The organism is Rhizobium sp. Leaf371 (assembly GCF_001424045.1).
GTDB lineage: Bacteria > Pseudomonadota > Alphaproteobacteria > Rhizobiales > Rhizobiaceae > Ferranicluibacter.
The window spans coordinates 1-115,343 of sequence record NZ_LMQB01000002.1 but is presented as its reverse complement, the minus strand read 5'-3'; the positions used below and the strand labels follow the sequence as shown (position 1 = coordinate 115,343).

General features: G+C 63.3%; 90 protein-coding genes and 1 pseudogene (1 of these 91 running past the window's edge). 50 read left to right on the top strand and 41 right to left on the bottom strand.

Annotated elements, in window-relative coordinates; all coding sequences use genetic code 11:
* Both ASG39_RS05210 and phnN read left to right on the top strand, forming a co-directional pair.
* A protein-coding gene (locus ASG39_RS05210; protein WP_062593622.1) for an alpha-D-ribose 1-methylphosphonate 5-triphosphate diphosphatase crosses the window boundary here: on the top strand, positions 1 to 80 show its 3' end. 1,063 nt of this gene lie to the left of the window's left edge; only the last 80 of its 1,143 coding nucleotides appear in the window; its start codon lies off the left edge, out of view; it ends in the stop codon at positions 78 to 80.
* Positions 77 to 667, top strand: coding sequence for a phosphonate metabolism protein/1,5-bisphosphokinase (PRPP-forming) PhnN (phnN, locus tag ASG39_RS05205; RefSeq protein ID WP_062593620.1), 591 nt, complete (start codon positions 77 to 79; stop codon positions 665 to 667). The genes ASG39_RS05210 and phnN overlap by 4 nt, the downstream gene beginning before the upstream one ends.
* A 39-nt stretch (positions 668 to 706) precedes the next feature.
* On the opposite strand, the gene ASG39_RS05200 is transcribed toward phnN, so the two are convergent.
* The 3 genes from ASG39_RS05200 to ASG39_RS05190 are packed head-to-tail and all read right to left on the bottom strand — an operon-like array spanning position 707 to position 5,106.
* Positions 707 to 2,242: an aldehyde dehydrogenase family protein gene (locus ASG39_RS05200; protein ID WP_062593618.1), complete on the bottom strand. Its 1,536-nt coding sequence runs from the start codon at positions 2,240 to 2,242 to the stop codon at positions 707 to 709.
* A 21-nt stretch (positions 2,243 to 2,263) separates the two neighbouring features.
* Positions 2,264 to 3,700: an FAD-binding oxidoreductase gene (locus tag ASG39_RS05195; RefSeq protein ID WP_244481129.1), complete on the bottom strand. Its 1,437-nt coding sequence runs from the start codon at positions 3,698 to 3,700 to the stop codon at positions 2,264 to 2,266.
* Positions 3,697 to 5,106: a VOC family protein gene (locus ASG39_RS05190; RefSeq protein WP_062593616.1), complete on the bottom strand. Its 1,410-nt coding sequence runs from the start codon at positions 5,104 to 5,106 to the stop codon at positions 3,697 to 3,699. The genes ASG39_RS05195 and ASG39_RS05190 overlap by 4 nt, the downstream gene beginning before the upstream one ends.
* A 126-nt stretch (positions 5,107 to 5,232) precedes the next feature.
* Here ASG39_RS05190 and ASG39_RS05185 point away from each other — a divergent pair, with 126 nt between their 5' ends.
* The 5 genes from ASG39_RS05185 to ASG39_RS05165 all read left to right on the top strand — a co-directional run bounded on the left by ASG39_RS05185 (position 5,233) and on the right by ASG39_RS05165 (position 18,630).
* Positions 5,233 to 6,126, top strand: coding sequence for a LysR family transcriptional regulator (locus ASG39_RS05185; RefSeq protein WP_062593614.1), 894 nt, complete (start codon positions 5,233 to 5,235; stop codon positions 6,124 to 6,126).
* Positions 6,127 to 6,621: 495 nt separating this feature from the next.
* Positions 6,622 to 15,237 (top strand): glucoamylase family protein, encoded by an 8,616-nt coding sequence (locus ASG39_RS05180; RefSeq protein WP_062593612.1) that lies wholly within the window; start codon positions 6,622 to 6,624, stop codon positions 15,235 to 15,237.
* Positions 15,238 to 15,349: 112 nt separating this feature from the next.
* Positions 15,350 to 16,561: an OpgC domain-containing protein gene (opgC, locus tag ASG39_RS05175; RefSeq protein ID WP_082476956.1), complete on the top strand. Its 1,212-nt coding sequence runs from the start codon at positions 15,350 to 15,352 to the stop codon at positions 16,559 to 16,561.
* A gap of 139 nt (positions 16,562 to 16,700) precedes the next feature.
* Positions 16,701 to 17,813, top strand: coding sequence for a 3-isopropylmalate dehydrogenase (leuB, locus tag ASG39_RS05170; RefSeq protein ID WP_062593610.1), 1,113 nt, complete (start codon positions 16,701 to 16,703; stop codon positions 17,811 to 17,813).
* Between the two features lie 118 nt (positions 17,814 to 17,931).
* Positions 17,932 to 18,630, top strand: coding sequence for a phosphatase PAP2 family protein (locus ASG39_RS05165; protein ID WP_062593608.1), 699 nt, complete (start codon positions 17,932 to 17,934; stop codon positions 18,628 to 18,630).
* A gap of 56 nt (positions 18,631 to 18,686) precedes the next feature.
* Here ASG39_RS05165 and ASG39_RS05160 read toward each other — a convergent pair whose 3' ends face one another.
* The gene (locus tag ASG39_RS05160; protein ID WP_062593606.1) at positions 18,687 to 20,573 is read right to left on the bottom strand and encodes an MFS transporter; all 1,887 of its coding nucleotides are present in this window, start codon (positions 20,571 to 20,573) and stop codon (positions 18,687 to 18,689) included.
* 452 nt (positions 20,574 to 21,025) lie between these two features.
* Here ASG39_RS05160 and ASG39_RS05155 point away from each other — a divergent pair, with 452 nt between their 5' ends.
* Complete coding sequence (locus tag ASG39_RS05155) at positions 21,026 to 22,060, top strand: aspartate-semialdehyde dehydrogenase (RefSeq protein ID WP_062593604.1); 1,035 nt, start codon at positions 21,026 to 21,028, stop codon at positions 22,058 to 22,060.
* Positions 22,061 to 22,223: 163 nt separating this feature from the next.
* Entirely contained in the window at positions 22,224 to 23,039 is an 816-nt protein-coding gene (locus ASG39_RS05150) for a lytic transglycosylase domain-containing protein (RefSeq protein WP_062593603.1), read from the top strand.
* 142 nt (positions 23,040 to 23,181) lie between these two features.
* Here the strand turns inward: ASG39_RS05150 and ASG39_RS05145 are convergent, their stop codons facing one another.
* Complete coding sequence (locus tag ASG39_RS05145) at positions 23,182 to 23,823, bottom strand: carbonic anhydrase (RefSeq protein WP_062593600.1); 642 nt, start codon at positions 23,821 to 23,823, stop codon at positions 23,182 to 23,184.
* Between the two features lie 121 nt (positions 23,824 to 23,944).
* Positions 23,945 to 24,820, bottom strand: coding sequence for a pyridoxal kinase PdxY (gene pdxY / locus ASG39_RS05140; protein WP_062593598.1), 876 nt, complete (start codon positions 24,818 to 24,820; stop codon positions 23,945 to 23,947).
* Between the two features lie 220 nt (positions 24,821 to 25,040).
* Between pdxY and ASG39_RS05135 the strand changes: the two genes are divergently transcribed.
* Positions 25,041 to 29,867 carry an NAD-glutamate dehydrogenase gene (locus ASG39_RS05135; protein ID WP_062593596.1) on the top strand — a complete coding sequence of 1,609 codons (4,827 nt, stop codon included), beginning with the start codon at positions 25,041 to 25,043 and terminating at the stop codon, positions 29,865 to 29,867.
* Entirely contained in the window at positions 29,867 to 31,276 is a 1,410-nt protein-coding gene (locus ASG39_RS05130) for an MFS transporter (protein ID WP_156468029.1), read from the top strand. The genes ASG39_RS05135 and ASG39_RS05130 overlap by 1 nt, the downstream gene beginning before the upstream one ends.
* Positions 31,277 to 31,295: 19 nt before the next feature.
* Here ASG39_RS05130 and purH read toward each other — a convergent pair whose 3' ends face one another.
* The 4 genes from purH to htpX form a co-directional block, all read right to left on the bottom strand.
* Positions 31,296 to 32,909, bottom strand: coding sequence for a bifunctional phosphoribosylaminoimidazolecarboxamide formyltransferase/IMP cyclohydrolase (purH, locus tag ASG39_RS05125; RefSeq protein ID WP_062593594.1), 1,614 nt, complete (start codon positions 32,907 to 32,909; stop codon positions 31,296 to 31,298).
* Positions 32,910 to 33,079: 170 nt separating this feature from the next.
* Positions 33,080 to 34,762, bottom strand: coding sequence for a heparinase II/III family protein (locus ASG39_RS05120; protein WP_062593592.1), 1,683 nt, complete (start codon positions 34,760 to 34,762; stop codon positions 33,080 to 33,082).
* 135 nt (positions 34,763 to 34,897) lie between these two features.
* Positions 34,898 to 36,274: an RsmB/NOP family class I SAM-dependent RNA methyltransferase gene (locus tag ASG39_RS05115; RefSeq protein WP_062593590.1), complete on the bottom strand. Its 1,377-nt coding sequence runs from the start codon at positions 36,272 to 36,274 to the stop codon at positions 34,898 to 34,900.
* The gene (gene htpX, locus ASG39_RS05110; protein ID WP_062593588.1) at positions 36,274 to 37,233 is read right to left on the bottom strand and encodes a zinc metalloprotease HtpX; all 960 of its coding nucleotides are present in this window, start codon (positions 37,231 to 37,233) and stop codon (positions 36,274 to 36,276) included. The genes ASG39_RS05115 and htpX overlap by 1 nt, the downstream gene beginning before the upstream one ends.
* A 127-nt stretch (positions 37,234 to 37,360) precedes the next feature.
* Between htpX and ASG39_RS05105 the strand changes: the two genes are divergently transcribed.
* On the top strand, positions 37,361 to 37,561 hold the full coding sequence (locus ASG39_RS05105) for a DUF1674 domain-containing protein (RefSeq protein WP_062593586.1): 201 nt from the start codon (positions 37,361 to 37,363) through the stop codon (positions 37,559 to 37,561).
* Positions 37,562 to 37,612: 51 nt separating this feature from the next.
* On the opposite strand, the gene acs is transcribed toward ASG39_RS05105, so the two are convergent.
* Positions 37,613 to 39,562, bottom strand: a complete 1,950-nt coding sequence (gene acs, locus ASG39_RS05100) for an acetate--CoA ligase (RefSeq protein ID WP_062593584.1) — start codon at positions 39,560 to 39,562, stop codon at positions 37,613 to 37,615.
* A 216-nt stretch (positions 39,563 to 39,778) separates the two neighbouring features.
* Between acs and ASG39_RS05095 the strand changes: the two genes are divergently transcribed.
* Positions 39,779 to 40,477 carry a DUF1013 domain-containing protein gene (locus ASG39_RS05095; protein ID WP_062593582.1) on the top strand — a complete coding sequence of 233 codons (699 nt, stop codon included), beginning with the start codon at positions 39,779 to 39,781 and terminating at the stop codon, positions 40,475 to 40,477.
* Between the two features lie 79 nt (positions 40,478 to 40,556).
* Here the strand turns inward: ASG39_RS05095 and ASG39_RS05090 are convergent, their stop codons facing one another.
* Positions 40,557 to 41,237, bottom strand: coding sequence for a YggS family pyridoxal phosphate-dependent enzyme (locus ASG39_RS05090; protein ID WP_062593580.1), 681 nt, complete (start codon positions 41,235 to 41,237; stop codon positions 40,557 to 40,559).
* Positions 41,238 to 41,453: 216 nt separating this feature from the next.
* On the opposite strand from ASG39_RS05090, the gene leuS reads away from it, so the two are divergent.
* Genes leuS through holA form a run of 3 tightly spaced genes read left to right on the top strand, consistent with a single transcriptional unit; the run spans position 41,454 to position 45,651 of the window.
* The gene (gene leuS, locus ASG39_RS05085; RefSeq protein ID WP_062593578.1) at positions 41,454 to 44,081 is read left to right on the top strand and encodes a leucine--tRNA ligase; all 2,628 of its coding nucleotides are present in this window, start codon (positions 41,454 to 41,456) and stop codon (positions 44,079 to 44,081) included.
* The gene (lptE, locus tag ASG39_RS05080) at positions 44,068 to 44,598 is read left to right on the top strand and encodes an LPS assembly lipoprotein LptE (RefSeq protein WP_062593576.1); all 531 of its coding nucleotides are present in this window, start codon (positions 44,068 to 44,070) and stop codon (positions 44,596 to 44,598) included. The genes leuS and lptE overlap by 14 nt, the downstream gene beginning before the upstream one ends.
* A gap of 12 nt (positions 44,599 to 44,610) precedes the next feature.
* On the top strand, positions 44,611 to 45,651 hold the full coding sequence (gene holA, locus ASG39_RS05075) for a DNA polymerase III subunit delta (protein ID WP_062593574.1): 1,041 nt from the start codon (positions 44,611 to 44,613) through the stop codon (positions 45,649 to 45,651).
* A gap of 128 nt (positions 45,652 to 45,779) precedes the next feature.
* Here holA and ASG39_RS05070 read toward each other — a convergent pair whose 3' ends face one another.
* The 8 genes from ASG39_RS05070 to hemE form a co-directional block, all read right to left on the bottom strand.
* On the bottom strand, positions 45,780 to 46,667 hold the full coding sequence (locus ASG39_RS05070; protein ID WP_062593572.1) for a ParB/RepB/Spo0J family partition protein: 888 nt from the start codon (positions 46,665 to 46,667) through the stop codon (positions 45,780 to 45,782).
* Between the two features lie 33 nt (positions 46,668 to 46,700).
* Positions 46,701 to 47,498 (bottom strand): ParA family protein, encoded by a 798-nt coding sequence (locus ASG39_RS05065; RefSeq protein WP_062593570.1) that lies wholly within the window; start codon positions 47,496 to 47,498, stop codon positions 46,701 to 46,703.
* A complete protein-coding gene (gene rsmG / locus ASG39_RS05060; RefSeq protein ID WP_062593568.1) occupies positions 47,485 to 48,147 on the bottom strand; it encodes a 16S rRNA (guanine(527)-N(7))-methyltransferase RsmG in 663 nt (220 codons plus the stop codon). The genes ASG39_RS05065 and rsmG overlap by 14 nt, the downstream gene beginning before the upstream one ends.
* Complete coding sequence (mnmG, locus tag ASG39_RS05055) at positions 48,144 to 50,021, bottom strand: tRNA uridine-5-carboxymethylaminomethyl(34) synthesis enzyme MnmG (RefSeq protein WP_062593566.1); 1,878 nt, start codon at positions 50,019 to 50,021, stop codon at positions 48,144 to 48,146. Before mnmG ends, rsmG begins: the two co-directional genes overlap by 4 nt.
* Positions 50,022 to 50,080: 59 nt before the next feature.
* Positions 50,081 to 51,403, bottom strand: coding sequence for a tRNA uridine-5-carboxymethylaminomethyl(34) synthesis GTPase MnmE (gene mnmE, locus ASG39_RS05050; RefSeq protein ID WP_062593564.1), 1,323 nt, complete (start codon positions 51,401 to 51,403; stop codon positions 50,081 to 50,083).
* Positions 51,404 to 51,539: 136 nt separating this feature from the next.
* A complete protein-coding gene (gene rho / locus ASG39_RS05045; protein ID WP_092990171.1) occupies positions 51,540 to 52,805 on the bottom strand; it encodes a transcription termination factor Rho in 1,266 nt (421 codons plus the stop codon).
* Positions 52,806 to 52,988: 183 nt separating this feature from the next.
* Entirely contained in the window at positions 52,989 to 53,552 is a 564-nt protein-coding gene (gene hemJ / locus ASG39_RS05040) for a protoporphyrinogen oxidase HemJ (protein ID WP_062593562.1), read from the bottom strand.
* On the bottom strand, positions 53,549 to 54,580 hold the full coding sequence (gene hemE, locus ASG39_RS05035; protein ID WP_062593560.1) for a uroporphyrinogen decarboxylase: 1,032 nt from the start codon (positions 54,578 to 54,580) through the stop codon (positions 53,549 to 53,551). The genes hemJ and hemE overlap by 4 nt, the downstream gene beginning before the upstream one ends.
* 406 nt (positions 54,581 to 54,986) lie before the next feature.
* On the opposite strand from hemE, the gene ASG39_RS05025 reads away from it, so the two are divergent.
* From ASG39_RS05025 to dnaQ, 5 genes are read left to right on the top strand one after another with little or no spacing between them, the layout of a single operon-like run.
* Positions 54,987 to 55,808, top strand: a complete 822-nt coding sequence (locus tag ASG39_RS05025) for a pyruvate, water dikinase regulatory protein (RefSeq protein ID WP_062593557.1) — start codon at positions 54,987 to 54,989, stop codon at positions 55,806 to 55,808.
* Between the two features lie 30 nt (positions 55,809 to 55,838).
* Positions 55,839 to 56,480, top strand: coding sequence for a Maf-like protein (locus tag ASG39_RS05020; protein WP_062593555.1), 642 nt, complete (start codon positions 55,839 to 55,841; stop codon positions 56,478 to 56,480).
* Positions 56,473 to 57,336, top strand: a complete 864-nt coding sequence (locus ASG39_RS05015) for a shikimate dehydrogenase (RefSeq protein WP_062593553.1) — start codon at positions 56,473 to 56,475, stop codon at positions 57,334 to 57,336. Before ASG39_RS05020 ends, ASG39_RS05015 begins: the two co-directional genes overlap by 8 nt.
* Positions 57,333 to 57,950: a dephospho-CoA kinase gene (gene coaE, locus ASG39_RS05010; protein WP_062593550.1), complete on the top strand. Its 618-nt coding sequence runs from the start codon at positions 57,333 to 57,335 to the stop codon at positions 57,948 to 57,950. Before ASG39_RS05015 ends, coaE begins: the two co-directional genes overlap by 4 nt.
* Positions 57,951 to 57,979: 29 nt before the next feature.
* Positions 57,980 to 58,678 (top strand): DNA polymerase III subunit epsilon, encoded by a 699-nt coding sequence (gene dnaQ / locus ASG39_RS05005; protein WP_062593548.1) that lies wholly within the window; start codon positions 57,980 to 57,982, stop codon positions 58,676 to 58,678.
* 58 nt (positions 58,679 to 58,736) lie between these two features.
* Here dnaQ and secB read toward each other — a convergent pair whose 3' ends face one another.
* Positions 58,737 to 59,228: a protein-export chaperone SecB gene (secB, locus tag ASG39_RS05000; protein ID WP_062593546.1), complete on the bottom strand. Its 492-nt coding sequence runs from the start codon at positions 59,226 to 59,228 to the stop codon at positions 58,737 to 58,739.
* 150 nt (positions 59,229 to 59,378) lie between these two features.
* On the bottom strand, positions 59,379 to 59,870 hold the full coding sequence (locus ASG39_RS04995; RefSeq protein ID WP_062593544.1) for an FxsA family protein: 492 nt from the start codon (positions 59,868 to 59,870) through the stop codon (positions 59,379 to 59,381).
* Positions 59,871 to 60,100: 230 nt separating this feature from the next.
* Here ASG39_RS04995 and ASG39_RS04990 point away from each other — a divergent pair, with 230 nt between their 5' ends.
* The 5 genes from ASG39_RS04990 (at position 60,101) to gyrB (ending at position 65,642) form a co-directional block, all read left to right on the top strand.
* Complete coding sequence (locus ASG39_RS04990; protein WP_062593542.1) at positions 60,101 to 60,799, top strand: Tim44/TimA family putative adaptor protein; 699 nt, start codon at positions 60,101 to 60,103, stop codon at positions 60,797 to 60,799.
* Between the two features lie 66 nt (positions 60,800 to 60,865).
* Entirely contained in the window at positions 60,866 to 61,972 is a 1,107-nt protein-coding gene (locus tag ASG39_RS04985) for a murein transglycosylase A (RefSeq protein WP_062593540.1), read from the top strand.
* Positions 61,969 to 62,538: a Smr/MutS family protein gene (locus ASG39_RS04980; protein ID WP_062593538.1), complete on the top strand. Its 570-nt coding sequence runs from the start codon at positions 61,969 to 61,971 to the stop codon at positions 62,536 to 62,538. Before ASG39_RS04985 ends, ASG39_RS04980 begins: the two co-directional genes overlap by 4 nt.
* Positions 62,539 to 62,557: 19 nt before the next feature.
* A complete protein-coding gene (locus ASG39_RS04975) occupies positions 62,558 to 62,935 on the top strand; it encodes a helix-turn-helix domain-containing protein (protein ID WP_062593535.1) in 378 nt (125 codons plus the stop codon).
* A gap of 271 nt (positions 62,936 to 63,206) precedes the next feature.
* On the top strand, positions 63,207 to 65,642 hold the full coding sequence (gene gyrB, locus ASG39_RS04970; protein ID WP_062593533.1) for a DNA topoisomerase (ATP-hydrolyzing) subunit B: 2,436 nt from the start codon (positions 63,207 to 63,209) through the stop codon (positions 65,640 to 65,642).
* Between the two features lie 86 nt (positions 65,643 to 65,728).
* Here gyrB and ASG39_RS04965 read toward each other — a convergent pair whose 3' ends face one another.
* Positions 65,729 to 66,331: a nitroreductase family protein gene (locus ASG39_RS04965; protein WP_062593531.1), complete on the bottom strand. Its 603-nt coding sequence runs from the start codon at positions 66,329 to 66,331 to the stop codon at positions 65,729 to 65,731.
* A gap of 200 nt (positions 66,332 to 66,531) precedes the next feature.
* On the opposite strand from ASG39_RS04965, the gene ASG39_RS04960 reads away from it, so the two are divergent.
* The 9 genes from ASG39_RS04960 to ASG39_RS04920 all read left to right on the top strand — a co-directional run bounded on the left by ASG39_RS04960 (position 66,532) and on the right by ASG39_RS04920 (position 75,493).
* On the top strand, positions 66,532 to 67,335 hold the full coding sequence (locus tag ASG39_RS04960) for an HpcH/HpaI aldolase/citrate lyase family protein (protein ID WP_062593692.1): 804 nt from the start codon (positions 66,532 to 66,534) through the stop codon (positions 67,333 to 67,335).
* A 236-nt stretch (positions 67,336 to 67,571) separates the two neighbouring features.
* On the top strand, positions 67,572 to 68,843 hold the full coding sequence (gene phaZ, locus ASG39_RS04955; RefSeq protein WP_062593530.1) for a polyhydroxyalkanoate depolymerase: 1,272 nt from the start codon (positions 67,572 to 67,574) through the stop codon (positions 68,841 to 68,843).
* A 156-nt stretch (positions 68,844 to 68,999) separates the two neighbouring features.
* Positions 69,000 to 69,452: a DUF2852 domain-containing protein gene (locus ASG39_RS04950; protein ID WP_062593528.1), complete on the top strand. Its 453-nt coding sequence runs from the start codon at positions 69,000 to 69,002 to the stop codon at positions 69,450 to 69,452.
* 126 nt (positions 69,453 to 69,578) lie between these two features.
* Positions 69,579 to 70,358, top strand: coding sequence for a M48 family metallopeptidase (locus ASG39_RS04945; RefSeq protein WP_062593690.1), 780 nt, complete (start codon positions 69,579 to 69,581; stop codon positions 70,356 to 70,358).
* 75 nt (positions 70,359 to 70,433) lie between these two features.
* On the top strand, positions 70,434 to 71,108 hold the full coding sequence (locus tag ASG39_RS04940; protein WP_062593526.1) for a phosphoribosylanthranilate isomerase: 675 nt from the start codon (positions 70,434 to 70,436) through the stop codon (positions 71,106 to 71,108).
* Positions 71,105 to 72,325, top strand: a complete 1,221-nt coding sequence (trpB, locus tag ASG39_RS04935; RefSeq protein WP_062593525.1) for a tryptophan synthase subunit beta — start codon at positions 71,105 to 71,107, stop codon at positions 72,323 to 72,325. The genes ASG39_RS04940 and trpB overlap by 4 nt, the downstream gene beginning before the upstream one ends.
* A gap of 4 nt (positions 72,326 to 72,329) precedes the next feature.
* Positions 72,330 to 73,169 (top strand): tryptophan synthase subunit alpha, encoded by an 840-nt coding sequence (trpA, locus tag ASG39_RS04930; RefSeq protein ID WP_062593523.1) that lies wholly within the window; start codon positions 72,330 to 72,332, stop codon positions 73,167 to 73,169.
* A 49-nt stretch (positions 73,170 to 73,218) separates the two neighbouring features.
* The gene (accD, locus tag ASG39_RS04925; protein ID WP_062593521.1) at positions 73,219 to 74,145 is read left to right on the top strand and encodes an acetyl-CoA carboxylase, carboxyltransferase subunit beta; all 927 of its coding nucleotides are present in this window, start codon (positions 73,219 to 73,221) and stop codon (positions 74,143 to 74,145) included.
* A 7-nt stretch (positions 74,146 to 74,152) separates the two neighbouring features.
* A complete protein-coding gene (locus tag ASG39_RS04920; protein WP_062593519.1) occupies positions 74,153 to 75,493 on the top strand; it encodes a folylpolyglutamate synthase/dihydrofolate synthase family protein in 1,341 nt (446 codons plus the stop codon).
* 82 nt (positions 75,494 to 75,575) lie between these two features.
* Here the strand turns inward: ASG39_RS04920 and trxA are convergent.
* From trxA to ASG39_RS04885, 7 genes and pseudogenes are all read right to left on the bottom strand, one after another.
* A pseudogene (trxA, locus tag ASG39_RS04915) lies at positions 75,576 to 75,905 on the bottom strand (thioredoxin); the annotation flags it as partial.
* 83 nt (positions 75,906 to 75,988) lie between these two features.
* Complete coding sequence (addA, locus tag ASG39_RS04910) at positions 75,989 to 79,558, bottom strand: double-strand break repair helicase AddA (protein ID WP_062593517.1); 3,570 nt, start codon at positions 79,556 to 79,558, stop codon at positions 75,989 to 75,991.
* The gene (gene addB, locus ASG39_RS04905) at positions 79,551 to 82,739 is read right to left on the bottom strand and encodes a double-strand break repair protein AddB (protein ID WP_062593687.1); all 3,189 of its coding nucleotides are present in this window, start codon (positions 82,737 to 82,739) and stop codon (positions 79,551 to 79,553) included. Before addB ends, addA begins: the two co-directional genes overlap by 8 nt.
* A gap of 13 nt (positions 82,740 to 82,752) precedes the next feature.
* Positions 82,753 to 83,481 (bottom strand): nucleotidyltransferase family protein, encoded by a 729-nt coding sequence (locus ASG39_RS04900; protein ID WP_062593685.1) that lies wholly within the window; start codon positions 83,479 to 83,481, stop codon positions 82,753 to 82,755.
* Positions 83,482 to 83,605: 124 nt separating this feature from the next.
* Complete coding sequence (locus ASG39_RS04895; protein WP_062593515.1) at positions 83,606 to 84,217, bottom strand: alpha-ketoglutarate-dependent dioxygenase AlkB; 612 nt, start codon at positions 84,215 to 84,217, stop codon at positions 83,606 to 83,608.
* A gap of 143 nt (positions 84,218 to 84,360) precedes the next feature.
* Complete coding sequence (gene arfB, locus ASG39_RS04890; RefSeq protein ID WP_062593512.1) at positions 84,361 to 84,795, bottom strand: alternative ribosome rescue aminoacyl-tRNA hydrolase ArfB; 435 nt, start codon at positions 84,793 to 84,795, stop codon at positions 84,361 to 84,363.
* Between the two features lie 134 nt (positions 84,796 to 84,929).
* A complete protein-coding gene (locus ASG39_RS04885; RefSeq protein WP_062593510.1) occupies positions 84,930 to 86,540 on the bottom strand; it encodes a phosphoenolpyruvate carboxykinase in 1,611 nt (536 codons plus the stop codon).
* 385 nt (positions 86,541 to 86,925) lie between these two features.
* Here ASG39_RS04885 and ASG39_RS04880 point away from each other — a divergent pair, with 385 nt between their 5' ends.
* The 8 genes from ASG39_RS04880 to tsaE all read left to right on the top strand — a co-directional run bounded on the left by ASG39_RS04880 (position 86,926) and on the right by tsaE (position 96,796).
* Positions 86,926 to 87,657, top strand: a complete 732-nt coding sequence (locus ASG39_RS04880) for a response regulator transcription factor (protein ID WP_092935839.1) — start codon at positions 86,926 to 86,928, stop codon at positions 87,655 to 87,657.
* Between the two features lie 85 nt (positions 87,658 to 87,742).
* Positions 87,743 to 89,497 (top strand): sensor histidine kinase, encoded by a 1,755-nt coding sequence (locus ASG39_RS04875; RefSeq protein WP_132535432.1) that lies wholly within the window; start codon positions 87,743 to 87,745, stop codon positions 89,495 to 89,497.
* A 10-nt stretch (positions 89,498 to 89,507) separates the two neighbouring features.
* Entirely contained in the window at positions 89,508 to 89,996 is a 489-nt protein-coding gene (locus ASG39_RS04870) for a hypothetical protein (RefSeq protein WP_062593505.1), read from the top strand.
* Between the two features lie 172 nt (positions 89,997 to 90,168).
* Complete coding sequence (locus tag ASG39_RS04865; protein WP_062477263.1) at positions 90,169 to 90,570, top strand: PTS sugar transporter subunit IIA; 402 nt, start codon at positions 90,169 to 90,171, stop codon at positions 90,568 to 90,570.
* Between the two features lie 15 nt (positions 90,571 to 90,585).
* Positions 90,586 to 90,858, top strand: coding sequence for an HPr family phosphocarrier protein (locus ASG39_RS04860; protein WP_062593503.1), 273 nt, complete (start codon positions 90,586 to 90,588; stop codon positions 90,856 to 90,858).
* Between the two features lie 163 nt (positions 90,859 to 91,021).
* Complete coding sequence (ahcY, locus tag ASG39_RS04855; protein WP_062593502.1) at positions 91,022 to 92,422, top strand: adenosylhomocysteinase; 1,401 nt, start codon at positions 91,022 to 91,024, stop codon at positions 92,420 to 92,422.
* Between the two features lie 355 nt (positions 92,423 to 92,777).
* The gene (locus ASG39_RS04850) at positions 92,778 to 95,306 is read left to right on the top strand and encodes a PAS domain-containing sensor histidine kinase (RefSeq protein ID WP_082476953.1); all 2,529 of its coding nucleotides are present in this window, start codon (positions 92,778 to 92,780) and stop codon (positions 95,304 to 95,306) included.
* The gene (gene tsaE / locus ASG39_RS04845; RefSeq protein ID WP_062593496.1) at positions 95,303 to 96,796 is read left to right on the top strand and encodes a tRNA (adenosine(37)-N6)-threonylcarbamoyltransferase complex ATPase subunit type 1 TsaE; all 1,494 of its coding nucleotides are present in this window, start codon (positions 95,303 to 95,305) and stop codon (positions 96,794 to 96,796) included. The genes ASG39_RS04850 and tsaE overlap by 4 nt, the downstream gene beginning before the upstream one ends.
* Positions 96,797 to 96,800: 4 nt before the next feature.
* Here the strand turns inward: tsaE and coaA are convergent, their stop codons facing one another.
* The 7 genes from coaA to hisB form a co-directional block, all read right to left on the bottom strand.
* Complete coding sequence (coaA, locus tag ASG39_RS04840) at positions 96,801 to 97,760, bottom strand: type I pantothenate kinase (protein ID WP_062593681.1); 960 nt, start codon at positions 97,758 to 97,760, stop codon at positions 96,801 to 96,803.
* A gap of 32 nt (positions 97,761 to 97,792) precedes the next feature.
* Positions 97,793 to 98,113, bottom strand: coding sequence for a phosphoribosyl-ATP diphosphatase (locus tag ASG39_RS04835; RefSeq protein WP_062593494.1), 321 nt, complete (start codon positions 98,111 to 98,113; stop codon positions 97,793 to 97,795).
* Positions 98,110 to 98,919: an imidazole glycerol phosphate synthase subunit HisF gene (gene hisF / locus ASG39_RS04830; protein WP_062593492.1), complete on the bottom strand. Its 810-nt coding sequence runs from the start codon at positions 98,917 to 98,919 to the stop codon at positions 98,110 to 98,112. The genes ASG39_RS04835 and hisF overlap by 4 nt, the downstream gene beginning before the upstream one ends.
* Positions 98,916 to 99,659, bottom strand: a complete 744-nt coding sequence (gene hisA / locus ASG39_RS04825) for a 1-(5-phosphoribosyl)-5-[(5-phosphoribosylamino)methylideneamino]imidazole-4-carboxamide isomerase (RefSeq protein WP_062593490.1) — start codon at positions 99,657 to 99,659, stop codon at positions 98,916 to 98,918. Before hisA ends, hisF begins: the two co-directional genes overlap by 4 nt.
* Position 99,660: 1 nt before the next feature.
* A complete protein-coding gene (gene hisH, locus ASG39_RS04820; RefSeq protein WP_062593489.1) occupies positions 99,661 to 100,311 on the bottom strand; it encodes an imidazole glycerol phosphate synthase subunit HisH in 651 nt (216 codons plus the stop codon).
* Positions 100,311 to 100,805 (bottom strand): DUF2628 domain-containing protein, encoded by a 495-nt coding sequence (locus ASG39_RS04815; RefSeq protein ID WP_062593487.1) that lies wholly within the window; start codon positions 100,803 to 100,805, stop codon positions 100,311 to 100,313. Before ASG39_RS04815 ends, hisH begins: the two co-directional genes overlap by 1 nt.
* A gap of 135 nt (positions 100,806 to 100,940) precedes the next feature.
* Positions 100,941 to 101,546: an imidazoleglycerol-phosphate dehydratase HisB gene (gene hisB / locus ASG39_RS04810; RefSeq protein WP_062593485.1), complete on the bottom strand. Its 606-nt coding sequence runs from the start codon at positions 101,544 to 101,546 to the stop codon at positions 100,941 to 100,943.
* A 210-nt stretch (positions 101,547 to 101,756) separates the two neighbouring features.
* Here hisB and hslV point away from each other — a divergent pair, with 210 nt between their 5' ends.
* The 6 genes from hslV to ASG39_RS04780 all read left to right on the top strand — a co-directional run bounded on the left by hslV (position 101,757) and on the right by ASG39_RS04780 (position 109,016).
* Positions 101,757 to 102,314, top strand: coding sequence for an ATP-dependent protease subunit HslV (gene hslV, locus ASG39_RS04805; protein WP_062593483.1), 558 nt, complete (start codon positions 101,757 to 101,759; stop codon positions 102,312 to 102,314).
* Positions 102,315 to 102,316: 2 nt separating this feature from the next.
* Positions 102,317 to 102,841 carry a GNAT family N-acetyltransferase gene (locus ASG39_RS04800; RefSeq protein WP_062593481.1) on the top strand — a complete coding sequence of 175 codons (525 nt, stop codon included), beginning with the start codon at positions 102,317 to 102,319 and terminating at the stop codon, positions 102,839 to 102,841.
* Positions 102,838 to 104,145 carry an ATP-dependent protease ATPase subunit HslU gene (gene hslU, locus ASG39_RS04795; RefSeq protein WP_062593478.1) on the top strand — a complete coding sequence of 436 codons (1,308 nt, stop codon included), beginning with the start codon at positions 102,838 to 102,840 and terminating at the stop codon, positions 104,143 to 104,145. The genes ASG39_RS04800 and hslU overlap by 4 nt, the downstream gene beginning before the upstream one ends.
* A 267-nt stretch (positions 104,146 to 104,412) precedes the next feature.
* Positions 104,413 to 105,291 carry a DUF1402 family protein gene (locus tag ASG39_RS04790; RefSeq protein ID WP_156468032.1) on the top strand — a complete coding sequence of 293 codons (879 nt, stop codon included), beginning with the start codon at positions 104,413 to 104,415 and terminating at the stop codon, positions 105,289 to 105,291.
* A 68-nt stretch (positions 105,292 to 105,359) separates the two neighbouring features.
* Complete coding sequence (locus ASG39_RS04785) at positions 105,360 to 106,754, top strand: cytochrome P450 (protein WP_062593476.1); 1,395 nt, start codon at positions 105,360 to 105,362, stop codon at positions 106,752 to 106,754.
* Positions 106,755 to 106,856: 102 nt separating this feature from the next.
* Positions 106,857 to 109,016, top strand: coding sequence for a malate synthase G (locus ASG39_RS04780; RefSeq protein WP_062593474.1), 2,160 nt, complete (start codon positions 106,857 to 106,859; stop codon positions 109,014 to 109,016).
* A gap of 70 nt (positions 109,017 to 109,086) precedes the next feature.
* On the opposite strand, the gene ASG39_RS04775 is transcribed toward ASG39_RS04780, so the two are convergent.
* Positions 109,087 to 109,761 carry a L,D-transpeptidase gene (locus ASG39_RS04775; protein WP_062593471.1) on the bottom strand — a complete coding sequence of 225 codons (675 nt, stop codon included), beginning with the start codon at positions 109,759 to 109,761 and terminating at the stop codon, positions 109,087 to 109,089.
* 201 nt (positions 109,762 to 109,962) lie between these two features.
* Here ASG39_RS04775 and ASG39_RS04770 point away from each other — a divergent pair, with 201 nt between their 5' ends.
* Positions 109,963 to 110,493 carry an MmcB family DNA repair protein gene (locus ASG39_RS04770; protein WP_062593470.1) on the top strand — a complete coding sequence of 177 codons (531 nt, stop codon included), beginning with the start codon at positions 109,963 to 109,965 and terminating at the stop codon, positions 110,491 to 110,493.
* Between the two features lie 4 nt (positions 110,494 to 110,497).
* Here ASG39_RS04770 and ASG39_RS04765 read toward each other — a convergent pair whose 3' ends face one another.
* The 3 genes from ASG39_RS04765 to hrpB all read right to left on the bottom strand — a co-directional run bounded on the left by ASG39_RS04765 (position 110,498) and on the right by hrpB (position 114,988).
* Positions 110,498 to 111,088, bottom strand: a complete 591-nt coding sequence (locus tag ASG39_RS04765; RefSeq protein ID WP_062593468.1) for an ActR/PrrA/RegA family redox response regulator transcription factor — start codon at positions 111,086 to 111,088, stop codon at positions 110,498 to 110,500.
* A 93-nt stretch (positions 111,089 to 111,181) separates the two neighbouring features.
* A complete protein-coding gene (locus tag ASG39_RS04760) occupies positions 111,182 to 112,516 on the bottom strand; it encodes an ActS/PrrB/RegB family redox-sensitive histidine kinase (RefSeq protein WP_062593466.1) in 1,335 nt (444 codons plus the stop codon).
* Positions 112,517 to 114,988, bottom strand: a complete 2,472-nt coding sequence (hrpB, locus tag ASG39_RS04755) for an ATP-dependent helicase HrpB (protein ID WP_062593464.1) — start codon at positions 114,986 to 114,988, stop codon at positions 112,517 to 112,519. It abuts the gene before it with no gap.
* Positions 114,989 to 115,343 lie beyond the last annotated feature (355 nt).

Here is a 115,343-nt window from a genome sequence, read left to right as displayed (position 1 = left end):
CCGACCTCGTGCGCGTCGAGCGCCCACGTGGCGTTCCCATCGTCCGCTCCGTCTGGCGCAAGGGGCGGCGTGTCGCATGACCCCGGATCACCCGACAGGCGGCACCGGCGCCATGATCGTCGTCGTCGGCCCGAGCGGCGCCGGCAAGGACAGCGTCATCGATTATGCCATGACCCGGCTGAAGACGAGATCGACCGAGGTGGAGCTTGTGCGCCGCGTGATCACGCGCGCGCACGATGCCGGGGGCGAGGATCACGAAGCCATTTCGCCCGAGGCGTTTTGCGCCCGTGCCGAGCAGGGTGCGTTTGCCGTGCATTGGGAGGCCCACGGCCTTCACTACGGCATTCCCGCCGCATGCCACGCCAAACTCAAGGACGGACGCACGCTCGTGGCCAATGGCAGCCGCGCCGTGCTTGAGAAATTTCGGGAGGCATTTCCGCGCGTAGCGGTCGTCAATATCGTTGCGTCGCCGGAGGTCATCGCCGCCCGTCTGATCGCCCGCGCGCGGGAAAGCGAGGCCGAGATCCGCCAGCGGCTCGCCCGCCAGGTGCCGGATATGACAAGCGATCCGCATCTGACCACCATCGACAATAGCGGCCCGCTGGAAGAGGCCGGCGAGCGCTTCGCCGCCTTCGTGCTGTCCTTGGCGAAGGCCGAAGCCAGTTGACGGATAAGGGCGTCAACGCGCCCTCATCCGTTGTTCTGTTTACTCGATGTCGAACGACACGCCCTGGGCGAGCGGCAGCGCCTTCGAATAGTTCACCGTGTTGGTCGCCCGACGCATATAGGCCTTCCAAGCATCCGAGCCGGATTCGCGACCACCGCCGGTTTCCTTTTCACCCCCGAACGCGCCGCCGATTTCTGCACCCGACGTGCCGATATTGACGTTGGCAATGCCGCAATCCGATCCGTCGGCCGACAGGAACCGCTCGGATTCCTGCAGGTCACGGGTGAAGATCGAGGAGGACAGGCCGGCCGCGACAGCATTATGGGCCGCAATCGCCGTGTCGAAGTCGCTATACTTCATCACGTACAGAATCGGCGCAAAGGTTTCCTCGAGCACGGGGCCTGCCTGTTCCGGCATTTCGACCAGCGCCGGCTTCACGTAATAGGCTTCGGCGTGGCCGAGATCGACACGCTCGCCACCTGTCACGCTGCCGCCATGCGCCTTGGCGTCCTCAAGCGCCTTCTGCATGCCCTCGTAAGCCGGGCGATCGACCAGCGGGCCGACGAGGGCCGTGCTTTCGAGCGGATTGCCGACGGACACGCTGCCATAGGCCTTTTTCAGGCGCGGCAGCAGGGCGTCATAGACGCTGTCGTGCACGAACAGCCGCCGCAGCGTCGTGCAACGCTGGCCGGCCGTGCCCATGGCACCGAAAGCGATGGCGCGCAGCGCCATGTCGAGATCCGCGGACGGGCAGACGATGCCGCCATTGTTGCCGCCGAGTTCCAGAATGCCGCGGGCGAAGCGCTTGGCCAGCCGCGGACCGACATCGCGGCCCATGCGGGTGGAGCCGGTGGCAGACACGAGCGGCACCTTGGGATGATCGACCAGAACCTCGCCGATCCCCCGGTCGCCGATCAGCACGGACGACAGGCCGGCCGGTGCGTCAGCGCCGAACCGCTTGATGGCTTTTTCGAGAACGGCCTGACAGGCCAGCGCCGTCAGCGGCGTCTTTTCCGACGGCTTCCAGACCACGGCATTGCCGCAGACGAAGGCGAGCGCCGAGTTCCAGGCCCAGACGGCGACCGGGAAGTTGAAGGCAGAGATGACGCCGATGACGCCGAGCGGATGCCAGGTTTCCATCATCCGGTGGCCCGGGCGCTCGGTCGCGATCGTCAGGCCATAGAGCTGGCGGGAGAGGCCGACAGCGAAATCGCAGATGTCGATCATCTCCTGCACTTCGCCGAGACCCTCGGACGGAATCTTGCCGGCCTCGAGCGACACGAGGCGGCCAAGATCGGCCTTGTGCGCGCGAAGCTCCTCGCCAAGCAGGCGGACGAGTTCGCCGCGGCGCGGCGCGGGGATCAGCCGCCAGGCCTTGAAGGCCTCGTGCGCCGCCTCGATCCGCGTGGCAGTCTCGTCTGCCGAGATGGTTTTCAGGCGCGCGATCTCCTGACCCGTTACCGGGGAGAAGGACGCCATGTCGCCGCCGGTGTGAAGGGACGGATCGACGCCGAGAAGGCCGAGCAACCGACCCGTTTCTGCAACCACGTCGAGTGGCTTGTGGGCGATATTCATGGTTTAACTCCTGAAACTGTATCAGCCGAAGCGAACGGTGCCGAGCCCGCCGGGCGAGGTGAGGGGGAGAAGGCCGCAGGCCATGTCCTTGATCTTCTGCGGCGTATAGAGATCGTAATAGTGCTGGTTCTTGCGGCCGATGGCATGCTCGGCGCTGAAACTGCCGGCGAAATCCTCGACGACGACGGCATAGACCCAGTCACGAAGCGCCGTTTCCAGCGAACCGTCGGAGAGTCCTTCCGCGTCCCGCGGGAAGACGATGTTGAGGTGGACCCCACCATCGCCGATATGGCCGAAATCGCAGATCCGCGCCTGCGGAAAGCGCTCCGGCATGTCGCGCTTCATCCGCTCGCAGAATGCCATGATATCCCCGCGACGAAAGGCGACGTCGAAGGCGATGAGGCGGCCGGACTGTTTGACGCCTTCCGACAGAGCATGCCGCAAAGCCCACATTTCATTCGCTGGGCCGATGAAGGCATCGGCGAGCGGCGCCTCCTCCGTCTCGAAGATTTCGGCCAGCACGGATTCGAGCATATCGCCCAGAGGCTCCTCGCTTTCGCGCGTCGGCCACGTCCGGCTGACCTCGGCGAGGATCACATAGTCCGGGATTTCGCCGTTCTGGAACGGGTTGCGCAGCGACGGCACATGATCGAGCGCCGCCGAGATGGCATTGCGCGACATGCCCTCGAAGGCCGACAGGGTCGTGCCCAGTCTTTCTTCCATCCGTCGCAGAAGCGGCATGACCGACTCCGGCCCTGCCGGCACAAGATAGGCGGTTGCGGTCTGCAGCGGCAGGCGTTCCAGATTGAGCACGCAGCGGGTGACGACGCCGAACACGCCGGACGTGCCGATGAAAAGCTGCTTCCAGTCCACGCCCGTGTTGTTCTTGCGCAGCGCCTGCCCGAATTCGAGGATCGTCCCCTCGACATCGGCCAGCACCACCGTCAGCCCCAGCACATTGCGCCGGACATCGCCATATTTCAGGAAGCGCGAGCCGCCGGTATTGGTGGCGATCATGCCGCCGAGGCGCGGATCGGCGCCAAGGTCGATCGGAAAGAACAGGCCGGACGCCTCCAGCCGCCGGTTGACGTCCGACAGCAGCAGACCGGCATCGGCCTCCAGCGACCGGTTGTCGGTATCGAGCACGAAATGCCCGGTCATCCGGTCGAGGCTGAGCACCACCTGCCCGCCGGCCGCGTCCGGAGTCGAGCCGGAGACGAGCCCGGTATTGCCCGATTGCGGCACGACCGGCAGGCCATGTCGCACGCAATAGGAAAGAACGGCCGACACCTCTTCCGTCGTCCGCGGCCGCAGGACGGCCAGCGCCCGGCCGGCATCGTAACGCGCGCCGGTCTCGTAGGCTGCCATGTCGCCGGCGTCTAACACGAAACCGCGCTCGCCCACCAACGCCGTCAGCGCCTGCACATGCTCGTCGCCCAGAACGACGCGCACGGTCACTCTGCCGCCTCGGCGCGCGATGTCGTCTGTCCCGAAATGCCGGCAAGGCAGGCTGCGATGGATGCCGCTTCGATCTCGGCATAATGGTCGAATTCGTTCAACACCGCCTGGCCGAGATCGGCCTCGAACTGTTGCTGGCTGGGGCTTGCGGAGAAATCCTGCGCGGCGGCATCGCCAAGGTTCGACTGGAAGATGCCGGCCGCGCTCACCGGCAGGAAGTCCTCGTAGACGATCGGATCGAACCGCACGAGCCCGTCGCGAAGGAGCGTGTCGAGATCGCCGGAAATATCGGCGCGCCGGCCCGCATCCGTCAGGCTGTAGGTGAAATAGCCGAGACCCTCCGCGCGGATACCCGCCCACGTGTCGGGAAAATCCTTGAACGCATCCGAAAGCGCCTGCTCGTAGGCCGCGGCGTTGGAGCCGTCGGCTGCCGGGCGGACAATGTTGCGCGAGCGGTCGAGCAGGGCATCGTAAAGCGCCCGCCCCTTCGGCGTCAGCGAGATGCCACGCTGTTCGATCTCCCCGAAACGGGCGGTGTGCGAGCCCGCGACCCAGGCGCCGGTCCCGTCTTGGAAGGAGACCGGCTCGTCCAGCGCCTTGAAGGACGTCTGGCGCAGAAGGATCGGGCAGGCCCGCGTCGGCGGGCCTTCGATGACGGCCTTGGGCGCAATGCCTTTCTCCGGCATGCGCGCCTGCACCGCATCGATATCGAGCGTGCGCGGCGTCAGATGGTTGATATGCGGCCCCTTGAACGAGACGACGTCGGCAAGCAGGCGATGCGCATCGTGCAGACGCTTGTAGAGACCCGCATCGACGATCGCCTTGTCGTGCCAGCGGAACGTCTCGAGCACCGCCTCGACGAAAGCGGCGGCGTCCTCAGCGTCAAGCCCGCCTTCGCTCTCGGCCTTTTCGGTCAGCGCGACAGCAGTGGGGGTGAAGATCGCGCGCGTCTCGAGCACGCGCTCGGCTTCGGCCCGCAGGTCCGCGTCGTCGATCAGGTCGAGCCGCAGCAGCGAGGTGAAGACGCGGAAGGGGTTGCGGCTCAGCGCCTTCGCACCGACGGGACGGAACGCCGTGGAATGAACCGGAACACCCGCGGTGCTGAGGTCGTAATAGCCGACCGGGAACATGCCCATGACCGCGAAGACGCGCCGCATCATCGAGAGTTCGGCAGGCGTCCCGAGCCGGATGGCGCCATGTCGCTCCTGCGAAATCCGTTCCAGCGCATCGGTTTCGGCAAGCCGCTCGGCAAGATCCGGATGCGAGGACAGCACCTCTCCGTTCACCTCGGCGACGAGATCCATCAGCGTGCCATAGGCCGGCACTTCCGTGCGGTACATGGCCGACATGGCGGCGGAAAAGGCGGAACGGATGTCGTCGTTCTGAACGAAGGTCGTCTCGGTCATGGCAGCTTGCCTCACGATATGGCGTCACGATAGGATGTGGCGCGCTGATCATTCTGGTTTCGTATGATACTACCCCGAAATGCGCTTTGATTGCGACTGTTTTGACTATGATCATGCGGGGGCGGAATGAAGTTGAGCCGACGACTGGTTCCCGACATCGCCACGCTGCAGGCGTTCGAATGCGCCGCACGTCATGGCAGCTTCACGCAGGCCGCGGCCGAACTCAGCCTCACCCAGAGCGCCGTCAGCCGCCAGATCAAGGATCTTGAAAGCCAGCTCGGCGTGCTGCTCTTCGAGCGCATCCGCCAGCGGGTCATCCTGTCGGATGCCGGACAGAAGTTTCTGCCCGAGGTGCGCCGGTTGCTGCGCCAATCGGAGGAGTTGATGGTGCGGGCCATGGGTGCCGCCCGGTCCGACAATGCCCTGTCGATCGCGACGCTGCCGACCTTCGGCAGTCGCTGGCTGACGCCGCGCCTCTCCGACTTTCTCCGCCTGTACCCCGATACGATCCTGAACATCGCGGCAAGGTCGCAGCCATTCGACTTTGCAGAAGAAAACTTCGATGTCGCCATTCACTACGGCCAACCGGTCTGGGCGCATGCGATCTGCGACTATCTCTGCAGCGAAGTCATCGTGCCCGTGGCGAGCGCCGAGCTTCTCGCGCAGCATCCAGCCGGTGCCCCTGTCGATCTCGACGGGGCACCTTTGCTCCATCTCGCGACCCGGCCGAAAATGTGGGCGGAATGGTTCGAGGCGAACGGCACGACGGCGCGCAGCGCCTATCGCGGCAGCCGCTTCGACCAGTTCGCCATGGTGATCGAAGCCGCGATCGCCGGGCTCGGCTTCGCGCTCCTGCCGCGCTATCTGATCGAGCACGAACTGGCCATCGGACGTCTTGTCGTGGTGTTCGACCGGCCGATGAAGACCGAGAACAGCTATTACCTCGTCGTGCCCGAAGGAAAGATGGAGAACCAGGCGGGCCTCGCCTTCCGGGACTGGATCATGGGCCAGGTCACGTGATGTGACGTGACGGCGGAACTTTGTGCATGGCTTACGGAACAAAATTCCCTGAGCCGCGTTGTCGCGCCGAGAGAACGGCCATGCTTCGCTTCGAGCCCGGGAGGTGGCGGTCATCGAATTTCATCCGAAAACATCTTTGACCGCGCCTGTCCCCGTCCGGCGTCCAGACCGGTTTCAAGCCATGCCGAAGCCGCGCTTTACCTTGCAAGCGCACCGGCATCCCGCTAGAAAACAAAGCCTTAAATTCAGTTTCCGCACATCCGATCGGTCCTCTCGCCGGTCGGCAGCGGAGATCGTCTCTGCAAACCGCGTCCTGCGGAGCGGCGTTATGGTGGTGGCGGATTGCCCAAGCCGGTCTCTCCCGGCGGTGGTATAGCTGCAAACGATACCGGCGCCGTGAAAGCGCCCGAATGAGAGGCCACGCCTCACGCCGACCGACTGTGCCCCGTACAGTCGCCTCATCTTAACTCAACGGTTGGATCCAGAACCCCCTCCATGGCCCTGCAAGAAACACACACGACCTCGCCGCGCGAAGCCCAGCCCGCCCTCCTCGACACCAACGACTCGATCCGTTCGACCTATTTCACGAACGACGAACTTCGGGCGGCAGGGGCAGCACTGGCACGGGATGGCGCAACGAGCCTGCCGAGCTTCTTCCCGTTCGAGTTTCACCAGCGTCATCGCGAGAACGAAGGCGAGATCTTCCGGGTCTACAAGATCACGGCGGCCGACGTGGAAGGCGGCGCCACCATCACGCCGGCGGCGGAATGGCTGCTCGACAACCATTATGTCGTGGAAGAGGCGATTCAGGAGGTGCGGCGCGACTTCCCCCGGAAGTTCTATCGCCAGTTGCCGACGATGCCCGTCGCCGGTTCGTCCATTCCCCGCACCATGGCGCTGGCCTGGCTCTATACGGCCCACACGCATTCCACCGTTTCGCGCGAGAGCCTGACCGCCATGGTCGAAGGCTTCCACGAGCACGCCACGTTCAAGATCGGTGAGCTCTGGGCCCTCCCCTCCATCCTGCGCTTCATCCTGATCGAAAATCTGCGTCGCATCGCCATCCGCGTCGAACGCTCGCGGGCCATGCGCAACAAGGCGAACGATGTCGCCGACCAGATCGTCCGCCTGAGCGATCCGGACAAATCCGCGACGCTTCTCAAGGACTATGAAGACCTGACGGCCGACAACTCCTTCGTCGCCCAGCTTCTCTACCGCCTGCGCGACGGCTCGCAGAGCGGCCGCGTCGTGATCGCCTGGCTCGAGGAGCAACTGGAAAAGCGCGGCAGCGATGTCGAGGCCGCCCTGGTCGCCGAACAGAACCGCCTGTCGTCCGGCAACGCGACGATGAGCAACATCATCCGCTCGCTCCGCGAAATCGACGACAATGACTGGGCCGTCTGGTTCGAAAGCGTCAGCAAGCTCGATGCCGAGCTGCGCGAGCATTCCGATTACATGTCGCTCGATTTCGGCTCGCGCAACAAGTACCGCACGACGATCGAACGGCTCGCCAAGCGCTCCGGCCTGACAGAGCTGGACGTCACCCAGCGCGCGATCGCCATGGCTGCAGGTGGTGCCGCAGACGCGCCAGCCAGCGAGACGATCGCTGGAACCCGTGCCGTGCCGACCCGCACGTCGTCGGACGCGCTCGTGCCGGAGGACGGGACAGAGAACCGGACGGGCACGGAGGCCGTATCGGACGATATCCAGACCCATTCCAGCAATGTCGGCGACTTCCTGGTCGGCAACCGGACGGATGCCTTCGAGGAGGCGATCGGCTATCGGCCGACGCTCGTCCAGTCGGTGGTGCGCATCGCGCGCCGCATGGGCTGGCTCGCCATCGCCCTGCCCAATATCCTTCTGACCATCCTTGCCATGGTGCTCGTCTACGACTTCATCAGCCCGATGGAGATGCCGACCGGCGCCAAGCTGATCATCCTGCTGCTTTTCGCCCTGCCCGCCTCGGAAGGTGCGGCCGGCCTCTTCAACACCGTCGTGACCTTCTTCCTGACCCCGTCGCGACTGGTCGGATACGAGTTCCTCTCCGGCGTTCCCGAAGACGCCCGCACCCTCGTCGTCGTCCCCTGCCTGATCTCCAAGCGCGATCACGTCGATGAACTCGTTCGCAATATCGAGGTTCATTACCTCGCAAACCCCAAGGGCGAGATCTATTTCGCCTTGGTCAGCGATTGGGCCGACAGCCAGACCGAGGAAACGAACGCGGACCTCGACGTGCTGGACTATGCCAAGGGCGAGATCGCGACGCTCTCCAAGCGCTACGCGCATGATGGCCGCACCCGCTTTTATCTCTTGCACCGCCGCCGTCTCTACAACGAGGGCGAAGGCGCGTGGATGGGCTGGGAACGCAAGCGCGGCAAGCTGCACGAGCTCAACCTTCTCCTGCGTGGCGACCGCGACACGACGTTCATCGCCGGCGCCGACAAGGTGCCGGAAAACGTCCAGTACGTCATGACGCTCGACAGCGACACGCGCCTGATGCGCGATGCCGTCACCAAGCTTGTCGGCAAGCTGTACCACCCCATCAACCGTCCGGTGATCGACGCCAAGAACCAGAAGATCCTGTCGGGCTACTCGATCCTGCAGCCGCGCGTGACCCCGTCGCTGACGACCGGCAGCGAAGCCTCGTCCTTCCAGCGCATCTTCTCCGCCAATCGCGGCATCGACCCCTATGTCTTCACCGTGTCGGACGTCTATCAGGACATCGTTTCGGAAGGCACCTTCACCGGCAAGGGTCTCTACCATGTCGACGCCTTCGAGGCGGCGATCAAAGGCCGTATCGACGAGAACGCGGTTCTTAGCCACGACCTTCTCGAAGGATCGCTCGCGCGTTGCGCGCTGGTGACGGACGTCGAGCTGGTCGAGGACTTCCCCACCCGCTACGAGGTCGAGACCTCGCGCCAGCATCGCTGGGCGCGGGGCGACTGGCAGCTCCTTCCCTATATCTTCAGCCCCTCGAACGGCCTGTCCATGCTTGGCCGCTGGAAGATGTACGACAACCTGCGCCGCTCGCTGATCCCCGTCGCCTGGCTGATCGCGTCCGTGCTCGGCTGGTACTACATGGAACCGACGCAGGCGCTGATCTGGCAGGTCGTGCTGATCTTCTCGCTCTTCGTCGCTCCTACCCTGTCGCTCATCTCCGGCCTGATGCCGCGACGCAACGACATCGTCGCCCGCGCCCATTTCCATGCCGTCCTGTCGGAAATCAGCGCCGCCAATGCGCAGGTCGCGCTGCGCATCGTGTTCATCGCCCATTCCGCCGGCATGATGGCGGATGCGATCGCCCGTGCCGTCTACCGCACCTTCGTCAGCCGCAAGCTGATGCTGGAATGGCGCACGGCGGCACAGGTCCAGAGTGCTGCGACCGGCTCCGTGCTCGACTACTACCGCGCCATGTGGATCGCGCCGGTCATCGCCGTGGTCTCGCTCGGACTGGCCGCCGTTTCGGCCACCGGCCTGCCCTTCATCGGCATTCCCTTTGCCGTTCTCTGGGCCCTGTCTCCCGCCATTGCCTGGCTGGTCAGCCAGTCGGCCGAAACCGAGGACCAGCTTGACGTTTCCGATGAGGTGAAGGCCGAGTTCCGCAAGATCGCGCGCCGCACCTGGCGCTTCTACGAGGATTTCGTCACCGCCGAGCAGCACTTCCTGCCGCCGGACAACTTCCAGGAAATCCCGCATCCGATCCTTGCGGAACGGACGTCTCCGACCAATATCGGCGTCTACCTGCTCTCGGTCATGTCGGCCCGCGATTTCGGCTGGATCGGTTTCGAGGAAACCATCCGCCGGCTTGAGGAAACCATCGCGACCGTCGATGGCATGCCGAAATATCGCGGCCATCTGTTCAACTGGTACACGACCAACCGCCTGGAAACGATGGAGCCGAAATACATCTCGGCTGTCGACAGCGGCAACCTTGCCGGCCATCTCATCGCCGTCTCCTCCATGTGCCGCGAATGGGCGGAAGCGCCTTCCGCTCACGTGCAGGGCAGCCTGGACGGCATCGGCGACGTGGCGTCGATCCTTGCCGAAATGCTGGCCGCTCTTCCCGACGACCGCAAGACGGTTCGCCCGCTGCGCCGCCGCATCGAGGAACGCCTGATCGGCTTCCAGAGCGCGTTGCAGGCGGTGAAGCGCGAGCATGAGTTCGCCTCGATCCGCGTCATCAACCTCTCGGTCCTTGCCCGCGACATCCAGAAACTCTCGCTGAACCTCGACCACGAGGTCAAGAGCGGCGCGAGCGGCGAAGTCGTCAAGTGGGCGAGCCTTCTGGTCCAGACCTGCGAAGCGCATATCGCCGACAGCACCTTCGATCTCGGTGCCATCGATGCCCTGCGCCAGCGCCTCGTCGTGTTGCGCAACCGCAGCCGCGACATCGCCTTCTCGATGGACTTCACCTTCCTCTTCCGCAAGGAGCGCCGCCTGCTCTCGATCGGCTACCGCGTCAACAGCGGCGAGCTCGACGAAGCCTGCTACGATCTTCTGGCCTCCGAATGCCGCCTGACCAGCCTGTTTGCGATCGCCAAGGGCGACCTTCCGACGGAGCACTGGTACAAGCTCGGCCGTCCGGTCGTGCCGATCGGCGCGCGCGGCGCGCTGGTCTCCTGGTCCGGCTCGATGTTCGAATATCTGATGCCCCCGCTCGTCATGCAGGAACGCCAGGGCGGCATCCTCAACCAGACGAACAACCTGATCGTGCGCGAGCAGATGAACCATGGTCGCCGTCTCGGCACGCCGTGGGGCATCTCGGAAGCCGCGTTCAATGCACGCGACCATGAACTGACCTATCAGTACACCAACTTCGGCGTACCCTCGCTCGGCCTGAAGCGCGGCCTCGGCCAGAATGCCGTCATCGCGCCCTACGCCTCGATCCTCGCAAGCATGTACGATCCGAAGGCGGCACTCTCCAACCTGGAGCGTCTGCGTGGCTTCGGCGCGCTGGGCATGTACGGCTTCTACGACTCGGTCGACTTCACCCCGACCCGCGTTCCCGAAGGCAAGACCTGCGCCGTCGTGCGCAACTACTATGCCCACCACCATGGCATGTCGATCGCCGCCGTCGCCAACGTGGTCTTCAATGGCCGCCTGCGCGAGTGGTTCCACGCCGATCCGGTCATCGAGGCCGCCGAACTCCTGCTCCAGGAAAAGGCGCCGCGGGACATTCCGATCATCAATGCCAAGCGCGAACCGGAAGCGCTGGGCAAGGGTCAGGAAGACCTGCTTCGCCCCGAGGTTCGCGTCGTCACCAATCCGATCGCCAAGGACCGCGAAACCGTGTTCCTGTCCAACGGCCATTACGCGATCATGCTGACCGCCGTCGGCTCCGGTTACTCCCGCTGGAACGGACAGACCGTCGTGCGCTGGAAGCCGGACCCGGTCGAGGACCGCACGGGGACCTTCATCTTCCTGCGCGATACCGCCACCGGCGACTGGTGGTCGGCAACCGCCGAGCCGCGCCGTGCGGACGGCGAGAAGGCGACGACCCGGTTTGGCGACGACAAGGCCGAGTTCATCAAGATCGTCGGCGATCTCACCAGTGAGGTCGAGGTCATCGTCGCGACCGAGCACGATGCCGAAGGCCGGCGCGTCACGCTCGTCAACACCGGCTCGGAAGACCGCTTCATCGAAGTGACCTCCTATGCCGAACCGGTCCTGACGACCGACGACACCGACAATGCGCATCCGCTGTTTGCCAAGATGTTCCTCAAGACGGAAATCGACGCACGGGGCGATCTGATCCGCGTGATGCGCAACAAGCGCACGCCGAGCGAGCCCGACATGCAGGTCGCGCACCTGATTGTCGACAATGCCGGCACCGACCGGCCGACGGAGGTCGAAACCGACCGCCGCCGCTTTATCGGCGAAGGCCGCACACTGGCGGAAGCCCGCGCCTTCGATGGCGATGTCAGCCTCTCCGGCACATCCGGATTCACGCTCGATCCCGTCATGGCGCTTCGCCGCACCGTGCGGGTTCCCGCCGGCAAGAAGGTCAGCGTCATCTTCTGGACGATCGCGGCACCGAACGGGTCCGATATCGACCGCGCCGTCGAGCGCTATCGCCACCCCGACAGCTTCAGCCATGAGATGATCCATGCGTGGACGCGCAGCCAGGTGCAGATGCGCCATGTCGGCGTAACCTCGCAGGAGGCGGCAAGCTTCCAGATCCTTGGCCGCTACCTCGTCTATCCCGACATGCAGCTGCGCGCGGACACGACCACCGTCCGCGCCGGTCTCGGGCCGCAATCGGCCCTGTGGCCCCTGTCGATTTCCGGTGACTTCCCGATCTTTACCGTCCGCATCAATGACGATGTGGACATGGGCATCGCCCGGGAAGCCCTGCGCGCGCAGGAATACATGCGCGCGCGCGGCGTCACCGCGGATCTGGTGATCATCAACGAGCGTGCCGCCTCCTACGCCCAGGACATGCAGCATGCGATCGACAGCATGTGCGAAAACCTGCGCCTGCGCAGCCAGTCCGATGGTGCGCGCCAGCACGTCTTCGCGGTTCGCCGCGACATCATGGAAGCCGAGACATGGGCGGCGCTGCTGTCGGCCTCGCGCGCGGTCTTCCATGCCCGCAACGGCAAGATCTCCGACCAGATGGCCCGCGCCGAAGCCCTCTATTCGACGCCGAGCATAAAGAAGGACAAGCCGGCCGTGGGCTCCGTGCCGCTTCTGGCAGCACCGATCGCGATCGACGCCGCACCCGCCACGATTTCCGGCGACGGCCTCGACTTCTGGAACGGTTATGGCGGCTTCTCCACCGACGGCCGCGAATATGTCACGCGTCTGCGCGGTGGCGAGGCGACGCCGCATCCGTGGATCAACGTCATCTCCAACGACATCTTCGGCTTCCATGTCTCGGCCGAAGGCTCGGCCTTCACCTGGAGCCGCAATTCGCGCGATTACCAGCTGACGTCCTGGACCAACGATCCCGTCGGCAACCGTCCCGGGGAAGCGATCTTCATCAAGGACATGACCAGCGGCTCGGTCGTCACCCCCTATGGTGCGCTCTCGCGCCGCAGGGATGTGACCTTCGAAACCCGCCATGGCTTGGGTGTCTCCACCTTCAGCAGCGTGCAGGACGGCCTGACGGTGGAAGCCACGCAGACCGTGCATCGCACCCTGCCGGTAAAATACACCCGCCTGCGCCTCACGAACGGCGCCGGGGAAGCCCGTCGCCTGCGCCTCTACGGCTATGTCGAATGGGTACTGGGCAACAACCGCGCCAAGACCGCGCCCTTCGTCGTCTGCCATTATGACGACGTCGCGGGAATGATGTCGGCGACCAACCCCTACAGCATCGACTATGCCGGACGGACCGCCTACCTCGCGGTCAGCGAGACGCCGACCAGCTTCACGGCAAGCCGGCGGGAGTTCCTCGGCCGCACGGGCGGCATTCTCGCGCCGCAGGCCGTGGTCGAAGGTGCCATTCTCACCGGCAGCTCCGACATCGATGGCGATGCCTGCGCGGCACTGTCGCTCGACGTCACCCTGAAACCGGGCGAAACCCGCGACCTCGTCTTCTACATGGGCGACAGCGACAACCGCGCCCAGGCGCTCGAACATCTGGAAGCCGCCAAGGCCGACACGTTCGATGCGGTGCTCGAAGCGTCGACCGCCTATTGGGAAGCCTTCACCGGCGTCGTGCAGATCGAAACCCCGGACAAGGCGTTCAACAACCTGGTCAACCGCTGGCTTCCCTACCAGAGTCTCGGTTGCCGGATCCTCGCCCGCTCGGCCTTCTATCAGGCAAGCGGCGCGTTCGGCTTCCGCGATCAGCTTCAGGATACGCTGGCCTTCATCGTGCACCGGCCGGAACTGGCGCGGGCGCAGATCCTCAACGCGGCTGCCCGGCAGTTTGCGGAAGGCGACGTGCTGCATTGGTGGCTGCCGGGTTCGGGCGCCGGCGTGCGCACGCTGATCTCCGACGACGTCGTCTGGCTCGGCCATGCCACGCAGCACTACTGCGAGGTGACCGGCACCACGGACATTCTCGACGAGACCATTCCCTTCATCGAAGGGGCGGCGCTCGAGCCCGGCCAGCATGACAGCTTCTTCCAGCCGAAGGTCTCGGAAACCACCGCAAGCCTCTACGAGCACTGCGCACGGGCCCTCGACCTCGCCATCAAGCGGACCGGCGAGAACGGCCTGCCGCTGATCCTCGGCGGCGACTGGAACGACGGCATGAACCGGGTTGGCATCGAAGGCCGGGGCACCAGCGTCTGGCTCGCCTGGTTCCTCGCCTCAACCCTGCGCGCCTTCACGGGCATTGCCCAGACACGCGGCGACAGCGCCCGCGTGACGGCGTGGACCGCGCATCTCGAGCGGCTCAAGCAGGCGCTCGAAACGGCCGGCTGGGACGGCACGCATTACCGTCGCGGCTATTACGACGACGGCACGCCGCTCGGCTCGGCCACATCGGACGAATGCCGCATCGACTCGATCGCCCAGTCCTGGAGCGTGCTCTCGGGCGAAGGCGACCCGGCCCGCGCCAAGCAGGCCATGGATGCGGTGCTCGCGGAACTTGCCGACGACGAACATCGCCTGATCCGCCTGTTTACCCCGCCGCTGTCCGGCACCGAGCAGGACCCGGGCTACATCAAGGCCTATCCGCCGGGCGTTCGTGAGAACGGCGGTCAGTACACCCATGCAGCCACATGGGTCGTGCTGGCGCTTGCCCGCCTCAAGAGAGGCGACGACGCCTGGAAGGCCTTCCAGATGCTGAACCCGATCACCCATGCGCTGAACCGCGAAGACGCCAATGTCTACCGGGTCGAGCCCTATGTCGTGGCCGCCGACGTCTACGGCCATGGCGACCTGACCGGTCGTGGCGGATGGACCTGGTACACAGGTTCGGCCGCCTGGCTCTATCGCGTGGCCGTCGAAGGCATTCTCGGCCTGCGCAAGGAAGGCGACCGCCTGATCGTCGATCCCGCCCTTCCCTCGGACTGGCAAGGCTTCAAGGCCCGGCTGACGATCGATGGCAAGGTGCATGAGGTTGCCGTGGCGAGAAGCGGCGACGATAATGGTGTGTTTGACGTGACGGTTGATACGACTGTCACAAAAAACGCGCATGATGGCGTTTTGCTCTAGCCATTCAAGGTAAAGCCGGCCCCGGCAAACCGGGGCCGGCCACCAAGGAAGCCTGAACGATATCGGCGAGGTTGAGGGGCTGGGGCGCCAAAATCCGCATGAGACACTTCGAATGCTTCAAGACACGCCACCGGTGCTGCGCACCACGCCTCCTGCCCTGCTGCAACCCTTGTTGCAGCCGGTGCCGTCACCGCTCCCCGGCCGGCCGGTCACCGGAATCCCGGTCCCGGCCGAGCGCGACACGCGGCTCGATACCTACCGGGCCATCTGCCTGTTGATGATCTTCATCAACCATGTACCGGGGCAGTATCTCGAATATCTCACGACCAAGAACTTCGGCTTTTCGGATTCGGCCGAAGCCTTCGTGCTGATCTCGGGCCTTTCGGCCGGGCTTGCCTATGGGCGCAAATTCCTGCCCGGCAACAGGCTGGCGCTCAGCCTGCGCATCTGGCGTCGCGCTTTTACGCTCTACATCGCCCACATCATGTCGAGCATCATCACGCTTGCCATCTTTGCCGGCGGTGCGCTCTATTTCCACCGGCAGGATCTGATCGGCGAAATCAACATCCGCCCGATGGTCGACAATACGGAGCAGGGCGTCGTGGCCATGGTGCTGCTGGGTCACCAGTTCGGCTACAACAACATCCTCTCCATGTATGCGGTGGTCTTTCTCATGCTCCCGGCCATGCTCCTGCTGCAGAAGGTGAGCCCTGCCCTCCTCCTCGGGGTGTCCTCGCTCGTCTGGCTTCTCGCGGGCCTCTTCCACATCGTGCCGATCAACTTCCTCGATCATAACTACTGGTTCCTGAACCCGTTTTCCTGGCAGTTTTTGTTCGCCATCGGCCTCGTCGCCATGATGCGCAGCCGGGCCGGCAACGCCCTTCCGCGCCACCCGGCCCTCATCTCGGTCGCCGCGCTCTATGTCGGCATCTCCTTCGTCTGGGTGCTGTTTTCCTGGTGGTCGATCGATTTCTCCTACGGCCTGCCCGCCGTCCTCACCGGCTTCGACAAGACTTTCCTGTCCCTGACCCGCCTGCTCCATGTCCTCGCGCTCGGCTACCTTCTCGCGATCACGCCGGTCTTCAATCGTTTGTCGCGCCTTCGCCTCGATCATCCCCTGGTCATGATCGGGCGGAACTCGCTGCCCGTCTTCATCTTTGGAACGATCCTCGCAATGATCGGCCAGGTGCTTCTGTTCGTCACCGGCAAGGATCCCATGCTCGGGACCCTGTTCGTCCTCGTCGGCATCGCCCTGCATTTCGCCTATGCCCGCTATCTCGATTGGCTCGGCGGTCTTACCAGGGCCGTGCCGGTCAAAACCTGACAGGACAGGTCTCATTCTTGGCGAAGTGGCATTTTCCTGCCGAGCGACTTGCGCTAAGGAACCGGCACGCAAGCGGCGTCGCCGCAGTCCATTTGTTTCGGTCAAAGCCATCAGTCAGGCACGTCATTGGGAGGCCACCTTGTCCACGCGCACACTTTTCCTTCTGCCGGGTGACGGCATCGGTCCGGAAGCCATGGCCGAGGTCGTCAAGATCATCGACCACATGAACATGGAAACGGGCGCAGGCTTCGTCACCGACACGGGTCTCGTCGGCGGTTCGGCCTATGACGCCCATGGCGCCGCCATCTCGGATGCCGACATGGCCAAAGCCATGACGGCCGATGCCGTGCTTTTCGGCGCCGTGGGCGGCCCGAAGTGGGACGACGTGCCTTATGAAGCGCGTCCCGAAGCCGGCCTTCTGCGCCTGCGCAAGGATATGCAGCTGTTTGCGAACCTGCGCCCCGCCATCTGCTATCCCGCCCTTTCGGCCGCATCGTCGCTGAAACCCGAACTGGTCGAGGGCCTCGACATCCTCATCGTCCGCGAACTGACGGGCGGCGTCTATTTCGGCGAGCCGAAGGAGATCATCGACCTTGGCAACGGCCAGAAACGCGGCATCGACACGCAGGTCTACGACACCTACGAAATCGAGCGGATCGCCGGCGTCGCCTTCGAACTCGCCCGCACGCGCTCGAACCGCGTCTGCTCGATGGAAAAGCGCAACGTCATGAAGTCCGGCGTCCTCTGGAACCAGGTCGTCACCGCGACGCACAAGGAAAACTATTCGGACGTGCAGCTGGACCACATGCTGGCCGACGCCGGTGGCATGCAGCTCGTCCGCCAGCCCAAGCAGTTCGACGTCATCGTCACCGACAACCTGTTCGGCGACATGCTGTCGGACGTCGCTTCCATGCTCACCGGCTCGCTCGGCATGCTGCCCTCCGCTTCGCTCGGCGCGCCCGACGGGACCACCGGCAAACGCAAGGCGATGTACGAGCCCGTTCATGGCTCGGCGCCCGACATCGCCGGCCAGGGCATCGCCAATCCGATCGCCATGATCGCGTCCTTCGCCATGTGTCTGCGCTACTCGTTCAACATGATCTCGGAAGCGGACCGTCTGGAAAAGGCGATCGCCAACGTTCTCGACAAGGGCATCCGCACCGGCGACATCATGGCGCCCGGCGCCCGACAGGTGGGCACCACCGAAATGGGCGACGCCATTCTTGCCGAGTTCAAGGCGCTTTCGGCCTGATATTCATCGAGAAGCCTGTCGAATGCCCCGGCTCCCTGCGGAGACCGGGGCTTTTTCATGTCCGGAGGTTGACTTCAGCAAAAGCGAAAACACATCAGGCGAGATCGAAAGGACCATCATGAACAGGCCGATTTCCTCCTCCGTCTGGCTGCTCCTCAGCGCCATCCTTCTTGTCGTCGCACTCGTGCCGTTCGATCCGCGCCTCTCGCAATCGGCGCAGGCGCTGCCGGAACCCTTCGTCGCTTTCAACGCGCGCATCACCGATTTCGGTACATTCGCCTGGATGATCTACGGCTCGGCGACGCTGGTGATCATCGCCTATATCCTCGCGCGTGTCGTCAGCAGCCACGGGCTCGCCGAAAAGGCGAGGGCGGCACGCCGCCTGTCGCTCTATTTCCTGGTGACGATCGGCACCGCCAGCGCCGTGGTGCACATCCTCAAGTTCTTCATCGGCCGGGCCCGTCCGGAGGCCTTTTCCGATCTCGGTGCGTACAGCCTGAACCCCTTCGCGTCGGACTGGCTGTTCCAAAGCTTCCCCTCCGGACATTCGGCGGCCGTCGGCTCCTTCTTCGGAGCCTTTGCCATGCTGGCGCCGCGACTGCGGATTCTCTTTGCGCTCGGCGCGCTCACCATCGGCGTGACCCGGGTGGTGGTCGGCGCGCATTATCCGAGCGATGTCGCCGCCGGTCTCCTCGTGGGCCTCTGGAGCGCCCTGATGATCGCCTTCCTCTTTGCTCGCCGGAACTGGGTGTTCCGGCTTGATGAGAAGGGCTGGCCACGCCCGAAGACGCAGTTCCCGAACCACGAGGACGTCTGACGAAAAAACCCGGCGGAAAGCCCGCCGGGTTCGTATCCTTCGAAACTCAGGCTTTCTCAATCCATGGCGTGGATGTCGCGATCCTTCGTTTCCGGCAGGAACAAGAGGCCGATGACCAGCGTGATGCCTGCAAAGATGATCGGGTACCAAAGGCCGTAGTAGATGTCGCCCTTGGCCGCGCTCATCGCAAAGGCCATGGCCGGAAGCAGACCACCGAACCAGCCATTGCCGATGTGGTAGGGCAGGGACATGCCCGAGTAGCGGATGCGGGTCGGGAACAGCTCGACCAGAAGCGCCGCGATCGGGCCGTAGACCATGGTGACGTAGATAACCAGTACCGTCAGGATGGCGATTGTGCCGATCCAGTTCACGCGCTGCGGATCGGCGACCATCGAATAGGTCCCGCCGTTCGCCACCGTGTAGACCGGCATCGAGGTCACGCCGGCTGCTTCCTCGGCCGTCAGCAGCTTGGCAGCCACCAGTTCGTCGGCCGTCATCGTCGCCGGTGCCGACGCGCGCACCGTTGCCGGATCGAGCGACAGTTCCGGATTGGCGGCAACGAAGCCGTCGAGCTTGCTGTCCGGCACCTTCGCCGCACCACGCTGCAGGGGATAGCCCGCATCGTGAAGCGCCATGTTGATGCCCTTCTCGAAGGCCGAAGCCTTGGTCTTCGCATCCGCACCGGCAGCCACGGTGTCGTAGCTCGGCACGCTGGCCTCGCCGATCTTCACGGTCGCGGCCTGTCCGGCCGGACCGGGAACAATGTCGTAGGGCACGGAATTGCGCGTCAGGAACGCGGTTGCGACGTCGCAGGAGGTGGTGAACTTGGCCGTGCCCGTGGGGTTGAACTGGAAGGTGCAATCCGCCGGATCGGCCGTGACCGTCGCGCGGACGGTCGCCTGAGCCTCGGCCAACGCCGGGTTGGCCGTCCAGGTCATCGCCTTGAACAGCGGGAAGTAGGTCAGCATGGCCAGCAGCAGCCCGGCCATGATGATCGGCTTGCGGCCGATCTTGTCGGAGAGCAGACCGAAGATGACGAAGAAGCTCGTGCCGACGAGCAGCGAGATCGCGACCATGATATTGGCCGACTGACCGTCCACCTTCAGGATGTTCTGCAGGAAGAACAGCGCATAGAACTGGCCGCAGTACCAGACGACGGCCTGGCCCATGGTGGCGCCGAAGAGCGCGAGAATGCCGATCTTGGCGTTCTTCCAGGTTCCGAAAGCCTCCTTGAGAGGCGCCTTCGAGGTCTTGCCTTCTTCCTTCATCTTCTTGAAGGCCGGAGACTCGTTCATCTTCAAGCGGATCCAGACGGACACGCCGAGAAGCACGACGGAGACCAGGAACGGAATGCGCCAGCCCCAAGCCGCAAACGCCTCCTTGCCGAGAGCGAACTGGACGCCGAGGATGACGATCAGCGACAGGAACAGCCCGAGCGTCGCGGTCGTCTGGATCCAGGACGTGAAATAGCCGCGTCGGCCCTGCGGCGCATGCTCTGCCACATAGGTGGCGGCGCCCCCGTATTCGCCGCCGAGCGCCAGACCCTGCAGCATGCGCAGGAGGATCAGGATGATCGGTGCGGCGATGCCGATGGTCGCGGCACCCGGCAGGATGCCGACGAGGAAGGTCGAGAGACCCATGATGAGGATGGTGACCAGAAAGGTGTACTTACGCCCCACGAGATCGCCGAGCCGCCCGAAGACGAGGGCGCCGAAGGGCCGGACGAGGAAGCCGGCGGCGAAGGCGAGCAGCGCGAAGATGTTGCGCGTCGTTTCCGGATACTGACTGAAGAAGGTTGCGCCGATATACACGGCAAGCGAACCGTAGAGATAGAAATCATACCACTCGAACACGGTGCCGAGCGACGACGCGAAAATGACCTTTCGCTCCTCCCCGGTCATCGGTGCGGCCTTCGTTCGGCCCACGGATGTCACATTTGCCATTGCAGTCGTCCTCCCAAAACGTGCATGCCACGATCCTCCTCGATCGGTTTACCGGATGCACCGATAGGCAAGAATGCCAGATCGCAGACCCATCGGGCAGCGATGCTTTCGGCTTATGACTTTCGTCTAAGACCGCGCTGCGTCCGGCCCGTCCCTGCCGGTGAAAAACCTTGACTTTATCGGCGGAATGAATATGAGCAGCAACGGAAAGGGAAGGGTTCATGCTTCGTCGGATGTCTATCATCGGCAGCGCAGACGGTCTTGCTTCGGCGGGAGCGCGTGAATCCATGTCCGCACTTTTCACAAACACGGCCAAAACGACGACGAAAACCGTCTGACGTCTCTGGCCCACCGCTCTCTCCCCGGCACGGCCGGGGACGCGAAGCCCGCGCCGCAGGCGGTCAGGGTTTCTCCCCCAGCTTCCGCGGAGAGAAGAGAAAGAGAGCAAGACAATGGGTTTCAAGATCGCCGTAGCAGGCGCCACCGGCAATGTCGGGCGCGAAATGCTCAACATCCTTTCCGAACGCGGTTTCCCGGCCGATGAGGTCGTGGCGCTGGCCTCCGCCCGGTCGCATGGCACCGAAGTATCCTTCGGCGACAAGACGCTGAAGGTCAAGAACCTCGAGAATTACGACTTTTCCGACACCGACATCTGCCTGATGTCGGCCGGCGGCGCTGTGTCGCTGAAGTATTCCCCGAAGATCGGCGCGCAGGGCTGCGTCGTCATCGATAATTCCTCGGCATGGCGCTATGATGCCGACGTGCCGCTGATCGTGCCGGAAGTGAACCCTGATGCGATCACCCAGTTCACCAAGCGCAACATCATCGCCAATCCCAATTGCTCCACGGCGCAGCTCGTCGTCGCGCTGAAGCCGCTGCATGATTTCGCCAAGATCAAGCGCGTCGTCGTCTCGACCTACCAGTCCGTATCGGGCGCCGGCAAGGACGGCATGGACGAGCTCTTCAACCAGACCCGCGCCGTCTTCGTCGCCGATCCGGTCGAAAGCAAGAAGTTCACCAAGCGGATCGCCTTCAACGTCATTCCGCACATCGATAGCTTCATGGAAGACGGCTACACGAAGGAAGAATGGAAGGTTCTGGCCGAAACCAAGAAGATGCTCGACCCGAAGATCAAGGTCACCTGCACGGCCGTACGCGTTCCCGTCTTCATCGGCCATTCGGAATCGGTCAACATCGAGTTCGAGAACGAGATCACTGCCGATCAGGCCCGCGACATCCTGCGCGAGGCGCCGGGTTGCTTGGTCATCGACAAGCACGAAAATGGTGGATACATCACGCCTTACGAAAGCGCCGGTGAGGACGCGACCTATATTTCACGCATTCGTGAGGATGCGACCGTCGAAAACGGTCTCAACATCTGGGTCGTCTCCGATAATCTGCGCAAGGGTGCAGCGCTCAACGCGATCCAGATCGCGGAACTCTTGGTTGCACGTGGGTTGATCACGGCCAAGAAGCAGGCGGCCTGATCACCGGCAAGAAATGAGGGAACCCGCCGATCGAACGGCTGGCGGGCCCCGGACCAGATGTGAAGACGAACGCTTGCGGACGGATTCACGTGAAACATCAAAGTGCTGTCTCTGCTTGCGAGCAAAGTCGGCAGCCATCAGAAGCAGGGCTACGGGGTTTTTTATGCTGAAGAAGACGTTCGCACTGGCAGGTCTTGCACTGGCTGCAGCCACCGCCCTCGTACCGCAAGCAGCCTTTGCCGCCAGTTGCGGCAACACCTCTGCCGGATTCGATGCCTGGGTGCAGGATTTCAAGCAGGAAGCCTCCGGCCGGATCAGCCCGGCCGTTCTCGATCGTGCCTTTGCCAATGTGAATTACAACACGGCGACCATTCGCGCCGACCGCGGCCAGAAGAGCTTCAAGCTTTCGCTCAACGAATTCATGAAGAAGCGTGGTGGTGCTGCCATCGTCTCGCGCGGAAAGAAGATGAAGGCGCAGAATGCGGCGCTCTTCGCATCGATCGAACAGCGCTACGGCGTGCCCGCCGGACCACTGATTGCGATCTGGGGCATGGAAACCGGCTTCGGCGGCTTCATGGGCAAGGAGCACACGCTGTCCGCCGTCTCCACGCTCGCCTATGACTGCCGTCGGTCCGACTATTTCACCGACCAGCTCTATGCAGCCCTGACGCTCGTCCAGCGCGGCGATCTCTCGACGGATGCCCGCGGTGCAGCGCATGGCGAAATCGGCCAGACGCAGTTCCTTCCGGCAAATGTCGTGAAGTACGGCGTCGACGGCGACGGCAATGGCCATGTCGACATGGTTCGGTCCAAGGCAGACGCCCTGACGTCCACGGCGAACTTCCTGCGCGGCCATGGCTGGCGGGCAGGGGGCGGCTACCAGCCGGGCCAGGCCAATTTCGGCGCGATCCAGGGCTGGAACGCCGCCAGCGTCTACCAGCAGGCGATCGCCCAGATCGCCGCCGACATCGACGGCTGATCTCTTCAATCCTGTCTTATGCGGAGCCCCGGCCATACAACGGTCCGGGGCTTCTTCATATCCGGACATGGGCTCGGACATGAAAAAGGCTGCGATGGTTTGATCCAGGCAGCCTGTTCACTCTCTCATGTGATGCGTCGCATCATGTTCCGGGCCGGGAAAAATCACCCGACTTCGGATCCATCACCCACAGTTCCCCGGTCGAGATATCGAACCAGGCGCCGTGAAGCTGAAGCTTGCCGCGCTGTTCCAGGATCTGCACGCAGGGGAACGTCCGCAGATTGACGATGGAATTGCGGATCGACACATGCTCCATCGCGCGCTGGCGCTCCGCCGCCGTCATGATGGCGTTGCCGGCGATCTGCTCGGCCGCCGGCTTCAGCATGTTCATCCATTTGCCGATGAAGTCGCCGGGTGACAATGGCTCCGCATCGGCGTCGAGCACGGCCTTGATGCCGCCGCAGCGACCGTGGCCCATGACGACGATATCCTTGACGCGCAGCGACTGGACGGCGAATTCGAGTGCTGCCGACGTCGAATGATACTGGCCGTCCGGCTCGAAGGGCGGAACCATGTTGGCGACGTTGCGCACCACGAAGAGTTCGCCCGGGCCGCTGTCGAAGATCGTCTCCGGCGCCGCGCGCGAATCGCAGCACGCGACGATCAGGGTCTTCGGCTGCTGTCCGGATTCAGCCAGCGTCTTGTAGCGGGCCTGCTGCTCGGAGAAACGGCCGGTCATGAATTTCCGGTAGCCGCCAAGCAGGTTCTCTGGAAAATTATACATGTGACTTTGCCCTTTTTTCTGCCTGTGTTTAAACGCCGATGGTGCGATGAGGCAAGAGCATCGCGGCAGGTCGGTTAATGCGGACGTGGAAAGCACGCAAACCGCCCTCGAAGACGGCTTATCAGCGTTTGCGCGCCTGCCCCGGATGCATCAGGTGACGCATCTGCACGAGCGACATGGGACCCGTGAGGCAGTGTGCATCCTGCTGCAACGTCAGCTCGTCCGCGCCGCGACGCGCCGAACGGGCGACCATCTCGAACACGCTGGCGGTCGCAAGCTGCAGCGCCTTCTCCTCGCTGTGGCCCTCCAGAAGTCTTCCCAGAAACAAAGCTGCCATCAGATCGCCTGTTCCGTTGGGTGGATTGTCGACCAGCCTGTGCTCGGCAAGCAGCGCGTGATGCCCGGAGAGATAGAGGTTGCCCGTGCTTCCATTCATCATCGCGATCGCCGAGGTAACCAACATCCGCGATGGCCCAAGCGCCAGAGCCGCTTCGAGAATGGCCGTATTGCTGTCGAGATCGGCGCTCGAAAGCCAGGAGAGCTCGAACCGGTTCGGCGTGGCCAGCCCCGCCAGGGGGATCAGACGGTCCCGAATGCCCGCGGCCACCGTTTCCGGCACGTAGAGATCGCCGCGGTCGCCGATCACCGGATCGCAGGCATAGAGGAGGTGAGGGTTGCGGGCCTTCAGCGTCTCCACCAGCCGCGCGACCGCCTCGATCTGTTGCGCATTACCGAGATACCCGGACAGAACGGCGCGGACATCGCCGATCCAGGGCGACGCCGCAAGCTCGCCCAGCATGGCATCGAACGTTTCGGGATCGATCGCCATCCGCGTCGAGCGGCCATGGCCGGGATGCCAGGGCATGATGACGGTCGGCACGGCCCAGACGGTGAAGCCCAATGTTTCCAGCGCAAACACGGCTGCCCGATTGCCGACGGAGCCCCGCATGACGTGGCTGGAAATGACGATGACGGTGCCGGCAGCGGTCTCGGACATGCAGCGGGTCTTTCTCTCGGGCGCGTTCCCGACAGATCGCCCAATGGTCATACCGCTGTCAACTGTGCATGGGAGGGGAGGAAAGGTGGAAACCACGTGACGCGGAACACCGGCACCGAGGCACATCGGCGCTTTGGAAGAAACTGGCAGGCTTTGCGGTCGCAAAAGCGAATTCTTCTGCTAGGTTCAGGGAAAAACAACGGTCGGAGGACGCAAAATCATGGGCACACGACATCATCCGAAGAAAACCCGGTTGATCGGCGACATCGAGCAGGCGGCCGAGCGCCTCGGTCAGCCTTTCCTGTCGCCGGCCATCCTCTTCGGACGCGCGAGCCCCGATGATATCGCCGCCTACGATATCGGCATGCTCGCCAGCGCCGCCGTCCACGCCTACAGAGAAATCAAAGCCCGCAGGAAAGACACGTCCCGCGTCACCGTGACCGATCTGGAAAGCGTCAGGCCCGGCGGGGCAGCCATCTCCGTCCTCTGCGTCACCGACCGCAACATGCCCTTCCTCTATGATTCCGTCATGGGCGAGGTCACCAGCCGACACCGGGACCTGTCGCTTGCCGTCCACCCCATCCTCGTGGTCTCCAAGGGGTCCGAACCCGTGCTGTTCGACCCAGAAGAAGAGAGCGATCCCGCCGACCGGGTGAGCCATATCCAGATCCATCTCAGCCATCTTTCGCCCGACGAGGCGAAAGCACTGGTCGGGGCGGTTGAAACGGTGCTCGCGCAGGTCCACCAGGCCGTCGGCGATTGGGAGCCGATGAAGACGCTCCTTGGCGAGGCCATGGGTGAGCTGGAACGGCATGCCGCAAACAAGCGCGAGGCCGATCGCGACGAGGCCCTCGCCTTCCTGAAATGGCTGCGCGACGACAATTTCACCTTCCTCGGCATGCGCGAATACAGCTATTCCGGCGACGGGCAAAAAGCGACGCTCGATCGCGGCACCGGCCATGGCCTCGGCATTCTCTCCGACCCCAATGTGCGCGTGCTGCGCCAGGGGCTCGACGCCGTGGTCACCACGCCGGAAATCCTCGCCTTCCTGCAAGGTCCCGATTTCCTGATTGTCACCAAGGCGAATACGAAAGCCGTCGTCCACCGCCGTGCCTATATGGATTACATCGGCATCAAGCGCTTCGACGCCAAGGGCAACGTCATCGGCGAATTGCGCGTCGTCGGGCTCTTCACCTCCACGGCCTATACGCGTTCGGCCTCCGACATTCCGCTGCTGCGGCTCAAGGTGCGGCGGGTCATCGAGCACTTCGGCTTCGACCCGCACGGCCACTCCGGCAAGATGCTCATCAACACGCTGGAATCCTATCCGCGCGACGATCTTTTCCAGATCGACGTCGAGGAACTGCAGGCCTTCTGCGAGCAGATCAACGAACTCGCCGATCGCCCGCGCGTCCGCGTTCTCCCGCGCATCGACCGCTTCGACCGCTTCGTCTCGATCATCGTCTACGTCCCGCGCGAACAGTATGATTCCCGCGTACGCGAGCGCATCGGCGATCTCTTCAAGGATCTCTACGAGGGCCGGGTTTCCGCCTATTATCCGGCCTTTCCGGCTGGCGGTCTCGCCCGCGTCCACTTCATCATCGGCCGTTCCGGCGGCACGACGCCGCGGATTGCCCAGAGCACGCTCGAAGACGCCGTCCGCGAGATCGTCACGCGCTGGGCCGATCGCTTCCATCTGCTCGCCCGTCGCGATGGTGTCGCGCTGAGCGTGACCGAAGGCTACCAGGCGGCGTTCGCCCCTGCAGAAGCCTATGCCGACCTGCCCGATATCGCAGCTGTGCGGACGGACGACCCGATCCGCATCGCGTTCTACGAGCGTCACAGGCCGCAACTGGCACAGGACGCCGAACCGGATACCACCGAGGCTGAGACCGCCGATCGGCTCGAGCTGAAAATCTTCCACGCCGATCACGCCGTTTCCCTCTCCCAGCGCGTGCCGCTGCTCGAAAACCTCGGTTTCCGCGTCGTCAGCGAGCAGACGCATGACATCTCCATTTCCGACGGCAACGGCGAGCGATTGGTGGTCTTGCACGACATGGAGCTGATCCACCGCGACGGAAAAACGCTCGACGTCTCGTCCATGGGACCGCTTCTGGAAGAGGCCTTTCTGTCCGCCTGGACGGGCAAGATCGAGGATGACGCCTTCAACCGGCTGATCCTCCTCTCCGGCCTCAATGCCCGCGACGTGACAGTGCTGCGCGCTTATGCGCGATATCTCCGCCAGGCCGGCATCCCCTATTCCCAGGGTCTGATCGCCGAGACGCTCAACAAATACCCCCAGGTTTCAGCCGATATCTTTCATCTCTTCATTGCCCGGATGGACCCGAAGACCGAGGAAACGGCGCGATCGCGAGAGGTCTCAGCGCTCCAGGCAAGCCTTGAAGACGCGCTCAACGCGGTGCCGAGCCTCGATGAGGACCGCATTCTCCGGCGCATGATGAACGCGGTGCTTTCGACGTTGCGCACCAATTATTTCCAGCGCGACGAAGCCGGCGAACCGCGCGTCATGCTGGCATTCAAGTTCGATCCGAAGCTTCTGGACGGCCTGCCGGAACCGCGGCCCTTCCGCGAGATCTTCGTCTACGGCGTCGAGGTGGAAGGCGTGCATCTGCGTTTCGGCAAGGTCGCCCGCGGCGGCCTGCGCTGGTCGGACCGGGCACAGGACTATCGCACCGAGGTGCTGGGGCTCGTCAAGGCGCAGCAGGTCAAGAACGCGGTGATCGTGCCTGTCGGCGCCAAGGGCGGTTTCTTCCCCAAGCTGCTGCCGGCCGGTGGTGCGCGCGACGAGATTTTCCGCGTCGGCACCGAGGCCTACAAGACCTATATCCGCACCATGCTGTCGATCACCGACAACATCGTCGATCAGCAGATCGTGCCCCCGAACGACACGCTGCGGCTGGATGGTGACGATCCCTATTTCGTCGTCGCCGCCGACAAGGGTACGGCCACCTTCTCAGATACGGCCAACGGTCTGGCGCAGGACGCCGGCTTCTGGCTCGACGATGCCTTCGCCTCCGGCGGCTCCGCTGGCTACGACCACAAGAAGATGGGGATCACCGCGCGGGGTGCCTGGGAGACCGTCAAGCGCCACTTCCGCGAAATGAACATCGACATCCAGACGACCCCTTTCAGCGTCGTCGGCGTCGGCGACATGTCGGGCGACGTCTTTGGCAACGGCATGCTGCTGTCGCGCCAGATCCGCCTTATCGGCGCCTTCGACCATCGCGACATCATCATCGACCCCGATCCCGACATCGCCGCCTCCTTTGCCGAGCGCGAGCGGCTGTTCGCGCTGCCCCGCTCAAGTTGGCAGGATTACGACCGCTCCGCGCTGTCGACAGGCGGCATGATCATTCCGCGAACGGAAAAATCGGTGAAGCTGACCCCGGAAGCGGCGGCAGCCATCGGGCTTGAGAAGACGCAGGCAACCCCCTTCGAAATCATGACGGCCATTCTGAAGGCGCGCGTCGATCTGCTCTGGTTCGGCGGCATCGGCACCTATGTCCGCGGACCGACCGAGACCGATGCCGATGTCGGCGATCGTGCGAACGACCCGATCCGCATCACCGCGGACGAGGTCGGCGCGCGGGTGATCGGCGAGGGCGCCAATCTCGGCGTCACGCAACGTGGCCGCATCGCCTTCGGCCTTGCCGGCGGCCGCTGCAATTCCGACGCCATCGACAACTCGGCCGGCGTCAATTCCTCCGACGTCGAGGTCAATATCAAGATCGCGCTGGCTTCTGCCATGCGCGACGGCCGCCTGACCCGCGCCAAGCGCAACACGCTGCTGGCATCCATGACCGATGAAGTCGCGTCTCTGGTGCTCCACAACAATTACCAGCAGTCGCTCGCGATTTCGCTGACGGAAATGCAGGGCGCCGCCAATCGCACCTCGCTTGCGCGCCTGATGACGCGACTGGAGACGGAAGGGCTGCTCAACCGCAAGGTCGAGGTCCTGCCGAACGACAGCGCGCTCAGCGAACGCTACCAGTCCGGCAAGGCGCTGACCCGTGCCGAAATCGGCGTGCTGCTCTCCTATGCCAAGATCGTTCTCTTCGACGAGATCGTTGACAGCGACCTGCCGGACGACCCCTATTTTCACGAAACGCTGATCGGCTACTTCCCCGGCAGGATGCAGAAGGCGCATCAGGGCGATATCGAGACCCATCGCCTGCGGCGCGAGATCATCGCCACGCTGCTCTGCAACGACGTCATCAACCGGGGCGGACCGGCCTTCGTCTCCACCATGATCGACCAGACCGGCTTCCTGCCGGCCGATGTGGTGAAAGCCGCCGTGCTGACGCGTGACGGTTACGACCTGCCGCGCCTTTACAAGGCCATCGACGCGCTCGACAACAAGGTGCCGGGCAGCGTCCAGAACGAACTCTATCAGGATGTCGGGCGCATCTTCGCCATCGTTACCGAGCGCACCTTGCGAACCCGTGCGACCACCGGGCCACTCGGCCAGGCGATCGACAGGCTGCGCAAGGCTCTGGAAAACCTGAAGACGGCCGCACATGGCGCCGTGCCCGAAGAAGCGGGCACGGAGATCGAGGCGCGCGCTGCGTCTCTGATCGAGAAGGGCGTTCCCGAGGCGCTGGCGCGGGATATCTCGCAGCTGTTCCTCATCACGCTCGTGCCGGAAATCATGCAGATCTCCGCGGTGGCGGGAACCTCGCTCGGCCGAACCGCGCAGAGCTACTTCGCGGTGACGCAGAGCCTCAAGGTCGGCCGGTTGCTGGCAGCGGCCGAGCGCATCATCACCACGGATCCTTACGAGGCCATGGCGCTTGCCCGCAGCACCAGCGATATCGCCGACGCCCGCCGCGCGATCACGATCGCCGCGCTCACCCAGCGCAAGGGCGAGAAGCAGCCGGTGCTTGCCTGGCAGGAAGGCGCTGCCGACCGCTTCAACCGCGTCGTGACGCAGCTGACGCAGATGACGGAGAAGGGCGAAACGACGCTCGCGAAGATCACCGTGGCCGCGGGCCTCTTGAGCGATCTCGCCGAAGACAGGGCCGGCTGATGGCCGATGCGGTGGAGGCAGCGTCCGCGCGCGCAGGCCAAGCCAAGGTCGGCCGCGCGGGCCTCTGGGGCTGGATGCTGTTCGATCTGGCAGCCCAGCCCTTCTTCACCGTCGTCATCACCTTCATCTTCGGCCCTTACTTCGTCTCCCGTCTGTCGGACGATCCGGCAGCGGGACAGGCGATGTGGGGCTATACGCTGACCGTCTCCGGCCTCGTCATCGCAGTGATGTCGCCGGTCCTCGGATCTCTGGCGGATGCCACCGGCGCGCGAAAGCCCTGGATCGCCGGTTTTGCCGTCGTCAAGATCGCCGCTCTCTCGGCGCTCTGGTTCGCGGTTCCCGGGTCTCCGCTGATCCTGCCTTTCGCCTGCATCGTGCTGGCGTCGATCGCCGCTGAGTTCTCCATCGTCTTCAATGACAGCATGATGCCGCGGCTGGTGCCACCGGAGGAGACCGGCCGGATCTCCAACATCGCCTGGGGCATCGGTTATCTCGGCGGCATGATCGTCCTGATCGCCGTCGTCGCGCTTCTCGCAGGCAGTCCGGAGACCGGCCTGACGGCGCTCGGCATCGCCCCGCTCTTCGGCCTCGACCCGGCAACCGGCGCCGATGCCCGGATCACGGGCCCGCTCGCGGCTGCGTGGTACGCGCTCTTCATTCTGCCGATGTTCCTCTTCACGCCGGACGCGCCGAAGACGGCGGCGTCGCCGAGCAGAGCGATCCGGGAAGGCCTCACAGACCTGAAAAGCGCGGTTCTCGGCCTTCGCGAGCGGCGGGGCATTCTCAAATTTCTGATCGCCCGGATGATCTTTCAGGACGGCGTCAACGGTCTCCTGGCCTTGGGCGGAACCTTTGCGGCGGGCATGTTCGCCTGGCGGACGCTCGAACTCGGCCTCTACGGCATTATCCTCAACATCGTGGCGATCGGGGGATGCCTGTTCGCGAGCCGTCTCGACACGGTGCTCGGTTCCAAAGCCGTCGTCGGTCTCAGCCTCGTGAGCCTGATCGTCGCCACCATCGGCATTGTCTCGACCGGACCCGGCTTCACGCTGTTCGGCCTGATCGAACTTTCGACCGCCGACAATGGTGGCCTGTTCGGAACGGCCGCGGAAAAGGCCTATATTCTCTTCGGCCTGCTGGTGGGCATCGCCTTCGGGCCAGTGCAGGCTTCCGCCCGCTCCTATCTCGCCCGCAGCGTCGCGCCGGAGGAGGCGGGCCGCTATTTCGGCCTTTACGCTTTATCGGGCCGCGCGACCTCGTTTCTAGCACCCGCCAGCGTCGCGACGCTGACGCTCGCCACCGGTTCCGCACGCATCGGCATGATGGCGCTGATCGCCTTTCTCGTCATCGGGCTGCTGATCCTCCTGACGACCCCCTATCCGGCCGACAAGGGCGACCGGATAGGATAGGTTATCGGCCCGTTGCGGCTTAATGCCGGAAATGGCGCATGCCGGTGAAGACCATGGCGACGCCGGCCTCGTCGGCCGCGGCGATGACCTCCTCGTCGCGCATCGAACCGCCCGGCTGGATGACGGCGGTGGCACCGGCCGCAACGGCCGAGAGAAGACCATCGGCGAACGGCAGGAAGGCTTCGGACGCCACGGCCGAACCGATCGTCAGCGGCTTGTCCAGCCCCAGCGCCCGCGCGGCCTCCTCGGCCTTGATCGCGGCGATGCGGACCGAATCGACCCGGCTCATCTGCCCGGCACCGATACCCACCGTCTGGCCGTCCTTGGCATAGACCACGGCATTCGACTTGACGTGCTTTGCCACCTTGAAGGCGAACTTCATGTCGATCAGTTCCTGCGCCGTCGGCGCGCGGCGGGTGACGACCTTGAGATCGAGATCCTCGACCATGCCATTGTCGCGGGTCTGAACGAGGAGACCGCCCGCCACGGTCTTGGCCGACAGGCCGGGCAGGCGCGGATCGGGCAGGGCACCGGTGACGAGCAGGCGCAGATTGGCCTTGCGGGCGATGATCGCCCTGGCTTCGTCGCTGACCGCAGGGGCGATGATCACCTCTGTGAAGAGCTTGACGATCTCCTCCGCCGTCGCGCCGTCCAGTTCCTGGTTCAGCGCGATGATGCCGCCGAAGGCCGACGTGCTGTCGCAGGCCAGCGCACGCCGATAGGCCTCCACCAGCGTCGTCGCCGTCGCCACGCCGCAGGGGTTGGCATGCTTGATGATGGCGCAGGCCGGTGCGGTTTCCGGCGGAAATTCGGCCACGAGTTCGAAGGCGGCGTCCGTGTCGTTGATATTGTTGTAGGAAAGCTGCTTGCCCTGCAGCAGCGTCGCCGTCGCAACGCCGGGGCGGTTCTCGCCGGTGACGTAGAAGGCTGCCTTCTGGTGCGGATTCTCGCCGTAGCGCATCTCCTCCTTCAGCACGCCGCCAATCGCGCGATGCCGCGGCATCGGCGTGTCCAGCACCTCGGCAAACCAGCCCGAGATCGCCGTGTCGTAGGCGGCCGTCCGGGCATAGGCCTTGGCGGCCATCTGGTGCCGGAAGGCAAAGGTCGTTGCTGCGTCCTCGCCAAGCTGCGCGATCAGCGTGTCATAGTCCGACGGGTCGGTGACGACGGTGACATAGGCATGGTTCTTCGCCGCCGCACGGATCATGGCGGGGCCGCCGATATCGATATTTTCCACCGTCGTCGGATAGTCGCCGCCCTTGGCGCGCACGTCCTCGAATGGATAGAGGTTGATCACCGCGAGATCGATCGCAGCGATGCCATGGGTCTCCATGGCTGCAACGTGCTCGGCATCGTCGCGGATCGCAAGCAGGCCGCCGTGCACACCCGGATGCAGCGTCTTCACGCGGCCGTCCATGACCTCGGGAAAACCCGTCAGCTCGGACACGTCGCGAACCGGCAGGCCTGCCTCTGACAAAGTCTTGTGTGTGCCACCGGTCGAGACGAGGGCGACGCCCTTTTCATGCAGGGCACGGGCAAGCTCCACGATGCCGCTCTTGTCGGACACGGAGAGCAGGGCCGTGCGCAGGGCGACGCGGTCGGGGGCGGGAATGTTCTTGGAGGCAACGGCCATGACGGGCTCCTGGCGGCAAGGGGCGGGGAAGCCGGCGGGCACGCGAAACCCCGGCCGGCCGGATGCCGCTGGCGTTAGCACAGCTGACGCCGCGAAGAAACCGCAGCAGATCGCGGCCGGCCGTCATTTCCAACGAATCCGGCCGTGTCCGTTGGCTTTTGGATCGCGCCTCATGTCTGACGGGACAAAATCCACTGGATTTCCGGCTGGTCGCCGGCGGAAAAACCGATCGTCAGCATCTGCGTCTTCCGCAGACCCGACGGGTCGGCAAAGAAGATATCCTCCTCCACCGCGATCTCGCCATCGCGGCAGGTCAGCACCCAGCTGTCACCGTCTGGGGCGACCAGTCGCACCTCGTGTGCATCGGCTCTGCGCAAGGTGATGGCAGGATGCACATGGAACCGCGCCACCGCCTGTGCGGACTGCTGAGGACCAGGATCCGTCCCGTCTTCCGTGACCAGCCGGTCCCGGCCGCGCAAGGTCGTGCCGGTTGCATTGAGGCTCAGATCCCGCTCGTGGACCAATCCGAAGGTACCGGCATAGCCGTTATGGCGTGCAACGACGCTGTCGCCGCCGTCGCTGACAGAACGCTTCGCCGCAACCTTGGTCACGCCGCCGGTAACGATGGGCCCGAGAAACCGCGAGGTCGAGAGGCGGGCAGAGGATCGATCCTCCACGGTGACAGTGGAATGGGCCGCCGTCAGCCGCGCCATTTGCCGGTAGCGTTCGCCGGCAAAACGCGGCGCACCCGAATTGATGATGAAGCGGTGACGCCCCGACGAGAGCTCGAACGAGAGACAGCCGGCATGGGCCTCTCGCGAAAGCGCCGCCGAGATCGGGCAGCCCGTATCCATCACGACGACGACGTCCTTTGCCGCCAGCCGCTCGTACTGGCTGTCGGGCAAGCCCTTGAACGGCTGGCCTGCCGTCTCGTCGTAGCGCAGCACCGACATGAGTTCGTTTGCCTGCGCCGAGGTCGCGCCGTTGAAGAGCGCCAGCTCGCCGCCCTGATGTCGGAAGAAGCGCAAGGCGGGAAACATCCGGTCGATCGACGGGATCAGCTTGACCGGCACGTCATGCCCGAGATTGACATAAGTCTGGCGGAGCGGCAGCAGATCCAGAAGCAGATCGAGTGCGACCCGCGGATTGCGGGAGACGTGACCACCATCGGGGAGGATCTGGCGGTCGAGTTCCTCGTCGAGATGGCGCGCGGCCCGACGAATCGACGACGCCGAGGCCGGCATCGCCACCGTCGCAAAAGCGATGGCGACCCGCACGCGCAGCCGGCCCTCTCCGTCCGGCACCGCATCGGCGACATGCCGGAGGTAGCGCACATGAACGGCCAGGCTTTTCAGAAACCGGCGGTAGAACACATGATCCGCCTGCTTGAGGATGACGGGCGAATGCGACAGCCACGCGATCAGCCGCTGTGCCGCGACATCGGGCTCCCAGGAAACCCCCTTCATGAGGCGTCCATGCGTGGCGATCCACCGGCTGACAAGCTGGCGCGCGCGGGCAAGATCGTCTTCCTCGGACAAGGCCCGGATATGCCGGGCCCAGCTGAACGTGTGCAGGCGGATGGCGAATTCCCGTGACGGGAGATCGACTTCGAACGGAGACTCGCCGCCCGTTTCGAGAATGCGACCGGCAAGCGGGAAACGCCCGGCAACGATCTCGCTCGCGACATGCGGATCGATGACCCTGAGATCGGTCGGCGCGACGATCAGTCGATCCGGTGTTTTCCCGGAGAAGCGCAGAAACGAGACGCGCCCAAGCACCAGGCGGCGCGACAGGCGCCACCAGGCCTCTCTTCCATAGAGATAGATCAGCCGTCGATTGTCAGCCATGCGCATGAATTAAATGATGCCCTACCCCGTTCCGACAGCCCTGCGGAACGTCCACGATTGGGACACAGTGACGTGTTTCCGCGCGTCGCGCCAGTGGAGGACGCAGCGAACGCTTACCTTGTCGATATGGAAACTGTGTCCTTACAACGATCTACGCAGGACTGTGGCATAAAAGCCGTCCAGGCCCCCGGCAAATCCATCCTGGGCCGCAAGCATGGCCGGCGTGGTGCGCAGCTCCCCGAGAGGGGTCACGGCATGTTCGAGACCGGGAAACGCTCCGGGTTCAACAGGGACACGCTCGCAACCGCCACTTGCAAGGACGCGCGCAACCATGGTCTCGCCCTCGGCAGGATCGAGCGAGCAATTCGAGAAGACCACGATCCCGCCTGGCTTGACCACGGTCAGCGCATGGCGGAGCAGGCGCTCCTGCAGGCCGGCGAGCTTGGTAATATCGTCAGGACCTTTGGTGTAAGGCACATCGGGATGCCGGCGGATCGTGCCGGTCGAGGAGCACGGCGCATCGAGCAGGGCGGCGTCGAACAGCGTTTCAGGTCGGAAATCCGCCATGTTGCATTCGCGTGTTTCCGCCGAGAGACCGAGCCGCTCAAGATTGCCATTGAGCCGCTTCAATCGGCTGGCAGACTGGTCAAGCGCTGTCACCTGCGCACCCGCGCCGATCAACTGGGCAGTCTTGCCTCCGGGCGCCGCACAGAGGTCCACGACACGTTGGCCGGCGATATCGCCGAAGAGTTTAGCCGGAAGCGACGCTGCCGCATCCTGGACCCACCATTCGCCCTCTTCGAACCCGTCAAGGCTCGAGACTGTCCCCTGGAAAGACGCAAGGCGCACGCTTCCGGTCGGCAGGACAAGGCCGCCAAGGCGCTTCGCCCATCCTTCCGGGTCGGATTTGACCGTGATGTCGATCGCGGCCGGCTCGAGAAGCGCGTCGGCAATGCGCCGCGCTTCCTCACGACCATAGGTCGAGACGAGCATGTCCATGTACCATTTGGGCAGCGAAGGTGTCATTTCGGAGGCGATTCGAAGCAGATCGTCCTTCTCGCGCGACAGACGCCGCAGGATGGCGTTCGTCAGGCTGGCAAAACGCCGATTGCGCGGGTCGGCATTGGCCTGCTCCACGGCGAGATCGACGGCCGAGTGGTCGGGAATGTCGAGATAGACGATCTGTGTCGCGGCGACCACCAACTGGTGGTGCAAGGCCCGCGCCCCGTCCGGCAGCGGGGTCTTCAGAAGTTGATCGAGCATGAACTCGATTCGTGGAAGATGCCGCAATGCCGTGTGAAGGATGGCTTTGACGAGCGTTCGATCGATGTCGGAAAGCTGTCGGTAGGCGGGGTTGCCGCCGATCGGATCGAGCATTCCATCCAGCGAGATCTTCTTCTCGAGGACGGCACCCAGCAGTTTCGCCGCCGCCTGTCGCGCAATCAGGCCAGGCTTCTCAGGGCCGGGAGCGGGCCGGGAAGATCGTTGCGTCGCCGAATCGTTCTTTGTCTTCGTCATTAAGACCACGGGCCCTTTGGAGGTTCGGAGCGATCATGTCCCCAGCCAGTGCTGGGAACGGACCGCGTCTTTCGCGTCGCCGTAGCAGGCGCGGCGGTGCGCGTCGAGGGCTGGGAAAACCGAGACGCCATGTCTTCGAGCGCCGCGATACGATTTTCCGTGGCCGGGTGGGTCGAGAACAGATTGTCCATCCGCTCGCCGGAGAGCGGATTGATGATGAACATATGGGCCGTCGCCGGATTTCGCTCGGCTGCGGCATTCGGGACATGAGAGGCGGCGCCGGCGATTTTCCGGAGCGCCGAGGCGAGCGCCAGAGGTTGCCCGCAGATCTCCGCGCCACGACGGTCAGCCGAATATTCACGTGTCCGGCTGACGGCCATCTGGACCATCATCGCAGCGAAGGGCGCGATGATCATCGCTGCAAGCGTTCCGATGAAGCCGAGCGGATTGTTGTTTTCGCGGTTGCCACCGAAGAAGAAAGCGAAATTGCCGAGCATCGATATCGCCCCGGCCAGCGTTGCGGTCAGCGTCATAGTCAACGTGTCGCGATTCTGCACATGAGCAAGCTCGTGCGCCATCACGCCTGCAACTTCGTCATAGGTCAAAGCCTGGAGAAGTCCCGTCGAGGCGGCCACGGCGGCGTTCTGCGGGTTGCGACCTGTCGCGAACGCGTTCGGCTGTGGGTTGTTGATGACATAAACGCGCGGCATCGGCAGCCCGGCATTGGCCGCAAGGTCGCGAACGATGCCAAAATATTCCGGGGCGCTTCGTTCATCGACCTCTTGCGCATCATACATCCGCAGCACGAGCCGGTCCGAATTCCAATAGGAAAAGAAGTTCACGGCAATGGCGATGAGCAACGCGATCATCATGCCGCCCCGACCGCCGATCAGGAGGCCGATCCCCATGAAGAGCGCCGTCATGAAAGCCAGAAGCATGGCCGTACGAAGGAGGTTCATACGCATCTCCAAAGACAAAGGTGCATTTTTGACGGCGTTTCACGTGAATCATCGTGGGATTGCCGCGTTTCACCCTATATGATGGGGCGGAGATGCCACGGATTCAACGGCGTAGTGAGGTCACACAATGCTGAACGACAACGACAACAACCAGGAGATACCGGGCAAGGTTCTCTCGCCGGCGGCGCGCCGTGCTCTTGACGAAGCCGCTGCACGCCGCGCAGCCGAAGAAGCTTTGGAACTGCCGACCGAAATCGGCGGGCGCGGCGGTGCCGAGCCCGTGCGCTTTGGCGATTGGGAAATCAACGGCCGCGCGATCGATTTCTGAGTCGAAAAGAGGTCGCGGGCCGGCGGACAGGTCGTCCGACGGCCATCGGCACTATTTTCTGTTCTGGCGATTCTGAATGAGATCGTCCACCACGGCCGGGTCCGCTAGCGTCGATATATCTCCGAGTGCGCCGAAGTCGTCTTCCGCAATCTTGCGGAGAATGCGCCGCATGATCTTGCCGGAACGGGTTTTCGGCAGCCCGGGCGCAAACTGGATCTTGTCCGGCGACGCGATCGGTCCGATCTCGTTGCGAACATGCGCCACAAGCGCCTTGCGAAGGTCGTCGGACCCTTCCCGTCCCGACATCAGGGTCACGTAACAATAGATGCCCTGACCTTTGATATCGTGGGGATATCCAACCACAGCCGCTTCCGAGACCGCATCATGGCTGACCAGCGCCGATTCCACCTCGGCCGTGCCCATCCGGTGGCCGGAGACGTTGAGCACGTCATCCACCCGGCCGGTGATCCAGTAATAGCCGTCCGCATCGCGCTTGCAGCCATCCCCGGTGAAATACTTTCCCTTGTAGGTCGAGAAATACGTCTGGATGAAACGCTCATGGTCGCCGTAGACCGTGCGCATCTGGCCCGGCCAGCTGTCGGCAATGCAGAGATTGCCGTCGGCGGCACCCTCAAGCACGTTGCCCTCGTTATCGACAAGCTCCGGCCTGATGCCGAAGAAGGGCAGCGTGGCAGAACCGGGCTTGAGCGGCGTCGCGCCCGGAAGCGGCGTGATCATATGGCCGCCGGTTTCCGTCTGCCACCAGGTATCGACCACGGGGCAGCGACCGTCGCCCACGACATCATGATACCACTGCCAGGCCTCCGGATTGATCGGCTCCCCGACCGTGCCGAGAATGCGCAGGCTCTTGCGCGAAGACCGCTTCACAAAGGCATCGCCGGCGCCCATCAACGAGCGGATCGCGGTCGGCGCAGTGTAGAAGATGTTGACCTGATGCTTGTCGATGACCTCCCAGAACCGGCCCTGATCGGGATGGTTCGGTACGCCCTCGAACATCAGAGTCGTCGCGCCGTTCGCGAGCGGTCCGTAGACGATGTAGGAATGGCCGGTCACCCAGCCGACATCGGCCGTGCACCAGTAGATATCGCCGGGATGATAGTCGAACACATATTCGTGGCTCATCGCGACATAGACGAGATAGCCGCCCGTCGTATGGAGCACGCCCTTCGGCTTGCCGGTGGAACCGGAGGTGTAGAGGATGAACAGCGGATCTTCCGCCTGCATCGGCACGGGCTCGCAGGTCGGCTCCGCTGCCTGAGTGGCGGTATGGTACCAGATGTCGCGCCCATCGGCCCAGGTGATCTTGCCGCCGGTGCGGCGCACGACCAGCACGGTTTTCACATCGACACCATTCTTCGCCGCAATCTCCACGGCCTTATCCGTGTTGTCCTTGAGCGGGATCGGCTTTCCGCCCCGCATGCCCTCGTCGCAGGTCACGACGAAGGTGGACGCACAGTCCACCAGCCGCCCGGCCAGAGCATCCGGCGAGAAGCCGCCGAAGACGACGGAGTGGACGGCGCCGATGCGGGCGCAGGCCAGCATCGCATAGGCGGCCTCCGGGATCATCGGCATGTAGATCGTGACGCGATCTCCCTTGGCGACGCCCTGCGCCTTCATGACGTTGGCCAGCCGGCAGACATGCTGGTGCAGCTCGCGATAGGTGATCTTCTTGTCGATGTACGGATTGTCGCCTTCGAAGATGATGGCGACCTGATCGCCGCGCGTCTCCAGATGCCGATCGATACAGTTGTAGGACGCATTGGTCTGCCCGTCCTCGAACCACTTGATCGAGACATCGCCGGTAAACGAGGTGTTCTTCACCTTCGTATAGGGTTTCGACCAGTCGATCCGCTTGCCGTGCTCGCCCCAGAATGCATCCGGATTTTCGACGCTGTCACGGTACCACGCATCATAGGTCGCCTTATCGACAAGGGCGCGTGCCTGCGTTTCCTTCGAGACGGGATAGGTCTTGTCGGACATGGTTTTCTCTCTCCCTGCTGTCGTGCGCGCACATCCTCACAGCGCTTTTCAGGCGATACATATCAGGTGCTGAGCCGGCGGCAATGAGACGAAAGTCAGGACGTCGAGAAGAATTGCAATTCTGCGACAAGAGGGGTATAGAAGCGCCCTATTCCCGGAAATCAGTGGTATTCCACGGCCCGCGACACCGGCGCGGCGGACAGAAGGACTATATCTATGGCTCAACAATTGCTGATGCCGAAAGCCACGGCGGTCTGGCTTGTCGATAATACCGCCCTGTCGTTCGAGCAGATCGCCACGTTCTGCAAGCTGCATCCTCTGGAAGTCAAGGCGATCGCCGATGGCGAATCAGCCCAGGGCATCAAGGGCCTCGATCCGATCGCTACCGGGCAGCTGTCGCGCGATGAAATCGTCCGCGCCGAAGGCAATCCCAACCACAAGCTGAAGATTTCCGATCCGAAGGTCCGCGTGCCCGAGTCCAAGCGCAAGGGTCCGCGCTACACGCCCGTGTCCAAGCGCCAGGATCGCCCCAACGCCATTCTCTGGCTGGTGCGCAACCATCCCGAACTAAAGGACGCCCAGATCTCGCGTCTCGTCGGCACCACCAAGTCGACGATCGAGCAGATCCGCGAGCGCACACACTGGAATTCGGCCAATCTGACGGCGAGCGACCCGGTCACCCTCGGCCTCTGCAGCCAGATCGATCTCGATCTCGAAGTCGAACGCGCCTCCAAGGGCCGCCCGCTGCCGACAGCCGCCGATCTCGGCGCAACGCTGGAACCGGCGCAGGAAACCGAACGCTACAGCTATGGCTATGAGCGTGAGGAAGAGAAGGAAATGGATGCCGACGCCGTCTTCGCAAAGCTGAAGTCGCTGAAGTCCTCCACGCCGGACGAAGAAGAAGAGAAGTACTGATCCGCAGACGCGTCATTGCGCCATGTATGAAAAACCCGGCCGCGTGCCGGGTTTTTTGTGACCTCGGGTTTCATGCGCCTCAAGCCGGCTGCGCGGCACCATCGCGAAGGCCGAAAATCGCCGAGCCGACGCGAACGCTGGTGGCTCCAAAGGCAATAGCGACGTCGAAATCGCCCGACATGCCCATCGATAGCTTCTCGACACCGTTCTCGGCTGCCAGCTTTGCCAGCAGGGCGAAATGTGGGCCTGGATTTTCGTCCGCCGGCGGAATGCACATCAGTCCCTCCACGGGCAAGCCGAGCGTATCGCGGCACATCGTCACGAATGCAGCCGTCTCCTCCGGGGCGATGCCGGCCTTTTGCGGCTCAAGCCCGGTATTGACCTGAACATAGACCCGAACCGGCTTCCCTTGACACGCGATTTCCGCTGCCACCGCCCGTGCGATCTTCTCGCGGTCGATCGTTTCGATGACGTCGAAGAGAGCGACGGCATCGGCCGCCTTGTTGGACTGGAGCGGGCCGATCAGATGCAGCGTGATATCCGGCGTCTCCGCCTTCAACCCCGGCCACTTCCCTTGCGACTCCTGCACGCGGTTTTCGCCGAACACACGCTGCCCGGCGGCGATAACGGGCCGAATGGCCTCCGCATCGAAGGTCTTCGACACGGCCACGAGCGACACGGACCCATGGGGACGCCCGGCTTGATCCTCCGCTGCGCGGATACGCGATATGACGTCTGTCCACTGGTCCACACGGCTCATCGGAAGGTCTCCCTGGCAGGTGTGTGGCGAAAAGCGCCACAAGTCTGCGCGGATATAGACAATCCGCAGCAGCCCGCCAAGCGGACTTGCGGCGGGACAGGCCAGGCCTCTGCAAAGGCCCGCAAAACTTGACGCTACCGTTGTTTCATGATGAAGGTCACGCCACATAAGACCGAGCGGCAGCGCCCCGCCACAATTTCCGGAACGACTGAACACATGGCCACAGAACGCTATAACCCGCGCGATGCAGAACCTCGCTGGCAGCGCGAATGGGATGAGAAATCCGTCTACAAGACGGACAATAACGACCCGCGGGAGAAATATTACGTTCTGGAGATGTTTCCTTATCCCTCCGGCCGTATCCACATGGGCCATGTCCGCAACTACGCGATGGGCGACGTCGTCGCTCGCTTCAAGCGTGCCCGCGGCTACAATGTCCTTCATCCCATGGGCTGGGACGCCTTCGGCATGCCGGCCGAGAATGCCGCCATGGAGCGCGGCGTCCATCCCGCGGAATGGACCTACCAGAACATCGCCTCCATGCGCGCGCAGCTCAAGGTCATGGGCCTGTCGCTCGACTGGAGCCGCGAGTTCGCAACCTGCGACGTCGCCTATTATCAGCAGCAGCAACACCTGTTCCTCGATTTCATGGAAAAGGGCCTCGTCTACCGCAAGCAGTCTAAGGTCAACTGGGATCCGGTCGATCACACCGTGCTCGCAAACGAGCAGGTGATCGACGGGCGTGGCTGGCGGTCGAACGCACTCGTGGAGCAGCGTGAGCTGACGCAGTGGTTTTTCCGCATTACCGATTTCAGCCAGGACCTGTTGGACTCTCTCGACACGCTGGAGCACTGGCCGGAAAAGGTCCGGCTGATGCAGAAGAACTGGATCGGTCGCTCGGAAGGCCTGTCCATCCGTTGGGAACTGGTTCCCGACGCGCGGGCGTCCGGTGAAACCGAGATCGAGGTCTACACCACCCGTGCAGACACGCTGTTCGGCGCGTCCTTCCTCGCTATTGCCGCAGATCACCCGCTCGCTCGCAAGGTTGCTGCCGGCAATGCCGAGCTTGAAGCCTTCTGCGACGAGTGCCGGCGCGCGGGAACCTCGCTCGCTGCGCTGGAAACCGCCGAGAAGCGGGGCGTCGATACCGGCTTGCGTGTCCGCCATCCGCTCGACCCGTCCTGGGAGCTGCCGGTCTATGTCGCCAACTTCGTCCTGATGGATTACGGCACGGGTGCCATCTTCGGCTGCCCGTCCGGAGACCAGCGTGACCTCGATTTCGCGCGACGCTACGACTTGCCCGTCACACCCGTCGTGATGCCCGCCGATGGCGATGTCGCCACGTTTAGCATCGGCACGGAAGCCTATACGGGCGATGGCGTCATGATCCATTCCCGCTTCCTGGATGGCCTGACGCCGGAGGCCGCCTTCGAGCGCGTTGCGGCTCTGCTGGAAAGCCAGAACGTCGACGGTCGTCCACAGGCCGAGCGTAAAACAAACTTCAGGTTGCGAGATTGGGGAATTTCTCGCCAGCGCTACTGGGGCTGCCCGATCCCGGTCATTCACTGCGAGGTCTGCGGCGTCGTGCCGGTGCCGAAGAAGGACCTGCCGGTTCGGCTTCCGGACGACGTGACGTTCGACAAGCCCGGCAATCCGCTCGACCGCCATCCGACCTGGCGCCATGTCGGCTGCCCGCAATGCGGCGCCGCTGCGCGCCGTGAAACCGACACGATGGACACCTTCGTTGACTCTTCCTGGTATTTCATGCGTTTCACCGCGCCGTGGGAAGAGCAGCCGACCAACCGCGCCGCGGTCGATCGCTGGTTGCCGGTCGATCAATATATTGGTGGCATCGAGCACGCGATCCTGCATCTCCTCTATTCCCGCTTCTTCACCCGCGCCATGAAGGCTGCAGGGCATGCGGGGCTGTCAGAACCGTTCAAGGGGCTCTTCACACAGGGCATGGTCGTGCACGAGACCTACAGCCGCGGCGAAGGTGCACAGCGCGAATGGATCAACCCATCGGCCGTCACCATCGAGGATCTCGGGAACGGCCGCAAGGCGACCTTGAATGAGACCGGCGAGGACATCGCCATCGGCTCCATCGAGAAGATGTCGAAATCCAAGAAGAACGTCGTCGACCCCGACGACATCATCGCCTCCTATGGTGCGGACACGGCACGTTTCTTCGTGCTGTCGGATTCGCCACCGGATCGCGACGTCATCTGGTCGGAGGCGGGCGTCGAAGGCGCGCATCGCTTCGTCCAGCGCGTCTGGCGCCTGATCTCCGAGGCGGCGCCCGCGCTGTCTGCCGCCAAGGCTTCACCGGCGAGCGACGGTCCGGCTCTCCCGATCTCACAGGTCGCCCACAGGACGCTGAAAGCGGTCGAGGCAGACTACGAAAAGCTCGCCTTCAACAAGGCCGTGGCGCGTCTCTACGAGATGGTGAACGCCTTGGCCGCGCCTTTGGCGGATGTTGCTACGGGGGCAGACGCCGCGACGACGAACGCCATGCGCGACGCGGTCGAGATCCTGATCCACCTGATGGCGCCGATCACGCCGCATCTCGCGGAACAATGCTGGAGCGTCATTGGCGGCGAGGGTCTCATCGCCCAGGCTGATTGGCCCCGTTTCGACGAAGCGTTGGTGACCGTTTCCGAGATCGTTCTTCCCGTGCAGATCAACGGCAAGAAGCGCGCCGATTTGACAATCGCGCGCGATGCAGATCAGACTGCTGTCGAGGCCGCCGTACTCGGTCTCGAAGCCGTGCGGACCGCACTTGAAGGCCGGACGCCGAAGAAAATCATTGTCGTGCCGCAGAGGATCGTAAATGTCGTCGTCTAAATTCGATCCTCGCCGTCGTATCGCCCTGGGCCTTGTCGGCATTTCTCTGCTACTGGCGGCAGGCTGCCAGGTGCGCCCGCTGTACTCCGATGGACCCAGCGGTGCCCCCGCAACGGCGCTGGCGTCGATCGGCATATCCGAGGCCCGGGACCGGGTGGAGCAGCGTGTTCGCAACGCACTGATCTTCCTGACGTCCGGTGGCAAGGGCGAACCCGCCGCGCCGCAATACCAGCTGGCGCTCACCGTCAGCCACCAGGCAACCGGCGTGCTGTTCAACGAGCGCAACGACAACGACACGGCATCCGCCGGCCGCCTGACGGTCGAGGCCGATTACAATCTGACGCGGGTCGATACCGGCAAGACCGTGAAGTCGGGCCATCGCAAAGCCGTGGCCCTTGTCGACTTCCCGGTTCAGGAATTCGCCAAGCTGCGCGCGATCCGCGATGCGGAGAACCGGGCGGCCAAGGAACTTGCCGAGATCATCCGCGCGGATCTTGCTGCAGCTCTTGCCAACTGATCCGGCATCGGCATGAGCGAAATCAAATCCCACGAGTTCGACAGCTTCGTGGAAAGGCCGCTGCCCAGCCAGCGGCTTTACATTTTTTACGGGCCAGACCGCGGCCTCGTCGCTGAACGCGCTGCCGCGCTCGCCGAAAAGACCGGGATTGCACTGGACGATCCCTTCTCCCTCATCAAGCTGGATGGCAGCGACCTGTCTCCGGGCAGACTTGCCGACGAAGCCAATTCTCTCGGTCTTTTCGGCGGTGGCAAGCTTGTCTGGGTGCGGGCGGCCGGCACGGAAAAATCCCTCAGCGAGGGCCTATCCTATCTTGCCGAAGAGTCGCCCCGCGATGCCTTCGTCATTGTCGAAGCGGGTGACCTGAAGAAGGGGGCAGCACTTCGCAAGATCGGCGAAACCGCACGAAGCGTCCTCTCCGTCGCCTGTTATGCGGACGACGTCAAAGCCATCAATGGTTTGATCGATAAGGAACTGGGGGCTGCAGGCCTTCGCATCACGCCGGCCGCGCGCGAGGCTCTGCGCGACCTTCTCGGCGCCGACCGACTGGCATCCCGGAACGAGATCGTAAAGCTTGCACTCTATTGCCGCGACGAGCCGGTGATCGAGGAGCACCATGTCTTGGAGATCATCGGCGATGCCAGCTCCACCTCGGTCGATGACGCGGTGGACGCCGTTCTCCAAGGCGATATGGACCGCCTCATGACCTCTCTCAGGAAGGTGGAAGCATCGAAGACGTCGATGTTTCTCGTGCTGCAGAGCTGCTTGCGCCAGTTCCAGCAGCTCGATATTCTGCGCGCGGAAATGGACGCGAAACGGCTCGGACCCTCACAGGTCACAGCGACGCTCGGCCGCGGCATCCACTTTCGACGCAAGCCCCTGATCGAGGCGGCGTTGAAGAACTGGGGGCTTCAGACCATCCGGCGTGATCTCCAGAGACTTCAGAACGCCATCCTGCAGAGCCGTGGACGCCAGACGCTGGAAGCGGATATCGCCAGCCAGGCCCTGATTGCCATCGCCTTCCAAGCGGCGAGACAACGCGCCTCTAGCTGAGACGCTGACCCTTAAGCCGGGTCTCGGAGCCGGACTCGTCATCATACTGGCCCGACGGTGGATCGGAGCTCAAACCGTATCGAGAACCCATTTTTACGCACGGTTGATAGCGTTCTATGTGTTTGCGCTTATCGGCGTTCAAGCAGCCGGCAGATATCTTCCAGCTGTTCGAGCGTCGTGTAGCTGATCTTCAAATGACCGCCACTCGCCCGATGATTGACCGAAACCTCGAGCCCGAGCCGATCGGTGAGAGACCGTTCCAGCGCAACGGTGTCGGCATCCTTTTCCGGCCGCGGCTTTGAACCGAAGCCTGGGTCATTCTGCGCCCGGATATCGTTCTGTGCCAGCTTTTCCGTATCGCGAACGGAAAGACCCTTTGATATGATCGCGCGGGCGAGGGTGGTCGGATCGGAGGTCGGGATGAGCGCACGCGCATGGCCGGCCGACAAGGTCCCAGACGACAGCATATCCCGCACAGGCTCCGGCAGCTTCAACAGCCGAAGACTATTGGCAACATGGCTGCGGCTCTTGCCGATGATCTCTCCCAGATCGTTCTGGGTATAGCCATGATCGGCAATCAGCAGCTCGTACCCCAGCGCCTCTTCGAGCGGGTTAAGGTCCGAGCGCTGCACGTTTTCGACGATCGCGATCTCAAGGGCCGTCCGATCGTCGACATCGCGCACAATGACCGGGATATCGGAGAAACCGGCAAGTTGGGCAGCCCGCCAGCGCCGCTCGCCGGCGATGATCTCAAATCGATCGCCACCAACCGTGCGGACGACGACCGGCTGGACGATTCCATGTTGACGGACGGAATTCGCCAGATCCTGTAGCTCTGACTGGTCAAATGTCCGTCGCGGGTTGCGCGGATTGCGTGTGATATGTTCTATCGGAACACGACGATCAGCCGGAACCGTCGGAACTGGCGCCGCCTCGGCAGCCATCGGCTGATCCATTTCACCGATCAATGCTGCCAGTCCACGCCCGAGACGGCGTCGCGCAGGATCTTCGTTCATGCCGTTCTCCTCATGATTCTGGAGCCGAATCGATTACGCCGCTGCCTTGCGCTGGCGTTCGCGCTGGATGACTTCGGATGCCAATTGCAAATAGGCCTGACTACCGGCGCACTTCAAATCGTAGAGGATTGCCGGTTTGCCATACGAGGGCGCCTCCGAAACCCGGACATTCCGCGGGATCAGTGTGTGATAGACCTTCTCACCGAGATGCGTGCGAACATCCGTCACGACCTGCTGGGCAAGGTTGTTTCGGGAATCAAACATCGTGAGAACGATGCCCTGTATGTCGAGCTGCGGATTGACGCTTCTACGGATCTGATCGACCGTCTCCAAAAGCTGGCTTAGCCCTTCCAATGCGAAGAATTCGCATTGAAGCGGGACGAGAACCGAGTGGGCGGCCGCCATGGCGTTCATGGTCAGAAGATTGAACGACGGAGGGCAATCTACCAGAACGTAGGAATAGGCCAGCGCCTCCGGAGAAGCGAGCGCTTTCCGCAGACGGAAGACGCGGTCGCTTTGACCGGAAATCTCCATCTCTAGACCCAGCAGATCCATCGTTGACGGAATGATCGACAGGTTTGGCACAACGGTCGGGTGGACGATCGTGTCGATCGAATGCGTTCCCATCATCAGATCATAGGACGAAAAACGCCTGTCACGCCGTTGGATACCCAGTCCCGTGCTGGCATTCCCTTGAGGGTCGAGATCGATGATCAAAACAGACTCTCCGATCGCCGCCAGAGCTGTCGCCAAATTGATGGCTGTCGTGGTTTTGCCCACGCCACCTTTCTGATTGGCGATCGTGATGATCCTGTTTTTATCCCGCGACATTGATCGCTCCTGCGCCTTGGCTAAGCTGCTGCATCCGCGTGACCTCGAGAATGACGGAGTCAGCGTCGACAATGCTTTGATGTTTTACCAGATCGAAATCATACCGGCCACGCGCTTTCGTGATCTCGGCCTCATAATCCCGCCCTTTATGAAAAAAGGCGCGTGTCGAGCCGTTCGACATCCAGGGAGCGATGAACTGAAGGAGAAGCGAGAGATCTGCAACAGCGCGAGCGGAGATAGCGTCGCAGGCGGGAAGTTTCGCGGGCGCGTCTTCGATCCGCAGAACATGAACGGACCCGCGTGCGCCCGTCTCCTGGAGCGCGACGCGGAGAAATGCTGCCTTCTTCTGGTTGCTTTCCACCAGATGAACCCACCCGTCGGAGATCTCTGCCAGCAGGATGGCGGTAATCACGCCGGGAAAGCCGCCACCACTCCCGAGGTCGATCCACGTCTTTGGGCCGGGAGCCAGCTGGTAGATTTGCGCGCTATCCCGGATATGCCGATTGCCAAGATCGCCAAGTGTGGACGGCGCGACAAGATTGATGGTCCTCGCCCATTTCAGAAACAACTGTGTGAAGTGCTCTAACCGATCCTGCGTTTCACGTGAAACACGTAGACCGTTTATTCCTGACGTCTGACTCGCCATCAGTGTACACCCTCTGCTGTGTTGCGCCGCTCATGGCGTTGGAGATGGGTCAGGATCAACGTCGCTGCTGATGGTGTCATACCGTCAATGACCTGCAACTGCGCGAAATTCCTGGGCTGGAGCCGAGATAGCTTCTGCCTCAGTTCATTTGAGAGACCTGTCAGATCGCTATAGGAGAAGTCCCCGGGGATGGTTCGATCTTCTTCCTTGCGGGCGCGCAGGATATCGCTGGATTGACGCTCCATATAAACGGCATAATGCGCATCAATTTCGATCGCCTCAGCCAGCTTCGGCGCGACATGGTGCAAGTCAGGCCAGACACCCGCCAGGCGCGATAGGGTAATGTCGGCGTGGGACAAGAGATCGAAAGCGGAGCGTCGCTGTCCGTCCTTGTTCAGGCTTATACCATGGGTGGCTGCTTCATTCGGCGTGAGTGTCCGCTGATGAAGCGTTTCCTTCGCGTCGTTGAAGTCTCTCTGCCAATTCTCGAACCGGGTTTTCCTCTCTTGTCCCACACAGCCGAGCGTTATAGCTGCCGGCGTAAGACGCATATCGGCATTGTCGGCACGAAGAGACAATCGATACTCTGCGCGCGAGGTGAACATACGATAGGGCTCGGCAACACCGCGGGTGATCAAATCATCGATCATGACGCCGATATAGGAATCCGTCCGTGAGAAGACATGTGGTGCTAGGTGGCCCACTTTCCGGGCTGCGTTGAGCCCGGCAACGAGTCCCTGAGCCCCAGCTTCTTCATAGCCCGTCGTGCCATTGATCTGACCCGCGAGAAACAGGCCGGGGATTTTTTTCACCTCGAGCGTCGCTGATAATTCGCGCGGATCGACATGATCATATTCTATGGCATAGCCCGGCTGAAGGATATGCGCGTCCTCAAGACCGGGAATGGTCCGGATAAACGCGGCTTGAACGTCCTCGGGGAGGGATGTCGAAATGCCATTCGGATAGACGGTGTGATCATCGAGACCTTCCGGCTCTAAGAAGATCTGGTGTCCATCGCGTTCCCCGAATTTAACGATCTTGTCCTCGATCGACGGACAATAGCGCGGACCGACGCCGGCGATCTGTCCGGAATACATCGCGGAGCGCTGCAGGTTCTCTTCGATAATTCGGTGTGTGTGCTCCGTCGTTCGCGTCACACCGCATTCGATCTGCCGCGTGGTAATCCTATCCGTCATGAAGGAGAACGGCACAGGTTCCGCATCTGCCGCCTGGCTTCCGATTCTGTCCCAGGCGATGGTGCGCCCATCAAGCCGCGCCGGTGTGCCGGTCTTCAATCGTCCCAGCGCAATAGCATGGTCTTGCAAGACCTTCGAAAGACCGAGAGACGGAGCCTCGCCAACGCGTCCCGCCGGAATCTTTTTGTCGCCGATATGGATGAGGCCGCGCAGGAATGTTCCCGTCGTCAAGACAACCGCGCCACAAGAGACGACCTGTCCGCTCGAGAGTGTTACGCCGGCAATCAAGCCGTTATCACAGACGAGATCGACCACATCACCCTCGATGATCGTCAAGCCCTCCAGCCCCGAGAGTTCGGCCTGCATGGCTTCGCGGTAGAGGCGTCGATCGGCCTGCGTTCGAGGGCCACGAACGGCAGGGCCTTTCTTGCGATTGAGGAGACGAAACTGGATCCCGGCACTGTCGGCAACGCGGCCCATCAGACCGTCGAATGCGTCGATCTCGCGAACAAGATGACCTTTGCCGAGACCGCCGATCGCAGGATTGCACGACATGACACCAATGGTCGCGCGCTTGTGGGTCACCAATGCGACAGTGGCGCCGAGCCTTGCGGCAACGGCCGCGGCTTCGCAACCCGCATGGCCTCCACCAACGACGACAACATCATATGAGACGGTCATTTCGACTCCGATTCAATGTTTCACGTGAAACGTGCGGTATGACTCGCATGCGTTGCAGATCATTTGCCAATACAGAATTCCGAGAAGATAACGTCGAGCAGATCCTCAACATCTACTCTCCCTGTTATGCGCCCTAACGCATCGCTGGACTGCCGCAGCAGCTCCGATTGAATATCGAGATCAATCGTCTCGATGGCCGAATTCAGCGCTGTCGCGCATTGCCTCAAGTGATCCGCATGTCTCCGCCGAGAGGGAAGCGCGAGGACCTCACCGGCGGCTCTCTTCGGAAAACGCTCCACGAGCGCCTCTAGAAGAGTCTGCAAGCCATCCTGCGTTTCGACCGAAATGAAGATATGTGCGCCGGACCTATCCCACGAACCAGCCGAAATATCAATCTTGGTGGCCACCTTGAGAACATCCCCGTGCGGATTGTCAGGGATGAGAAAGCCATCCGGTGTGTCCGATAGGCAGAGGATAAGGTCTGCATCCGCTTGGATACGCCGTGCTCGTCGAATGCCCTCCTGCTCGACAACGTCGCTTGTTTCTCGCAAACCGGCCGTGTCGAACAGCTTCACGGCGAATCCGGCTAATGAAATATCGACGCTTAGAACGTCCCGTGTCGTTCCTGCAATGTCCGTGACGATGGCGATGTCTTGCTTCGCAAGCGCATTCAGAAGGCTGGATTTCCCCGCATTCGGCGGACCGGAGATCACCACCCGATAGCCGTCGCGGATGATCGCGCCGGCCTTCGCCCCGTCGAGATGATGCTCGATCTCCGCTTTCAGGTGGGTCATGTCCCGCCAGATCGAGGCGCCGACAGAGCCGGGGACATCGTCCTCGTCGGCGAAGTCGAGTTCCGCTTCGATCATCGCGCGGGCGTGCGTCAAACGCCTCGCCCAGCTTTGATAAAGCTGCGACACATCTCCACGCGCATGCTCGCTCGCCAACCGGCGCTGCATGTCCGTTTCGGCGGACAGGAGATCGGCGAGACCCTCGATCTCCAGGAGGTCCAGCTTGCCGTTCGCAAGGGCGCGTCTGGAAAATTCTCCAGCCTCGGCATGACGAAAGAAGGGGATGTCGCCGAGTTCGTCAAGAACGCGGCCGACGACGGCGCGCCCGCCATGGATCTGCAGCTCGACGCAGTCTTCGCCAGTAAAGGAGGCTGGCGCTGGAAAGGACAGGACCAGACCCTGATCGAGCAGTTCTCCGTTCCGGGACCGAATCGTTCTGAGCGTTGCAAGCCGGGGGATGACAGGTCCGCCACAGAGGCTGGCGCAGACACTCAAAGCCAATGACCCACTGATCCGTATGACGGCAACACCGGACGGCAGTCCACCGGACGAAAGGGAATAGATCGTGTCGCTTGCCGCCGCCATCCGCATTGCCCTTCAGAATCTTGATCAGAATCTCGCCTTGCGACCAATAAAAAATCCCTGGACGACGCCAGGGATGATCAGTTCGTCCAGCATGAGCGGAGACCGGCCGTTTCGGCGATCTCCGACTTCGGATCGTGCGACGTCAGGTGTTCATCGAGTCGAAGAAATCGCCGTTCGTTTTTGTCTGCTTCAGCTTGTCGATCAGGAACTCGATCGCATCGGTTGTGCCCATGGGCGCGAGGATACGGCGAAGGACGAAGATTTTCTGGAGATCCTGACGCGGGACGAGCAGGTCTTCCTTGCGGGTTCCCGATTTCAGGATATCCATGGCCGGGAAGATGCGCTTGTCGGCGACCTTGCGATCAAGCACGATTTCCGAGTTACCGGTCCCCTTGAACTCTTCGAAGATCACTTCGTCCATGCGGCTGCCAGTGTCGATCAGCGCCGTCGCCACGATCGTCAGCGAACCGCCTTCCTCGATGTTGCGTGCCGCGCCGAAGAAGCGCTTCGGGCGCTGCAGCGCATTGGCATCGACGCCGCCCGTCAGAACCTTACCGGAGGAGGGCACGACCGTGTTATAAGCGCGTCCCAGTCGCGTGATCGAGTCGAGAAGAATAACGACGTCGCGACCATGTTCGACCAGCCGCTTCGCTTTCTCGATCACCATTTCGGCGACCTGAACGTGGCGCGTTGCGGGCTCGTCAAAGGTCGAGGACACGACCTCGCCCTTCACGGAACGCTGCATGTCCGTCACTTCTTCCGGCCGCTCATCGATCAGAAGAACGATCAGATAACATTCCGGATGATTGGCAGTGATCGAATGCGCGATGTTCTGCAGCAGGACGGTCTTGCCTGTCCGCGGTGGTGCAACGATCAGGCCGCGCTGGCCCTTGCCGAGCGGTGCCACGAGATCCATGACGCGTGGCGACAGGTCCTTCGACGTGGGAACCTCGAGCTCCATCTTGAAGCGCTCGTTCGGATAGAGCGGCGTCAGATTGTCGAAGTGAACCTTGTGCCGGATCTTTTCCGGATCTTCGAAATTGATCGTGTTGACCTTCAGAAGCGCGAAATAGCGTTCGCCTTCCTTCGGTCCCCGGATCGGCCCCTCGACCGTATCGCCGGTCTTCAGCGAAAAGCGTCGGATCTGGGAGGGAGAGATGTAGATATCGTCGGGGCCGGGGAGGTAGTTTGCGTTGGCGGAGCGCAGGAAGCCGAAGCCGTCCTGGAGAAGCTCGACCACGCCTTCGCCGATGATCTCGACGTCCTGGGCCGCCAGCATCTTCAGAATGGCAAACATCAGCTCCTGCTTGCGCATGACGCTGGCGTTTTCGACCTCGACCGATTCTGCAAATGCCAGAAGATCGGTTGCAGATTTGTTCTTGAGGTCTTGTAGCTTCATTTCAGCCATGAAGGAAAATCACACTTGCAGAGGGAATGGAAAGGCTGGCGCTGTGTGGGTCGAGGGAGCGGCAGGGGGATAGCCACTCGAACTCGGACGCGCGCCAGAAAGATGGGATGGCATAGGCTAGCGACTTCCGGTCTGCGCCGCAAGGGGCCGAAGGATGCAAGACGCTAAAATGTCTGTGATGGCCTAAAACGGCTTCACGATGACGAGGATGACGATGACGATCATCAGAACGGTCGGGACCTCGTTCATCAGCCGCCAATAGCGCGCTGTCCGTCGCGCGCTGTCCCGCGAGAAGCGCCCGACGGCGTCGGCGTAATGCAGGTGGACGGCCGTCAGCAGGATCACCGCCAGAATTTTCGCGTGCAGCCAGCCGCCCTGAAAACCGTAGACGCTCCAGGCGAGATAGAGCCCGAGCGTCCAGGTGATCATCATGGCCGGGCGCATGATCACTTTCAGAAGCCGCTGCTCCATGACCTTGAACGTCTCGGATGTCTGCGAGCCCGGCTCGGCGTCGGTGTGGTAGATGAACAGCCGCGGCATGTAGAGAAGCCCCGCCATCCAGGAGATGACGGCGATGACATGCAGCGCCTTGATCCAGAGCATGAGATCCGCCGGCTGCCAGGCGATCAGGCCGACGACGATGGCGACGAGGACGGAAAGCGCCACAAAGGCCCGCAGACGCGATCTCCGGCCTGCCGGGGCATCGGTCTGGCGGGAACCATCCCCATCGCGCCCAGAGGTGCTCATACGCGCCTCCTGACACGGGCGACGAGATCGGCGACATGGGCGGGATCGGCCTGCGGCGTGATGCCATGACCGAGATTGAAGATCAGAGGCCCTTGTCCGAGACGATCGAGGATCCGGTCGATGCCTTCTTCGAGCGCCTTCCCCCCGGCGACCACCCGCATCGGATCGAGATTGCCCTGTACAGGCCCTTCCTTCTGCAGATCGACCGCGAACGAGAGGGGAACCGACCAGTCGAGGCCGATCGCGTCGGCCTGCGTCTTCTGGCGATAGTCCTTCAGCAGCAGACCCGCGCCCTTGGCAAAGGCGATGATCTTTGCATCCGGTCGCCGGGCCCGAACGCTGTCGATGATCCGACGGACGGGCGCGACCGCGTAGCGCTCGAACGTCTCTTCGCCGAGAACGCCCGCCCAGGAATCAAAGATCTGAACCGCGTCCGCGCCGGCATCGAGCTGCGCAACCAGATAATCGGCGGAAAGCTCCGCGAGGATGGCAAGCAGTGCGTCGAAGGCTTCCGGATGCCGGTAGGCGAACAGGCGGGCCGGCGCCTGGTCCGGCGTCCCGTGCCCGGCGATCATGTAGGTTGCAACCGTCCAAGGGGCTCCGCAAAAGCCGAGCAGCGCTGTCTCATCCGGTAGCTCCCGCCGCAGACGCGCCACGGTTTCGATCACGGGACGCAGATGATCGGCAACCGGTCGTCCGTCGAGAGCCTGAATTCCGGCGACATCGATCGGATCGAGCTTCGGCCCGTTTCCCTCCTCGAAACGGACATTCCGCTTCAAGGCATCGGGAATGACGAGGATATCCGAAAACAGAATGGCCGCGTCGAAGGCGTAGCGTCGGATCGGCTGCAGCGTCACTTCCGTGGCAAAGTCCGGGGAGTAACAGAGATCGAGAAAGCTTCCCGCTCGCGCCCGCGTCTCGCGATATTCCGGCAGATATCGTCCGGCCTGGCGCATCAGCCAGATGGGAGGGGGGGTCAGTGTCTCGCCGTTCAGAACCCGGACGAGTTTGCGGTTTTCAGACGTCACACACAGCTTCCCTCTTAAAATAGAATCTTGAATCTAAGGGTTTCTATTTCTTAGAGTCGGTGACTATCAAGGATTAAAGGTTGTCGGTCCTTTGTCCCCAGCACGTCCCTCCGCCGAAGTTCGCGGTACGACGAAGGAGCGCTCCAGGGACAACATAGAGCGTAAGCTCGGATTATCCTGTTGTTGGAGCAACTTGCAGATCCACATCTCGATTTTCCGCCTGTGGATGAGCTGTTGATCGTCGGCGGCGATCGGTCGCATCGCGAGTCTTTTTCACAAGCTCTCCGGAAAGAACGCCGGCGCGGGCCTCTTTGTGAATAAGTCGGAGGTTTTCCCCTTGCCTGCCGGGGCGGCTCGCCCCTAGGCTCTCGTCATCCACCATCATCAACAGGCGGCCGAGAATAGCGTGGACAATCAGAAAAACTATTTCCACCTCCATTTGATCTCCGACTCGACAGGGGAGACGCTCATCGCAGCGGGCCGGGCAGCAGCGGCGCAATTCCAGACCTATCACGCGCTGGAGCACGTCTATCCGCTGATCCGAAACCGCAAACAATTGATGCAGGTACTGGAATCCATCGACAAGGCGCCGGGCATCGTTCTCTATACGATCGTCGATCGCGAACTCTCCGACATCATCAATGCCCAGTGCCAACAGATCGGCGTACCCTGCGTATCGGTGCTGGAGCCGATCATCGATCTGTTCCAGACCTATCTCGGCACATCGTCGCGTCGGCGCTCCGGGGCGCAGCACGTGATGGACGCGGATTATTTCGCACGGATCGACGCGTTGAATTTCACGATGGATCACGACGACGGACAGCTTCCCGCCGATTTCAACGATGCCGATGTCGTCCTGATCGGGATCAGCCGGACATCGAAAACGCCGACCAGCATCTACCTCGCCAATCGCGGCATTCGCACCGCCAACATTCCGATCGTTCCGGGCGTGCCTCTGCCGGAGCGGCTGATGGAGGCAACGAAACCGCTGGTCGTTTGCCTCATCGCCACGGCCGACCGCGTGTCCCAGGTGCGGGAGCACAGGGTGCTCGGCAGCACGCAGGGCTTTCACGGTCAGGAATACACCGACCGGGCGGCCATTGCCGAGGAACTGAAATATGCGCGGGCGCTGTGCGCGCGCAACAACTGGCCGATCATCGATGTCACCCGTCGTTCGATCGAGGAAACGGCAGCCGCCATCGTTGCCCTGAGGCCGCGCCTGCGCTAGTCCGCAATCGGCACAGGGAGAATATCATTCATGACGCATCAGCTTGTCCTCGCCTCCGCGAGCCCGTTCCGGCGCATGCTGCTTGCCAATGCCGGCATCGCCTTTTCGTGGCAGGCCGCCGCGATCGACGAACGCGCGTTGGAAGCGCCGCTCGAAGCAGAAGGTGCCTCTCCCGAAAAAGTTGCAGCCGTCCTGGCCGAGGCGAAGGCGCAAGCCGTCGCCTCGGCTCTTGCGGCGGCGCAATCTGGGAAGACCGAAGAGACGGAAACCGGTCGCGGTCCTCTGGTCATTGGCTCGGACCAGACGATGTCGCTCGGCGCCCGCGTCTTTCACAAACCCACCTCGATTGCGGAAGCGCATGAGCACTTGCGGGCGCTGTCGGGCAAGACCCATCAGTTGAACAGCGCCATCGCGCTTCATCAGGACGGTCGGACTGTGTGGTCGCATATCTCGACCGCGCGCCTGACGATGCGACCGCTGGATGACAGCTTCATCGCCCGCCATCTGGAGCGCGTCGGCACCAAGGCGCTGACCAGTGTCGGGGCCTACCAGCTGGAAGGCGAGGGGATCCAGCTGTTCGAGGCGATAGAGGGCGACTATTTCACGATCCTCGGTTTGCCCCTCCTGCCGCTGCTGAACGAACTCAGAAGATTGCGTGCGATCGATGCGTGATTCACGTGAAACATTTGTTAACCATGCCTTCGTCGCGGGCTATCCCGTGCGCCATTCGCGCTCGCCGCTGATCCACGCGCACTGGCTGAAGACGCTGGGTCTCACAGGCAGCTACACCACGCGGGAAGTCACGCCCGCTGTCTTTCCCGATTTCATCGCGCTCCTTAAATCCGGACAGTCCGGCTTCATCGGCGGCAACGTCACCATTCCCCACAAGGAAACGGTCATCGCCCATGTCGACGAGGCCGATCCCCTCAGCCGGGAAATGGGGGCCGCCAACACGGTCTGGCTGGACGAAGGCCGGCTGAGGGCGACCAACACGGACGGCATCGGCTTCGCCGCCAATCTCGACGAGCGCGCGCCCGGTTGGGACCAGGCGGGAACGGCAATCGTGCTCGGCGCGGGCGGGGCCAGCCGTGCAGTGATCCAGGCTGTGCGCGATCGAGGCGTGAAAACCATTCATGTCGTCAATCGGACGCTGCCGCGCGCCCGCGAACTCTCCGATCGTTTCGGACGGACCCGGGTGGTTCCCCATGCCCTGGACGCCCTGCCGGAACTTCTGTCCGATGCACGCCTGTTCATCAACACCACCTCTCTTGGAATGGATGGCACGCCTGTTCCCGACTTCGATTTCACGACCATGCCGACGGACGCCGTTGTGACCGACATCGTCTACGTCCCCTTGATGACGCCCATTCTGGCGCAGGCACAGGCGCAGGGCCGCACCGTGGTGGATGGGCTGGGCATGTTGCTGCATCAGGCGGCACCGGGCTTCGAGAAATGGTTCGGTCAAAAGCCCGTCGTGGACGAGATGCTCCGCGATCTCGTCATCGCGGACATGGCGGCGCACACATGATCGTCCTCGGGCTCACGGGATCGATCGGCATGGGCAAGTCGACGACGGCCGACATGTTCAAGGCGCTCGGCGTTCCCGTCAACGATGCCGATGCCGTGGTTCACGATCTCTATCGCGGGCAGGCCGTCGGCCCGATCGAAGCGGCTTTCCCCGGCTCCACGAAAGACGGCGCGGTCGACAGGGCGGCGCTAAGTGCCGCACTTGCAAGACATCCGGACGGCTTCAAGACCCTGGAGGCGATCGTCCACCCTCTCGTCCGCGCGCGGGAATGGGCCTTCCTGAAGCGGGAGAAAGAGGCGGGTACGCCGCTCGTCGTCCTCGATATTCCCCTCCTCTTTGAAACCGGCGGCGCGGCGCGGGTGGATGCGGTCGCGGTCGTCAGTTGCGATGCCGACATCCAGCGCGACCGCGTCCTCGCCCGGCCCGGCATGACGCCCGAGAAGTTCGCGCTGATCCTGTCGCGGCAGATGCCGGACCATGAGAAGCGCGCCCGTGCAAACTATGTGATCGATACCGGGCACGGACTTGAAGTCGCGCGTCAAAGGGTCGAAGAGATTGTCAGCGATCTCACAGCGAAAGCGGACGGAACGTCTCCTGGCTCTCTTGAGGGATGAGCGGGTCGCGTTCGGCGAAAGGAAGAGCCATGCGGGAAATCATCTTCGATACGGAAACCACCGGCCTCGACAATCGCCAGGATCGCGTCATCGAAATCGGCGGCATCGAACTCAACGACCATTTTCCGACGGGAAGAACCTTCCATCGCTATATCAACCCCGGCGATCGCAAGGTGCATCCCGACGCACTCGCCGTCCACGGCATCACCGATGATTTCCTGAAAGACAAGCCGGTCTTCGCCGACGTGGTCGAGGAGCTCATGGCCTTCTTCGACGGCGCGCGCTGGGTCGCGCACAATGCCACCTTCGACATGGGGTTCATCAATGCCGAACTGGCCCGTCTCGAGCGTCCGGCCGTCTCGCAGGATCTGGTGACCGATACCCTTTCGCTCGCCCGCCGCAAGCACCCGATGGGTCCGAACTCTCTCGACGCGCTCTGCCGTCGCTATGGCATCGACAATACCCACCGCACGAAGCATGGCGCGCTGCTCGACTCCGAGCTTCTGGCGGAAGTCTATATCGAGATGATCGGCGGCCGGCAGGCAGCCCTCGGCCTGACCACGCGGGAAAGCCGCGCCCAGGCCGACGCCTCCGACGATCTGGTCGTCGTGCCACGCGAGCGCCCGGCTCCGCTGCACCCGCGCCTCGTTGAAACCGACATAGCCGCGCATGCGGCGCTGATCGAGACGATGGGCGCCAAAGCCATCTGGTCGCGCTACGAAGTCTGAACGAAAAACGCCCGGTCTTGTCGGACCGGGCGCTGCAAACAATCGACGGATGTGCCGATCAGTTGGGGGTCGATGATACCTGCGCGCGGACGCGGTCTTCGGCCATGCGCTGCGTGAACATCTGCGCAAAATCGATCGGGTCGATCATCAGCGGCGGGAAACCGCCATTGCGCGTCGCATCGGCCACGATCTGGCGTGCGAAGGGGAACAGCAGGCGCGGGCACTCGATGAAGAGCAGTGGCAGCATGTGCTCCTGCGGGAAGCCGGTGACGCGGAAGACGCCGCCATAGGTCAGTTCGATCGCAAACAGAACCTTGTCGCCATCCTTGGCTTCGGCATTCAGCGTAAGCACGACGTCGAACTCCGTATCCGAGAGCGGATTGGCGTTGACATTGACGTTGATGTTGATCGCCGGAGCCTTGTCGCGGGCCTGGAGCGAACGCGGCGCACCCGGGTTTTCGAACGAGAGATCCTTGATGTACTGGGCGAGAATGTTCAGCGAGGGATTTTCGCCGGTACCATCGTTCGTGGGGGCTGCTGTATCGGTCATGAGTCGCGTTCCTTGGAGGCGTTCGATCGGAAAAGACGTTGATGGGAGCGGTTCATCGGTCGAGCGCATCTATCATTTCGGGCATGCCCTTACAACCCGAACAGCCGGACCGATCTCGGCGGCGGAAACAGTGGTTCGGAAAGCCTTTGGTCAGCGCAAACGGTCATTCGGGTCGTTGAGATCCGGATCCCTGGTAAATTCTGCGTCATCGAGATCGATCACACCGGGTATGGAGCGGGCCCGCGTTTCCGCTGGGTCGGGCCTGGCACTGCTGGTCCGCGTCACCACGGTGACCCGCTTGCGGAGAAACTGCCAGGTCGCCTCCCGCACCGCCGGAATGAAGAGAAGAATGCCGATGAGGTCGCTCAGGAACCCGGGCAGGATCAGGAGAAACGCGGCGACGACGATCATGGCACCATGCACGATCTGGCGTCCGGGATTTTCGCCCGTGCGCGAGACGGACTGGAGTTTCCGCAAGACTCCAAGGCCTTGCGCGCGCAGGAGCACCGCGCCGACAATGGCCGACAGGAGAATGAGGCCCAGCGTGGCCACCACGCCGATCTCGCGTCCGACGACGATGAAGGTGGCGATTTCGGCCATCGGCATGAGCAGGAAGAAAAGCGGGATCAGGGAGAGGCGCATTCGGTCCACATGTTCGTTGGAAGGGTTGTCGTCTCGCTCATGCCGTCTGGCACGAGGCATGAAGGGGGTATTGGATCACGAACCGACCTGTCGCTTTCGTGACGATACGGTCGATCTACTTTGCCGAGCGGCTCCAGCTCCGCCCCAATCTGCTTCTGGCCATTTGAATGATCGGATCATCGCGTCTATATGGGTCTTTAAGATACATCATAAAAGCGGCATTGGTGGAAATGGGATCTTTCGACTTCGTAACATTGTTCTTTCTTGTCGCCGCGGTGATCATTTTCATCCAGCTTCGCAGCGTGCTGGGCCGTCGGACTGGCAATGAACGCCCGCCGTCCGATCCCTTCTCCGCCCGCGAGCCTGTCGACAGTGCCGACCCGACAGGCAAGGTCGTGCAGCTGCCCCGCCGCGACACCGTCGTAGACGAAGCGGCGCGCTACGCCGCGATCGATGCCTTTGCCAAGCCCGAAACGCCGTTGAACGCCTCGCTACGCAAGATCGCCGATGCCGACACCGGCTTCGACCCGAAGACGTTCGTCAACGGTGCGCGCATGGCCTATGAAATGATCGTCATGGCTTTCGCGGATGGCGACCGGAAGACTTTGAAGTCGCTCCTGTCCAAGGAGGTCTATGACGGCTTCGAAGCGGCGATCGCCGATCGCGAGGCCAAGGGCGAAACCGTCAAGTCCACCTTCGTCGGCATCGAGAAGTCCGACATCGTGTCCGCCGATCTCAAGGATGGCGAAGCGATCGTCACCGTGCGCATTTTCAGCCAGCTGATCTCGGCGACCTTCGACGCGTCGGGCAAGCTGGTGGATGGCGATGCGGAAGCCGTTTCCGAGGTCAACGACCTCTGGACCTTCGCACGCGACACCCGCTCGCGCGATCCGAACTGGAAGCTGATCGCGACCGAATCCGAAAACTGAGATCCGGTGCGGTCTGTTTTCAAGCATGACGTCGCGGAAAGCGTGTCAGAGGGATAGGGATCGCCGATGGATTTCGTGCTCCGCAAGGTGTCTTTTTCGGACCTGCCCGGCTGGGCGGAGGACGATCCCTCGGCGCTCCTGCCGGCCATGCGCCGGTGCCGGCATCATGTCGAGACCGTCAAACCTTATCGGACGGGATCGCTCGGCATTTCCTCCGATGATCTCCTCCCCGCCTTCAAAGCGGCCGATGAGGTAGACGGTCGCGATGCCGCCTCGGTGCGAGCCTTCTTCGAGGAAAACTTTCAACCCTTCGCGATCGAGCGCCGCGATGGACAGCTGGGCTTCGTCACCGCCTTTTTCGAGCCGACGGTCGCCGTCAGCCGGGAGCGCACCGGCGACTATATTCATCCCTTCTATCGACGTCCGGACGACCTGGTGGATCTCGATGCGACCAACCGTCCGGCCTCGTTGGACGAGAGCTTCGCCTTCGCCCGCCGCGTAGGAGACCGGATCGAGGAATATCCCGACCGGAAGGCGATCGAAACCGGCTGCCTGGACGGGCGTGGGCTGGAGATCGCCTTTGCTCGCTCCAAGACGGATGTCTTTTTCGCTCATGTGCAGGGAGCGGCTCGCCTCCTCCTCTCCGACGGGTCCACTGAGCGCATAACCTATGCCGCAAAGAGCGGACACCCCTTCTCGGCCATCGGCAGGCTGTTGATCGATCGCGGTGCGATCGATGCGGCGACCGTGTCCATGCAGTCGATCAAGACCTGGCTCGATACCCATCCCGAAGAAGCCGACGCGGTGATGTGGCACAATCGCTCCTTCATCTTCTTTCGCGAGGCCGCCGTCGATGATCCCGTGCTCGGACCCGTCGCTGCCGCAAAGGTTCCGTTGCAAGCGGGACGCTCGCTCGCCGTCGATCGCCTCATCCATACCTTCGGCGTGCCGTTCTTCGTTGCGAGCGACAGTCTGACCCGCATCGACGCGGGACGACCCTTCCGCCGCCTGATGCTGGCACTCGATACCGGCACCGCCATCGTCGGGCCCGCGCGCGGCGACATCTTCACCGGCTCGGGCGACGAGGCCGGCGAGAGGGCGGGCGCGGTCCGCAATGCGGCGGACTTTTTCATCTTGATTCCGAAGGCGGCCGCGGCAAGATACGGCGCATGACGAGGAAGAAGACGCTTTCGAGCGAAGACCGCATTCTTTGGGGCAAGGTCGCCCGTTCGACCCGCGCGCTTCCCGGACGCATGGAACTGCTCGCCCTCTTCGAGGGAGAGGAACCCCCGCCGAAGCCCGCCGAACCCGTGCCGGTTCCCGCCGCGATCCGGGCGCGGGAGATGGCGCCCGCCGTCAAGGTCGAAACGCAGAAACGGCACCAGCCGCTCGAAAAGCCGGTCAAGCGAAAGCTCGCCAAGGGTCATCTCCCGATCGATGCCCGCATCGACCTTCACGGCATGGCACAGTCCGAAGCGCATGGTCTCCTGTTGCAGTTCCTGTCGCGGGCCCATGATCGCGGTTTGCGGCACGTGCTCGTCATCACCGGAAAGGGCACATCGATGGGCAGCGAAGGCGCCCTGAAGCGGGCGGTGCCGCTCTGGTTCTCGCTTCCCGATTTTCGCCCGCTGATTTCCTCCTTTGAGCCTGCGGCCCGCAATCATGGGGGCGAGGGCGCGCTCTATGTTCGGCTGTCGCGGCACGGCTTTTCGCGACACGGTTCCGGCCCCCTTGCATGACGGCCGTCGGTGAGAAGCCATGACACCTTTCGGCGAGGAGATGGTTCGCCTTCGGGCGGAGCGTGGGGTGACGCAGAAGCAGATGGCCCACGCGCTCAACGTGTCCGCCGCCTATCTCTCGGCGCTGGAGCACGGACGGCGCGGCACGCCGAGCTTCGATTTCCTCCAGCGGGTGGCCGGCTACTTCCACATCATCTGGGACGAGGCGGATGCTCTCTTTGCGCTGGCCGCCCAATCGAACCCCCGCGTCACCCTGGACACCGCAGGTCTCTCCCCTCGCCACACGATCCTCGCAAACCGGCTGGCAGCCCGCATCCGGCATCTCCCGGATCAGACGGTTGTGGATATCACGCAACTTTTGGACAATGCGCAGAAGGGTGCTAAAGATGGTTCCTGAACCCCTCTCCGGCGCCAGCGCTTTTTGATATGCCGCGGAAGCAGTGACGACAACCGATGAACCTATCCCTTCCGATTCCGCTTTCACCGGATCGATTTCCAGTCCGGTTTCAGGCCGCAACCCTCTGTCAGACTGTGGAAGCGAACCCTGAAATGCCTATATTCGAACGATTGCCAGCAAGCTGATTCGCCATCCCGGATGGCCGCATGGCCCGGATTCCAGCATGGCAAGCGTCGGAGACGACGCCGTAACAATGAAAGACCCGACCTCTATGACCGAACTGCCTGATGCTGCAACCGGCGCGAATGCCGAATATGGTGCCGATTCCATCAAGGTTCTGAAGGGTCTCGATGCTGTTCGCAAGCGCCCGGGCATGTATATCGGCGACACCGACGACGGCTCGGGTCTGCACCACATGGTCTACGAGGTCGTCGACAACGCGATCGACGAGGCGCTCGGCGGCTATGCCGACCTCGTGACGGTCACGCTGAACGCCGATGGCTCTGTGACGGTGACCGACAATGGTCGCGGCATTCCGACCGACATCCACAAGGAAGAGGGCGTTTCCGCGGCCGAGGTCATCATGACCCAGCTGCATGCCGGCGGCAAGTTCGACCAGAATTCCTACAAGGTCTCCGGTGGTCTCCATGGCGTCGGTGTGTCCGTCGTCAACGCGCTTTCCGTTTCGCTGAAGCTGAAGATCCGTCGGGCCAACAAGATCCACGAGATGAGCTTCACCCATGGCGTGGCCGATCGTCCGCTGCAGGTGACCGGCGACAGCGGTGGCCTGACGGGAACCGAAGTCACCTTCCTGCCGAGCACGGATACCTTCACCAAGGTCGAGTTCGACTATGGAACGCTGGAGCATCGCCTGCGCGAACTCGCCTTCCTCAATTCCGGCGTCCGCATCGTTCTGACCGACAAGCGTCACTCCGACATCAAGCAGGAAGAGATGATGTATGACGGCGGCCTCGAGGCTTTCGTCGTCTATCTCGACCGGGCCAAGAAGCCGCTGGTCACGCGACCCGTCTCCATCCGCGGCGAGAAGGACGGCATCACCGTCGAGGTCGCGATGTGGTGGAACGACAGCTACCACGAGAACATGCTCTGCTTCACCAACAACATTCCCCAGCGCGACGGCGGCACGCATATGGCCGGCTTTCGCGGCGCGCTGACGCGGCAGGTCACCTCCTATGCCGACCAGTCCGGCATCACCAAGCGGGAAAAGGTAACGCTGCAGGGCGAAGACTGCCGCGAAGGCCTGACCGCCGTCCTTTCCGTCAAGGTTCCCGATCCGAAGTTTTCCTCGCAGACCAAGGACAAGCTCGTCTCGTCCGAAGTGCGTCCCGTCGTCGAAAGTCTCGTCAACGAGGCGCTGAGCACCTGGTTCGAGGAGCATCCGGCCGACGCGAAGATCCTCGTCGGCAAGGTGGTGGAAGCCGCCGCCGCGCGCGAGGCTGCCCGCAAGGCGCGCGAACTGACCCGCCGCAAGGGTGCGCTGGACATCTCGTCCCTCCCGGGCAAGCTTGCCGACTGCTCGGAGCGCGACCCGTCCAAATCCGAACTCTTCCTCGTCGAAGGTGACTCCGCCGGTGGCTCCGCCAAGCAGGGGCGGTCGCGCGAGAACCAAGCGATCCTTCCCCTGCGCGGCAAAATCCTGAACGTCGAGCGCGCACGCTTCGACAAGATGCTGTCCAGCCAGGAAATCGGCACGCTGATCACCGCGCTTGGCACGTCCATCGGCAAGGACGAGTTCAACCCGGAAAAGCTGCGCTACCACAAGATCATCATCATGACGGACGCCGACGTCGACGGCGCCCACATCAGGACGCTGCTGCTCACCTTCTTCTTCCGCCAGATGCCGGAACTGATCGAGCGCGGCCACCTCTACATCGCCCAGCCGCCGCTCTACAAAGTCACGCGCGGCAAGTCGGCGCAGTATCTGAAGGACGAGAAGGCTTTCGAGGAATATCTGATCTCGATGGGCCTGGAAGAAGCCCGCCTGGAGCTTGGCTCCGGGGAAGTACGGGCCGGGCAGGATCTGCGCGAGGTCATCACCGATGCGCTGCGCCTGCGCACGCTCGTCGAAGGGCTGCATTCCCGCTACAGCCGCTCGGTCGTCGAGCAGGCCGCCATCGCCGGCGCGCTCAATCCGGAACGCCTGCGCGACGACGGGAAGTCAGCGGTCATCGCGCGCGAACTGGCCGAGCGGCTCGATCTCATCGCCGAGGAAACCGAGCGCGGCTGGAGCGCCGAGATCGCCGGCGATGGCGGGCTGCGGCTCGAGCGCATGGTCCGCGGCGTCAAGGAACTGGCCTTCCTCGACATGGCGCTGATCGCGTCCCAGGATGCCCGGCTGATCGACCAGCTGAACACCAAGCTCCACGATATCTATGCCGTGCCGCCGGTGCTGCGACGCAAGGAGGGCACGCAGGAAATTAGCGGCCCCCGCGCGCTGCTCGACGCCATCTTTGCCAGCGGCCGCAAGGGTCTTTCCATGCAGCGCTACAAGGGTCTCGGCGAAATGAATGCCGAACAGCTCTGGGAAACGACGCTCGATCCGAACGTTCGGTCGCTGCTGCAGGTCCGCGTCAACGATGCGACCGACGCCGACAGCCTGTTCTCCCGCCTGATGGGAGACGAAGTCGAGCCGCGCCGCGACTTCATCCAGGAGAACGCGCTGAACGTGGCGAACCTCGATATCTGACGGACGTCATTGTCGGACATTCACATCAAAAAGCCCTCGCAACCCTTCGGCTGCGAGGGCTTTCTTATGTCGGTCCCGTGCTGTGATCAGTCGGCCTTGAAGCTGCCGTTGAAGGCGAGTTCGGACAGCGGACGACGGGGGCTCGGGGTCTCCCGGGCCTGCAGGCCTTCCGGCAGCACGGACTTGTCGCCGACCCGGCCGATCGCGATGGCGGCTTCGACGCGATAACCCTCGGGAATGCCGAGGATCTCTGTTGCCTTGTCGAAATGAATCCCCGTCATGCCATGCGCCTGATACCCGAGCAGCGTCGCCTGGTGGGCGATGGCGCCCCAGGCTGCGCCCGCGTCGAAGCTATGGCTGTAGGAAGGCTTGGATTCGGTCGAGCCCGGTGCCGTAAAATGCGTCTTCGAGATGATGATCGCGATGGCGGATGCGGATTTCGCCCAGCTCTGGTTGAAATCGTTGAGGATCGGCAACAGTGTGTCCCATTCCGGCGTTCCGCGGAGCGCATAGGAGAAACGCCAGGGCTGCGAATTGAAGGCGGAGGGTGCCCAGCGTCCGGCCTCCAGGATCGTCAGGAGTTCCGCCTCCCCCATGCTCTCGTCCTTGAAGGCGCGGGGCGACCAGCGGTCGAGAAAGCTGGCTTCGATCGGAAAATCGGCCTGTCGGAAATTGCTCGATGTGGTCATGGTTCTGGTCCTTGATGTGTCGGCCGCTGAGCCAGCGGTGCCGATGGGAAAGCGCGGGCGTGCGAGGGAGCGCGCACGACACCATCTAGTAAGTCCATATCATCGCCGACAAGATGCTTTCGGCGAATAGAGTGTCTTTGCCATGGAGACGTTGGCGATATGCCCTATGTGGTTTTTTAGGACACAAGAAGGAGATGCGCGTGCCGGCACCGGTCAACCACTTCAAGGCGGCCTTGCGCGAGCGGCGCTTCCAACTCGGGTTCTGGGTGGCGCTGGCCAGTCCCTATGCCGCCGAGATCCTGTCCGGCAGCGGTTATGGCTGGCTCCTCATCGACGGCGAACATGCACCGAACGATTTTCCGTTGCTCGCAGCGCAGGTCCAGGCGCTGAACGGCTCGCAGAGCCACCCGATCGTGCGGTTGCCGGTGGGCGAGACATGGATGATTAAGCAGATCCTCGATGCGGGCGCGCAGACCATCATGATCCCCATGGTGGAGACGGTGGAGGAGGCCGAGCGGCTCGTCCGCGCGGTCCGCTATCCGCCGCGGGGCGATCGCGGCGTGGGTGCGGCCCTCGGGCGCGCCTCGGCTTTCAGCCGCATCGAGGATTATCTGGAAACGGCGGAGCGCGAAATCTGCCTGATCGTCCAGATCGAGAGCCGGGCCGGTCTCAAGATGCTCGATGAGATCGCTGCGGTGGATGGCGTCGATGGCCTGTTCATCGGCCCGTCCGATCTGGCAGCCGATATGGGGCTCCTCGGCCAGCCCGGTCATGCCGACGTCACGGAGGCCATTCGCGATGCGTTCGGGCGCATCGCCCGCGCCGGCAAGGCCGCGGGCATCATGACGCTGAACCTCGATCAGGCGAAACTCTATCGCGATCTCGGCGCAGACTTCATGGCGATCGGCGCGGATGTCACGACGCTCGCGCAAGCAACGACCCGTCTCCGCCTGCAATATCAAGGCGATGAAACGTCCCAGCCGACAGGAGCGTCAGGCTATTGAGGCGTATTATCGACTTGTCAATTCCTACGGGCGCACACTCCCCTCGCAGAACGATTGTCTATTTCAATGGCGGATGAAGAGACCGCCATAGAACAGCCTCACACTGGCCTCACCTGATACTCTAGAGAACTTGCCGCATTGCACAATAAAGCGTAGCCTGAAATATTGACAGAGAAGTGAGCGGAGACCTCACGCCAGACATCGTCTCCTCTCATGGTAAAAGGAGTTTGCATCCAATGTTTTACCAGTTCTACGAATTGAACCACGCGATCATGGCGCCCTGGCGAGCCGCAGCCGACGCCATGCGTCTGGCCTATAGCAATCCCCTCAATCCGCTGTCGCAAACCTATCTCGGCCGAACGGCCGCAGCGGGCCTCGAAGTCTTCGAGCGCTCGACCCGCCGTTACGGCAAGCCCGAATTCGGCCTTGACGAAACGATCATCGACAATCGGCCGATCTCGATCGACCAGAAGATCGTCTGGCGGCAGCCTTTCTGCAATCTCATCCATTTCGAGCGCGTCCTTGAGAAACCGGCCCGGTCCGATCCGCGCGTCCTGATCGTCGCTCCGATGTCCGGCCACTACGCCACGCTTCTGCGCGGCACAGTGGAAGCGCTGCTGCCCACATCCGATGTCTACATCACGGACTGGATCGACGCCCGCATGGTGCCTCTGACGGAAGGCACGTTCGACCTCGACGACTATATCGAATACGTCATCGAGATCCTGCATTTCCTGGGCCCCGATACGCATGTCATCGCGGTCTGCCAGCCCGCCGTTCCGGTTCTGGCCGCGGCGGCGATCATGGAAGCGAGAGGCGATCTCCTGTCGCCGGCTTCCATGACGCTGATGGGCGGCCCGATCGACACGCGGATCAACCCGACGGCCGTCAACAAGCTTGCCAAGGACAAGCCGATCGAATGGTTCCGCGACAATGTCGTAATGCCCGTGCCCTTCCCGCAGCCCGGTTTCATGCGGCCGGTCTATCCCGGCTTCCTGCAGCTTTCCGGCTTCATGTCGATGAATCTCGATCGACACATCAATGCCCAGAAGGAATTCTTCGACCATCTCGTCAAGCATGACGGCGATGCGGCCGAGAAGCATCGGGAGTTCTACGACGAATACCTCGCCGTAATGGACCTGACCGCCGAATTCTATCTGCAGACCGTCGATGTCGTGTTCATGCAGCACGCGCTGCCGAAAGGCGAGATGATGCATCGCGGCGAGCGGGTCGATACGAACGCGATCCGCAAGGTGGCCCTTCTGACGGTCGAGGGCGAAAACGACGACATTTCCGGCGCCGGTCAGACGGAAGCGGCCCAGACGATCTGTGCCAATATTCCCGACCATATGCGGATGCATTACGTGCAGCCGGACGTCGGCCATTACGGCGTTTTCAACGGATCGCGCTTCCGCCGCGAGATCGCTCCGCGCATCACGGCTTTCCAGCGCGAGCACGGCCACAAGACGGCCTCCGTCAAGGTCATCAGAGGCGGAAAAACCGGATAACCCCCGCAAAAGCGAATCAAACATCGAAAAATCATGAGATCGGGCAAGCATTTGCCCGATTTCGATTCGTTTTGTCTTGTGAAGGAATGTCGCTATTCCCACATCGACGTCAGCGGGTTCGACGACCGAACCCTCCATTGACGAGGACTAAACTCCATGAATCAGAATGCCTTGATCCGTCCTGACTGGACGCCCGCAACCATTGCGTTGATGGTTCTCGGCTTCGTCGTCTTCTGGCCGCTCGGCCTTGCCATGCTGGCCTACATCCTGTTCGGCGAACGCCTGAAATCCTTCAAGCGCGACGCGAATGCCTCTGTCGACACGGTCTTTTCCACGTTCAGGGGCAGCTTTGGTGGCCTTCGCAGGAGTGGTTTCACGCGCGGTACCTACCGTGCAGGCGATACCGGCAACGTCGCTTTCGACGACTGGCGCGAAGCGGAACTGACGCGTCTCGATGAAGAACGCCGCCGCCTGGACGACATGCGCGAAGATTTCGACGCCTATGTCCGCGAACTGCGCCGTGCCAAGGACCAGGACGATTTCGACCGCTTCATGCGCGAGCGCGACAAACCGTCGAACGGTCCGGTCACCGGTTACACCGGCAACTGATCCATCAAGCGCCGTGTCACGCAACGGCCCTCGACACCCCAAGGCCGGCCTCCCTCAAGCAGGAAGGCCGGCTTTTTCATGCCGCGCCTGCGGCGCAAAGCCCGCGAATCATCTATCAGGAACGTCATGTTTCCTCTGCTGCTGAATCCCGTTCGCCGCAAGAAGCCGGTCGCACCTGTCCGGCCGGCGACAAAGACCGTGGTGAAGACGTTGATCGTCGATGAGCGGCCGGTTCCGTTGACCATCCGGCAGAACCCGCGTGCGACACGCATGACCCTGCGCATCGAGCCCGGTGGCCGGGCCTTGAAGATGACCATCCCCGAAGGGCTGCCCGAGCGCGAAATCACCCAGTTTCTCGATCGTCATCAGGCTTGGCTCTCAAGTCGGCTCGCACGCTTTTCCGGCGAAAGCGTGCTGGAGGAAGGCGGCATGATCTTCGTGCGCGGCATCGCCCACCGTATCGAACGGACGGGGCGCCTGCGCGGCGTCACGGAAAGCGCCGTGGTCGAGGATGAGCCCGTGCTCCGGGTCAGCGGTGCGCCCGAGCATCTCGGCCGCCGCATCGCCGATTTCCTGAAGAAGGAAGCCCGCAAGGACCTGGAGCGTCTGGCGCCCGCGCATGCGTTAACCGTCGGGCGGCGGATCAAGTCGATGACGCTGCGCGACACGCGAAGCCGCTGGGGCTCCTGCGCGGTGGATGGCGCGCTGAATTTCTCCTGGCGCATCGTCATGGCGCCGCCCTATGTCATCGATTATCTCGCCGCCCATGAGGTCGCCCACCTCAAGGAAATGAACCACGGCCCGAACTTCTGGGCGCTCTGCGAACGGCTCTGCCCCCGCACCCCGGACGCCCGTCACTGGCTGAAGCGTAACGGGACGCTTCTTCACGCCATCGACTTCACCTGATCGCGGCCTGCGACACAGGCGCGAGCCCTTGTTTTGGCTCGACTCGCAGGCCGATTCATGCAAATGCGATGCCGTATGACCATCGATGTCAAGATCTGCGGATTGAAGACCGCCGAGGCCGTCGACAAGGCGGTTGCCTTGGGCGCGAACCATGTCGGCTTCATCTTCTTTGATAAGAGCCCGCGCAATATCGAGCCGGACGATGCCGCGCGGCTTGCCGACCGGATTCGCGGTCGCGCGAAGATCGTTGCCGTAGCGGTCGATGCGGACAACGACACGCTGGACGAAATCGTCTCGTCGCTCGACCCCGACATTCTTCAGCTCCACGGTCACGAGACGGCCGCGCGCACGCTGGACATCCGTGCCATTTACGGTCGCCCGGTCATGAAGGCGTTTTCGGTGCGCGAAGCCGAGGATCTGCGTGCGGTCGATGCTTATATCGGCATTGCCGATCGCTTCCTGTTCGATGCCAAAGCGCCAAAGGGCTCCGAGATCCCGGGCGGCAACGGCGTATCGTTCGACTGGACGCTCCTCGATGCGCTTGACGCCGAGGTGGATTACATGCTTTCCGGCGGCCTCAACGCCGGAAATATCCGCGAGGCCCTGGAGAAGACAGGCACGCGCGCGATCGACATCTCCTCCGGAGTGGAGCGCGCGCCCGGCGTCAAGGATCTCAGGCGGATGGAAGAGTTTTTCGATGCCGTTGCTGAGGCTCGTGCAGAGCCTTTCCGGTTAAGGAGCACGACGTGAATCAGACCCCTTTACCCAATTCCTTCCGTTCCGGTCCCGATGAGGACGGCCGCTTCGGCATTTTCGGCGGTCGCTTCGTTGCGGAAACGCTGATGCCGCTGATCCTCGAGCTTGAAGCCGAGTGGGAGAAGGCCAAGACCGATCCTGCCTTCAAGGCAGAGCTCGAACATCTCAACACGCACTACACCGGCCGTCCGAGCCCGCTCTATTTTGCCGAGCGGCTGACGGAAGAGCTGGGTGGCGCGAAGGTCTACTTCAAGCGCGACGAGCTCAACCACACCGGTTCGCACAAGATCAACAATTGCCTTGGCCAGATCCTGCTTGCCAAGCGCATGGGCAAGACGCGCATCATCGCGGAAACCGGTGCCGGCCAGCATGGCGTGGCGACCGCGACCGTTGCCGCCCGCTTCGGCCTGCCCTGCGTCGTCTATATGGGCGCGACCGATGTCGAGCGTCAGTCGCCGAACGTCTTCCGCATGAAGCTGCTCGGCGCGGAAGTCCGTCCCGTCACGGCCGGCCACGGCACGCTGAAGGACGCCATGAACGAGGCCCTGCGCGATTGGGTCACCAATGTGGACGATACCTATTACCTGATCGGCACCGCTGCAGGCCCGCATCCCTATCCGGAGATGGTGCGCGACTTCCAGTCGGTCATCGGCCGGGAAACGCGCGAGCAGATGATGGCGATGGAAGGCCGTCTGCCGGACATGCTGGTTGCCGCCGTCGGCGGCGGCTCCAACGCCATCGGCCTCTTCCATCCTTTCCTCGACGATGCCAGCGTCAAGATCGTCGGCGTGGAAGCCGGCGGCAAGGGTCTCGACGGCGAGGAGCATTGCGCCTCGCTGACGGCAGGCTCCCCGGGCGTCCTGCACGGCAACCGGACCTATCTGCTGCAGGACAAGGACGGGCAGATCAAGGAAGGCCATTCCATCTCGGCCGGCCTCGATTATCCCGGGATCGGCCCCGAACATTCCTGGCTGAAGGATGCCGGCCGTGTCGAATATGTGCCGATCATGGACCATGAGGCGCTCGAAGCCTTCCAGCTTCTGACTCGTGTCGAAGGCATCATTCCCGCGCTGGAACCGAGCCATGCGCTCGCCGAGGTCATCAAGCGGGCGCCGACGATGGACAAGGACCAGATCATCGTGATGAACCTCTGCGGACGCGGCGACAAGGATATCTTCACCGTCGGCAAGCTGCTCGGATTGGAACTGTAAGAACATGAGCGCACGTTTCGACAGGACCTTCGCCAAGGCTGCCGCCGAGCGCCGTCCGGTGCTCGTCACTTACATCATGGGGGGCGATCCGGATTTCGACACGTCGCTGTCGATCATGAAGGCGCTGCCGTCTGCCGGCTCCGACATCATCGAGCTCGGCATGCCCTTCTCCGACCCGATGGCCGATGGCCCGGCAATCCAGCTTGCCGGCCAGCGCGCCCTTGCCGGTGGCCAGACGCTCGAAAAGACGCTGGAACTGTCCCGGCAGTTCCGCAAGACCGACACCGACACGCCCGTCGTCATGATGGGCTACTACAATCCCATCTACATCTACGGCGTCGATCGCTTCTTGGAAAACGCTCTTGCCGCCGGTATCGACGGGCTGATCGTCGTCGATCTGCCGCCGGAAATGGACGACGAGCTTTGCCTGCCCGCGCTTGCGAAGGGCATCAGCTTCATTCGGCTGGCGACACCGACCACGGACGGCCGCCGCCTGCCCAAAGTTCTCGAAAACACCTCGGGCTTCGTCTATTACGTCTCCATGAACGGTATCACGGGCTCGGCTCTGCCGGAGCCGGCTTTGGTCGGCGGGGCCGTGGCGCGCATCAAGGAGCACACCAGCCTGCCCGTCTGCGTCGGCTTCGGCGTCAAGACCGCCGAGCACGCGCGCGCCATCGGTGCGTCGGCCGACGGGGTGGTCGTCGGCACCGTCATCATCAATCAGGTCGCTTCCAGCCTCACCGAAGACGGTCAGGCCACGGGCGCGACCGTTCCGGGCGTCGAGGCTCTGGTTCGCGGCCTTTCGGCCGGCGTCCGCGCCGCACGTCTTGCCGCAGCCGAATAATCGCCCACATTCAGGGCAATGACAGGCTGAACGATTTCAGGAGTTTCATGTGAACTGGATTACCAACTACGTTCGCCCGAAGATCAATTCGATGCTCGGCCGCCGCGAGGTTCCGGAAAACCTCTGGATCAAGTGCCCGGAAACGGGCGAGATGGTGTTCCACCGCGATCTCGAAGAAAACAAATGGGTCATTCCCGCCTCCGGCTTCCACATGAAGATGCCGGCCAAGGCGCGTCTGAAGGATCTGTTCGACGCGGGCGTCTACGAGACGCTGCCGCAGCCGAAGGTGGCGCAGGATCCGCTGAAGTTCCGCGACTCGAAGAAATACACCGACCGCCTGCGCGACAGCCGGGCGAAGACCGAGATGGAGGATACGATCCTTGCCGGTGTCGGCACCGTCGAGGGTCTGAAGCTCGTGGCCGTCGTCCACGAATTCGCCTTCATGGGCGGCTCTCTCGGCATCGCCGCCGGCGAGGCGATCATCAAGGCCTTCGAGCGTGCCATCGCGGAAAAATGCCCGCTGGTCATCTTCCCGGCCTCCGGCGGCGCCCGCATGCAGGAAGGCATCCTCTCGCTCATGCAGCTGCCGCGCACGACGGTCGCCGTGCAGATGCTGAAGGAGGCGGGCCTCCCCTATATCGTCGTCCTCACCAACCCGACCACGGGCGGCGTCACGGCTTCCTATGCCATGCTGGGCGATCTGCATCTTGCGGAGCCGGGTGCCGAGATCTGTTTTGCCGGCAAGCGCGTCATCGAGCAGACCATCCGCGAAAAGCTTCCCGAGGGTTTCCAGACGTCGGAATATCTCATGGATCACGGCATGATCGACATGGTCATCAAGCGGCATGATATCCCTTCGACGCTCGCACGCGTGCTGAAGATCATGCTCAAGAAGCCGGTCGATGCCGTGAAGCGTCCCGTCGAGCCGGAGGTCGTGGTTCCCGCGGCCGCCGTGCCGGTCGCGGCCAGCGTCTAGTCTCGCGATGACGGTCGAGGCGAGCGAAGCCACGCAGGAGATCGACAAGCTCCTTGCCCTCCATCCCAAAGGCTTCGATCTGTCGCTGGAGCGCGTCACCCGGCTCCTCGACCGGCTTGGCAATCCGCAGGAGCGCTTGCCGCCGGTCCTTCACGTGGCAGGCACCAACGGCAAGGGGTCGGTTTCGGCCTTCTCGCGGGCGATCCTTGAAGCGGCCGGTCTTTCGGTCCATGTTCACACCTCTCCGCATCTGGTCACCTGGCACGAGCGCTACCGGCTCGGCGTTCGGGGCGGACGCGGTCAATACGCGACGGACCCGGTGCTCGCAGATGCCGTTCGTCGTGTGGCGGCCGCCAATCGCGGTGAGACGATCACGGTCTTCGAGATCCTGACCGCCGTAACCTTCGTTCTCTTCTCCGAGCATCCGGCCGATGTCGCCATCATCGAGGTCGGTCTCGGCGGACGCTTCGACGCGACCAATGTCATCAAGACGCCAGCCGTTTCCACGATCATGCCGATCTCGCTCGATCATCAGGCCTATCTCGGGGATCGGGTCGAACTCATTGCCGCCGAAAAGGCGGGGATCATGAAACGTGGCTGTCCTGTTGTCATCGGGCAGCAGGAGGAGGAGGCCGCGCGCGACGTGCTGGTGGCCACCGCCGAGCGCCTGCGATGCCCCGTGTCCGTCTACGGACAGGATTTTCTCGCCCATGAGGAGTTCGGCCGGCTGATCTATCAGGATGATGACGGGCTGATCGACCTGCCGCTGCCGCGTCTTCCCGGCCGGCATCAATACGCCAATGCCGCCGCGGCGATCCGCACGGTTCGTGCTGCCGGTTTCGATCCAGCCGACGCGGCGATCGAGACCGGCCTGACGACGGTCGAATGGCCGGGCCGCCTGCAGCGGCTGACGAGCGGACGGCTGGCGGATCACGCCCCCAAGCGCGCCGAGATCTGGGTCGATGGCGGGCACAATCCGGGTGCCGGCAAGGTGATCGCCGAGACGATGGCAAATCTGGAGGAACGCGACCCGCGACCCCTGTTTCTCATCATCGGCATGATCAACACGAAGGATCCCGCCGGCTATTTCCAGGCCTTTTCCGGCCTTGCCGAACAGGTCTTCACGGTGCCCATCCGGGGCTCGGATGTCGGCATCGATCCGGTCGCGCTGGCGCAGGATGCGGCAGCGCAGGGTTTTGAGGCCGAGCCCGTCTCGTCGGTCACGGAAGCGCTGTCGATCCTATCGGCCGTGTTCGAGGACCAGCCGGTCCCGCCACGCATTCTGATCGGCGGATCGCTCTACCTTGTCGGCAACGTTCTGGCCGATAACGGGACACCGCCGCGATAAACGACGTCAACGAAGAAACGATATGAAAAAACCCGGCTGCGAGGCCGGGTTTTCCAATTCTCATATCCGATAAAGCGGAGATTTAAGCGGCCGCGTTGGAGATCCAGGAGGTCAGCGCGGTCTTCGGCGCTGCACCCACCTTGATGTCGGCGACTTCGCCGGCCTTGAAGAGCGCGAGCGTCGGAATCGAGCGGACGCCGTACTGCGCGGCAATTTCCGGGTTCTCATCGATGTTGATCTTGGCGACCTTCACCTTGCCGGCCATCTCGTTGGAGATTTCCTCGAGGCTCGGTGCGATCATCTTGCACGGGCCGCACCATTCGGCCCAGAAATCGACGATGACCGGCTCCTGTGCATTGAGAACTTCATCCTGAAAATTGGATGTATCGACTTTCACGGTCGCCATGATGCGCTCCTGGTTTCTATGGTGCGGAGGACCCGCAGGGCATGGTCAGGATGTGATGATCCAGACCCTGAATTTCAATGTCCGGTATCTCATTTTGTCGCAAGGTCCACAAGCGCGGCATCGAGAAGCGCGTCCGATACCTCGATCGCGCGCGGCCCCTCGGTAAAGACCAGGATGCAGCGAAACCGACGCGCCGGATAGAGCGGCCGCAGGATCTCCCGGTAGATCGCGAGCTGTGTTCGATAGACGAGGGGCACGGCACCGACATCGCCGGGAACGTCGCGGTTCGTCTTGAAGTCGGCGATCACCACGTCCTGGTCTGAGACGGCCAGACGATCGATTCGTCCCGAGACCGCGTGATCGCGCGCGCCGAGTCGAAGCGTTCCCATGATTGAGACCTCGGCGCGGCTGTTGGCAGAGAACAGAGCGGAAAGCGCAGGATCCTCGATGACCGCAAGAACGGAGCGCACGATTTCCGTCCGCTGCTTTTCGCTCCAGCCGGGAACGGCGCGCGACAGGTAAAGGGCGGCATCGGCCTCCCGTTCCCCCGGCGCGCGGGCGGGCAGAACCTGCAGCAGCCGATGCAGGATCGCACCGCGCAACAAAGACGGCCCGGTTCGCTTGTCTTCGGAAAAGAGGCGCGAACCGGTGACCGTGTCCGCCGCATCCGCCTCCACCGTAAAGCCGGCTCCGGACGGGCTCAAGGGACGGGGGAGGTGACGCTGCGGCGGCAGGGGGTCGAGCAAGGCCTGCGGCAAGGCCCCGACGTCTTCGGCCGTGATGTCGCTCTTCACGGACTCGATGTCGAATTCCGTCCGCTTCGTCAGCGCATGCCAGCGCGCGCCGGTCCATTGCAGCCCGGCCACTGAAAAATCGACGGGCATGAGACGGCCTTCCGTATCCGCTGAAAGGCCGGCCTTCACCATCGCATGCCAGCTCTCGGGATTGTCGAGCTTGCCGCGATAGCCGCAGACGATCAGGCGGTCCGCCGCCCGCGTCATGCCCACATAGAGCAGCCGGCGATATTCCTCCTCGGCGCCTGCCTTCAGCCGCTGGGTATCGCCGTCGATCAGGCTGTTGGAGGCGGCCCGTGGCGGTCGCCACACGGGAATGATCGGGATCTCGCCGCCAGGGCCGCGCCCATGCGGGGAGGGCACCATGCGGAGTGCCGGAACATGCTGGTTGTTGAAGGCCTTGCCGCTGCCATCGACCAGAAAGACGACCGGCGCCTCCAGCCCCTTGGCCGCATGCACGGTCATGACGCGCACCTCGTTGCGCTCCTTGTCCTGCTCCCGCTTGATCGTCGGCGCTTCCAGCTCAAGCCCGGAGATAAAGCTCTGCAGACCCGGAAGCCCGTTGGCTTCGTGATCGAGGCAGAAGGTCAGGAATTCGTCGAGGATATCACTGACCTCGCTGCCGAGCCGCGACAGAAACGCCGCGCGGCCGCCATCCGCACCCAGCAGGCGCGCATAGAGATCATGAACGGAGAGCGTATCCGCGAGTGTCCGATAGTTCGCCAGCCGAGCGACGACCGGCTCCAGAGCGGGATCATCCGATCTCTGAAGCGCGGACCAGAGGCTTTGGCCGAGCGGCCGCAGGGTCGCGGCCTCTGCCAGCATCTCTTCGGTCACCGCAAAAAGCGGGCTTTTCAGCACGGCGGCGAGGGACAGGTCGTCCTGCGGCAAGAGCAGGAAGCGGCCAAGCGCCATCAGGTCCTGCACGGCGATATGCGCCGTCAGCACCAGCCGGTCGGCACCGGCCACGGGGATGTCGTGCCGGGTCTTCAGGGCGCGCATCAGCGCGTTGACGAAGGCATCGCGCTTGCGCACCAGCACGATCACGTCCCCCGGCCGCATGACGCGACGCGTGGTCTTCTCGATGATGGTCTCGGTGCCGATCCAGCTTGCAAGCGTCGCCGCGATGCGTTCGGCCAGAATGTTCGCCGGCGCATTTTCCGGCGTCGCATCGAAGGCGGCTGTCCAGTCCTCTTCCTCGAAGCTCGGCGCGGGCGCGATGGCATCCCAGATCTCGACCAGACCGGGATGGCCGACACGGTTGGAGGCATGCACGACGGGCTCGTTGCGGGCGCTGAGGCCGCGCGCATGCGCGGGCTGGCGAAACACGGTGTCGACGGCCGACAGCACGTCCTCGGTCGAACGGAAGGAGAGCTGCAGCTGTACGGGGCTGAAGGCGAGCCCGCTGGCATCGATTCGCCGCCTCGCCTCGCGCTCCTCTTCCGAAAAACGCTCCGGTCGCGCGCCCTGGAACGAGTAGATCGACTGCTTCTCGTCGCCGACGGCAAAGAGCGTGCGATGCCGCCCGCGGGCGCTGTCGCCGGTGAAGAAATCCTCGGCCAGCGACCGGATGATCGACCACTGCACCGGGCTCGTATCCTGCGCCTCGTCCACGAGGATATGATCGATGCCCTGGTCGAGCTTGTAATGCACCCAGGCCCCGACGTCCGCACGTGTCAGCAGCCGGGCGGTGCGGTTGATCAGATCGTCGAAATCGAGCTGGCTGCGGCTTTTCTTGATGTCCTCGTAGTCGTGCGTCAGCCGCTCGGCCAGCACCATGGCGGCTTGCGTCGCCTCGAACATGTGCAGGAGCGCCAGCCTGTCGGAAAGCGCGATGACCGCGTCATAGGCGGCCTGCACCTTGTCTTCGAGATCGGGCGCCGCCTTGCGCAGCGGTGCGGAAAAGAAGCCCGAGATCGCGCGCGGCTTGCCCGACGAGGCGGAGAAGAAAAGTTCGCGAACGGCCTGATAGCGCTGGAGCGGTGTCTTCAGCTCTGCCGCAACGGCCAGCCCATCGGCGAAATCCCGTACCTTGGCGCCGCCCGAGGCGCGGCAAAGATCGATATAGCGCGTCAGATCCGGACCATTGAGGCCTGCCAGCGGCCAGAACTGCGCGACGAAGCTGTCTGCCGTCTCCTCCGCAGACAGGCCCAGCGCGTCGCGGAGGACCGGCTCCGTGCCGCCGCGCTGTTCGGCTTCGCTCAGAAAGACCTGAAGTGCGGTCCGGTTGGCGACGATCATCGAGAGCAGGCTTTCGAGCCCGGTATCGTCGGCCAGCGAGAGAACGGTCTCGAAGGCGCCGGTCAGCACCGGATCGCCTTCCGTCGCGGCAGCCGTGAGGAGAAGGCGACGTGCGTCGGCCAGAAGGATCGTCGCGGTCCGGTCATCCAGCACGGAAAAGTGCCCGGCCACATTGGCTTCGAGCGGAAACTGATGCAGCAGCGCTTCGCAAAAGGCGTGGATCGTCTGGATCTTCAGCCCGCCCGGCGTTTCCAGCGCACGGGCAAACAGACGCCGTGCCTCGGCAACCGTGTCAGCGCTCGGCGCCTGCCCTTCGAGTGCGGTGATGCGCGCCGACAGCGTCGCGTCGTCCAGCGTCACCCATTCGCCGAGACGCTCGAAGACGCGGTTCGACATTTCCGCGGCCGCCGCCTTCGTGTAGGTCAGGCAGAGAATGGCCGAGGCGCGGCATCCCGAGAGAAGCAGCCGGATGACACGCTGCGTCAGCACATGGGTTTTGCCCGATCCGGCATTGGCCGACACCCAAGCCGATCGTTTCGGGTCCGAGGCGAGCGCCTGCTGCTGTGTCGTCCAGTTCAGCCAGTCGGCGGGCGAGCCGCTCGTCGGTGCGAGATCGTCAGGCATCCCCCGTCTCCTCTTCGCCATCCGCGGTCGACCACTCGGCCACGCGTGCCAGGTGATCATATTCGCCGCCATAGGATTTCTCCTTCTGGACGATCACGCGCGAGACAAAGCCGCGCTGACCCGATTGCAACGCCCGCAGCAGACCGGTGAACTGTGCAAGTGATTCGTCGGCCAGCATTTCCGCCGTCTTCGGCTCGGCATCGCCTTTCGCGCGCCCCTCATTGTTGACCTCGTCCACCTCGAACCGATCTCCGGGTTTCAGCCGGACATACAGAAGAGAGGCGGGGTGGCGCTTGCCGACCGTGTCGAAGGCACCTGCCTTCAGTGCGGCGGCTTCCAGCGGCAATTGCGGATCGAGCAGCGCGCGGGCTTCCTTCACCGAGGGACTGGCGCCGGTCTTGTAGTCGACGATCACAGCCTCGCCATCCGGGCCGATGTCGATCCGGTCGGCCATGCCGGTCAGCTCGATATCGGCGACGCCGACCTGGAATTTCGCATAGCGCTCCAGGAAGGATTGCCGGATTCCGTCTTTGCGGGAGATCTCCCAATCGATGAAGGCCCGACCGACGGCGGCAAAGCGGGGCCGCCAGATGACGTCGATATGGACGGGCAGGCGCTGCTCGTCGAAGGCCGCGTCGATCAGCTCTTTCATCACGATCTGGGCTTCGGCCGTTGCCGGATCGACGGTGCTTTTGGCGAAGCGCTCGACGATCGCGTGGTAGATCGTGCCGCGCTCGGCCGCGCCCGGGTCTGCGTTGAAGCCGTCGATCGGCTGGAGGCGCAGGATGCGCCGGGAATAGATGGAATAGGGATCGCGGCGCAGGCGCCCGACCTCGCTGAAGGAATAGCGCTTCGGCTGTAGCGCGAAATCGGGCTTAGGCTCCGGCCGCCGCGCGAGCGGCGTATCCGGCCGCGCATCGAGAAGGGCCGCGTAGCGCAGACGATCGCGTCCGTTTTCGCGCAGGCGCTCACCGAGATCCTTGCCGCCGACGGCGAGAAGCCGCTGCAGCCAGCGTGATGCCACGGTGGGGGTCGCACCCTTGCGCAAGGATCGGCTGAAGACGAGGCGGCGCGTGCCGCAGGCCATTTGCAGGTCATGGGCCAGCTGGCCGATGCGCCGTTCCGGCGGCTCAAGTCCGATGCCGGTCTTCATGCTCCGCGACAGGAAGGGGTCGTTGGCGGTCTGTCCCGGCCACGTCCCTTCGTTCATGCCGCCGAGCACGACGAGATCGACGCTCTGCAGTCGCGCCTCCAGCGCCCCGAAGATGAAGACGCGCGGGTGCCGCATGGCGCGCGGCTTGACGGCGGAGCCGGCCATCAACGCTTCCACTGCCTCACACCACTGCCCGCCATCCGCCTCGATCTGCCCGTCGGCCTCGATGACGGCGCGCAGCAGATCGGCCAGTGCCGCACCCGCCTCGCCGGACCAGAGCGCACCGAGATCGCCTGTCTCGGTCGTGGCAACGCCTTCCAGCGCCCGGCCGGTCCGCTCGGCCCAGTCGGACAGGGTCAGCGAGGTACTGAAGCCGCCGGCCCCCTTTCGCCGCCGCACCAGCATGGCGACGAGCGGCTCGACGGCCGTGGCGATGGCACCAGCCACCGCGCGCGCCTCCTCGATATCCGCATCGCTCACCTGCGTCAGCCATTCCGGTGCATGGCGATCGGCCCGCCGACGCGGCGCCGCCTCGTCGAGCAGGGGCCTGAGGTCGGCGATATCGGCCGGCACCGTTCCTCCGCGAAGGGCGAGCAGCTCCAGCAGCGTCGCGGCCGGGCGGAGACGTTCGGGCGAAACGCCGAAGCGGGCGAGCGGATGCTTCATCAGTGTGGTGATGGCGACGGGATCGCCGGGGCGCAGCGCGACATCGAGCATCAACCGCAGCAGCGTGCCCTGCGGCGTGGACGCGAGCGGTGTTCCCGCCGAATCATCCGCCTCGATGCCGAAGCGCTGCAGTTCGGCGGCAACCCGACGGGCGAGATCCCGGTCGGGCGTGATCAGCGCCGCCTGGCATTCCTCGTCCTTCTGCAAGGCCAGTCGCAGCGAGAGCGCGATCGCCGTCGCCTCTTCCCGTTCGTTGATAGCCTCGATCAAGGCCGCGTCGGCAAAAGCCGCCTCGACACGTCCTGCGTCGAGCGACCGTCGCACGGCGTCCCAGGAACTGGTCGCCTCGACCGGCAGAAAGGCATGCGACAGCGTCTCCGCACGGTCGCCGAGATCGGTTTCGACCGTGCCGATCGAAACGACCTCGCTTCGGAAGATGCCCATGCGCCGGAGGAGGCGCACGAAGCCATATTGCGGGTGGCTCCGGCTGGCGGAATCATCGCGGCGTGCAGCGTCGGTGGCCGGGGGATCGATCAGGTTCCAGTCCGTCTCCGTCATCGTCTCATCGAGGCCGGGCAGGACGATGGCGCCCTGCGCCAGCTTCTGCACCGCAAGAATCAGCCGGGCGGTGGCGGGAATGGAGCCCGTGGAGCCGGCGATGATGACCGGACCATCGATGGCGCCGGCCACAATCCGGTGGCTTTCCGCCTCAAGGATGGCATTGCGGTGGCGGGCGGGCGAGGATCGGCTGAGTTCGGCCAGCCGGGCCGGCCAGAACTGGCTGGCGATCTCGAGGAATTCGAGCGTCAGCGTCCACCATTGCGCGTAGTTGCTGGCGTCGAGCGTGCCCAGGCTCGTCCAGTCCAGATCCTCCGTCTCGATATCGTCGATGATCTGCACGAGGTTTCGGGCCAGCCACAGGGCGTCGGCCGGGCTGGCCGGGGCGATCAGCGGGCTGTCGCCGTGAAGTTCGGTGACGATCCGCGGCAGCGTGTTGCGCCAGGCAAGGATCAGCCGAGACAGTTCGATCAGACGGGCCGGGCCTGTCAGCGGCGGCGCGAGGTCGAGGACGGCGGGCATTTCCGCATCGAAGAAGCCGCTATCGTCGTCCGTCTCCCCCAGCGCCCGGATGACCGGAAGGATCGCCGAGCGGGCACCGAGGCAATCCACGAACTCCGAGCGCAGCACGCGCGCCGCGCGCCGCGTCGGAACGAAGATCGTAACGCCCGCAAGCGACAAAGGATCGGCGGGATCGTAGCGATACTCAGGGACGATGGCCCCGTCGCAGATTGCGTGGACGAGCGTCTTCAGGAAGGGCACGCCGGCCGGGATCGTGAAGACGTTCTGTCGCGCTGGCGTCATGGTCTTGGTCCCCTCAGGCGCGTTCCGCCAGCCGCGCAAACTGCGCTTCGGCCTTGCCGATCGCATCCGGCGTTCCCACCGTGATCCACTCGCCTTCCAGCATCAGGCCGTATAGGCGCCCGGCGGCGATGGCCCTGTCGAAATAGATGTTGAGATTGAAGGCATCCTTCGGCGCATCATCGAACAATGTGCTCATCATGGCGATGGCGCCGGCATAGACGACCGGTCGGGACATGCCCTCGGCATAACGCACGAGTTTGCCGTTCGCCTGAAGCGAGAAATCCTTCTTGCCGTCATGCCCCGTGGTCCGCTCGAGATCGACGCAGAGAAGTAGCATGTCCATGCGGGCGGGATCGAAGGCTTCGGCCAGTCGCGCCAGATTGCTGCGGCCTTCCGGCTCGCCGATCCAGAACAGATCGGCGTTCATGACCAGCACGGGACCGCACTCCAGAAGCGAGAGCCCCTTGGCAAGCCCACCGCCCGAATTCATCAGGGCATCGCGTTCATCGGATATCCGGATGGCGGGTGCGGCGCGGGCGTGGAGATGGGCTTCCATCCGGTCTGCGAAATGATGCACGTTGACGGCAGCGGTCTTGATACCGGCATCGACCAGAAGATCGAGCACATGATCGATCATCGGCTTGCCGGCGATCGGCACCAGCGGTTTTGGTATGGTGTCGGTGATGGGGCGCAGGCGCGTTCCGAGCCCTGCGGCCAGCACCATGGCATTCTCGATGAGCATGTCGCCCTTTCCCGGGTTGGCGCTGCGTTGGCGCCGTGATTCGTAATCGAAGCCTTGCATCATTTCCGAAACGCGGCAGGGTTCAAGAACCGATCCTTGCAGGTGACACGTTGCCGACCCCTTCTCAAGGCGTGACGCGCCGAAGCGTCAGGTTGATCCGGCCGCCGTTCTTCAGAAGCGTCGATGTCGCGGGGTAGATCCGATCGACGCCGTGAAAGGCCAAGCGGCTTTCTCCGCCGAGGACGACAATGTCGCCGCTCGACAGCTTGAACGAGACCGTCCGGTCGCTTCGCTCGCTCCCGCCGACCCGAAACAGGCAGGCATCGCCCAGCGACACCGAAACCACGGGCGTCTGAAGATCCTGCTCGTCCTTGTCCTGGTGCAGACCCATCCGGGCCGTTTCCGCATAGAAGTTGACGAGGCAGGCCTGTGGCGGCTTGGCGGCGCCGGCAACGGTCTGCCAGAGATCCAGGAGGCTCTGCGGAATGGCGGGCCAAGGCTCTTGCGTCACGGGGTGAAGCGGCTGGTAGCGATAGCCTAAATCCTTGTCCGTGACCCAGCCGAGCGTGCCGCAATTTGTCATTCTGACCGAGAGTTCCTTGCCGGTCTTCGGCATGGCCGGGCGGTAGAGCGGGGCCGCGGCGACGATGCCTCTCACCGCCTCGACAAGGGCTTCCTGCCGATCGCGATCGAGAAAGCCCGGAATGTGGCGAAAGCCTTTCGGCAGGACCAGCATGGCCTCCTCCTGTTCGCGTTGTTGCCAGTTGCTCAAGATGGATCCGGCCAGGACGGCATCGGTTGCCGGAGTCTCACCGCGATCGATCCGCTTTCGCTCGACACATCGTGTCCCCGAAGGACGCGTCCGGTCTTTGACTTCATCTAATCGCCATCCGGCCGGCCGCGCATCTTCTTGACCTCTCCGCGCCCGCTTTTTGCCTTGAGACGGCGCTCGACCGAGCCGCGGGTCGGCTTTGTCTTCCGGCGGGGCGGCGGTGGGGGTTCGGCCGCCTTGAGGATCAGCGCCTTCAACCGTTCGCGCGCGTCCTCGCGATTGCGGTCCTGGCTGCGGAAACGGTTGGCCTCGATCATCAGCACGCCGTCCTTCGAGACCTTCCGCCCGGCAAGGCCAATGGCGATGTCGCGGATGCGCTCGGGCAAAGACGGGGAGGCGGCGATATTGAAGAACAGCTGGACGGCGGTTGCGACCTTGTTGACGTTCTGCCCGCCGGGCCCGCCCGCCAGCACGAACTGTTCGCTCAGCTCCCAGCCGGCAATCACGATCCGATCATTGATATAGAGGGGGTCGCTTGCCATGCCGTCGCCTTTCGTTCCCTGTTTATTCCAGCTCAGGGCACTTTGCAAATAGAGCAGAACGACAAAACCCGACGCTGTCGACAGCGTCGGGTTTCACGTGAAATCATTGGTAGGGCGTCTCCGGCTCGCTGCGCTTATTCCGCAGCGATCGCCAGACCCGGTGCTGCATCCCGCACGCCGCCATCGACGTGGCTTTCGAACTTGGTGAAGTTCGCCACGAACATGTTGGCAAGCTTGCTCGCTTGCGCATCATAGGCCACGCCATCGGCCCAGGTGGAGCGCGGGTCGAGAATGCCACCCTCGATGCCGGCAACTTCGACCGGAACCGCGAAGCCGAAATTGGCGTCGGTGCGCATGTCGGTCTCGGCCAGCGAGCCATCCAGCGCTGCGGCGAGCAGGGCACGCGTGGCCTTGATCGGCATGCGGCGGCCCGTGCCGTAGGCGCCACCGGTCCAGCCGGTGTTGACGAGCCAGCAGGTAACACCATGCTCGGCGATCAGGTCGCGCAGCAGGTTGCCGTATTCGCTCGGATGCCGCGGCATGAAGGGGGCGCCGAAGCAGGTCGAGAAGGTGGCTTCCGGCTCCGTCACGCCCTTTTCCGTGCCGGCGACCTTGGCGGTGTAGCCGGAGAGAAAGTGGTACATGGCCTGGTCGGCGGTCAGCTTGGCGATCGGCGGCATGACGCCGAAGGCATCGGCCGTCAGCATGATGATCGTCTTCGGATGACCGGCCGTGCCCGTTGCGCTGGCATTCGGAATGAAGTCGAGCGGATAGGCGCAGCGCGTATTTTCGGTCAGCGAGCCGTCGTCGAAGTTCGGCACCCGGTTTTCATCCAGGATGACGTTCTCGAGCACGGTGCCGAAACGCTTGGTCGTGGCGAAGATTTCCGGCTCAGCTTCGGCCGAAAGGCGGATCGTCTTGGCATAGCAGCCACCCTCGAAGTTGAAGATGCCGTCCTTGCCCCAGCCATGCTCGTCGTCGCCGATCAGCGTGCGCTTCGGATCGGCCGACAGCGTCGTCTTGCCGGTGCCGGAGAGGCCGAAGAAGACGGCGGAGTCGCCGTCCGGGCCGACATTCGCCGAGCAGTGCATCGGCATGACGCCCTTTTCCGGCAGCAGGTAGTTGAGCGCCGTGAAGACCGATTTTTTCATTTCGCCGGCATAGGAGGTGCCGCCGATCAGCACGAGGCCGTTGACGAGATCGCAGGCGATGACCGTTTCCGTGCGGCAGCCGTGACGGGCCGGGTCGGCGCGGAAATGCGGCAGATCGATGATCGTCAGCTTCGGCGCGAACGTCTTCAGGCTTTCGCGGTCCGGACGGATCAGCAGGTTGCGGATGAACAGGGAATGCCAGGCGAATTCGGTGATGACGCGCGTCGGCAGGGCGTTGTCGCGGTCGGCACCGCCGATCAGGTCCTGCACATAGAGCGAACGGCCACGGGCGTGGTCCATCATGTCGTTGCACAGCGTCTCGAAATGCGCCGGCGACATTTCCTTGTTGTTATCCCACCAGATCTGATCGGTCGTCGTCGCATCGCGAACGACGAACTTGTCCTTGGCGGAGCGACCGGTGTGCTGGCCGGTCAATGCCCGAAGAGCGCCATCGGCCGTGACCTGTGCTTCGCCGAGACGCAGCGACTCTTCGTAGAGTTCTGCAGGCGTCAGATTGTAACGGACGGCGACGATATCGTCGAAACCGAGTGCAGCGATTCCGAGATCCGGATTGCGAATGCCAAATTCTTCCATGAGCGCTGCTCCCCTGCGTTGTATCAATGCCGCAACATTAGCCGGAGTTACAGAAAACGCAAGATGACATCCTAAAAAATACAATAAATTCAATATATTAATCGATTTAAAGGAAATTGTTCAATGTTCAATCGGTTTAAATTTCGAATTGAAAATATCTGAGGTGCGCACCTCAGCGCTCATACGAACGATTGTGCGTCATCGCGACATTTTCGCTTCGCCACAATTTGTTCCACCTTTATACTCATGAACGCGCGCCGGCCTCGGCCGACCTCCTGATGCGGAGTTCTGTCTATCCTGGCCGGCCTCTGTCGATGACGCCCTTCTTCCAGCGGGAGAGGGGCCGGATGAGAGAAGGCGCGAAGATATGATGGAGCGGAATACGATGCAGACCATTGCACTTGTCGATGACGACCGGAACATCCTGACATCGGTCTCGATCGCGCTGGAAGCGGAAGGCTACAAGGTCGAGACCTATACGGACGGCGCCTCCGCGCTCGATGGGCTTCTCGCCCGACCGCCGCAGCTCGCGATCTTCGATATCAAGATGCCGCGCATGGACGGAATGGAACTGCTGCGCCGCCTGCGGCAGAAGTCGGATATCCCCGTCATCTTCCTCACCTCCAAGGACGAGGAGATCGACGAGCTTTTCGGCCTCAAGATGGGTGCCGACGACTTCATCACCAAACCATTCTCCCAGCGCCTGCTGGTCGAGCGCGTCAAGGCGATCCTGCGCCGCTCCGCCAACCGGGAAGCGGCGGCCGCGGCCGGTCCGGCCGGCCTGCAGAAGATGAAGGACGACATCCAGGCCCGCTCGCTGGAACGCGGCCAGCTGTCGATGGACCAGGAGCGCCACACCTGCACCTGGAAGAACGAGCCGGTGACGCTGACGGTGACCGAGTTCCTGATCCTGCATTCCCTTGCCCAGCGCCCCGGCGTCGTGAAGAGCCGGGACTCGTTGATGGATGCGGCCTATGACGAGCAGGTCTACGTGGACGATCGCACCATCGACAGCCACATCAAGCGGCTGCGCAAGAAGTTCAAGATGGTCGACAACGACTTCGATATGATCGAAACCCTGTATGGCGTCGGTTACCGGTTCCGCGAATCGGCCTGACGCCTCGAATCATGACGCCCTGAACATCGCGACGAGCGGGAGAGGCTGAGCATCCGACGTGGCAGACATCACGAGGCATGCGGCGATCGAGGAAGCGGACGGAGCCTATCGCTCCGGCCGGCGCTGGGCGCATCCCTTCACGCTGATCCGCCGCCTCTTCGGCAACGCCGTCTTTTCGAGCCTCACGCGCCGCATCCTGTTCTTCAATCTGGTGGCGCTCGTCGTGCTCGTGGGCGGCATCATGTATCTCAACCAGTTCCGCGAGGGACTGATCGACGCCCGCGTCGAGAGCCTGCTGACGCAGGGCGAGATCATCGCCGGTGCCATCGCCGCCTCGGCTTCGGTCGATACCAATTCCATCACCATCGATCCGGAAAAGCTTCTCGAGCTGCAGGCCGGGCAGAGCATCACGCCGCTGCCGCGCGATGAAGACCTGGAATTTCCGATCACCCAGGAGCGTGTGGCGCCCGTGCTGCGACGGCTGATCTCGCCGACCCGCACCCGCGCCCGTCTGTTCGATGCCGATGCCGATCTCCTGCTCGACAGCCGTCACCTTTATACGGGCGGGCAGGTGCTGCGCTTCGACCTGCCGCCGATCGAGCCCGAAAACCAGACGCTGACCGGAAAACTCAACACCTGGTACAATCGCATGCTCCAGCCGGGCAATCTGCCGCTCTACAAGGAGCCGCCGGGTGGCAACGGATCGATCTATCCCGAGGTCATGAACGCGCTCACCGGCGTGCGCGGCGCGGTCGTGCGCGTGACGGAACAGGGCGAGCTCATCGTGTCCGTCGCCGTCCCCGTCCAGCGTTTCCGGGCCGTTCTCGGCGTGCTGCTCCTCTCGACCCAGGCGGGCGACATCGACAAGATCGTTCACGCCGAGCGGCTGGCGATCATCCGCGTCTTCGGCGTCGCAGCCCTCGTCAACGTCATCCTGTCGCTGCTCCTGTCGAGCACGATTGCCAATCCCCTGCGCCGCCTTTCGGCCGCCGCCATTCGCGTGCGCCGTGGCAGCGCCAAGGAGCGCCAGGAGATTCCCGATTTCTCCTCGCGTCAGGACGAGATCGGCAATCTCTCGGTGGCGCTGCGCGACATGACGGGTGCACTCTACGACCGTATCGCCGCCATCGAGAATTTCGCTGCCGATGTCAGCCACGAGCTGAAGAACCCGCTGACCTCGCTGCGCAGTGCGGTGGAAACCCTGCCGCTGGCCCGCAGCGACGAGTCCAAGAAGCGCCTGATGGACGTCATCCAGCACGATGTGCGCCGGCTCGACCGCCTGATCAGCGACATCTCCGACGCCTCGCGGCTGGATGCGGAGCTTGCCCGCAGCGATGCGCGCGTCGTCGATCTCGAAAAGCTGCTCGGCGATCTCGTCGATATCTCGCGGCAGGTGCGCAACAAGAAGAAGGCGGTGCTGCTCAACTTCGTCGTGGAGCGAAAGGACAATCCGAAGGCTCGCTTCGATGTCAGCGGCTACGAGCTGCGCATCGGCCAGATCATCACCAACCTCATCGAGAACGCCCGGTCCTTCGTGCCGGAAGAGGGGGGACACATCATCGTGCGGCTGACGCGCAACCGCACGCGCTGCATCGTCTATGTCGAGGACAACGGCCCGGGCATCCAGGCCGAGGATATCGACCGCATCTTCGAACGCTTCTACACCGATCGGCCCGATGGCGAAGACTTCGGACAGAATTCGGGCCTCGGTCTCTCGATTTCGCGGCAGATCGCCGAGGCGCATGGCGGCACGCTGCGGGCGGAAAACATGACGGATCCGCACGGAAAGATCACCGGCGCCCGCTTCATCCTCTCGCTGCCTGTCGGCGAGGCGGCATGAGCGCTGCGCGATGAAGTCCGGAGAGGACGAGGCCGAACGCAGTCACGCACGCCGAGAGAAGAACGCGCCCGCCAACATCCACGCGACGGCCATCGTTCTCGGCACGCTCGGTTATCTCTTCGTCGGACCCTCCGGAACAGGCAAGACCAGCACCGCCCTTGCCTGCCTGTCCTCCGCCGTTCGTCGCGGCTGGAACGCGGCACTCGTTTCGGACGATCAGGTCCTTATCTCTTTGCAAGGCGACCGCCTCGTCGCCCGCGCGCCGGCGAGCATTGCGGGCCTTGCCGAGTTGCGCGGCGTCGGCCCGGTGCCGATCCGCAGCGTCCGGGCGGCCGTCATGTCCTTTGCCGTCCTGCCTGTTCTGGCCCCTGTCGGGCTGCGGGTCGCACCGGAGGCTGAGACCTGGATGGTGGGCGCAGTGACCCTTCCCCTGCTTCGGCTTCCGCTTTTGCCGGGGCTTGACCCGCTCGATGCACTCAGCCGCTTTTCGACTCTTTAAATGTCGCAGTCTGCACAGATTTTGCTCATGTGATCCGAGTTTTAGGATTTTTGACTTGCACTCCGGCATTTCCTCGCCAAGATGACCGCCCCAAGGCGGAATGAAATTGTTGCATTGCGGCATGGCATGGCTATCGTCCGCCGAAGGGAAAAGGCAGTTGGAGCAAAGACACATGATCGGACTTGTGCTTGTCACGCACGGCAAGCTGGCTGAAGAGTTTCGTCATGCGCTCGAACACGTCGTAGGGCCGCAGAAATTCATCGAGACCGTGTGTATCGGCCCGGAAGACGACATGGATCAGCGGCGGCAGGATATTCTGACGGCCGTGATCGCTGCCAACGAGGGCAACGGCGTCATCATTCTCACCGACATGTTCGGCGGCACGCCGTCCAATCTTGCCATCTCCGTCATGCAGAGCGGCACGGTCGAGGTCATCGCCGGCGTCAACCTGCCCATGCTGATCAAGCTGGCGGGTGTGCGTGGCGAGAGCGACATGGACAAGGCCTTGGTGGAGGCCTCCGAGGCCGGGCGTAAGTACATCAATGTTGCCAGCCGCGTTCTCAGCGGCAAATAGCGGGCGCAATCCTTCATGACACTGTCGCGGGACCTCCAGATCATCAACAAGCGCGGCCTGCATGCGCGTGCCTCTGCCAAATTCGTGCAGACGGTCGAGGCCTACGATGCCGAAATCCACGTCACCAAAGACGGCATGACCGTCGGCGGCCTGTCGATCATGGGTCTGATGATGCTGGCGGCCAGCACCGGTAGCTCGATTTCCGTCACCGCAAGCGGCCAGCAGGCGGAGGCGGCGCTGGAAGCGCTCGACGCTCTGGTGCGCGACCGGTTCGGCGAGGAAATGTAGGGATATAAACATATAAAGACGTCTTTATATGTAGGTTGCCTGCGATCCGCTTTCCTGCTAGAGAAAGATCGCGCCCCGCCTATGACCGGGCAAGAGATCAGTGCCCGCCTGCGGTCCCGGAGCCTCAAGCTTTCGACCCGGCGAGCCACCAGCGGAGAGCTTCATGAGCACGACCAATGACTATCTGGTAGCCGATATCGGCCTGGCCGACTTCGGCCGCAAGGAAATCACCATTGCCGAAACCGAAATGCCGGGCCTGATGGCCTCGCGCGAGGAATTCGGTGCGTCGAAGCCTTTGAAGGGTGCCCGCATCACCGGATCGCTGCATATGACGATCCAGACGGCGGTTCTTATCGAGACGCTCGTCGCGCTCGGTGCCGACGTTCGCTGGGCATCCTGCAACATTTTCTCGACGCAGGACCATGCCGCTGCGGCGATCGCGGCTGCGGGCATTCCGGTCTACGCCGTCAAGGGCGAGACGCTGACGGAATACTGGACCTACACCGACAAGATCTTCCAGTGGACTGACGGCGGCGTCTCCAACATGATCCTCGACGATGGCGGCGATGCCACCATGTACATCCTGCTCGGCGCGCGCGCCGAAGCCGGTGAAGACGTGCTGTCGAACCCGGGCTCGGAAGAAGAAGAGATCCTGTTCGCGCAGATCAAGAAGCGTCTGGCCGAAACGCCCGGCTTCTTCACGAAGCAGCGCGACGCGATCCAGGGCGTCACCGAGGAAACCACCACCGGCGTCAACCGCCTGTACCAGTTGCACGCCAAGGGCTTGCTGCCCTTCCCGGCGATCAACGTCAACGACAGCGTCACAAAGTCGAAGTTCGACAACAAGTACGGCTGCAAGGAGTCGCTCGTTGACGGCATCCGCCGCGGCACCGACGTGATGATGGCCGGCAAGGTTGCCGTCGTCTGCGGTTACGGCGACGTCGGCAAGGGTTCGGCAGCCTCGCTGTCGGGTGCGGGTGCCCGCGTCAAGGTCACGGAAGTCGATCCGATCTGCGCCCTTCAGGCCGCCATGGATGGCTTCGAAGTCGTCCAGCTCGAAGACGTCGTCGCGAGCGCCGATATCTTCATCACCACGACCGGCAACAAGGACGTCATCCGCATCGAGCATATGCGCGAGATGAAGGACATGGCGATCGTCGGAAACATCGGCCACTTCGACAACGAGATCCAGGTTTCCGCCTTGCGGAACCTGAAGTGGAACAATGTGAAGCCGCAGGTCGATCTCATCGAGTTCCCCAAGGGCAACCGGATGATCCTTCTGTCGGAAGGTCGCCTGCTGAACCTCGGCAATGCCACGGGTCACCCATCCTTTGTCATGTCGGCGTCGTTCACCAACCAGGTGCTCGCTCAGATCGAGCTCTTCACCAAGGGCGAGCAGTACGAAGCCGGCGTCCACATCCTGCCGAAGCACCTCGACGAGAAGGTCGCGCGCCTTCACCTCGCCAAGCTCGGCGTCAAGCTGACGACGTTGTCGGATGAACAGGCGTCCTATATCGGCGTGACCCCGCAGGGCCCGTTCAAGGCGGATCACTACCGCTACTAAGCGCGAGCGAAAAATATCCTGAGTTGGAAGAGGCCGTACGCTGAAGAGCGTGCGGCCTCTTTTTCGTCTCCATGCTTCCCGCTTCCAAGGGGAGGGACTATGCTGACCTGTATCGATTCGGGACGAAGATGCGGCACTGACGCGGACCGAATCGGAAAAAAGCGTTGGTTTTCAGGACGGAACGACGCACGCCGTAAGCGGCGGGCAAGCATGAACGCGTAACGATCCCGAAGACGACGATATTCGTTCAACCGGCCTTGTCGAAAGGTCGTGCGGACGGCGGATGCGTGCCTGTGGGGTTTTGCCATCTTGGCGGAAGACCGGCCGGGCGCCGTGCAACGGGGACAGGCACGTGATGACGAAAGCTTCTTGGAACGCTGGACGAACGCCTGCCGAGCCGGGCGTAAGCTCTGCGGTCGACACCCGGCCGGATCGACGTCGCAAGCGCCTGTCGTCGATCATTCGCCACCTTGCCGCAGGTTCTGCCCTCGGGCTCCTCTCCGGCGAGGCCATGGCCGCGGAAGGCGTCGCGAGCGTTTTTCACTCCTCTGAGATCATCACATTCTCGCTCCTCACCGGTGCCATTGCTGCCGCTATGATTTCGGCCGTCTGGGTGATCCGGCAGCGCAGCACCGTCGAGACCGACAATCGCGACCTGAAGACGGCGCTTGCCGATGCGCGCCAGAGCATCACGCGCTTCCAGGCGCTGATTTCCGACAAGAACCGCAGCATCGTGGTCTGGGATGGTCCGGCCGAAAAGCCCGAATTTCTTGGCCAGCTACCGCCGGAAACGGGTGCGCCGCAGGACGACCGCGATTTCCTCGCCTTCGGCCGCTGGATCAAGGCGACGTCGGCGAGCGAACTCGAACGGGCCATCGATCGCCTGCGCACCTTTGCCGAAAGCTTCGACCTCGTCGTGCAGACGAACCGCAACGAGATCCTGGAAGCTCAGGGGCGCGTGTCCGGCGGCCGCGCCTTCGTGCGCTTCGTCGCGCTCAACAATCTGCGCGAGGAACTGGCCGAGCTGACGCTGGAGCGCGACCGGCTGCGCGGCGATCTCGCAAGCCTTCAGACGCTTTTGAATGCGGTGGATATGCCGGTCTGGCAGCGTGGACGCGACGGGCAGATTGCCTGGGTCAACGAAGCCTATCGCGACGCCGTGGAAGCGCCGAGCACCGACGTCGTGGTCCAGGAAGGCCGCGAACTGCTGGCAACCGTTTCACGTGAAAAAGCCAAGGCGCTCGCCACCTATGACTCGCCCTTCCGCGACAAGATCTCGACCGTCGTGCGCGGCCAGCGCACCTTCTTCGATGTCGTCGATGCGAAGACCACCTATGGCACGGCCGGTATCGCCCATGATGTCAGCGCCATCGAGGCCGTTCGCGAGGAATTGTCCCGCACGCTGAAGAGCCACGCCGAAACGCTGGACCATCTGGCAACGGCCGTGGCGACCTTCGATGGCTCGCAGCGCCTGCAATTCTACAATCAGGCGTTCCAGACCCTCTGGAACCTCGACACGGCCTTTCTCGCCCGCCGCCCCGGCAATGGCGAGATCTTCGACCAGCTGCGCGAAAGCGGCCGCCTTCCCGAGCAGCTCAGCTGGAAGCAATGGAAGGAACAGGCTCTCTCCGTCTATCAGGCCATCGAAACCCAGATGGACATGTGGCATCTGCCGAACGGCCAGACCCTGCGCGTTTTCGCGACGGCCCGTCCGCAGGGCGGGGCAACCTGGGTCTTCGAAAACCTCACTGAGCGTGTCGATCTGGAAACCCGCTACAATACGCTGGTGCAGGTTCAGGGCGAAACCATCGACCACCTTTCCGAAGGCGTTGCAGTGTTCGGTCCGGACGGGCGTATCAAGCTGTCCAACCCGGCGTTCCGGGCGCTCTGGGGTGTGACCGAAACCGAAGTCGCGCCGGGCACCCATATCCGCGCCATCGAGCAGGCCTGCACCGTTTCCTACGACCAGCCGGATGGCTGGAAGCGGTTTTCCCACGCCATTACCAGCTTCGAGGACGAGCGGCCGTCGAGCCGCGGCATGCTCGAATTGCGCACCGGTCTCATCCTCGACTTTGCCATCATCCCTCTTCCCAATGCGCAGACCATGCTGACCTTCGTCGACATGACCGACAGCGTGCGCGTCGAGCGCGCCCTGACGGAAAAGAACGAGGCGCTGCGCATGGCCGATTCGCTGAAGAACGATTTCGTGCAGCATGTCTCCTACGAGTTGCGCTCGCCGCTCACCAACATCATCGGTTTCGCCGACCTTCTGAAAACGCCCGCCTTCGGCGAGCTCTCGACGCGCCAGGCGGAATATGTCGATCATATCTCCACCTCCTCCTCGCTGCTCCTGACCATCGTCAACGATATTCTCGACCTCGCGACCGTGGATGCCGGCATCGTCGAGCTCGACCTCAGCGAGATCAATCTCACCGATTTCCTCGATGAGGTGTCGCAACAGATGGCCGATCGTCTGCAGGAAAGCTCTGTCACCCTGCGCATCGACACGCCCGACATGCTCGGCACCTTCGTTGCCGACCACCAGCGGCTGAAGCAGATCTTCATCAAGCTCCTGACCAATGCCGCCAACTTCGCGCCGGAGGGCAGCGTCGTCGGCCTCTCCTGCGCGCGCGAGGCCAGCGATTTCGTCTTCACCGTCAGCGATCAGGGACCCGGTATTCCGAAGGACGTACTGGAAAGCGTCTTCCATCGCTTCGAGAGCCATGGCCAGCGCGGCGGCGCCGGCCTCGGCCTTTCGATCGTCGACAGCTTCATCACCCTCCACCATGGCAAGGTCCGCATCGTGACGCGGGAAGGCGAGGGGACCGAGGTCATTTGCCGTATTCCCTCGGGCGCATTGCCGAAGGCCGAAGCCGCGGAATGACCGACATGCTGCGCCTGCCGCTTGCCGATGAAGCCGCCACGATCAGGCTTGGCCAAGATCTGGCGCTCGCTCTGAAATCCGGAGACACGGTCGCTCTCTCGGGCGACCTCGGTGCGGGAAAATCGACCCTCGCCCGCGCGCTCATCCGGGCCGTCGCAGACGATCCTTTTCTGGAGGTGCCCAGCCCGACCTTCACGCTCGTGCAGTCCTACGATCTGCGCACGACCGTCTCGCATTTCGATCTCTATCGACTGGGGGATGCGAGCGAGGTGCTGGAGCTTGGCCTCGATGAACTCTCGGCGAACGGCATCTGCCTGATCGAATGGCCCGAGCGGGCGGAGGGCTACCTGCCGCGACAGAGCATCGTGTTGGCCTTGGAACAGGATGGAGACGGTCGCATGGCCATCGTCTCCGGCAGCGAACCGATCCTGTCCCGCATCCGCCGCAGCCTTTCGATCCGGCAGTTTCTGGACGACCATGGCTACCACGGCGTCGCGCGCCGCCATCTCAACGGCGATGCTTCGGTGCGCGGCTACGAGCGCATCCATCAGCCAGCCGGGCTGGACCTGATCCTGATGGATGCCCCGCGCACCATTCCCGGGCCGATCCTTGAGGATGGAAAATACTATCAGCAGATCGCCCATATCGCCGAGGATGTCGGCGCCTTCGTCGCGATCGACCTCTATCTGCGAAAACGCGGCTTCGCTGCGCCGGAAATCCATGCTCAGGATATCGACGCCGGCATGCTTCTTCTGGAGGATCTCGGGGCCGAAGGCGTGCTCGACACGGGCGGTGCGCCGGTTGCGGAACGCTACATCGAAACGGCGCGCCTGCTTGCCCGACTGCATGGCGAGCCACCGGAAAACCGCCTGCCGCTTCCCGGCGGACAGGTCCATGTCATCCCGCCCTTCGATCGTGCCGCAATCAAGATCGAGACCCGGCTGCTAATCGACTGGTTCCTGCCGCATCATCGCGGCACGCCGGCCACGCCTGCTGAGCGCGAAACCTATGCCGCCGTCTGGGACCGGCTGATCGACCTGTCGGAGCGCGGAGAGAAGCACCTCCTCCTGCGCGACGTCCATTCGCCGAACATCCTCTGGCGCAAGGACAGGACGGGCATCGACCGCGTCGCTCTCATCGATTTTCAGGATGCCATGATCGGCCCCACGGCCTATGACGTGGCTTCGCTCGTCCAGGATGCGCGGGTCACCATCCCGCCGGATCTCGGGCGGGCCATCATTGATGCCTATATCACCGAGCGACGCCGTCTCGGCCCCTTCGATGAGGCTGCGTTCATCGAGCACTTCCACCTGATGGCGGCGCAACGCAATTGCAAGCTCGTCGGTATCTGGGTGCGGCTGATGCAGCGGGACGGCAAGCCCGGCTATATGAAACACATGCCGCGCACGTTCGCCTATCTCCGCGAAGCGCTCGATCATTCCTCGCTCGCGCCTCTCGAAACCTGGCTTCGGGAAGCCGGTCTCCTGTAGGCGTTTACAGCTTGCGCAGCGCAACCGTCTGGACGAGGTGATTGGTGCCCTTCTGCAGGATCAGGTCCGCACGGGGCCGGGTCGGCAGGATATTGCGGCGCAGGTTCTTGAGGTTCGTATTCTGCCAGAGACCCTCGGCGATCGACCGGGCCTCCTCTTCGCTCACCTCGGCATAGCGCTTGAAGAAGGATTCCGGGTTTTTGAACGCCGTCTGGCGCAGCCGCATGAAGCGATCGACATACCAGGAGTGGATCAGCGTCTCGTCGGCATCGATATAGATCGAGAAGTCGAAGAAGTCCGACACCATCGGCACGATCTTGCCGTCCTCCGGCAGGTCGCGCGATTGCAGAACGTTGATGCCCTCGAAGATCAGGATATCCGGCCGGTCCACGACCTGAAACTGGTCGGGCAACACGTCATAGACGAGGTGGGAATAACTCGGCGCCTGCACGTTCGGCTGTCCGGCCTTGATGGCCGAGAGAAAGCGCAGCAGCGCGCCGATATCGTAGCTTTCCGGAAAACCCTTCCGGTTCATGATGTTGTCGCGCATCAGCACGGCATTCGGATAGAGAAACCCGTCCGTCGTCACGAGATCGACCTTGGGGCTGGAGGGCCAGCGCGACAGAAGCTCGGCCAGAATACGGGCGGTGGTCGATTTTCCCACAGCCACCGATCCGGCGATGCCGATCACGAACGGCGTCTTGGTTTCGTCCGAGATCGTCAGGAAGCGCTTGCGCTGTTCGTAGAGGATCTGCGACGCCTCGACATGGGTGGAGAGCAGGCGCGACAGCGACAGATAGATCCGACGCACCTCATCGAGATCGATCGGGTCGTTCAGGGAGCGCAGCCGGCGAACCTCGTCCGCCGTCAGTGTCAGGGGCGTGTCCGCTCGAAACTGCGACCATGCATCGGCCGAAAAGAAGTGGTAGGGGGAATAGTCTCGCCTGCCGAGATCGTCCGGCATATCCGCTTCACCCCTGTTCTGCGGCGCAATGGTCACGTCTTTCGGCTCGCCTTCTCCTCAAGGCCTGACCGGACCGTGCGTCCCTCAAGCTCCTCCAGAACTTCCTGTAACGGAACGTCCGCAATTTTCAATACCACCATGAGATGATAAAGCAGATCCGCACTCTCGGAGACCAGTTCCTTCCGGTCGCCGGAAATTGCGGCGATCACCGTTTCCACGGCTTCCTCGCCAAGCTTCTTGGCCGCGCGCGCCTGTCCTTGTTCAACGAGCTTGGCGGTCCACGATGTCTCCGGTGAGGCCTTTGCCCGCTCGGCGACGATGGCTTCGAGATCGGAAAGCAAAAACCGGGTCACAGGATGCTCTCCGCCTGCGCCAAGCCGTCGAGCCGCATCGGAATGCCGTGCTCGGCCATGTAGCGCTTCGCCTCGCCGATGCTGTGCGTTCCGAAGTGGAAGATCGATGCGGCCAGAACCGCCGTCGCATGCCCGTCGCGAATGCCTTCCACCATGTGATCAAGCGTTCCCACGCCGCCCGAAGCGATGACGGGGACGGAAACGCGGTCGGCGATGGCGCGGGTCAGGTCGAGGTCGTAGCCGATCTTGCTGCCGTCTCGATCCATGGAGGTGACCAGCAGTTCGCCGGCCCCGCGCTCGACCATTCGCGCTGCGAAGTCCACCGCGTCGATGCCCGTTGCCGTGCGGCCGCCATGGGTGAAGATCTCCCAGGCGCTGGTGCCTTCCGCTCCCGGCGACACGCGCCGCTTGGCGTCGATCGAGACGACGATGCACTGGTTGCCGAACTTGTCGGCCGCCTGCGCCACGAAATCGGGATCGCGCACGGCCGCGGAGTTGATCGAGACCTTGTCGGCGCCCGCCAGAAGCAGGCGGCGAATGTCGGCGACACTGCGTACGCCGCCGCCGACGGTCAGCGGCATGAAGCAATGTTCGGCGGTGCGCTCGACCACGTCGAAGATCGTGTCGCGGCCGTCCGACGAGGCGGTGATATCGAGAAAGCAGAGTTCGTCGGCCCCGGCCGCGTCATAGGCCTTGGCCGATTCGACGGGGTCGCCGGCATCGATCAGATCGACGAAGCTGACGCCCTTGACGACGCGGCCGTCCTTGACGTCGAGGCAGGGGATCACGCGGGCCTTGAGGGTCATGCGGCACGTCCTCTTGCACGGTTGAGAACGGCGAGCGCCTCGGCCGGGTCGATCCGGCCGTCATAGAGCGCGCGCCCGGAAATCGCACCTTCGAGCTTGGCCATGTCGGGTGCTGCGAGACGATTGATATCCTCCATGGAGGCAAGGCCCCCCGAGGCGATGACGGGAATGGCGACCGCATCGGCGAGGGCCAGGGTGCCCGCCCAGTTGATCCCGGCGAGAATGCCGTCGCGATCGATATCGGTATAGATGATCGCGGCAACGCCGGCACCCTCGAAGCGCTGCGCAAGCTCGATCACGCCAAGTTCGGACGCCTCGGCCCAGCCCTCGACGGCAACCTTGCCGCCCTTCGCATCGATGCCCACGGCGACCTTGCCCGGAAAGAGGCGGCAGGCCTCGCGGACCAGCGCGGGATCGCGCACCGCGACGGTGCCGAGGATGACGCGGGCAAGACCTTTGGAGAGCCAGGTTTCGATATGGGCCAGCGTGCGGATGCCACCGCCGAGCTGGACCGGGTTGGTGGTCGCCTTCAGGATCGCCTCCACCGCTGCGCCATTGACCGTTTCGCCGGCAAAGGCGCCATTGAGATCGACCACATGCAGCCACTCGAACCCCTGATCCTCAAAGGCCTTCGCCTGGGCGCCGGGGTCCGGATTGTAGATGGTGGCCTCCGCCATGTCGCCGAGCTTCAGGCGGACGCAGGCACCGTCTTTGAGGTCGATCGCGGGAAAAAGGATCATGTCAGGGCTTCCAGCGCAGGAAATTGGTCAAAAGGGCAAGGCCGAGCGTCTGGCTCTTTTCCGGATGGAACTGAGCGCCCGCTTTGTTTTCATGCGCAACGAAAGCCGTGACAGGCGCCCCGTAGCGCGTCGTTGCGACGAGATCGTCAGGGTTTTCCGTCGCGAGGTGATAGGAGTGCACGAAATAGGCATGCAGTCCATCAGGCCCGGTCGGAATGCCGTCGAACAGAGCGTGCGGCCGGTTGAGCGTGAGTGTGTTCCAGCCGATCTGCGGAATTTTCAGCGCGGCATCCGCCGGCTTCATCTCCACCACATCGCCCTTGATCCAGCCAAACCCTTGCGTCGTCGCCTTCTCCAGCCCGCGCGAGGCCATGAGTTGCATGCCGACGCAGATGCCGAGGAACGGCTTTCCAGCGTTCTCGACGCCGTCGATGACGGCTTCGCTCATGCCATCGACGGCGGATAGACCGGCCCGGCAATCGGCATAGGCGCCGACACCCGGCAGAACGATCCGGTCGGCCGTCGCCACGCGATCCACCTTGTCGGTCAGGTCGATCTCCGCAGCGATGCCGGCCTCGCGGGCGGCGCGCTCGAAGGCCTTGGTCGCGGACCGCAGGTTTCCGGATCCGTAATCGATGATCGCGACGCGCATCAGCGGCTCCCATAGGTGTCGAACAGGCCGAAGCCCGGATTGGCAGGGTCGATCGCCCTTGCGCCGTTCTGGCCAGGACCGAAGCTCGGGCCAAGGCGCGGTAGAGGCAGCGCAGGATCGTTCGCGAGATCGTCGAGCGTCGCGCCATACATGGCTTCGGCCGTCTTCAGATCGGGTGCCGGCAGGACGGCGGCAAGCGTGAAGCCCCGCTTCTCCAGCCGGTGCGCAAGATAGGTTGGCCCTTCCAACGCCACCAGGAGCCGGAGCGCAAGTTCCAGCAGGATCGCGGCAAGTGCCGCATCGGCCAGTCCGCCGGCCATGGTCATCGCACCCTGCAGGATGAAGACGGCGATGCCGGCGATCCATTGGCGCTTGAAGAGAAGCCAGAAGGCCGGGAAGACGAAAGCCGGCCAGGCGAAACGATCGGCCACGAAGACCGCATCCGGGCTGTCGCGCCGCGCGCCGGGCGGGAGATAGACGAGAAACGGTGTCATCAGCAGCCTGCTCTCAACAGAGGAATCTTCTCTTGGGAAGACATGTCTCGACGGGGCGGCGCACCCTCGGGAATGCGCCCAAACCAAACCAAACCAAACCGAAGTAGCCCGGCGTCCGCAGCGGAAGAACCCGGCTTAGGCCAGAGTCCCCTTGGTGGAGGGAATGCGGCCGGCCTGGCGGGGATCGATCTCGGTTGCGGTGCGCAACACACGGGCGACGGCCTTGAAGCATGTCTCGGCGATATGGTGGTTGTTGGCGCCGTAGATGTTCTGGATATGCAGCGTGATGCCGGCATTCTGCGCCAGAGCGTGGAAGAACTCCCGCACCAGTTCCGTATCGAACGTGCCGATCTTCGGCGCGGAAAAGGCGACGTTCCAGACAAGGAATGGACGGCCGGACACATCGACGGCGGCGCGGGTCATGGTTTCGTCCATGGCAAGGTCGATCGAGGCATAGCGCGTGATGCCGCGCCGGTCGCCGAGCGCCTTGGCGATCGCCTGGCCGATGGCGATGCCGGTGTCCTCAACCGTGTGGTGATCGTCCACATGCAGGTCGCCCTTCGCCTCGATCGTCATGTCGATCAGAGAATGACGCGACAGCTGGTCGAGCATATGGTCGAAAAATCCGACCCCCGTCGAGATGGTCGATGCCCCGGTCCCGTCGATTGCGACGGACACGGAGACGGACGTCTCGTTGGTCTTGCGGGATATGCTGCCGGTGCGGCCTTCTGCCTCTGCCATCGGGAACTCCGGTGTGTGAAAGTCGCCTGATATCAGGCCGGCCGGGAAAGATCCAGCTTCGATTGACCCGCATCTCCCGGGCACGATCGGGTGTCCCGACGGACGCCGGGACCACCCTTTGCAATCGCTTCCGGCATTCTTACATAGATCGCGACATCAAGCATTCAAACGCCCCGGACAGTCCCGGGTGCGGAAGGCAACAGGACTCTCATGAGCGAACATAACCCCTACGGAACCATGCATGCGACCACGATCATCACCGTGCGCAAGGGCGGCAAGGTGGTCATGGCCGGCGATGGCCAGGTCAGCCTCGGTCAGACCGTGATGAAGGCAAACGCCCGAAAGGTACGCCGGCTCGGCAAGGGCCAGGTCATCGCGGGTTTTGCCGGCGCCACGGCGGATGCCTTCACCCTGCTGGAGCGGCTCGAAGCCAAGCTCGAGCAGTATCCCGACCAGCTGATGCGCGCCGCCGTCGAGCTTGCCAAGGATTGGCGGACCAACAAGTATCTGCGCAATCTCGAAGCCATGATGCTGGTCGCCGACAAGTCGATCACGCTGGCGATCACCGGGAATGGTGACGTATTGGAGCCGGAACATGGGACGATCGCGATCGGTTCCGGCGGCAACTACGCCTATGCCGCGGCACGCGCGCTGATGGATTCGGATCGCACAGCCGAAGAGATCGCCCGCCGCGCCATGGAGATCGCCGGCGATATCTGCGTCTATACCAATGGCAACATCGTCGTCGAGACGCTGGACGCCGCCTGAACATGCCCTTCGAGCCGGGCGCCTCTTACGTCTTTCGCCCGCTGCGCCCCGCGGATTTCCCCCGTCTGGCGCAGTGGCTTGCAGAGCCGCATGTCAGGACATGGTGGGATGCGGTGGAGGACGAGCTCGACGCCATTGCGAAAGCCATGGAGACGGGAGAGACGCAGCCAATGATCGTGGAACGGGAGGGGCGGCCGATCGCCTACCTCCAGTCCTATGATCCGCACCGGGAGGCGGACCATCCCTATCGCGACCAGCCGGCGGGAACCATCGGCATCGACATGGCGATCGGCCCGCCCGAGGAGATCGGCAGAGGCCATGGCGGCCGGATCGCCGCCAGCTTTGCGGCCCGGCTTTTTGCAACAGGCACGATGCGGATCATCGTCGACCCGCATCCCGAGAATGCACGCGCGATCCGCGCCTATGAGAAAGCCGGATTCCGCTTCGTCGACCGGCGTCACAGCCAATACGGTCCGGCCCATCTCATGGCGCTGGATCCCCAGATTGAAGAAACGGACACACCATGACGACCTTTTCCCCCCGCGAGATCGTTTCCGAACTCGATCGCTACATCATCGGCCAGCACGATGCGAAACGCGCCGTCGCCATCGCCCTGCGCAACCGCTGGCGCCGCCAACAGCTGCCCGACGAATTGCGTGACGAGGTGATGCCGAAGAACATCCTGATGATCGGACCGACCGGCGTCGGCAAGACCGAGATTTCGCGTCGTCTCGCCAAGCTCGCCGGGGCGCCGTTCATCAAGGTGGAAGCCACCAAATTCACCGAAGTCGGCTATGTCGGCCGCGATGTGGAGCAGATCATCCGCGATCTGGTCGAGGTCGGCATCGGCCTCGTGCGCGACAAGAAGCGCGGCGAAGTAAAGGCGAAGGCCCACCAGAATGCGGAGGAACGCGTTCTCGATGCGCTCGTGGGCAGCACGGCGTCGCCCGCGACCCGCGACAGCTTCCGCCGCAAGCTGCGCGACAACGAGCTTGACGACAAGGAGATCGACATCGAGGTCGCCGACAGTGCGAGCCCGGGCGGCGGCTTCGAGATTCCCGGCATGCCGGGCGCCAATATCGGCGTGCTCAACCTGTCGGAAATGTTCGGCAATGCCATGGGCGGCCGGACCAAGAAAGTGCGCACGACCGTCAAGGAGTCCTACGCGCTTCTGATCGACGATGAGTCCGACAAGCTGCTCGACAACGAGCAGATCCAGCGGGAAGCCGTGCGCTCGGCCGAAAATGACGGCATCGTCTTCCTGGACGAGATCGACAAGATCGCCGCCCGCGACGGCGGCATGGGCGCCGGCGTCTCGCGCGAAGGCGTGCAGCGCGACCTGCTGCCGCTGGTGGAAGGCACGACGGTCGCGACGAAATACGGGCCGGTGAAGACCGACCATATCCTCTTCATCGCATCCGGCGCCTTTCATGTGTCCAAGCCCTCCGATCTCCTGCCGGAGCTTCAGGGCCGCCTGCCGATCCGGGTCGAGCTGAAGGCGCTGACCAAGGAAGACTTCCGCCGCATCCTGACGGAAACCGAGGCGAGCCTGATCCGCCAGTACAAGGCGCTTCTGGAAACCGAAGGCGTCGTCCTCGACTTTTCCGACGATGCGCTCGATGCGCTGGCGGATGTCGCGGTGCATCTGAACGCCAGCGTCGAGAACATCGGCGCGCGCCGGCTGCAGACGGTCATGGAGCGTGTGCTCGACGAGATTTCGTTTGCCGCACCCGACAAGTCGGGCGAGCAGCTCGCGATCGATGCCGAGTATGTGCGCAAGCATGTCGGTGACCTCGCTGCCAATACGGACCTGTCGCGCTATATTCTCTGATGCGCTGCGATCCGCCTGCCGCCGTGTCTTTGAGAGGCGTGGGGCAGGCGGTTGCGGCAGCATGCCGAATATCGGAGGATGGCAGAGGACATGCCCCATGGCATGATTCCGACACCTTTGCGCCGCATCACGAGCGCACCGCCATATCCTTTGGAGACTGAAGCCTTGCGCAAACTTGTTCCCGCTCTCGCCCTCGTCACGGTCCTGATTGCTTCGGGCCTGCTCGTTTCGGGACTGGCTGCGTCGGGATCGCCGGCCAGAGCGGAGATGCACGTCATGCCGGAGGGCAACCGCAATGCGGAACAGCCGTCCGTGCCCGGCGCTTCGGTTCGCCGCACGAAGGCCGGAAAATCGACCTTCGACGCAAAGTATGAAAAGGTTCGCCAGCTGCTTGCGACCGACAGCAAGCTAATGGGCAAGATCAAGTCCACGGCACGCGCCTATGGCATCGACCCGATCCATATGGTCGGCGCCATCGTCGGCGAACATACCTATAATGTCGATGCCTATGACCGGCTGCAGTCCTATTACGTCAAGGCGGCGGCCTATGCCGGAGACAGCTTCCGTTTTGCCTATGAGGGCGAATCGATCGCCGACTTCGTCGACCGTCCGCAATTTTCCGTCTGTGCCGGCAAGAAAGGGTCCTACGCTCTCTGGAGCTGCCGCGAGAGCGTCTGGGACAAAGAGTTCCGCGGCGAAACGGTGGGGGGGACAACGTTCCCGAACAACCGTTTTTCCGCCGTCTTCTTCCAGCCCTTTTATGCGGGACAGACCTTCGGCCTTGGCCAGATCAATCCACTGACGGCCCTGATGATGACCGACACGGTCACCCGCGTGTCCGGCTATGATCGGCTGGACGAAAACAGCGCGGCCGACGTCTATAAAGCAATCATGGATCCCGACCAGTCGCTCGCCTACATGGCGGCCGTCATCCGCCACTCGATCGACGTCTATCGCTCGGTGGCCGACATCGACATCAGCGACAATCCCGGCATCACTGCGACGCTCTACAATATCGGCAATCCCGACCAGCGCGCCGCAGCGCTTGCCGCGAAGAACCGATCGGGCTCCGTGCAGTGGCCGGAGGAAAACTATTATGGCTGGCTGGTGAACGAGAAGCTGCCCGAGTTGAAGGCGCTTCTCTGATCCAACGGAGGTCGGCGCCAGAAGCCCCCCACCCCGATCCCGGCCCAAACCTCAAAGGTCAACATCCGATGGACATGATCTCGCGAACGTTCGAGCCGCCGGCCCCCATTCCCCGCAAGCAGGAACTCTCGAAGCTCAACGTTCTCCGGACGGTTCTGCGCAATCCGCTCGAACTCTGGAGCGAGCAATCCTACACGCTCCCCTGGATCGAGACACGGTTCGTCAACCAGCAGACCCTGATCGTCAACGATCCCGGCCTCATCCGCTACATCCTTGTCGAGAACGTCGCGAATTACGAGATGTCGGAGGTGCGCCGGCTCGTGCTGCGGCCGATCCTGCGCGATGGACTGCTGACGGCCGAAGGGCCGACATGGAAGCGCACGCGCAAGGCGGTCGCGCCGGTCTTCACGCCCCGCCACGCCAAGGGCTTCGCCGACAAGATGCTTTCGACCTGCAAGCACTATGCGCGCCGGTATACGCGGGCGGCCGACGGGGGCATGTCTGTCGATATCGCCACCGACATGACCGAACTAACCTACGATATCCTGGCGGAAACCTTGTTTTCCGGGCAGATCGCTGCGGAAACCGAAGCCTTCACCAAGGATGTCGAGACGCTGCTCGGCAGCATGGGCCGTATCGATCCCATGGACATGCTGCTGGCCCCATCCTGGGTCCCGCGTGTGACCCGCTGGGGGAGCGGCAAACTGATGCGCCGCTTCGGAACGGTCGTTGCCGCCACGATGGAGGAGCGCCGCCGGCAGATGCGCGCCCACCCCGAGACGGTGCCGCAGGATTTCCTGACCTTGCTTCTCGAACGCGAAGGCCCGGACGGGCTGCATGCCGACGAGATCGCCGACAACATCCTCACCTTCATCGGCGCCGGTCATGAAACGACGGCCCGAGCGCTGGGCTGGACGTTCTATTGCATCGCGCATGTCCCCGAATTTCGGGCTCTGATGGAGGCGGAAATCGATCGCGTCGTCGCAGACGGCACGGATCCCGTCGATTGGCTGGACAACATGCCGCATGTCCGCGCCGCGTTCGAGGAATCCATGCGGCTTTATCCGCCGGCGCCCTCGATCAATCGTGCGGCCATCGAGGCGGACAGCTGGACGTCGCCGACCGGCGAGCGCGTCGATATCGCAAAGGGCGTCTCGGTTCTCGTCATGCCCTGGACCCTGCACCGGCACACGCTCTATTGGGAAAACCCGCGCGCTTTCGTGCCGCAGCGCTTCCTGCCCGGCCATCGCGAGAGCCTGCACCGGTTCCAGTATCTGCCCTTCGGCGCCGGCCCACGCGTCTGCATCGGTGCGACCTTCGCGCTGCAGGAAGCCGTCATCGCGCTCGGCGTTCTGATGAAAGACTATCGTTTCGACGTGACGCCCCAGACCCGCCCCTGGCCGGTTCAACGGCTGACGACGCAGCCGCAGGGCGGCATCCCCATGCGGGTGACGCGACGATAGGATACTCACCGTGCATAGCCCTTCCCCATCGGAAGACGTTGACTTCGCGGCGTACGTGAGGACATTGCAGTGCACGCAACGGGGCAAGAGCGAGGAGACCTCATGAACCGCATCGATATCAACGGTTTGCAGATTGAACAGGGCCTTCATGGCTTCATCGTCAACGAGGCGCTGGCCGGCACGGGACTGGAGCCCGAACGCTTCTTCGAGAGCTTCTCCGCGATCGTCCATGATCTCGCACCGAAGAACCGGGCCCTGCTGCAGGTTCGCGATGCCTTGCAGGAGAAGATCGATGCCTGGTATCGCGCAAACGGCGTGCCGGTCGATCTCAAGGCCTATACCGGTTTCCTGACCGAGATCGGCTATCTCCTGCCCGAAGAACCTGATTTCACGGTCTCGACCTCCCATGTCGATCCCGAGATCGCAGCGATCGCCGGGCCGCAATTGGTCGTGCCCGTGATGAATGCGCGCTATGCGCTCAACGCCGCTAATGCGCGCTGGGGTTCGCTCTACGATGCGCTCTACGGCACGGATGCGATTTCCGACGAAGGCGGCGCGGAGAAGGGCAAGGCCTACAATCCGGCCCGCGGCAGCAAGGTCATCGCCTGGGCCCGCAACTTTTTGGATTCGAGCGCACCGCTCGCAGGCGCGAGCTGGACAGATCTCCGCTCGATCTCGGTGACCGACGGTCGCCTGATCCTGAACGACGGCACCCTCGCGCTGAAGGATCCGGCCCAGTTCGTCGGCTTCACGGGCGATGCCGCAGCGCCCGCATCGATCGTCCTCAAGCGCAACGGCCTGCATGTCCAGATCGTCATCGATTCCACGACCGCCATCGGCGGCGGCGATCCGGCGCATATTTCCGATGTCGTCCTGGAATCCGCCATCACCGCGATCATGGACTGCGAAGATTCCGTTGCGGCCGTCGATGCCGACGACAAGACGCTGATCTACCGCAACTGGCTCGGCCTGATGGACGGCACGCTGACGGAAGAGGTTTCCAAGGGCGGCACCCGCTTCACCCGCCGTCTCAATCCGGATGTCGCGCTGACGGCGCCCGATGGCAGCGAGATCGCGTTGAAAGGCCGGGCGCTGATGCTCGTGCGCAATGTCGGCCACCTCATGACGAATCCGGCAATCCTCGATCGCGACGGCAACGAGGTGCCGGAAGGTATCATGGACGCGATGTTCACGGCCCTGATCGCACTTCGGGATATCGGCCCGTCCGGACGTCGCATGAACTCGCGCGAAGGCTCGATGTATGTCGTCAAGCCGAAGATGCACGGTCCCGACGAAGTGGCCTTCGCCTGCGAGATCTTTACCCGCGTCGAACAGGCGCTGGGCATGGCGCCGAACACGATCAAGATGGGCATCATGGATGAGGAGCGCCGCACGACGGTCAATCTCAAATCCTGCATCCGTGCCGCGCGCGCGCGTGTCGTGTTCATCAATACCGGCTTCCTCGACCGGACCGGCGACGAGATCCACACCTCCATGGAAGCGGGTCCGATGATCCGCAAAGGCGACATGAAGCAGGCAGCCTGGATCGCGGCCTATGAGAACTGGAACGTCGATATCGGCCTGTCCTGCGGTCTGGCCGGCCATGCGCAGATCGGCAAGGGCATGTGGGCCATGCCGGATCTGATGGCGGCGATGCTGGAGCAGAAGATCGCCCACCCCAAGGCCGGCGCCAACACCGCCTGGGTTCCCTCGCCGACGGCGGCCACGCTGCACGCGACGCATTACCACACGGTCGATGTTGCCGAGGTTCAGAAGGGTCTGAAGACCCGCCCCCGCGCCAAGCTCGACGATATCCTGTCCATCCCGGTGGCAACGCGCCCGAACTGGACGCCGGACGAAATCCAGCGTGAACTCGACAACAATGCGCAGGGCATTCTCGGCTACGTCGTCCGTTGGATCGATCAGGGCGTCGGCTGCTCCAAGGTGCCCGACATCAACAATATCGGCCTGATGGAAGATCGCGCCACGCTGCGCATTTCCGCCCAGCACATGGCGAACTGGCTCCATCACGGCGTCGTCTCGCGCGATCAGGTCACCGAGACCCTGAAGCGCATGGCCGCCATTGTCGATCGGCAGAATGCGGACGACCCGGCCTACCGCCCGATGGCACCGGATTTCGATTCGTCTGTCGCCTTCCAGGCTGCGCTCGATCTCGTCTTCAAGGGGCGCGAACAGCCGAACGGCTACACCGAACCGGTCCTTCACCGCCGCCGCCTCGAATTGAAAGCGGCATCGCGATAACAAGACCCATAAAAAAACCCGGAGCGATCCGGGTTTTTTCGTCAATGCCGAAACGCCAGGAGCGGCTCGACTACTGCTGGACGACGACCAGCGTATTCTTGCCTGGGCGAACGCGGGAATAGAGGTCGATGATGTCCTGGTTCATCAGGCGGATGCAGCCCGAGGAAGCAGCCGTCCCGATCGAGTTCCATTCCGGCGTGCCGTGCAGACGGAACAAGGTGTCCTTGCCTTCGTCGTTGAAGAGATAGAGCGCGCGCGCGCCGAGCGGATTGCGCAGGCCCGGGCCCATGCCGGATTCGACATACTGCGCGACGTCAGGGCGACGTTCGGCCATTTCCTTCGGCGGATGCCATGTCGGCCATTCCTGCTTCCAGGCCACATAGGCGCGGCCCTGCCAGGCAAAGCCCTGCTTGCCGACGCCGATCCCGTAGCGAACCGCCTTGCCGCCCGGCAGCACGTAATAGAGGAAGCGGTTCGGCGTGTTGACCACGATGGTGCCGACCGGGTCGTTCGTCGCATAATCGACGATCTGGCGATGGAAGCGCTGATCGACTCGGTTGATCGGGATCGCCGGAAGCGCATATCCGTGATCTTCGACAGGACCGTAGCCGTCGGAGAAGATCTGGTTCGTCGCGACATGCTGGATCGGCATATTATTGGACGTGGTGACGGGCGCCGTGGAGCAACCGGCCAGAGCGACGCTTGCCAGAAGGCTGCACAGGAAGAATGCGTTGCGGGTGCGCATGAGAATCTCTTAAAAGGGAGCGAAGGACGGCTCGAGTGGTTCGACCATCAGCCTCTATGCTTATTTTCCATTCGCCGGGTCCTTGCAAGGGAATGCGCTGCAGCATGAGGCTGCGCTGATTCAAATTCGGCCTGGATGGTTTTTTTGCAACAAAGACCGCCATGTCCGGCATTTGAAGCGCAGGCCAGTTAGGAAGATGCCATGCCGATCGTTTCGCTCCACGCCACCACCCCGCTTGTCGATGGACGTCAGTCCCGCCGTGCGATGCTCGTTCGCCGCGGCCTGCAACGGTATCTCTACGACCTGCGCCATGCTGTGATGCCCGAACTCACGCTTGCGGGCGGCCGCAGGGCCGACCTCGCCTCGATCTCGCCGAAGGGCGAGATCTGGATCGTCGAGATCAAGACGTCGATCGAGGATTTCAGGGTGGATCGGAAATGGCCCGATTACAGGCTGCATTGCGACCGGCTGTTTTTCGCCACGCATGCGGACGTGCCGCTCGACATCTTCCCGGAGGATTGTGGCCTGTTCCTCTCGGACGGTTATGGCGCCGACATGATCCGCGACGCCCCCGAACACCGTCTTTCCGCCCCGCAGCGCAAGTCGGTCACCCTCAACTTCGCGCGGGCCGCCGCCCAGCGGCTGATGCTCGCGGAATGGTGCGTCGGTGGCGCCGGCGACGCCTCGCCGCTGTCGGACATCATGTCCGGCGCGCAGGACAGCGATCTCTGAACGCTTACTTCGGGGCTCGCTTGGCAAGAATCCGCTGCAGCGTGCGCCGGTGCATGTTCAGCCGCCGCGCCGTCTCCGACACGTTGCGTTCGCAGATCTCGAACACGCGCTGGATATGCTCCCACCGAACACGATCGGCCGACATCGGGTTTTCCGGCAGTTCCGCCTTGTCGCCGTCGTTCTGGATGAGAGCATTGTAGACTTCGTCGGCATCCGCAGGCTTCGACAGATAGTCCACCGCGCCGAGCTTCACCGCGTTCACCGCCGTCGCGATATTGCCATAGCCGGTCAGCATGATGATGCGTGTGTCGTCGCGGCAGCTGCGGATCGCCTCGATCACGTCGAGCCCGCTGCCGTCGCCGAGGCGAAGATCGACCACCGCATATTTCGGCGGATGCCGTTTCGCCTGGGCGATGCCGTCCGCAACCGATTCGGCGATCGCGACCATAAAGCCGCGCTGTTCCATCGCGCGGGCCAGACGGCGCACGAACGGCCCGTCGTCATCGACGATCAGCAGCGACGGATCGAGCCCGATCGCGTCGTCCAGGTTGTCTGCAACTGTTTCGCCGGCCCCGGCGTCTGCTCTCTCGCTCATGGCGCGATCCCTCTTGCCTCGTTCAGCTCGTCTCGCTTCATCTCATGGAGGGATAGATAAGGGTCCGTCCCGAAAGGCGAAAGGTACGACCGGTCATTTCGCCGGCTTGGTGTCCATCAAGGCCCGCGGCCATTCGACGCTGACGCGCGCGCCCGGCTTCTCCGGCCCGCCATTCTCGAAGGCGAGCATCGCGCCCGACCGTTCCAGAAGCGTCTTGGCGATGAACAGCCCGAGCCCCAGCCCGCCTGCGGTGTCGTCGCGCTGCCGCCGCGTCACATAGGGTTCGCCGATCCGGCTCAGAATGTCGGGCGCGTAGCCGTCGCCGTCATCCTCGATCGTCACCGAAACGCGATCGGCGGAATGTTTTACCGTCACGATGACCTCGGTCTTCGCATAGTCGACGGCATTCTCGACCAGATTTCCGAGCCCATAGAGAATTCCGGCATTGCGCGTGCCGACCGGTTCGCCCTTGCGGCCGGAAACCTCCACCAGAGTGATCTCGATGTCGAACTCCCGATGCGGCGCCAAAACCTCTTCGATCATCGACGACAGCGGCAGGTAGCGCATATGCGCCTCGTCGTTGGAGGAGAGCGTCGTCAGTCGCCGCAGGATGTCGCGGCATCTCTCGCTCTGGCTGCGCAGAAGCTGGACGTCCTCGCCGAATTTCGGATCGTTGCCGAGTTCGCGCTCCATCTCCTTGGCGACCACGCTGATCGTCGCGAGCGGCGTGCCGAGTTCATGCGCGGCCGCCGCCGCCAGCCCGTCGAGCTGGGACAAATGCTGCTCACGCTGCAGCACCAGCTCGGTTGCGGCCAGCGCTTCCGCCAGTTCGCTCGCTTCCAGCGACACGCGATAGGCATAGAAAGCGGCAAAAGCCGTGGTGGAGACGATGGCGAACCAGAAGCCGACCATCAGCGCCGGCGGCACGACGAGAACCGCGCCATCGTACCAGGGCAGGGGATAGGGCGAAAATGCCAGCGCCGTCACGCCGGCCACGGCAAGCAGCGCAAGCGCAACGCTGTACCATTTCGGCTGCGATGCCGAGGAGATGATGACGGGAACCGAAACGAGGGGCGCAAACGGATTGGCGATGCCCCCGGTCATGTAGAGAAGCGCCGTCAGCTGCGCGAGGTCGATGCCCAGAAGCGTGAAGGCGGCGACCGGATGCAGCCGGTGCGCCGGGGGATAACGCAGGGTCAGGTAGATGTTGACGATGGCCAGAAGCGCGATCAGCAGGAAGCAGGCGATCAGTGGCATCGGGAATCGCAGCCAGAGCGCGACGATGATGATCGCGATCGACTGTCCGGCCACCGCCAGCCAGCGTAATCGCACGATGGTCTGCAGCCGCAGGGATCGGCTCGCTGTCGGATCGTCCGGCTCGCGCGATCCGGTCGCCGCGGTCTCCAGCGCCGTATCCTGATGTGCCATTCACGTCCCCCTCGGTTTGGCCCGCGCCGTCGGCACGGCCTGTGCCGGGTCCTCCGGCCAGGGATGCCGCGGATAGCGGCCGCGCATCTCCGCACGCACGTCCTTCCAGGATCCCGCCCAGAAGCCCGGCAGGTCCCGCGTCGTCTGGATCGGACGCTGACCCGGCGATATCAGCTCCAAGAGCAGGGGTATACGTCCCCCGCCGATCGCCGGATGCACGGTCAGCCCGAACAGCTCCTGCACCCGGATCGAGAGAACCGGCTCGTCGGCATCGTAGCGGATCGCATGGCGGTTGCCCGTCGGCGCCTCGAAATGCGTCGGCACGAGCTTGGACAGGTCCCGCGATGCGCCTTGTGGAACGAGGGATTGGAGTCCCTGCGTGAGGCTGCCCGGCTCGATATCGCTCAAACCCCGCGCATCCGCCTGGAACGGCACGAACCAGTCGTCGAGACGGTCGAGAAGGGCGAGATCGGAGACATCCGGCCAGGGATCGCCCAGTTTCCTGTGGAGAAATCCGATCCGGTCACGCAGTTGGCGCCCCTCTTTCGAGAACGGCAGCACATCGAGCCCCAGCATCTGCACGCCCTCCGCCACAGCGCGTGCGGCGTCCAGGCCGGCCGGCCGCGCCATCGGCGTCTCCTCCAGCACGATCGCGCCGATCCGCGTGACGCGCCGCGCCCGCACCTGCCGGCTTTGGCGGTCGAAATAGGTCTCGTTCCCCGTCACGATGGCGGAGGGGAGATGATCGACGACATCCTCCCGACGGATCTCGGCCGCCGCCAAGATCCGGTGCCGCCCGGCCGACCCCGTGACATCCGCGATGACAAGCATGGTCGCGCCGGACAGGCGCTCGGTTTCCGGCAGCTCGGCGCCGCGCCCATTGGCCATCACGAACCGCCCCCGCCCGCCGCGCTGCAGGGCGATCCGATCCGGAAATGCCCGGATCAAGAGGGCGCCCGCAAGAACGGGCTCGGCCGAACTGTTGCGCCGAACCCCAAGCTCGGACGCCATGCGCCGCGCAAGTCCGCGCGCCGCTTCGCCGCGCGGACTGCGGTCTGCGCGAAACTGCCGCAATCGATCCTCAAGATCGATCGATGTGCCGCCAAGCCCCTGTTCCGTCAGAAGGACGGCGAGCTCGCAGGCCGCCATGCCCTGTCCGTCGGACGCTGCCCCCACGACCATGGCCGCAAGCCGCGGCGGCAAGGCCAGATTTCGAATCCGCTGTCCGGCCTCCGTCAGCCTCCCCTCGGCATCCACGGCGCCGAGGGACGAGAGCAGCGCCCGCGCCTCGCGCCAGGCCGGGCCTGGCGGCGCATCGAGAAATCCCATGGAGGAGGGATCGGTCACGCCCCAATGCGCCAGATCGAGCACGAGCCCGGAGAGATCGCTTGCGAGAATCTGCGGCGGCGTGAATGCAGGCAGCGCCGCTGTCTGTCCCGGATGCCAGAGCCGGACGGCGATGCCGGGCTCGGTGCGCCCGGCGCGCCCGGCCCGCTGGTCGGCCGAGGCCTTGGAGACGCGAACGGTTTCAAGCCGCGTGATGCCTGTCGCCGCCTCATAGGCCGGCAGGCGCTGCAAGCCGCTATCGATCACGATCCGGACGCCGTCGATGGTGATCGACGTCTCCGCGATCGAGGTCGCCAGCACCACCTTGCGCTGTCCCGGCGAGACCGGCTTGATCGCCCGATCCTGTTCGGCCTGGCTCATCGTTCCGTAAAGACCAATCATGTCGGTCGCTCCGGGAAGGCGACCCTGCAGCCGCTCGATCGTCCGCTTGATCTCCGCCTGCCCGGGGAGAAAAGCCAGAATGGAGCCCTCCTCGCCGCGATGCGCCTCGATGATCGCCCGTGCCATGGCATCTTCGATCCGCTCGTTCGGCAACCGGTCGCCGTGTCGGATGTCGATCGGAAAACTGCGGCCGTGGCTCTCGATCACAGCGGGATGCCCCATCAACGCTGCTACCCGCTCCACGTCGAGCGTCGCGGACATCACGAGAAGGCGCAGATCCTCCCGCAGCGCGGCGCGCACATCCAGGGCCAGAGCCAGTCCGACATCCGCATCGAGCGATCGTTCATGAAACTCGTCGAAGAGAACGGCCGCCACCCCTTTGAGCTCCGGATCGTCGAGCACCATCCGGGCGAACACACCTTCGGTCACCACCTCGATGCGCGTCCGCGCCGAGATGCGGCTGTCGAGCCGCATCCGGTATCCCGCTCGCTCCCCGATCTCCTCGCCGAGAAGCGATGCGATGCGGCCCGCCGCGGCCCGTGCTGCAAGGCGCCTCGGTTCGAGAAGAATGATCCGCCCATCCCCCCGCCAGGACGCGTCGAGCAGGAAGGGCGGCACGAGCGTCGTCTTGCCGGCACCCGGAGGGGCGGACAGGACGGCAAGGCCGCCGGTCGAAAGAGCCGTCCCGATCTGCGCGAGGACAGCTTTGACAGGAAGGTCGGGTAGCGAGGCAAAGATGGTCATAGTGCCAATCTATAGGGCCCTGAGACAAAGTGCACGAAGCCCATGTTGTCTGTCCGCGAAAGACTGGCGCGAATGATGTGGCCAAGACGGAAAGGACAGGATGATGAGCATAGGAAGGGAAGACAGCAGACAGGTGATTCCCGCGGATGGGCTGACCGATTGGGGAAAATGTTGCGACGAAAATCAGGAGAAATTGAAAAGGCGTATTATATCAATGTGTTATAAAAAATGTCATTTTTCCCGCCACCCCCTGTTGACGAAGCGGTGCAGTGGGATCTATAAACCGCACACCAACGAGGGCGGCGGCGCTGCTGGCGACCGACGAACTCGCTCTGAAGTTTCTTGACTTTGCGGG

What these genes read in the sequence shown, in the direction of transcription:
- ASG39_RS04775 (WP_062593471.1), bottom strand. Translation starts at nt 109,761, where the DNA reads ATGCGCACCCGCAACGCATTCTTCCTGTGCAGCCTTCTGGCAAGCGTC.
- ASG39_RS05090 (WP_062593580.1), bottom strand. Translation starts at nt 41,237, where the DNA reads ATGAGCCGTGTGGACCAGTGGACAGACGTCATATCGCGTATCCGCGCA.
- ASG39_RS04760 (WP_062593466.1), bottom strand. Translation starts at nt 112,516, where the DNA reads ATGGCACATCAGGATACGGCGCTGGAGACCGCGGCGACCGGATCGCGC.
- ASG39_RS05130 (WP_156468029.1), top strand. Translation starts at nt 29,867, where the DNA reads ATGGCCGATGCGGTGGAGGCAGCGTCCGCGCGCGCAGGCCAAGCCAAG.
- hisF (WP_062593492.1), bottom strand. Translation starts at nt 98,919, where the DNA reads ATGACCCTCAAGGCCCGCGTGATCCCCTGCCTCGACGTCAAGGACGGC.
- ASG39_RS04920 (WP_062593519.1), top strand. Translation starts at nt 74,153, where the DNA reads ATGACGGTCGAGGCGAGCGAAGCCACGCAGGAGATCGACAAGCTCCTT.
- dnaQ (WP_062593548.1), top strand. Translation starts at nt 57,980, where the DNA reads ATGCGGGAAATCATCTTCGATACGGAAACCACCGGCCTCGACAATCGC.
- coaE (WP_062593550.1), top strand. Translation starts at nt 57,333, where the DNA reads ATGATCGTCCTCGGGCTCACGGGATCGATCGGCATGGGCAAGTCGACG.
- pdxY (WP_062593598.1), bottom strand. Translation starts at nt 24,820, where the DNA reads ATGTCCGAGACCGCTGCCGGCACCGTCATCGTCATTTCCAGCCACGTC.
- secB (WP_062593546.1), bottom strand. Translation starts at nt 59,228, where the DNA reads ATGACCGATACAGCAGCCCCCACGAACGATGGTACCGGCGAAAATCCC.
- addA (WP_062593517.1), bottom strand. Translation starts at nt 79,558, where the DNA reads ATGCCTGACGATCTCGCACCGACGAGCGGCTCGCCCGCCGACTGGCTG.
- ASG39_RS04850 (WP_082476953.1), top strand. Translation starts at nt 92,778, where the DNA reads ATGACGAAAGCTTCTTGGAACGCTGGACGAACGCCTGCCGAGCCGGGC.
- ASG39_RS05150 (WP_062593603.1), top strand. Translation starts at nt 22,224, where the DNA reads ATGCTGAAGAAGACGTTCGCACTGGCAGGTCTTGCACTGGCTGCAGCC.
- ASG39_RS05185 (WP_062593614.1), top strand. Translation starts at nt 5,233, where the DNA reads ATGAAGTTGAGCCGACGACTGGTTCCCGACATCGCCACGCTGCAGGCG.
- ASG39_RS04815 (WP_062593487.1), bottom strand. Translation starts at nt 100,805, where the DNA reads ATGACACCGTTTCTCGTCTATCTCCCGCCCGGCGCGCGGCGCGACAGC.
- opgC (WP_082476956.1), top strand. Translation starts at nt 15,350, where the DNA reads ATGCTTCAAGACACGCCACCGGTGCTGCGCACCACGCCTCCTGCCCTG.
- hisB (WP_062593485.1), bottom strand. Translation starts at nt 101,546, where the DNA reads ATGGCAGAGGCAGAAGGCCGCACCGGCAGCATATCCCGCAAGACCAAC.
- arfB (WP_062593512.1), bottom strand. Translation starts at nt 84,795, where the DNA reads ATGGCAAGCGACCCCCTCTATATCAATGATCGGATCGTGATTGCCGGC.
- ASG39_RS04860 (WP_062593503.1), top strand. Translation starts at nt 90,586, where the DNA reads ATGACACTGTCGCGGGACCTCCAGATCATCAACAAGCGCGGCCTGCAT.
- ASG39_RS04785 (WP_062593476.1), top strand. Translation starts at nt 105,360, where the DNA reads ATGGACATGATCTCGCGAACGTTCGAGCCGCCGGCCCCCATTCCCCGC.
- mnmE (WP_062593564.1), bottom strand. Translation starts at nt 51,403, where the DNA reads ATGCGGATGGCGGCGGCAAGCGACACGATCTATTCCCTTTCGTCCGGT.
- ASG39_RS04965 (WP_062593531.1), bottom strand. Translation starts at nt 66,331, where the DNA reads ATGACCACATCGAGCAATTTCCGACAGGCCGATTTTCCGATCGAAGCC.
- ASG39_RS05120 (WP_062593592.1), bottom strand. Translation starts at nt 34,762, where the DNA reads ATGCGCATGGCTGACAATCGACGGCTGATCTATCTCTATGGAAGAGAG.
- ASG39_RS04780 (WP_062593474.1), top strand. Translation starts at nt 106,857, where the DNA reads ATGAACCGCATCGATATCAACGGTTTGCAGATTGAACAGGGCCTTCAT.
- ASG39_RS04790 (WP_156468032.1), top strand. Translation starts at nt 104,413, where the DNA reads ATGCACGTCATGCCGGAGGGCAACCGCAATGCGGAACAGCCGTCCGTG.
- hisH (WP_062593489.1), bottom strand. Translation starts at nt 100,311, where the DNA reads ATGCGCGTCGCGATCATCGATTACGGATCCGGAAACCTGCGGTCCGCG.
- ASG39_RS05180 (WP_062593612.1), top strand. Translation starts at nt 6,622, where the DNA reads ATGGCCCTGCAAGAAACACACACGACCTCGCCGCGCGAAGCCCAGCCC.
- ASG39_RS04940 (WP_062593526.1), top strand. Translation starts at nt 70,434, where the DNA reads ATGACCATCGATGTCAAGATCTGCGGATTGAAGACCGCCGAGGCCGTC.
- ASG39_RS04985 (WP_062593540.1), top strand. Translation starts at nt 60,866, where the DNA reads ATGGATTTCGTGCTCCGCAAGGTGTCTTTTTCGGACCTGCCCGGCTGG.
- hslV (WP_062593483.1), top strand. Translation starts at nt 101,757, where the DNA reads ATGAGCGAACATAACCCCTACGGAACCATGCATGCGACCACGATCATC.
- ASG39_RS05190 (WP_062593616.1), bottom strand. Translation starts at nt 5,106, where the DNA reads ATGACCGAGACGACCTTCGTTCAGAACGACGACATCCGTTCCGCCTTT.
- leuS (WP_062593578.1), top strand. Translation starts at nt 41,454, where the DNA reads ATGGCCACAGAACGCTATAACCCGCGCGATGCAGAACCTCGCTGGCAG.
- purH (WP_062593594.1), bottom strand. Translation starts at nt 32,909, where the DNA reads ATGGCCGTTGCCTCCAAGAACATTCCCGCCCCCGACCGCGTCGCCCTG.
- gyrB (WP_062593533.1), top strand. Translation starts at nt 63,207, where the DNA reads ATGACCGAACTGCCTGATGCTGCAACCGGCGCGAATGCCGAATATGGT.
- tsaE (WP_062593496.1), top strand. Translation starts at nt 95,303, where the DNA reads ATGACCGACATGCTGCGCCTGCCGCTTGCCGATGAAGCCGCCACGATC.
- ASG39_RS04990 (WP_062593542.1), top strand. Translation starts at nt 60,101, where the DNA reads ATGGGATCTTTCGACTTCGTAACATTGTTCTTTCTTGTCGCCGCGGTG.
- ASG39_RS04865 (WP_062477263.1), top strand. Translation starts at nt 90,169, where the DNA reads ATGATCGGACTTGTGCTTGTCACGCACGGCAAGCTGGCTGAAGAGTTT.
- addB (WP_062593687.1), bottom strand. Translation starts at nt 82,739, where the DNA reads ATGACGCCAGCGCGACAGAACGTCTTCACGATCCCGGCCGGCGTGCCC.
- ASG39_RS05070 (WP_062593572.1), bottom strand. Translation starts at nt 46,667, where the DNA reads ATGAACGAAGATCCTGCGCGACGCCGTCTCGGGCGTGGACTGGCAGCA.
- hrpB (WP_062593464.1), bottom strand. Translation starts at nt 114,988, where the DNA reads ATGACCATCTTTGCCTCGCTACCCGACCTTCCTGTCAAAGCTGTCCTC.
- rho (WP_092990171.1), bottom strand. Translation starts at nt 52,805, where the DNA reads ATGGCTGAAATGAAGCTACAAGACCTCAAGAACAAATCTGCAACCGAT.
- ASG39_RS04945 (WP_062593690.1), top strand. Translation starts at nt 69,579, where the DNA reads ATGTTTCCTCTGCTGCTGAATCCCGTTCGCCGCAAGAAGCCGGTCGCA.
- trpA (WP_062593523.1), top strand. Translation starts at nt 72,330, where the DNA reads ATGAGCGCACGTTTCGACAGGACCTTCGCCAAGGCTGCCGCCGAGCGC.
- ASG39_RS05095 (WP_062593582.1), top strand. Translation starts at nt 39,779, where the DNA reads ATGGCTCAACAATTGCTGATGCCGAAAGCCACGGCGGTCTGGCTTGTC.
- ASG39_RS04895 (WP_062593515.1), bottom strand. Translation starts at nt 84,217, where the DNA reads ATGCTGGTCCTGCCGAAAGGCTTTCGCCACATTCCGGGCTTTCTCGAT.
- ASG39_RS05160 (WP_062593606.1), bottom strand. Translation starts at nt 20,573, where the DNA reads ATGGCAAATGTGACATCCGTGGGCCGAACGAAGGCCGCACCGATGACC.
- ahcY (WP_062593502.1), top strand. Translation starts at nt 91,022, where the DNA reads ATGAGCACGACCAATGACTATCTGGTAGCCGATATCGGCCTGGCCGAC.
- ASG39_RS05015 (WP_062593553.1), top strand. Translation starts at nt 56,473, where the DNA reads ATGCGTGATTCACGTGAAACATTTGTTAACCATGCCTTCGTCGCGGGC.
- ASG39_RS04950 (WP_062593528.1), top strand. Translation starts at nt 69,000, where the DNA reads ATGAATCAGAATGCCTTGATCCGTCCTGACTGGACGCCCGCAACCATT.
- ASG39_RS05115 (WP_062593590.1), bottom strand. Translation starts at nt 36,274, where the DNA reads ATGACGAAGACAAAGAACGATTCGGCGACGCAACGATCTTCCCGGCCC.
- ASG39_RS05105 (WP_062593586.1), top strand. Translation starts at nt 37,361, where the DNA reads ATGCTGAACGACAACGACAACAACCAGGAGATACCGGGCAAGGTTCTC.
- holA (WP_062593574.1), top strand. Translation starts at nt 44,611, where the DNA reads ATGAGCGAAATCAAATCCCACGAGTTCGACAGCTTCGTGGAAAGGCCG.
- htpX (WP_062593588.1), bottom strand. Translation starts at nt 37,233, where the DNA reads ATGAACCTCCTTCGTACGGCCATGCTTCTGGCTTTCATGACGGCGCTC.
- ASG39_RS04870 (WP_062593505.1), top strand. Translation starts at nt 89,508, where the DNA reads ATGAAGTCCGGAGAGGACGAGGCCGAACGCAGTCACGCACGCCGAGAG.
- hslU (WP_062593478.1), top strand. Translation starts at nt 102,838, where the DNA reads ATGACGACCTTTTCCCCCCGCGAGATCGTTTCCGAACTCGATCGCTAC.
- ASG39_RS04770 (WP_062593470.1), top strand. Translation starts at nt 109,963, where the DNA reads ATGCCGATCGTTTCGCTCCACGCCACCACCCCGCTTGTCGATGGACGT.
- ASG39_RS05165 (WP_062593608.1), top strand. Translation starts at nt 17,932, where the DNA reads ATGAACAGGCCGATTTCCTCCTCCGTCTGGCTGCTCCTCAGCGCCATC.
- ASG39_RS04880 (WP_092935839.1), top strand. Translation starts at nt 86,926, where the DNA reads ATGCAGACCATTGCACTTGTCGATGACGACCGGAACATCCTGACATCG.
- ASG39_RS04995 (WP_062593544.1), bottom strand. Translation starts at nt 59,870, where the DNA reads ATGCGCCTCTCCCTGATCCCGCTTTTCTTCCTGCTCATGCCGATGGCC.
- hemJ (WP_062593562.1), bottom strand. Translation starts at nt 53,552, where the DNA reads ATGAGCACCTCTGGGCGCGATGGGGATGGTTCCCGCCAGACCGATGCC.
- ASG39_RS04980 (WP_062593538.1), top strand. Translation starts at nt 61,969, where the DNA reads ATGACGAGGAAGAAGACGCTTTCGAGCGAAGACCGCATTCTTTGGGGC.
- lptE (WP_062593576.1), top strand. Translation starts at nt 44,068, where the DNA reads ATGTCGTCGTCTAAATTCGATCCTCGCCGTCGTATCGCCCTGGGCCTT.
- phaZ (WP_062593530.1), top strand. Translation starts at nt 67,572, where the DNA reads ATGTTTTACCAGTTCTACGAATTGAACCACGCGATCATGGCGCCCTGG.
- ASG39_RS05020 (WP_062593555.1), top strand. Translation starts at nt 55,839, where the DNA reads ATGACGCATCAGCTTGTCCTCGCCTCCGCGAGCCCGTTCCGGCGCATG.
- coaA (WP_062593681.1), bottom strand. Translation starts at nt 97,760, where the DNA reads ATGCCGGACGATCTCGGCAGGCGAGACTATTCCCCCTACCACTTCTTT.
- acs (WP_062593584.1), bottom strand. Translation starts at nt 39,562, where the DNA reads ATGTCCGACAAGACCTATCCCGTCTCGAAGGAAACGCAGGCACGCGCC.
- mnmG (WP_062593566.1), bottom strand. Translation starts at nt 50,021, where the DNA reads ATGACCGTCTCATATGATGTTGTCGTCGTTGGTGGAGGCCATGCGGGT.
- ASG39_RS04765 (WP_062593468.1), bottom strand. Translation starts at nt 111,088, where the DNA reads ATGAGCGAGAGAGCAGACGCCGGGGCCGGCGAAACAGTTGCAGACAAC.
- ASG39_RS04800 (WP_062593481.1), top strand. Translation starts at nt 102,317, where the DNA reads ATGCCCTTCGAGCCGGGCGCCTCTTACGTCTTTCGCCCGCTGCGCCCC.
- phnN (WP_062593620.1), top strand. Translation starts at nt 77, where the DNA reads ATGACCCCGGATCACCCGACAGGCGGCACCGGCGCCATGATCGTCGTC.
- ASG39_RS05145 (WP_062593600.1), bottom strand. Translation starts at nt 23,823, where the DNA reads ATGTATAATTTTCCAGAGAACCTGCTTGGCGGCTACCGGAAATTCATG.
- hisA (WP_062593490.1), bottom strand. Translation starts at nt 99,659, where the DNA reads ATGATCCTTTTTCCCGCGATCGACCTCAAAGACGGTGCCTGCGTCCGC.
- ASG39_RS04885 (WP_062593510.1), bottom strand. Translation starts at nt 86,540, where the DNA reads ATGGAAGAATTTGGCATTCGCAATCCGGATCTCGGAATCGCTGCACTC.
- ASG39_RS04900 (WP_062593685.1), bottom strand. Translation starts at nt 83,481, where the DNA reads ATGCTCATCGAGAATGCCATGGTGCTGGCCGCAGGGCTCGGAACGCGC.
- ASG39_RS05200 (WP_062593618.1), bottom strand. Translation starts at nt 2,242, where the DNA reads ATGAATATCGCCCACAAGCCACTCGACGTGGTTGCAGAAACGGGTCGG.
- ASG39_RS05155 (WP_062593604.1), top strand. Translation starts at nt 21,026, where the DNA reads ATGGGTTTCAAGATCGCCGTAGCAGGCGCCACCGGCAATGTCGGGCGC.
- ASG39_RS05065 (WP_062593570.1), bottom strand. Translation starts at nt 47,498, where the DNA reads ATGTCGCGGGATAAAAACAGGATCATCACGATCGCCAATCAGAAAGGT.
- ASG39_RS05135 (WP_062593596.1), top strand. Translation starts at nt 25,041, where the DNA reads ATGGGCACACGACATCATCCGAAGAAAACCCGGTTGATCGGCGACATC.
- ASG39_RS04975 (WP_062593535.1), top strand. Translation starts at nt 62,558, where the DNA reads ATGACACCTTTCGGCGAGGAGATGGTTCGCCTTCGGGCGGAGCGTGGG.